This is a genomic window from Kribbella sp. NPDC005582 (assembly GCF_040605415.1).
Taxonomy (GTDB): domain Bacteria; phylum Actinomycetota; class Actinomycetes; order Propionibacteriales; family Kribbellaceae; genus Kribbella.
Map to the genome: position 1 here is coordinate 397,215 of NZ_JBEXCU010000005.1, position 111,513 is coordinate 508,727.

At 67.7% G+C, this 111,513-nt stretch carries 112 protein-coding genes, 3 tRNA genes and 1 riboswitch (1 of these 116 cut by a window edge); of the genes, 53 read left to right on the plus strand and 62 right to left on the minus strand.

Going from position 1 to position 111,513, the window contains the following annotated elements:
* Positions 1–27: 27 nt before the first annotated feature.
* Positions 28–999: an iron chelate uptake ABC transporter family permease subunit gene (locus tag ABZS29_RS28290; RefSeq protein WP_355466239.1), complete on the plus strand. Its 972-nt coding sequence runs from the start codon at positions 28–30 to the stop codon at positions 997–999.
* A gap of 1 nt (position 1,000) precedes the next feature.
* Entirely contained in the window at positions 1,001–1,825 is an 825-nt protein-coding gene (locus ABZS29_RS28295) for an ABC transporter ATP-binding protein (protein ID WP_355466241.1), read from the plus strand.
* On the opposite strand, the gene ABZS29_RS28300 is transcribed toward ABZS29_RS28295, so the two are convergent.
* Positions 1,785–5,063 carry a S8 family serine peptidase gene (locus ABZS29_RS28300; protein WP_355466243.1) on the minus strand — a complete coding sequence of 1,093 codons (3,279 nt, stop codon included), beginning with the start codon at positions 5,061–5,063 and terminating at the stop codon, positions 1,785–1,787. The two genes, ABZS29_RS28295 and ABZS29_RS28300, sit on opposite strands and share 41 nt — an antisense overlap.
* A 41-nt stretch (positions 5,064–5,104) precedes the next feature.
* Positions 5,105–6,577, minus strand: coding sequence for a PLP-dependent aminotransferase family protein (locus ABZS29_RS28305; RefSeq protein ID WP_355466244.1), 1,473 nt, complete (start codon positions 6,575–6,577; stop codon positions 5,105–5,107).
* A 28-nt stretch (positions 6,578–6,605) separates the two neighbouring features.
* On the opposite strand from ABZS29_RS28305, the gene ABZS29_RS28310 reads away from it, so the two are divergent.
* From ABZS29_RS28310 to ABZS29_RS28320, 3 genes are read left to right on the plus strand one after another with little or no spacing between them, the layout of a single operon-like run.
* Positions 6,606–7,406 carry a methyltransferase gene (locus ABZS29_RS28310; RefSeq protein ID WP_355466246.1) on the plus strand — a complete coding sequence of 267 codons (801 nt, stop codon included), beginning with the start codon at positions 6,606–6,608 and terminating at the stop codon, positions 7,404–7,406.
* Entirely contained in the window at positions 7,403–7,546 is a 144-nt protein-coding gene (locus ABZS29_RS28315; RefSeq protein WP_355466248.1) for a hypothetical protein, read from the plus strand. The genes ABZS29_RS28310 and ABZS29_RS28315 overlap by 4 nt, the downstream gene beginning before the upstream one ends.
* 31 nt (positions 7,547–7,577) lie before the next feature.
* Positions 7,578–9,062 carry a CYTH and CHAD domain-containing protein gene (locus ABZS29_RS28320; RefSeq protein WP_355466250.1) on the plus strand — a complete coding sequence of 495 codons (1,485 nt, stop codon included), beginning with the start codon at positions 7,578–7,580 and terminating at the stop codon, positions 9,060–9,062.
* Between the two features lie 63 nt (positions 9,063–9,125).
* On the opposite strand, the gene ABZS29_RS28325 is transcribed toward ABZS29_RS28320, so the two are convergent.
* From ABZS29_RS28325 to ABZS29_RS28365, 9 genes are all read right to left on the minus strand, one after another.
* On the minus strand, positions 9,126–10,769 hold the full coding sequence (locus ABZS29_RS28325) for a cation acetate symporter (protein ID WP_355466251.1): 1,644 nt from the start codon (positions 10,767–10,769) through the stop codon (positions 9,126–9,128).
* Positions 10,766–11,104 carry a DUF485 domain-containing protein gene (locus ABZS29_RS28330; RefSeq protein ID WP_355466253.1) on the minus strand — a complete coding sequence of 113 codons (339 nt, stop codon included), beginning with the start codon at positions 11,102–11,104 and terminating at the stop codon, positions 10,766–10,768. The genes ABZS29_RS28325 and ABZS29_RS28330 overlap by 4 nt, the downstream gene beginning before the upstream one ends.
* 184 nt (positions 11,105–11,288) lie before the next feature.
* Positions 11,289–12,827, minus strand: a complete 1,539-nt coding sequence (locus ABZS29_RS28335) for a cation acetate symporter (protein ID WP_355466255.1) — start codon at positions 12,825–12,827, stop codon at positions 11,289–11,291.
* Positions 12,828–13,003: 176 nt separating this feature from the next.
* Complete coding sequence (locus tag ABZS29_RS28340; protein WP_355466257.1) at positions 13,004–13,390, minus strand: hypothetical protein; 387 nt, start codon at positions 13,388–13,390, stop codon at positions 13,004–13,006.
* Between the two features lies 1 nt (position 13,391).
* Positions 13,392–14,135, minus strand: a complete 744-nt coding sequence (locus ABZS29_RS28345) for a LytTR family DNA-binding domain-containing protein (RefSeq protein WP_355466258.1) — start codon at positions 14,133–14,135, stop codon at positions 13,392–13,394.
* Positions 14,136–14,144: 9 nt separating this feature from the next.
* Positions 14,145–15,296 (minus strand): histidine kinase, encoded by a 1,152-nt coding sequence (locus tag ABZS29_RS28350; protein ID WP_355466260.1) that lies wholly within the window; start codon positions 15,294–15,296, stop codon positions 14,145–14,147.
* On the minus strand, positions 15,293–16,030 hold the full coding sequence (locus ABZS29_RS28355) for a YfcE family phosphodiesterase (protein WP_355466262.1): 738 nt from the start codon (positions 16,028–16,030) through the stop codon (positions 15,293–15,295). The genes ABZS29_RS28350 and ABZS29_RS28355 overlap by 4 nt, the downstream gene beginning before the upstream one ends.
* A gap of 24 nt (positions 16,031–16,054) precedes the next feature.
* On the minus strand, positions 16,055–17,221 hold the full coding sequence (locus ABZS29_RS28360) for a hypothetical protein (protein ID WP_355466264.1): 1,167 nt from the start codon (positions 17,219–17,221) through the stop codon (positions 16,055–16,057).
* A gap of 33 nt (positions 17,222–17,254) precedes the next feature.
* Positions 17,255–18,346: a hypothetical protein gene (locus ABZS29_RS28365; protein ID WP_355466266.1), complete on the minus strand. Its 1,092-nt coding sequence runs from the start codon at positions 18,344–18,346 to the stop codon at positions 17,255–17,257.
* A gap of 87 nt (positions 18,347–18,433) precedes the next feature.
* Between ABZS29_RS28365 and ABZS29_RS28370 the strand changes: the two genes are divergently transcribed.
* Positions 18,434–19,858, plus strand: coding sequence for a serine/threonine-protein kinase (locus tag ABZS29_RS28370; protein WP_355466268.1), 1,425 nt, complete (start codon positions 18,434–18,436; stop codon positions 19,856–19,858).
* Here the strand turns inward: ABZS29_RS28370 and ABZS29_RS28375 are convergent.
* Complete coding sequence (locus ABZS29_RS28375; protein WP_355466269.1) at positions 19,855–20,796, minus strand: hypothetical protein; 942 nt, start codon at positions 20,794–20,796, stop codon at positions 19,855–19,857. The two genes, ABZS29_RS28370 and ABZS29_RS28375, sit on opposite strands and share 4 nt — an antisense overlap.
* Positions 20,797–20,942: 146 nt before the next feature.
* Between ABZS29_RS28375 and ABZS29_RS28380 the strand changes: the two genes are divergently transcribed.
* The 4 genes from ABZS29_RS28380 (at position 20,943) to ABZS29_RS28395 (ending at position 25,151) form a co-directional block, all read left to right on the plus strand.
* The gene (locus tag ABZS29_RS28380) at positions 20,943–22,277 is read left to right on the plus strand and encodes a dipeptidase (protein ID WP_355466271.1); all 1,335 of its coding nucleotides are present in this window, start codon (positions 20,943–20,945) and stop codon (positions 22,275–22,277) included.
* 80 nt (positions 22,278–22,357) lie between these two features.
* A complete protein-coding gene (locus tag ABZS29_RS28385; protein ID WP_355466273.1) occupies positions 22,358–23,482 on the plus strand; it encodes an NAD(P) transhydrogenase subunit alpha in 1,125 nt (374 codons plus the stop codon).
* Complete coding sequence (locus tag ABZS29_RS28390) at positions 23,479–23,784, plus strand: NAD(P) transhydrogenase subunit alpha (protein WP_344153052.1); 306 nt, start codon at positions 23,479–23,481, stop codon at positions 23,782–23,784. The genes ABZS29_RS28385 and ABZS29_RS28390 overlap by 4 nt, the downstream gene beginning before the upstream one ends.
* Complete coding sequence (locus ABZS29_RS28395; protein WP_355466275.1) at positions 23,781–25,151, plus strand: NAD(P)(+) transhydrogenase (Re/Si-specific) subunit beta; 1,371 nt, start codon at positions 23,781–23,783, stop codon at positions 25,149–25,151. The genes ABZS29_RS28390 and ABZS29_RS28395 overlap by 4 nt, the downstream gene beginning before the upstream one ends.
* An 855-nt stretch (positions 25,152–26,006) precedes the next feature.
* Here the strand turns inward: ABZS29_RS28395 and ABZS29_RS28400 are convergent.
* Both ABZS29_RS28400 and ABZS29_RS28405 read right to left on the minus strand, forming a co-directional pair.
* Positions 26,007–26,993 carry a helix-turn-helix transcriptional regulator gene (locus ABZS29_RS28400; RefSeq protein ID WP_355466276.1) on the minus strand — a complete coding sequence of 329 codons (987 nt, stop codon included), beginning with the start codon at positions 26,991–26,993 and terminating at the stop codon, positions 26,007–26,009.
* Positions 26,994–28,031, minus strand: coding sequence for a helix-turn-helix transcriptional regulator (locus ABZS29_RS28405; RefSeq protein ID WP_355466278.1), 1,038 nt, complete (start codon positions 28,029–28,031; stop codon positions 26,994–26,996).
* Positions 28,032–28,300: 269 nt separating this feature from the next.
* On the opposite strand from ABZS29_RS28405, the gene purF reads away from it, so the two are divergent.
* The gene (gene purF / locus ABZS29_RS28410; protein WP_355466280.1) at positions 28,301–29,860 is read left to right on the plus strand and encodes an amidophosphoribosyltransferase; all 1,560 of its coding nucleotides are present in this window, start codon (positions 28,301–28,303) and stop codon (positions 29,858–29,860) included.
* Between the two features lie 53 nt (positions 29,861–29,913).
* Positions 29,914–30,987 (plus strand): phosphoribosylformylglycinamidine cyclo-ligase, encoded by a 1,074-nt coding sequence (gene purM, locus ABZS29_RS28415; protein WP_355466282.1) that lies wholly within the window; start codon positions 29,914–29,916, stop codon positions 30,985–30,987.
* Positions 30,988–31,241: 254 nt separating this feature from the next.
* Here the strand turns inward: purM and ABZS29_RS28420 are convergent, their stop codons facing one another.
* From ABZS29_RS28420 to ABZS29_RS28430, 3 genes are all read right to left on the minus strand, one after another.
* The gene (locus ABZS29_RS28420; RefSeq protein WP_355466284.1) at positions 31,242–31,430 is read right to left on the minus strand and encodes a DUF3073 domain-containing protein; all 189 of its coding nucleotides are present in this window, start codon (positions 31,428–31,430) and stop codon (positions 31,242–31,244) included.
* A gap of 206 nt (positions 31,431–31,636) precedes the next feature.
* Positions 31,637–32,443 carry an ABC transporter permease gene (locus tag ABZS29_RS28425; protein WP_355466286.1) on the minus strand — a complete coding sequence of 269 codons (807 nt, stop codon included), beginning with the start codon at positions 32,441–32,443 and terminating at the stop codon, positions 31,637–31,639.
* 31 nt (positions 32,444–32,474) lie between these two features.
* Positions 32,475–33,359: an ABC transporter ATP-binding protein gene (locus tag ABZS29_RS28430; protein ID WP_355466288.1), complete on the minus strand. Its 885-nt coding sequence runs from the start codon at positions 33,357–33,359 to the stop codon at positions 32,475–32,477.
* A 143-nt stretch (positions 33,360–33,502) separates the two neighbouring features.
* Between ABZS29_RS28430 and ABZS29_RS28435 the strand changes: the two genes are divergently transcribed.
* A complete protein-coding gene (locus ABZS29_RS28435; protein WP_355466290.1) occupies positions 33,503–34,699 on the plus strand; it encodes a histidine kinase in 1,197 nt (398 codons plus the stop codon).
* On the plus strand, positions 34,696–35,355 hold the full coding sequence (locus ABZS29_RS28440; RefSeq protein ID WP_355466292.1) for a response regulator transcription factor: 660 nt from the start codon (positions 34,696–34,698) through the stop codon (positions 35,353–35,355). The genes ABZS29_RS28435 and ABZS29_RS28440 overlap by 4 nt, the downstream gene beginning before the upstream one ends.
* Before the next feature lie 122 nt (positions 35,356–35,477).
* On the opposite strand, the gene ABZS29_RS28445 is transcribed toward ABZS29_RS28440, so the two are convergent.
* Together ABZS29_RS28445 and ABZS29_RS28450 are read right to left on the minus strand one after the other, a co-directional pair.
* Positions 35,478–36,311, minus strand: a complete 834-nt coding sequence (locus ABZS29_RS28445; protein WP_355466294.1) for an NlpC/P60 family protein — start codon at positions 36,309–36,311, stop codon at positions 35,478–35,480.
* Positions 36,311–36,503, minus strand: a riboswitch (cyclic di-AMP (ydaO/yuaA leader). (Overlaps the previous gene by 1 nt.)
* Positions 36,504–36,773: 270 nt before the next feature.
* Entirely contained in the window at positions 36,774–37,736 is a 963-nt protein-coding gene (locus tag ABZS29_RS28450; protein ID WP_355466295.1) for a pyridoxal-phosphate dependent enzyme, read from the minus strand.
* Between the two features lie 94 nt (positions 37,737–37,830).
* Here ABZS29_RS28450 and ABZS29_RS28455 point away from each other — a divergent pair, with 94 nt between their 5' ends.
* On the plus strand, positions 37,831–38,193 hold the full coding sequence (locus tag ABZS29_RS28455; RefSeq protein WP_355466297.1) for a YciI family protein: 363 nt from the start codon (positions 37,831–37,833) through the stop codon (positions 38,191–38,193).
* Positions 38,194–38,244: 51 nt separating this feature from the next.
* On the opposite strand, the gene ABZS29_RS28460 is transcribed toward ABZS29_RS28455, so the two are convergent.
* From ABZS29_RS28460 to ABZS29_RS28470, 3 genes are read right to left on the minus strand one after another with little or no spacing between them, the layout of a single operon-like run.
* A complete protein-coding gene (locus ABZS29_RS28460; RefSeq protein WP_355466298.1) occupies positions 38,245–38,430 on the minus strand; it encodes a YegP family protein in 186 nt (61 codons plus the stop codon).
* A gap of 51 nt (positions 38,431–38,481) precedes the next feature.
* Complete coding sequence (locus ABZS29_RS28465; protein ID WP_355466299.1) at positions 38,482–39,075, minus strand: GNAT family N-acetyltransferase; 594 nt, start codon at positions 39,073–39,075, stop codon at positions 38,482–38,484.
* Between the two features lie 4 nt (positions 39,076–39,079).
* Positions 39,080–39,748, minus strand: a complete 669-nt coding sequence (locus ABZS29_RS28470) for a TetR/AcrR family transcriptional regulator (RefSeq protein ID WP_355466300.1) — start codon at positions 39,746–39,748, stop codon at positions 39,080–39,082.
* 83 nt (positions 39,749–39,831) lie between these two features.
* On the opposite strand from ABZS29_RS28470, the gene ABZS29_RS28475 reads away from it, so the two are divergent.
* Both ABZS29_RS28475 and ABZS29_RS28480 read left to right on the plus strand, forming a co-directional pair.
* Positions 39,832–41,256: a DHA2 family efflux MFS transporter permease subunit gene (locus ABZS29_RS28475; protein WP_355466302.1), complete on the plus strand. Its 1,425-nt coding sequence runs from the start codon at positions 39,832–39,834 to the stop codon at positions 41,254–41,256.
* Between the two features lie 58 nt (positions 41,257–41,314).
* Entirely contained in the window at positions 41,315–41,929 is a 615-nt protein-coding gene (locus tag ABZS29_RS28480) for a tyrosine-protein phosphatase (protein WP_355466304.1), read from the plus strand.
* Here ABZS29_RS28480 and ABZS29_RS28485 read toward each other — a convergent pair.
* Together ABZS29_RS28485 and ABZS29_RS28490 are read right to left on the minus strand one after the other, a co-directional pair.
* Positions 41,880–42,350, minus strand: a complete 471-nt coding sequence (locus ABZS29_RS28485; RefSeq protein ID WP_355466306.1) for an NUDIX domain-containing protein — start codon at positions 42,348–42,350, stop codon at positions 41,880–41,882. The genes ABZS29_RS28480 and ABZS29_RS28485 overlap by 50 nt on opposite strands.
* Positions 42,351–42,369: 19 nt before the next feature.
* Complete coding sequence (locus ABZS29_RS28490; RefSeq protein ID WP_355466308.1) at positions 42,370–42,930, minus strand: TetR family transcriptional regulator; 561 nt, start codon at positions 42,928–42,930, stop codon at positions 42,370–42,372.
* A gap of 54 nt (positions 42,931–42,984) precedes the next feature.
* On the opposite strand from ABZS29_RS28490, the gene ABZS29_RS28495 reads away from it, so the two are divergent.
* From ABZS29_RS28495 to ABZS29_RS28515, 5 genes are all read left to right on the plus strand, one after another.
* On the plus strand, positions 42,985–44,091 hold the full coding sequence (locus ABZS29_RS28495; RefSeq protein ID WP_355466310.1) for an alpha/beta hydrolase-fold protein: 1,107 nt from the start codon (positions 42,985–42,987) through the stop codon (positions 44,089–44,091).
* A 16-nt stretch (positions 44,092–44,107) separates the two neighbouring features.
* On the plus strand, positions 44,108–44,587 hold the full coding sequence (locus ABZS29_RS28500) for an HAD domain-containing protein (RefSeq protein ID WP_355466312.1): 480 nt from the start codon (positions 44,108–44,110) through the stop codon (positions 44,585–44,587).
* Entirely contained in the window at positions 44,580–45,128 is a 549-nt protein-coding gene (locus ABZS29_RS28505) for a suppressor of fused domain protein (protein ID WP_355466314.1), read from the plus strand. The genes ABZS29_RS28500 and ABZS29_RS28505 overlap by 8 nt, the downstream gene beginning before the upstream one ends.
* Positions 45,129–45,162: 34 nt before the next feature.
* Complete coding sequence (locus tag ABZS29_RS28510; RefSeq protein WP_355466316.1) at positions 45,163–46,197, plus strand: amidohydrolase family protein; 1,035 nt, start codon at positions 45,163–45,165, stop codon at positions 46,195–46,197.
* 171 nt (positions 46,198–46,368) lie between these two features.
* On the plus strand, positions 46,369–47,307 hold the full coding sequence (locus ABZS29_RS28515) for a LysR family transcriptional regulator (RefSeq protein ID WP_355466318.1): 939 nt from the start codon (positions 46,369–46,371) through the stop codon (positions 47,305–47,307).
* Here ABZS29_RS28515 and ABZS29_RS28520 read toward each other — a convergent pair.
* The 6 genes from ABZS29_RS28520 to ABZS29_RS28545 all read right to left on the minus strand — a co-directional run bounded on the left by ABZS29_RS28520 (position 47,236) and on the right by ABZS29_RS28545 (position 52,722).
* Positions 47,236–47,940 (minus strand): SDR family oxidoreductase, encoded by a 705-nt coding sequence (locus tag ABZS29_RS28520; protein WP_355466320.1) that lies wholly within the window; start codon positions 47,938–47,940, stop codon positions 47,236–47,238. The two genes, ABZS29_RS28515 and ABZS29_RS28520, sit on opposite strands and share 72 nt — an antisense overlap.
* Before the next feature lie 38 nt (positions 47,941–47,978).
* A complete protein-coding gene (locus tag ABZS29_RS28525) occupies positions 47,979–48,713 on the minus strand; it encodes an oxidoreductase (RefSeq protein ID WP_355466322.1) in 735 nt (244 codons plus the stop codon).
* A gap of 103 nt (positions 48,714–48,816) precedes the next feature.
* Positions 48,817–49,524 carry a hypothetical protein gene (locus ABZS29_RS28530; protein ID WP_355466324.1) on the minus strand — a complete coding sequence of 236 codons (708 nt, stop codon included), beginning with the start codon at positions 49,522–49,524 and terminating at the stop codon, positions 48,817–48,819.
* A 137-nt stretch (positions 49,525–49,661) separates the two neighbouring features.
* Positions 49,662–50,096, minus strand: a complete 435-nt coding sequence (locus ABZS29_RS28535) for a GNAT family N-acetyltransferase (protein WP_355466326.1) — start codon at positions 50,094–50,096, stop codon at positions 49,662–49,664.
* Between the two features lie 158 nt (positions 50,097–50,254).
* Positions 50,255–51,499 carry a hypothetical protein gene (locus ABZS29_RS28540; RefSeq protein WP_355466328.1) on the minus strand — a complete coding sequence of 415 codons (1,245 nt, stop codon included), beginning with the start codon at positions 51,497–51,499 and terminating at the stop codon, positions 50,255–50,257.
* Positions 51,496–52,722 carry a helix-turn-helix transcriptional regulator gene (locus ABZS29_RS28545; RefSeq protein WP_355466330.1) on the minus strand — a complete coding sequence of 409 codons (1,227 nt, stop codon included), beginning with the start codon at positions 52,720–52,722 and terminating at the stop codon, positions 51,496–51,498. Before ABZS29_RS28545 ends, ABZS29_RS28540 begins: the two co-directional genes overlap by 4 nt.
* 372 nt (positions 52,723–53,094) lie before the next feature.
* Between ABZS29_RS28545 and ABZS29_RS28550 the strand changes: the two genes are divergently transcribed.
* The 3 genes from ABZS29_RS28550 (at position 53,095) to ABZS29_RS28560 (ending at position 55,938) form a co-directional block, all read left to right on the plus strand.
* The gene (locus ABZS29_RS28550) at positions 53,095–53,886 is read left to right on the plus strand and encodes a hypothetical protein (protein WP_355466332.1); all 792 of its coding nucleotides are present in this window, start codon (positions 53,095–53,097) and stop codon (positions 53,884–53,886) included.
* Between the two features lie 130 nt (positions 53,887–54,016).
* Entirely contained in the window at positions 54,017–55,390 is a 1,374-nt protein-coding gene (locus ABZS29_RS28555) for a hypothetical protein (RefSeq protein WP_355466334.1), read from the plus strand.
* Between the two features lie 134 nt (positions 55,391–55,524).
* A complete protein-coding gene (locus ABZS29_RS28560) occupies positions 55,525–55,938 on the plus strand; it encodes a hypothetical protein (RefSeq protein WP_355466336.1) in 414 nt (137 codons plus the stop codon).
* A gap of 3 nt (positions 55,939–55,941) precedes the next feature.
* On the opposite strand, the gene ABZS29_RS28565 is transcribed toward ABZS29_RS28560, so the two are convergent.
* Both ABZS29_RS28565 and ABZS29_RS28570 read right to left on the minus strand, forming a co-directional pair.
* Complete coding sequence (locus tag ABZS29_RS28565; RefSeq protein WP_355466337.1) at positions 55,942–56,619, minus strand: suppressor of fused domain protein; 678 nt, start codon at positions 56,617–56,619, stop codon at positions 55,942–55,944.
* Positions 56,616–57,440: an LLM class flavin-dependent oxidoreductase gene (locus ABZS29_RS28570; RefSeq protein WP_355466338.1), complete on the minus strand. Its 825-nt coding sequence runs from the start codon at positions 57,438–57,440 to the stop codon at positions 56,616–56,618. Before ABZS29_RS28570 ends, ABZS29_RS28565 begins: the two co-directional genes overlap by 4 nt.
* 411 nt (positions 57,441–57,851) lie before the next feature.
* On the opposite strand from ABZS29_RS28570, the gene ABZS29_RS28575 reads away from it, so the two are divergent.
* A complete protein-coding gene (locus ABZS29_RS28575) occupies positions 57,852–58,265 on the plus strand; it encodes a hypothetical protein (RefSeq protein WP_355466340.1) in 414 nt (137 codons plus the stop codon).
* A gap of 1 nt (position 58,266) precedes the next feature.
* On the plus strand, positions 58,267–59,712 hold the full coding sequence (locus ABZS29_RS28580) for a hypothetical protein (protein WP_355466341.1): 1,446 nt from the start codon (positions 58,267–58,269) through the stop codon (positions 59,710–59,712).
* Between the two features lie 202 nt (positions 59,713–59,914).
* Here ABZS29_RS28580 and ABZS29_RS28585 read toward each other — a convergent pair whose 3' ends face one another.
* The 11 genes from ABZS29_RS28585 to ABZS29_RS28635 form a co-directional block, all read right to left on the minus strand.
* The gene (locus ABZS29_RS28585; RefSeq protein ID WP_355466343.1) at positions 59,915–60,403 is read right to left on the minus strand and encodes an SgcJ/EcaC family oxidoreductase; all 489 of its coding nucleotides are present in this window, start codon (positions 60,401–60,403) and stop codon (positions 59,915–59,917) included.
* A 100-nt stretch (positions 60,404–60,503) separates the two neighbouring features.
* A complete protein-coding gene (locus ABZS29_RS28590; RefSeq protein ID WP_355466345.1) occupies positions 60,504–61,826 on the minus strand; it encodes a HAMP domain-containing sensor histidine kinase in 1,323 nt (440 codons plus the stop codon).
* Entirely contained in the window at positions 61,823–62,521 is a 699-nt protein-coding gene (locus ABZS29_RS28595; RefSeq protein WP_355466347.1) for a response regulator transcription factor, read from the minus strand. Before ABZS29_RS28595 ends, ABZS29_RS28590 begins: the two co-directional genes overlap by 4 nt.
* A gap of 98 nt (positions 62,522–62,619) precedes the next feature.
* The gene (locus ABZS29_RS28600) at positions 62,620–63,066 is read right to left on the minus strand and encodes a hypothetical protein (RefSeq protein ID WP_355466349.1); all 447 of its coding nucleotides are present in this window, start codon (positions 63,064–63,066) and stop codon (positions 62,620–62,622) included.
* Positions 63,067–63,208: 142 nt separating this feature from the next.
* The gene (locus ABZS29_RS28605; RefSeq protein ID WP_355466351.1) at positions 63,209–63,727 is read right to left on the minus strand and encodes a hypothetical protein; all 519 of its coding nucleotides are present in this window, start codon (positions 63,725–63,727) and stop codon (positions 63,209–63,211) included.
* Between the two features lie 305 nt (positions 63,728–64,032).
* Positions 64,033–64,266, minus strand: coding sequence for a hypothetical protein (locus ABZS29_RS28610; protein WP_355466353.1), 234 nt, complete (start codon positions 64,264–64,266; stop codon positions 64,033–64,035).
* Between the two features lie 8 nt (positions 64,267–64,274).
* On the minus strand, positions 64,275–64,565 hold the full coding sequence (locus tag ABZS29_RS28615; protein WP_355466355.1) for a DUF6247 family protein: 291 nt from the start codon (positions 64,563–64,565) through the stop codon (positions 64,275–64,277).
* Positions 64,566–65,006: 441 nt separating this feature from the next.
* Positions 65,007–65,079: transfer RNA gene (locus ABZS29_RS28620), tRNA-Phe, on the minus strand.
* A gap of 45 nt (positions 65,080–65,124) precedes the next feature.
* Positions 65,125–65,201, minus strand: a tRNA-Asp gene (locus ABZS29_RS28625).
* Positions 65,202–65,260: 59 nt separating this feature from the next.
* Positions 65,261–65,333, minus strand: a tRNA-Glu gene (locus tag ABZS29_RS28630).
* A gap of 100 nt (positions 65,334–65,433) precedes the next feature.
* Entirely contained in the window at positions 65,434–66,585 is a 1,152-nt protein-coding gene (locus tag ABZS29_RS28635; RefSeq protein ID WP_355466357.1) for a hypothetical protein, read from the minus strand.
* Positions 66,586–66,887: 302 nt separating this feature from the next.
* On the opposite strand from ABZS29_RS28635, the gene ABZS29_RS28640 reads away from it, so the two are divergent.
* Positions 66,888–67,646: a LuxR C-terminal-related transcriptional regulator gene (locus tag ABZS29_RS28640; protein WP_355466358.1), complete on the plus strand. Its 759-nt coding sequence runs from the start codon at positions 66,888–66,890 to the stop codon at positions 67,644–67,646.
* A gap of 16 nt (positions 67,647–67,662) precedes the next feature.
* Positions 67,663–68,013 (plus strand): metallopeptidase family protein, encoded by a 351-nt coding sequence (locus ABZS29_RS28645; RefSeq protein ID WP_355466360.1) that lies wholly within the window; start codon positions 67,663–67,665, stop codon positions 68,011–68,013.
* A 48-nt stretch (positions 68,014–68,061) separates the two neighbouring features.
* Here the strand turns inward: ABZS29_RS28645 and ABZS29_RS28650 are convergent, their stop codons facing one another.
* Both ABZS29_RS28650 and ABZS29_RS28655 read right to left on the minus strand, forming a co-directional pair.
* Complete coding sequence (locus tag ABZS29_RS28650) at positions 68,062–68,790, minus strand: polyprenol monophosphomannose synthase (protein WP_355466362.1); 729 nt, start codon at positions 68,788–68,790, stop codon at positions 68,062–68,064.
* A 79-nt stretch (positions 68,791–68,869) separates the two neighbouring features.
* The gene (locus ABZS29_RS28655) at positions 68,870–69,253 is read right to left on the minus strand and encodes an STAS domain-containing protein (protein WP_355466364.1); all 384 of its coding nucleotides are present in this window, start codon (positions 69,251–69,253) and stop codon (positions 68,870–68,872) included.
* Between the two features lie 228 nt (positions 69,254–69,481).
* Here ABZS29_RS28655 and ABZS29_RS28660 point away from each other — a divergent pair, with 228 nt between their 5' ends.
* Together ABZS29_RS28660 and ABZS29_RS28665 are read left to right on the plus strand one after the other, a co-directional pair.
* Entirely contained in the window at positions 69,482–70,090 is a 609-nt protein-coding gene (locus tag ABZS29_RS28660) for an SDR family oxidoreductase (RefSeq protein ID WP_355466366.1), read from the plus strand.
* Positions 70,087–71,664: a DNA alkylation repair protein gene (locus ABZS29_RS28665; protein WP_355466368.1), complete on the plus strand. Its 1,578-nt coding sequence runs from the start codon at positions 70,087–70,089 to the stop codon at positions 71,662–71,664. The genes ABZS29_RS28660 and ABZS29_RS28665 overlap by 4 nt, the downstream gene beginning before the upstream one ends.
* On the opposite strand, the gene ABZS29_RS28670 is transcribed toward ABZS29_RS28665, so the two are convergent.
* The 3 genes from ABZS29_RS28670 to ABZS29_RS28680 all read right to left on the minus strand — a co-directional run bounded on the left by ABZS29_RS28670 (position 71,595) and on the right by ABZS29_RS28680 (position 74,696).
* Entirely contained in the window at positions 71,595–72,428 is an 834-nt protein-coding gene (locus ABZS29_RS28670) for a CPBP family glutamic-type intramembrane protease (protein WP_355466370.1), read from the minus strand. The genes ABZS29_RS28665 and ABZS29_RS28670 overlap by 70 nt on opposite strands.
* Before the next feature lie 92 nt (positions 72,429–72,520).
* Positions 72,521–73,990, minus strand: a complete 1,470-nt coding sequence (locus ABZS29_RS28675; RefSeq protein WP_355466372.1) for an MFS transporter — start codon at positions 73,988–73,990, stop codon at positions 72,521–72,523.
* Between the two features lie 37 nt (positions 73,991–74,027).
* On the minus strand, positions 74,028–74,696 hold the full coding sequence (locus tag ABZS29_RS28680) for a hypothetical protein (protein ID WP_355466374.1): 669 nt from the start codon (positions 74,694–74,696) through the stop codon (positions 74,028–74,030).
* Between the two features lie 177 nt (positions 74,697–74,873).
* Here ABZS29_RS28680 and ABZS29_RS28685 point away from each other — a divergent pair, with 177 nt between their 5' ends.
* The 5 genes from ABZS29_RS28685 (at position 74,874) to ABZS29_RS28705 (ending at position 78,699) form a co-directional block, all read left to right on the plus strand.
* Positions 74,874–75,713: a DUF4397 domain-containing protein gene (locus ABZS29_RS28685; protein WP_355466375.1), complete on the plus strand. Its 840-nt coding sequence runs from the start codon at positions 74,874–74,876 to the stop codon at positions 75,711–75,713.
* 35 nt (positions 75,714–75,748) lie between these two features.
* Entirely contained in the window at positions 75,749–76,372 is a 624-nt protein-coding gene (locus tag ABZS29_RS28690; RefSeq protein ID WP_355466377.1) for a class F sortase, read from the plus strand.
* Positions 76,373–76,390: 18 nt separating this feature from the next.
* Positions 76,391–77,008, plus strand: a complete 618-nt coding sequence (locus ABZS29_RS28695; RefSeq protein WP_355466378.1) for an L-threonylcarbamoyladenylate synthase — start codon at positions 76,391–76,393, stop codon at positions 77,006–77,008.
* 79 nt (positions 77,009–77,087) lie between these two features.
* Positions 77,088–78,044 carry a penicillin-insensitive murein endopeptidase gene (locus tag ABZS29_RS28700; RefSeq protein ID WP_355466380.1) on the plus strand — a complete coding sequence of 319 codons (957 nt, stop codon included), beginning with the start codon at positions 77,088–77,090 and terminating at the stop codon, positions 78,042–78,044.
* 13 nt (positions 78,045–78,057) lie between these two features.
* Positions 78,058–78,699 (plus strand): nitroreductase family protein, encoded by a 642-nt coding sequence (locus ABZS29_RS28705; protein ID WP_355466382.1) that lies wholly within the window; start codon positions 78,058–78,060, stop codon positions 78,697–78,699.
* Here the strand turns inward: ABZS29_RS28705 and ABZS29_RS28710 are convergent.
* The 3 genes from ABZS29_RS28710 to ABZS29_RS28720 all read right to left on the minus strand — a co-directional run bounded on the left by ABZS29_RS28710 (position 78,696) and on the right by ABZS29_RS28720 (position 83,131).
* Positions 78,696–81,836 (minus strand): glycoside hydrolase domain-containing protein, encoded by a 3,141-nt coding sequence (locus ABZS29_RS28710; protein ID WP_355466383.1) that lies wholly within the window; start codon positions 81,834–81,836, stop codon positions 78,696–78,698. The genes ABZS29_RS28705 and ABZS29_RS28710 overlap by 4 nt on opposite strands.
* A gap of 111 nt (positions 81,837–81,947) precedes the next feature.
* Positions 81,948–82,403: a DNA polymerase ligase N-terminal domain-containing protein gene (locus tag ABZS29_RS28715; protein WP_355466385.1), complete on the minus strand. Its 456-nt coding sequence runs from the start codon at positions 82,401–82,403 to the stop codon at positions 81,948–81,950.
* On the minus strand, positions 82,400–83,131 hold the full coding sequence (locus ABZS29_RS28720; RefSeq protein ID WP_355466386.1) for a SigB/SigF/SigG family RNA polymerase sigma factor: 732 nt from the start codon (positions 83,129–83,131) through the stop codon (positions 82,400–82,402). The genes ABZS29_RS28715 and ABZS29_RS28720 overlap by 4 nt, the downstream gene beginning before the upstream one ends.
* Before the next feature lie 322 nt (positions 83,132–83,453).
* On the opposite strand from ABZS29_RS28720, the gene ABZS29_RS28725 reads away from it, so the two are divergent.
* The 5 genes from ABZS29_RS28725 (at position 83,454) to ABZS29_RS28745 (ending at position 86,942) form a co-directional block, all read left to right on the plus strand.
* A complete protein-coding gene (locus tag ABZS29_RS28725) occupies positions 83,454–83,648 on the plus strand; it encodes a hypothetical protein (protein WP_355466387.1) in 195 nt (64 codons plus the stop codon).
* 12 nt (positions 83,649–83,660) lie between these two features.
* On the plus strand, positions 83,661–84,593 hold the full coding sequence (locus ABZS29_RS28730; RefSeq protein WP_355466389.1) for a LysR family transcriptional regulator: 933 nt from the start codon (positions 83,661–83,663) through the stop codon (positions 84,591–84,593).
* A gap of 92 nt (positions 84,594–84,685) precedes the next feature.
* Positions 84,686–85,432: an SDR family oxidoreductase gene (locus ABZS29_RS28735; RefSeq protein WP_355466391.1), complete on the plus strand. Its 747-nt coding sequence runs from the start codon at positions 84,686–84,688 to the stop codon at positions 85,430–85,432.
* On the plus strand, positions 85,429–86,301 hold the full coding sequence (locus ABZS29_RS28740; RefSeq protein ID WP_355466393.1) for an SDR family oxidoreductase: 873 nt from the start codon (positions 85,429–85,431) through the stop codon (positions 86,299–86,301). The genes ABZS29_RS28735 and ABZS29_RS28740 overlap by 4 nt, the downstream gene beginning before the upstream one ends.
* The gene (locus ABZS29_RS28745; protein ID WP_355466395.1) at positions 86,298–86,942 is read left to right on the plus strand and encodes an amidohydrolase family protein; all 645 of its coding nucleotides are present in this window, start codon (positions 86,298–86,300) and stop codon (positions 86,940–86,942) included. Before ABZS29_RS28740 ends, ABZS29_RS28745 begins: the two co-directional genes overlap by 4 nt.
* Here the strand turns inward: ABZS29_RS28745 and ABZS29_RS28750 are convergent.
* Positions 86,921–87,826 carry a TIGR03564 family F420-dependent LLM class oxidoreductase gene (locus tag ABZS29_RS28750; protein ID WP_355466397.1) on the minus strand — a complete coding sequence of 302 codons (906 nt, stop codon included), beginning with the start codon at positions 87,824–87,826 and terminating at the stop codon, positions 86,921–86,923. The genes ABZS29_RS28745 and ABZS29_RS28750 overlap by 22 nt on opposite strands.
* Before the next feature lie 88 nt (positions 87,827–87,914).
* Here ABZS29_RS28750 and ABZS29_RS28755 point away from each other — a divergent pair, with 88 nt between their 5' ends.
* The 8 genes from ABZS29_RS28755 to ABZS29_RS28790 all read left to right on the plus strand — a co-directional run bounded on the left by ABZS29_RS28755 (position 87,915) and on the right by ABZS29_RS28790 (position 99,041).
* Complete coding sequence (locus ABZS29_RS28755) at positions 87,915–88,766, plus strand: LysR family transcriptional regulator (protein WP_355466399.1); 852 nt, start codon at positions 87,915–87,917, stop codon at positions 88,764–88,766.
* A gap of 247 nt (positions 88,767–89,013) precedes the next feature.
* On the plus strand, positions 89,014–91,305 hold the full coding sequence (locus tag ABZS29_RS28760; RefSeq protein ID WP_355466401.1) for an MFS transporter: 2,292 nt from the start codon (positions 89,014–89,016) through the stop codon (positions 91,303–91,305).
* A 303-nt stretch (positions 91,306–91,608) separates the two neighbouring features.
* Positions 91,609–92,907 (plus strand): SWIM zinc finger family protein, encoded by a 1,299-nt coding sequence (locus tag ABZS29_RS28765; RefSeq protein ID WP_355466403.1) that lies wholly within the window; start codon positions 91,609–91,611, stop codon positions 92,905–92,907.
* A complete protein-coding gene (locus ABZS29_RS28770; RefSeq protein ID WP_355466405.1) occupies positions 92,904–94,349 on the plus strand; it encodes a DUF5691 domain-containing protein in 1,446 nt (481 codons plus the stop codon). Before ABZS29_RS28765 ends, ABZS29_RS28770 begins: the two co-directional genes overlap by 4 nt.
* The gene (locus tag ABZS29_RS28775; protein WP_355466407.1) at positions 94,346–95,425 is read left to right on the plus strand and encodes an AAA family ATPase; all 1,080 of its coding nucleotides are present in this window, start codon (positions 94,346–94,348) and stop codon (positions 95,423–95,425) included. Before ABZS29_RS28770 ends, ABZS29_RS28775 begins: the two co-directional genes overlap by 4 nt.
* The gene (locus ABZS29_RS28780) at positions 95,422–97,599 is read left to right on the plus strand and encodes a DUF5682 family protein (RefSeq protein ID WP_355466409.1); all 2,178 of its coding nucleotides are present in this window, start codon (positions 95,422–95,424) and stop codon (positions 97,597–97,599) included. The genes ABZS29_RS28775 and ABZS29_RS28780 overlap by 4 nt, the downstream gene beginning before the upstream one ends.
* Entirely contained in the window at positions 97,599–98,744 is a 1,146-nt protein-coding gene (locus tag ABZS29_RS28785) for a VWA domain-containing protein (protein WP_355466411.1), read from the plus strand. The genes ABZS29_RS28780 and ABZS29_RS28785 overlap by 1 nt, the downstream gene beginning before the upstream one ends.
* Before the next feature lie 12 nt (positions 98,745–98,756).
* A complete protein-coding gene (locus ABZS29_RS28790) occupies positions 98,757–99,041 on the plus strand; it encodes an antibiotic biosynthesis monooxygenase (RefSeq protein ID WP_355466413.1) in 285 nt (94 codons plus the stop codon).
* Positions 99,042–99,077: 36 nt separating this feature from the next.
* Here ABZS29_RS28790 and ABZS29_RS28795 read toward each other — a convergent pair whose 3' ends face one another.
* From ABZS29_RS28795 to ABZS29_RS28805, 3 genes are read right to left on the minus strand one after another with little or no spacing between them, the layout of a single operon-like run.
* Positions 99,078–99,827: a polysaccharide lyase family 7 protein gene (locus ABZS29_RS28795; protein WP_355466415.1), complete on the minus strand. Its 750-nt coding sequence runs from the start codon at positions 99,825–99,827 to the stop codon at positions 99,078–99,080.
* A gap of 30 nt (positions 99,828–99,857) precedes the next feature.
* Complete coding sequence (locus ABZS29_RS28800) at positions 99,858–100,844, minus strand: D-2-hydroxyacid dehydrogenase (protein WP_355466417.1); 987 nt, start codon at positions 100,842–100,844, stop codon at positions 99,858–99,860.
* Entirely contained in the window at positions 100,841–101,932 is a 1,092-nt protein-coding gene (locus ABZS29_RS28805; protein WP_355466419.1) for a hypothetical protein, read from the minus strand. The genes ABZS29_RS28800 and ABZS29_RS28805 overlap by 4 nt, the downstream gene beginning before the upstream one ends.
* 160 nt (positions 101,933–102,092) lie before the next feature.
* Between ABZS29_RS28805 and ABZS29_RS28810 the strand changes: the two genes are divergently transcribed.
* On the plus strand, positions 102,093–103,109 hold the full coding sequence (locus tag ABZS29_RS28810; RefSeq protein WP_355466421.1) for a LacI family DNA-binding transcriptional regulator: 1,017 nt from the start codon (positions 102,093–102,095) through the stop codon (positions 103,107–103,109).
* A 544-nt stretch (positions 103,110–103,653) separates the two neighbouring features.
* On the opposite strand, the gene ABZS29_RS28815 is transcribed toward ABZS29_RS28810, so the two are convergent.
* The 4 genes from ABZS29_RS28815 to ABZS29_RS28830 form a co-directional block, all read right to left on the minus strand.
* Entirely contained in the window at positions 103,654–103,998 is a 345-nt protein-coding gene (locus tag ABZS29_RS28815; protein WP_355466423.1) for a YciI family protein, read from the minus strand.
* A 9-nt stretch (positions 103,999–104,007) separates the two neighbouring features.
* Positions 104,008–104,958 carry an aldo/keto reductase gene (locus ABZS29_RS28820; RefSeq protein ID WP_355466425.1) on the minus strand — a complete coding sequence of 317 codons (951 nt, stop codon included), beginning with the start codon at positions 104,956–104,958 and terminating at the stop codon, positions 104,008–104,010.
* A gap of 84 nt (positions 104,959–105,042) precedes the next feature.
* Positions 105,043–106,203 carry a hypothetical protein gene (locus ABZS29_RS28825; RefSeq protein WP_355466628.1) on the minus strand — a complete coding sequence of 387 codons (1,161 nt, stop codon included), beginning with the start codon at positions 106,201–106,203 and terminating at the stop codon, positions 105,043–105,045.
* Complete coding sequence (locus tag ABZS29_RS28830; protein ID WP_355466427.1) at positions 106,187–107,239, minus strand: glycosyltransferase; 1,053 nt, start codon at positions 107,237–107,239, stop codon at positions 106,187–106,189. The genes ABZS29_RS28825 and ABZS29_RS28830 overlap by 17 nt, the downstream gene beginning before the upstream one ends.
* Positions 107,240–107,326: 87 nt before the next feature.
* Between ABZS29_RS28830 and ABZS29_RS28835 the strand changes: the two genes are divergently transcribed.
* From ABZS29_RS28835 to aceB, 3 genes are read left to right on the plus strand one after another with little or no spacing between them, the layout of a single operon-like run.
* Positions 107,327–107,881 (plus strand): TetR/AcrR family transcriptional regulator, encoded by a 555-nt coding sequence (locus ABZS29_RS28835; RefSeq protein WP_355466428.1) that lies wholly within the window; start codon positions 107,327–107,329, stop codon positions 107,879–107,881.
* Positions 107,878–108,735 (plus strand): LLM class F420-dependent oxidoreductase, encoded by an 858-nt coding sequence (locus tag ABZS29_RS28840; RefSeq protein WP_355466430.1) that lies wholly within the window; start codon positions 107,878–107,880, stop codon positions 108,733–108,735. Before ABZS29_RS28835 ends, ABZS29_RS28840 begins: the two co-directional genes overlap by 4 nt.
* Positions 108,736–108,740: 5 nt before the next feature.
* The gene (aceB, locus tag ABZS29_RS28845; protein ID WP_355466432.1) at positions 108,741–110,306 is read left to right on the plus strand and encodes a malate synthase A; all 1,566 of its coding nucleotides are present in this window, start codon (positions 108,741–108,743) and stop codon (positions 110,304–110,306) included.
* Here aceB and ABZS29_RS28850 read toward each other — a convergent pair.
* The 3 genes in view from ABZS29_RS28850 to ABZS29_RS28860 are tightly spaced (at most 10 nt apart) and all read right to left on the minus strand, a layout consistent with a single transcriptional unit that may run on beyond the window.
* Positions 110,288–110,662, minus strand: coding sequence for a cupin domain-containing protein (locus tag ABZS29_RS28850; RefSeq protein ID WP_355466434.1), 375 nt, complete (start codon positions 110,660–110,662; stop codon positions 110,288–110,290). The genes aceB and ABZS29_RS28850 overlap by 19 nt on opposite strands.
* A 10-nt stretch (positions 110,663–110,672) precedes the next feature.
* Positions 110,673–111,326, minus strand: a complete 654-nt coding sequence (locus ABZS29_RS28855; protein ID WP_355466436.1) for a Rid family hydrolase — start codon at positions 111,324–111,326, stop codon at positions 110,673–110,675.
* A protein-coding gene (locus tag ABZS29_RS28860; protein ID WP_355466438.1) for a flavin monoamine oxidase family protein crosses the window boundary here: on the minus strand, positions 111,323–111,513 show its 3' portion. Its footprint extends 1,393 nt past the window's final position; only the last 191 of its 1,584 coding nucleotides appear in the window; its start codon lies beyond the right edge, outside the window — the gene reads right to left on this strand; it ends in the stop codon at positions 111,323–111,325. The genes ABZS29_RS28855 and ABZS29_RS28860 overlap by 4 nt, the downstream gene beginning before the upstream one ends.

Consider the following 111,513-nt stretch of genomic DNA (forward strand, 5'->3'; position numbering starts at 1 on the left):
TTCTCTACTCGCGTCGATGTTGCTGGTGTGATCGGCTCGACTCTTGCGTGGGGGCTGACGCTGGCTGTCGGAGCGCTCTCGTTGACGCTTGGCGACTACCGGATCCCGTTGTCGTCGGTCATCGAGGCTTTGAGCGGGCACGGCACGTTGATCCTCAACGACATCGTGGTGAACGGCCGGCTGCCACGAGTGCTGGTCGGGATCGGCGTCGGTACGGCGTTCGGGGTGTCGGGGGCGATCTTTCAGCGGCTGGCCCGAAATCCGCTGGTGAGCCCGGACCTGATCGGGGTCAACGCCGGTGCGGCGCTGGCCGCCGTACTGATGATCACTGTGCTGGGGAGTGGGTGGATTCCGGGCGGTGCGTTGCTGGGGTCGCTGCTGGCAGCAACTGCTGTATATGTGTTGGCGTATCGGGATGGAGTTTCGGGGTATCGGCTTGTCCTGGTGGGCATTGGCGTGACGGCGATCATTGGGTCGATCACGGCGTACCTGTTGACGTTGGCTGATATCTACACCGCGAAGAGTGCGGCGCAGTGGCTGGCCGGGAGTCTCGCCGGGCGGAGTTGGTCGCACGTCGTACTGATCGGGGCGGCGTTGGTGGTCTTGCTGCCGGCGGCGCTCGCGGGCGGGCGACAGTTGCGCTTGCTGGAGCTTGGAGACGATCTGGCGCGGACGCTGGCTGGTCGGGTTGAGCTCTCCCGCGCGTTGCTGATCGCGGTTGGGGTTGCCCTTGCTGCGTTGGCGACGGCGGCTGCTGGGCCGATCGCCTTTGTTGCACTGGTCGCGCCGCAGCTCGCGCGTCGGCTGGTGGCCGAGCGGGTGGCCGGGTTGTTCGCTGCTGGTGCTCTTGGGGCGTTGCTGGTGGTGGCTTCTGATCTGATCGCGCGGCTGATCTTCGCACCGACCCAGCTGCCGGTCGGCATCGTGACCGCGTTCCTGGGTGCGCCGTACCTGCTGTTCTTGATGGCTCGCGCCAACCGCATCGGCCGGGGAGGCTGACATGACCGAACTCCGTACCAACCAACTGACTCTCGCGTACGACGGCCGCGCCGTGGTGCACGAGCTCTCGGTGGTGATCCCGCGGGAGCAGATCACCGTCATTGTCGGCGCCAACGCCAGCGGAAAGTCCACCCTGCTCCGCGGACTCGCGCGACTGCTCACGCCACGCGGTGGTGCCGTCTACCTCGACGACGTCAACCTGGCCAAGGTCAGCGCCGGTCAGTTGGCGACACAGCTGGGCATGCTGCCGCAGCAGCCGGTCGCGCCGGAGGGCATCACGGTGTCGGACCTGGTCGGTCGAGGCCGGCATCCGCACCAGCGCTGGTTCCGGCAGTGGTCTGTCGAGGACGAGCAGGTGGTGGACTCGGCCCTCGCCGCGACCGGCGTCGCCGACCTCGCCGACCGTTCGCTCGACGAACTCTCCGGCGGCCAGCGCCAACGCGTCTGGATCGCGCTGGCGCTGGCCCAGGACGCCGACACCATGCTGTTGGACGAACCGACCACGTTCCTGGACTTGGCCCACCAGCTAGAGATCCTGGACCTGGTCCAGGACCTCAATCGCCAGCACCACAAGACGATCGTCCTCGTCCTCCACGACCTCAACCTCGCCGCCCGCTACGCCGACCACCTCATCGCCCTCAAGAACGGCAAGGTGGCCGCCACCGGCACTCCAGCCGAAGTCATCACCCCCGAGGTCGTCGCCACCGTCTTCAACCTCACCGCCCACGTCATCCCCGACCCTCTTACCCACACCCCTCTCGTCGTACCAGTCCCCCGCTCGTCGATCACTTCAGCAGGTATGCCGCGATCACGGTCTCCTCGGTGAGGTTGCCTTGGGCATCGGTGACATGGGCTCGCAGCGAGATCGCCTGAGCCTGGTCGGGCGTACCGAAGACAGCCTGGTAGCCGTCGCGGCCGTGTGGCGCGACCGTGGCCTTGCGCCAGCTCTTGCCGCCGTCGCCCGAGACCTCCAGCTCGAGCTTGCGGATCGCCGGTACCGACGCTCCCGGCTGAGCGATCAGGCTGAACGGCAGGACCGATACCGGCGTCCGCTGGGCGACGTTGGTGGCGTCGACCTTCGGCTGGTACCGCAGCCCGATCATCGGCAGCAGCGTCTCCCGTTCGGTCGCCCCGGACCGGAAGGTCCAGTTCAGCTCCGTCCGGGTGCTGAGCGCCGAGTACGACTCCCGCGTCATCGCCATCGCCACCGTGTACGTCGCACTCTCCGGCGGCAATCCCCTCGTCTCGATCTCACCGAAGGTGTCCGCCTCGGCGATCACCTTTCCGTCCCGCAGCAGCTTGGCGGAGCCGGTGTCCGTTGCCGTGTAACCCTTGTTGCCATCGGCATCCATCAGTGACGAGACGTAGACCGCCAGCCCGTCACCCGTGCGTCCGGCGTACGCCGGTGCGGGAGTGAAGGCGGCAGCCTGGAACCGCTGCCGGTAAGTCTGCCCGGCCCGATAGGTCTGCGCCGGGCGGCGAAGCTGGGTGACCAGGTCGGTGAAATCGATCCGTTCGTCCAGCTGGGTGGCCCAGGTCGCCGGACCGGCCTCGACGTGCGCCGTCACCGACCGCGGCTGGTCGAAGCCGAGACCGAATGCGATCCCGCTCGCCGTGTGCTGACCGGACCCCTTCAGCAGCAAGATGTAGGGCCGATCGCTGTTGCCATTCAGCTGTATCGGCAGGGTGGCCAGCTCAGCGGCCTTGACCTGCCTGGTGAATCCGGTCGGGAACCTCCCGAGCTGCTCGTCGAGCGTCGTGTACAGGTACGGCGTGTTGATGAAACCGAACCCGCTCGCCGCCGGCTTGGCCCAGTACGTCAGCACCTGACCGGACAGCTGCTGCCACGGGAGGTCCGGACCGATCTGCCCGGAGTACGCCGTCTCGTTGTCGAACACGATCGCCGCCGAACCGAACCCGGCCTCGCCACTCGGTGAGTTGCGCGCATATCCGACCATTCCGAACGCCTGGACAGCAGTTGGTTCCGGAACGGTGAGCTTGACCGGCTTGGCAACCCGGAGGTCCAGATCGACCGTCACATCCTTCGTGAGCTCAACGGTCGGCTGGATCACGGTGTAGGTCTTGTAGTGCTCCGGGTTGTTGGCCTCCTCCAGGACTGTGCCTCCCTGCAGGTGGTACGTGCCCACCGGCAGCCGCATCGTCACCTGATCGCTCTCGCCGGCGTCCAAGAAACGCATCGAGCCGTCGCTCAGATCGCCGACGAAGCCTACCGGCGGTCCCGGCCTGCCATCGGGGCCCGTCGACCGGACAGTCAGGTTGTAACTCGGGATCTCCTTCGTCACCGCGACCGCAGCCGTCACCGACAGCTTGCCGGCCGTCGCCGTCACCCGACCGGTGTACATCCCGTTCGCACCGTCGCCCCGGGTCTGCACAGTCACCTGTACGGCGCTGCTCCCGCCGGCCGGCACGGTCACCGACTGCGCGCTCAGGCTGATCGAGCCGGTTGCGCCGCCCGGGCCGTCGAGTGTCGCCGCCAGAGCCAGTGTCACCGGCTGGTCGCCGGTGTTGCGATAGGTCAGCGTCTTCGCGATCGGCAGGTCGTCGTCGTGCGGGAAGCTCGCCACGCCGAACGACAGGCTGCTCGGCTCGGCGAAGACAGCCTGCTCGATGCCTTTGGCAACATCCACTCGGCCGGCACCCTGCTCGAGCACGGTCTGCCCGGCGATGACCTTGGCCGAGCCCATCAGCACGCCCTTCAGTGCGGCTGCCTTCCAGTCGGGGTGCTGCTGGGCCAGCAGCGCGGCCGCGCCCGCCACGTGCGGGGTCGCCATCGACGTACCGTTCAGCTGCAGGTACTGGTCGCCCACCGGCGTACCGATCACCGAGTCCTTGGCCTTCGCGGCGACGATGCCCACGCCGGGCGCGGTGACATCCGGCTTCAGGCCGTCGTCGCCGACCCGAGGTCCGCGGCTGGAGAAGTCGGCCAGCTGATCCTGCTTGTCGACGGCGCCGACAGTCAGTGCCGCCTCCGCACTGCCGGGCGAACCGACCGTACCGGGCCCCGGACCTTCGTTGCCGGCCGCAATGACGAACAGCGTGCCGGTCGAGGCGGTCAACCGGTTGACCGCCTCCTCCATCGGGTCGGTCTCCGGTGCGTCAAGGCCGCCGAGGCTGAGGTTGACGACGTTCGCCTTCACCTCGGTAGCCGCCCACTCCATCCCGGCGACGATCGCGGAGAACGCGCACTCTTGGTACTGGTCGCAGACTTTGCCGTCGTACAGCTTCGCGTCCGGGGCGACCCCGCGGTACTTCGTGCCGGTTCCGGCGATCGTCGAGGCCACATGAGTGCCGTGACCGACCTGGTCGCCGTCCGGATCAGCGGTGAAGTTCTTCCCACCCACGACCCGGGTCGCCAGATCCGGGTGGGTCTTGTCAATCCCGGAGTCGAGGACCGCAACCGTGACACCCTTACCGGTGTACCCGGCCTTCCAGGCAGCCGGCGCGCCGATCTGCGGTACCGACTGGTCCAGCGTCAACCGCCGCTTACCGTCCAGCCAGATCTTCTGTACGCCGGTACTGGCCAGCAGCCCCAGAGGTCCAGCCTTGTCGACCTTGAGCGCGGCGCCGTTGACCGCCGGCAGGGCCCGGGTCACCGAGGCCCCCGGGACGGCCGCGCGCTGCTGCGCCTTGCCTGCATAGCTGACGATCACCGGGATCGACGAGGTCGAACGGTCGTCGTACTTGGCTTTGATCAGCCCGGTGACATCGAACAACGCCCGGTCCAGCCGCCCACTCGCAAGCTGCGGCTGTACGTCGGACGGAACGACGTACAGATGGTTCTTGTTCTTGTAGGTACGGAAACCGACGTGCTTGCGGTCCTTGCCCGGCTCGATGCGGGTGACGCTGCCGTCGTTCACGGTCACTCGATCCCCGGTGAGGAGCGTGACCCGCAGATCGGCTGGACTGTTCTTGGGTGGCGGCGGGGCGGCCGTCGCGGGCACCTGCAGTCCCACGGCGGCGAGCGAGACGAGGGCGGCAGTGGCGGCGCGCCTCGTTCGTCGGATGAATACCACGACAGAGTCCTCCTCGGTGATCGTCGTCACCTGCAGTACGAGAGGACTCCGTCGTGGCGTTGCATCCGCAGTCAGCCGCGCCCAGTTGCCGCCACGATGTCGGCGATCACCCGGATGGCGTCGGTCAGTTCGGTGGGGGTGCGGGCGGCGTAGCCGAGGACCAGGCCGGGAGCGTGGGGGAGTTGGCAGTGCCAGGACAGCGGGTGGGTCTTGACGCCTTCGGCGAGGGCGGCGGTGGCCAGGGCGGTGTCGTCGAGGCCGGGCGGAAACGTGATGGTCAGGTGCAGGCCGGCGGCCGCGCCGTGGACGGTTGCTGTGGGCAAGTACTTGGCGATGGCGGTGGCCATGGTGTCGCGGCGGGTGCGATGCCGGCGGTGGACGTAGCGGAGCTGGCGTTCCAGTTCGCCGGAGTCCATCAGGTGCGCGAGGGTGAGTTGGGGCAGAGAGGCGTTGCCGAGGTCGGCGCGGCGCTTCAACGCGATGAAGTCCTCGCGGTACTTCGCCGGCGGGACGATCCAGCCGATCCGCAGCGCCGGCGCGAGCAGCTTGGAGACACTGCCGGCGTAGATCACCTGGTCGGCCTGCATCGACCGCAGCGCTGGGACGGGCGGCCGGTCGTAGCGATGTTCGGCGTCGTAGTCGTCCTCGAAGATCAATCCACCATCGGCTGCCCACTGCAGGAGATCGCGCCGCCGCTCACCACCCAGTACGACGCCGGTCGGGAAGTGGTGGGCCGGAGTCACCATCACCACCTCGGCATCCGACTTCCGCAGTACGTCGACCTGCAAGCCGTTCTCGTCAACGGGAATCGGCCGGGCGCGCAGCTGCCATTCCTCCATGTGCTGGCGGGATCCGAGCGAACCGGGGTCCTCGACCGCGACCTCGGTGATGCCGCGCGTGCTCAGCAGTTGCGCGAGCAGCCCGATCGCCTGCGAGACCCCGGCGACGATGATCACCTCGTCCGGATGGGCGGTGATCCCGCGGTAGCGCGCCAGCCAGTTCGAGACGGCGCCACGGAGTTCCGGCGTACCGGATGGGTCGCCGTACCCGAAGGCGGAGGCTTCCAGGTTGGTGAGGACGGCACGCTCCGAGCGCAGCCAGGCAGCGCGCGGGAAGGACGCCAGGTCCGGTACGCCGGGAGTCAGATCGATGCGCGCGGGCGCGGCGCGGAGGGCGTCGAAGATGTCGAGGCCGGGCGCGTAGATCTTCGGCGGCAGTTCGAAAGCCCGTTCCCGCGGTGCGGGCGCAAGCGCCGGGGCAGCGACCACGACGGTGCCGGCTCGGCCGCGGCCGCTGACGTGGCCGTCCTCGGTGAGGCGCTGATAGGCCTCGGTCACGACACCGCGCGAGACCTGGAGTTCGGCGGCGAGCAACCGGCTGGCCGGGAGGCGGCTGCCGATCGGGAGACGACCGTCGGCGATCGCGGTCCGGAGCTGATCGGTCAGCCAGCCGGCCAAGCCACCGGCCGGTGCCTCGGCCGCGTTCAGCTGGAGGAAGTCCGCGCCATTGGTCCTGCGGAAGTCGCCCTGATTGGACCTGTCCATCGGACCATTGTGACGGCACCTTGGAGATATGAGAACCGATTACGTGCATGGTTACACCCCGGCCGAGACGCGCCGGTTGACCGACCAGGCGCAGACACTGGCCGAGCTCCTGCACGGTGGCATCGAGTACGCGCCGGGGATGCGGGTACTCGAAGCCGGCTGTGGGGTCGGCGGTCAGACCGTCCAGCTGGTCACCCGGCACCCGGGAATCGACCTGGTCGCGGTCGACATCTCCGAGGAGTCGCTGGCTCAGGCCAAGGCGCGGGTCGCCGCCGTGGCACCCGAAGCTCGGGTCGAGTGGCGCTGCGCCGATCTTCGCGAGCTCGAGGGTGAGCTGTTCGACCACGTCTTCGTCTGCTTCGTCCTCGAGCATCTGAAGGACCCGGCCGCGGCCCTGACCGGCCTGCGCCGGCTACTGCGCCCCGGCGGAACCATCACCGTCATCGAAGGCGACCACCAGTCCGCGATCTACCACCCACGCAGTACGGCGGCGCAAGCGGTCATCGAGTGTCTGGTCGACCTGCAGGCCGAGGCGGGCGGCGACTCGCTCATCGGCCGTCGCGTGCAACCGCTCCTCGAAGCGGCCGGCTTCCTCGACATCCACACGGAGCCGAGGACCGTGTACGCCGACGAGACGCTGCCGCACCTGGTCGACGGCTTCACCCGCAGGACGTTCATCGCCATGGTCGAGTCGGTGCGCGAACGCGCTCTCGCCGTCGGCCTGCTGACACCCGAAGCCTGGGCCGACGGAATTCGCGACCTCGAACGAACGGCCGCGGCCGGCGGCACCTTCCACTACACGTTCTTCCGCGCTCGGGGGCGGACGTGATCGGGTTCGCGGCGATCGTCGTACTGGTGGCGTGGGGGCTGCAACGTAATCGCCGCCGGCAACTCCGCACCATCTCGCCCAACGGTGTGGCCGACCGCGATCTGGAGCGATTGGTGGCCGACTTGCGGGCGATCGCATGAGCAGTTCACGAACCCCTGGTAAACAGTAGGCATGCCGACCGAGCAGCTCGAGATCGAGACCAAGTACGACGTCGACGAGTCGACCCATCTGCCGGCCTTGCACGAGTTGCCCGGGGTGGCGAGTGTGGCGCAGCCGGTCGAGCTCAACCTGGAAGCGGTGTACTACGACACCGAGGCGCTGGACCTGGCGGCGAACAAGGTGACCTTGCGGCGGCGGACCGGTGGTGAGGACGACGGCTGGCATGTGAAGTTCCCGAAGTCGTCCGGTGCGCGGCTCGAGGTGCGGTACCCGCTCGGCCGCTCGACGCAGAAGGTGCCGATCGGAGTCGTACGGTCGGTGCGGGTGCACGTCCGGGACCGCGAGCTGATTCCGGTGGTCACGCTGCAGACGCATCGGGTGGTGCATCGGCTGCTCGACGCGGAGGGCGTCGTACTGGCTGAGCTGGCCGATGATCACGTCACCGCGACGACGACCGACGGTGAGCCGGATCGCTGGCGTGAGTGGGAGGTCGAGCTGGTCGGCGGCGACCGTGAGTTGCTGGAGGCGGCCGAGGCCGTGCTGCGCGCTGCCGGTGCCGAGCCGGCGGCCGGGCCGAGCAAGCTGGCGCGCGCCCTCGGCGACCGAGTGCCGGCCGGCGACGGCTGGGAGCTGCCCGCGAAGCCGCGGACGGCTCATGTCTTCCGGGCCTACGTCACCGAGCAGGTGCAGGCGATCCGCCAGCGCGATCCCGAGGTGCGCCGGGATGCGCCGGAGGGGATCCACAAGTTCCGGGTGGCGACGCGGCGACTGCGGTCGGCCCTGGCGACGTTCCGGCCGGTGATCGATCGTGAGGCCGGCGACGAGATCCGGGCCGAGCTGAAGTGGCTCGCCGGTGAGCTCGGGGTCGCGCGGGACGCCGAGGTGCAGCGAGCGCATTTCGCCGCCGAGGTTGCCAAGCAGCCGGTCGAGCTGGTGATGGGCCGAGTCGCCGGGCGGATCGACGACCACCTGCGCAGCGTGTACAAGGAAGGCCGGACGGGTGCGCTGGTCGCGCTGGAGAGCGAGCGGTACTTCCGGCTGCTCGACACTCTCGACCGGCTGATCGTCGATCCGCCGCTGACCGGCGACAACCGCAAGGCCGCGAAGCAGCTCGCCGAACTGCTGGCTCACGACAAGAAGCGGATGCGTAAGGCGGTCCGCCGGGCGCAGTCCGCCGAGACGGCCGAAGAGCAGGACCACGAGCTGCATGAGGTGCGCAAGTCCGCGAAACGACTCCGGTACGCCGGGGAGGCCGTCGTACCGGTATTGGGTGCCGAGGGCACCGAGTTGGCGACGCGGGCCGAGGAGGTGCAGGAGATTCTCGGCGGGTTCCAGGACTCGGTGGTGTCGCGCGAGCTGCTGCGAGAGCTCGCCGTACAAGCTCAGTTGGACGGCGGCAACGCCTTCACCTTCGGCCGCCTGCACGCGCTGGAGGAGGCTCGCGGCCGAGCCTCCCGCGACGCGTTCTTCGAGCTCTGGCCGTCATTGAAGTTCTGACAATTGGGGCTGCCAGGCAGGTCCGTCTGAGTTCGGCAGGACCTACCTGGCAGGTTCGAGGGGTTAGTGCTGCGTCGCCTTCTCGGCGCCCGCACCGGTGAGGGAGCGGACCTCCATCTCGGCGAACTTGTCGACGTCGACCGCTTCCTTGCTGGTCAGGGTGCCGATGATGCCGAGCACGAAGGCCAGTGGGATCGAGACGATGCCGGGGTTGTCGAGCGGGAACCAGTGGAAGTCGATGCCGGTGTCGGTGATCATCGACAGGCTCGCGCCGGTCTTCTTGTCCACCTTGCCGGAGACGACCGGGCTGAAGACGATCAGGAAGATCGCCGAGCCGAGACCGCCGTAGATGCTCCAGAGCGCGCCGCGGGTGTTGAAGCGCCGCCAGAACAGCGAGTACAGGATGGTCGGCAGGTTCGCGCTGGCGGCCACCGCGAAGGCGAGCGCCACCAGGAACGCGATGTTCTGGCCGTTGGCGAAGATGCCGCCGAGGATCGCGACCGCGCCGATCACCACGACGGTGATCCGGGCGACCCGGACCTCGCCGTCACCGCTGACCTGGCCCTTCTTGATCACCTGGCCGTAGATGTCGTGGGCGAAGGACGCACTGGCGGTGATCGTCAGCCCGGCCACGACGGCCAGGATGGTCGCGAAGGCGACCGCCGAGATGACGCCGAGCAGGATCTCGCCGCCGAGCTCGTAGGCGAGCAGCGGAGCCGCCGAGTTCGCCTTGCCCGGAGCCGCGCGGATCTTGTCCGGACCGACCAGGGCCGCGGCGCCGTACCCGAGCACCAGGGTGAACAGGTAGAAGATGCCGATGATCCAGATCGCCCAGCTGACACTGCGGCGGGCCTCCCGCGAGTTCGGCACCGTGTAGAAGCGCATCAGCACGTGCGGCAGACCCGCCGTACCGAGCACCAGGGCCAGGCCGAGCGAGATGAAGTCGAGCTTGCTGATCCCCGTTGCGCCGTACTGCAGGCCCGGGCTGAGGAGCTTCTCCCCGACCGCCGGGCTCTTGTCGACCGCGGCGCCCAGCAGGCCGGACAGGTTGAAGGCGTACTTCGCCAGCACCCACAGCGTCATGATGCCGGCGCCGACCACCAGCAGGATCGCCTTGACGATCTGCACCCAGGTGGTGCCCTTCATGCCGCCGACCAGCACGTAGGTGATCATGATGACGCCGACGACGGCGATCACGACGCTCTGCCCGGCGCGGTCGGAGATGCCCAGCAGCAAGGCCACCAGACCACCGGCGCCGGCCATCTGGGCCAGCAGGTAGAAGAAGCAGACACCCAGCGTCGAGATGGCCGCGGCCATCCGGACCGGACGCTGCTTGAGCCGGAACGACAGTACGTCGGCCATCGTGAACCGGCCGGTGTTCCGGAGCAGCTCGGCGACCAGCAGCAGCGCCACCAGCCAGGCCACCAGGAAGCCGATCGAGTACAGGAAGCCGTCGTAGCCGTTCAGCGCGATGGCGCCGGCGATGCCGAGGAAGGACGCGGCGGACAGGTAGTCACCGGCGATCGCGATGCCGTTCTGCGGGCCGGTGAAGGAGCGGCCGCCGGCGTAGAAGTCGGCCGCGCTCTTGTTGTTGCGGGAGGCCCGGATCACGATTGCCAGCGTGGCCACCACGAACAGCGCGAAGATCGCGATGTTGACCATCGGATCCCCGACGGTTGCCAGCGGCAACAGCAGTGGCGCGCTCATGAGGGCTCTCCTTCGATCTGGTCACGCAGGTGCTTGGCGTCCGGGTCGAACTTCTGGTCGGCCCAGCGGACGTAGAGCAGCGTGATCGCGAACGTGGAGACGAACTGGCCGAGCCCGAACAGCAGCCCGACGGTGATGTTGCCGCCGATCTTGTGCGCCATGAACTTCGGCGCGTAGTCCGCGAGCAGGACGTAGACGAAGTACCAGACCAGGAACAGTCCGGTCATCGGGAACACGAAGCGGCGGAACCGGCGGCGCAGTTCGGAGAAGTCCGGTGACAGCTGGGCATCTCGGTACGTCGTCAGATCCGGTTCACCCGGCCGGGTATCGCTCATGCGCGGGGACCTCCAGACAGGGGACAGGCCGGGCGGAACCGGCGGGGTGTGCTGCCCGTACTGTGGTCCAGCTCACGCCCCGGCCGACAGCACCCGCGCGCATCGAGCGCTCAATGGCCCACCTCGGGCGACCGGCGGGCCACCGCCGTGCGGCGAACGGTCGATCCGCCACGACCAGCGGTGGTCAGGGGTGCGGTCTCGGGTCGCGGTCGACGTTGACGGCTTCTGGGGTGTGCAGGCGGACCATGCTGCGGGCGGCGCCGGCGGGGATGCTGTCCGGGGTCAGCTTGGAGACCACGATGACGGTGAGGAACGCCAGGGGCATGGTCCAGGCGGCCGGTTGGACGACCAGGGCGCGCGGCCAGCCGTCCGGGGGCGCGCCGATCACGTTGACCAGAGCCGCTGCGCTGGCTGCGACACCGCCGACGAGCAGACCGGCTGCGGCGCCGGTGGTCGACATGCGTCGCCACCAGATGCCCAGTACCAGCATCGGGCAGAAGGTCGAGGCTGCGACGGCGAACGCGAGTCCCACGGTGTCCGCGAGGCTCAGAGCGCCGGTGAGCCGGAAGGCGACGTACGGGACGGTCATGGCTAGTAGGGCGGCGATGCGGAAGCTGTTGACGGCCAGGTAGTCGCCACCGGTCAGGCGGGTCAGTCTGGTCCGCAGCAGGTCCTGGTCGATCACTCCGGCGATCGCGACGGTCAGTCCGGACGAGGTGGACAGGAACGCGGCGAACGCTCCGGCCGCGACCAACGCGCCGAGCAGGTCTCCCGCCGTACCGGGGAAGATGCGGCTGGGAAGTTCCAGTACGACGGTGTCTGCGGCACCGGCGACCAAGTCCGGGGCGAACGAGCGGCCGAGGATCGCGTACATGGGTGGGAACACGTAGAACAGGCCGAGCAGGGCCAGGACGACAACCGTCGTACGGCGGGCCGCGCGGCCGTCCGGGTTCGTGTAGAAGCGGACCAGCACGTGGGGAAGGCCCATGGTGCCGAAACACAAGGCCAGCAAGAGCGAATAGGTCGAGTAGAGCGGGTGGTCGCGGCCACCGGCTCTGGAGAGCGGTTCGGCCCACTCAGCGGCTGCACCGTGCAGTGACTCCAGTACGCCGATCTGGTGGTCGCCGGAGCGCCACGCGATGAGGATGACGAAGATCGGTGTGGCCAGCGCGGTGAGCTTCAGCCAGTACTGGAAGGCCTGCACGAAGGTGATCGACCGCATGCCACCGGCGGCGACGTTGATCACGACGATGACGGCGACGACGGCAGCACCGACGTCCGGGGGCGCACCGGTGACAGTCTGGAACGTGAGACCGGCTCCGCGCAGCTGTGGCAGCAGATAGAGCGTTCCGATGCCGACGACGAGGCCGGAGCAGACGCGGCGCACCATGGCGGACTCGAACCGAGTCTCGGCGAAGTCCGGCAGTGTGTAGGCGCCAGAGCGCCGGAGTGGGGCAGCAACCAGCACCAGCAGCATCAGATAGCCAACGGTGTAGCCCACGGAGAACCACAGCATGTCGGCGCCGTTCACCAGCACCAGTCCGGCAACACCCAGGAACGATGCGGCGCTCAGATACTCACCACTGATGGCAGAGGCGTTCCAGCGCGGAGTGATCGCCCGACTGGCCACATAGAAGTCACTGGTGGTCCGAGAGATCCGCAGCCCGAACAAACCGATCCCGATCGTCGCCACGATCACGAGACCGATCCCGGTCAAACTCATTGCCGATGACATTCAGTGCCTCCCAGCGGGGATGGCTCGGCGCTTGCGGCGCCCAGGCACGCACCTCGCGGCACTTGACGAGCACCCGAGATGCTCCGCATCGAGGGCACTCCTCAAGCACCCCGATGCACGCACCTGGACACCGCAATCACTCGAGCCCTCCCCGCTGGCAGGCACTATTGCCGCCCGACGAACTCGGTGAACTCGGCCTCGATGCGCTCGGCGTTGCGGACGTAGATGCGGGCGGCGACGTACACGACCGGGTAGACGACGATGCCGAGGATCACCCAGGGCAGCGGCAGGCCGAAGATCGCGAAGGTGCGGGTCGGGGGGACCAGCCAGAACAACAGCGGGATGCTGCCGAGGATCAGGGCGGTGCCACCGATCACCGCGAGCGTGAGGCGGAGCTGGGACTGGATCAGCGAGTTCATGTAGACCTGGCCGAGGCGAGTCTGCTCGTCGATCTCCCGGGTTCCGGCCGGAGTGGTGGGCCGCCGGGCCGCACTGGTGCGAGGGCTCGTGACACGGACGCGACGCGGGCCTGGAGGCGTGTTGGTGCTCATGTCATGGGCGCAGGGAGGTGGAGCGGACCAGGAGGTCGCGCAGCTCGCGAGTGTGCCGCCGGCTGACTGGAAGCCAGTCGTCCCCGACCCGTACGGCGCAGCGACCGCTCTCGACCCGCATCTCGTTCACATGCGCGAGGGCGACGAGAGTACTGCGGTGGATCCGGGTGAAGCCCGCCTCACGCCAGCGCTCTTCCAGCGTGCTGAGCGGGATGCGGACCAGGTGCGAGTTCTGCCCGGTGTGCAGGCGGGCGTAGTCGCCTTGGGCCTCGACGTACCGGACTGTCGAGCGCTGCACCCACCGAGTCACGCCGGCCAGTTCGACGGCGATCACCTCGTCACCGGCATCGGCTGCTTGTGGTGACGCGGGCGCACCGGCGGTGACCACGCGCCGGACCGCCTCAGCCAGCCGCTCCTGGCGGACCGGCTTCATCACATAGTCCGTCGCCTCCAGCTCGAACGCCTGGACCGCATGCTCGTCGTACGCCGTGACGAAGACGATCTGCGGGCGGCTGGCGAACTTCGACAGCACCCGGGCCAGATCGATCCCGTCCAGACCGGGCATCTTGATATCGCAGAACACCACGTCCAGATCCTCCGCCTGCAGGATCTTCAGCGCCTCGGGGCCGTTGGAGGCGGTCCGGATCTCCCCGATCCGGTCGTCGCGCCGGAGCAGGTAGACCAGCTCGTTGAGCGCCGGCTCCTCGTCGTCCGCAACGAGCGCCCGCAGTGGTGTCTCCGCCATAACCTCACCCTAGGGGGACGCATGCACTCCTGAGGAGTATTTGGGAATCCGGAACGTCACCTTCGTGCCCGCGTCGACCTGCGTCTCGACCACCAGGCCGTAGGCGTCGCCGTAGACCTGGCGCAGCCGTGCGTCCACATTGCCGAGGCCGATCGAGTCGCTGGCGGACTCACCGGCCAGAACCGCGCGGATCACCTCGGGGTCGCTGCCGGCGCCGTCGTCCTCGACGCTGATCTCCGCCTCGTTGATCTGGTCCCGGGCGCGGATGGTGATCCGGCCGACGCCGGTGGTGCCCTCCAGCCCGTGCCGTACGGCATTCTCCACCAGGGGCTGGACGACCAGGAATGGTACGACGACAGGCAGCACCTCAGGAGCGATCTGGAGCGACACCGTCAGCCGCTCACCGAAGCGCGCCTGCTCGAGGACCAGGTAGCGCTCCACGTTGCGCAGCTCGTCTGCGAGCGTGGTGAACTCGCCACCCCGCCGCAGCGCGTAGCGAGAGAAGTCGGCGAACTCCAGCAGCAGCTCACGCGCTCGCTCCGGGTCAGTGCGGACGAACGACGCTATGGCAGCCAAGGCGTTGTAGATGAAGTGCGGGCTGATCTGAGCGCGCAGTGCGCGCAGCTCGGCCTCCATGGCGCGCGTGCGCTCCTTGTTGAGCTCTGCGAGCTCCACCTGACCAGAGACCCAGCGGGCGACCTCTTCGGTCGCTCTGACCAGTGCAGCCGACGAGCGCTCGCTATACGCGACCAGTACGGCGACCACGCGCTCCTCGATCACGATCGGCGCGACGGCCGCCGTACGGATCGGGCATTGCGGGTCTCCACAGGCAACGTCGTGGACGCCGAGAATCGCGGTGCGGCCGGTGCGGAGCGTCGGTGCGGCGATCGAGCGGGCGTCTCGACGGTGGTTGCTCTCGTACGCGCCGCCGACCCCGTCCCACGCCAGTACGCCGGAGGAGTCGCAGATCGCGATGGCCGCCGTACCGAGGAGGTCTCTGAGGTGACGGCTCGCTTTGCCGGCCGCGGCGGGCGTCAGGCCTTCGCGCAAATGCGGACTGGCCAACGAGGCGGTATGCAGAGTCGCATACGTCGCCTTGTCAGCCGGAGTACCGAAATGCTTCCGCCGCCGTGCGAACACCCCACGACGGTAGCCGCTCATCCCTCGGAGCGTGCCCTGAACGCGTCCAGCGCCTCCGTGTCGGAGTAGTTCGTCAGCATGTACGCGTCGAGCCACTCCTGCCGTCCGGGGTACGTCGACGTATTCATGATCTGCTCTGCCGCGGCCACTCGGTCCAACGCGGACCGCCTGAGCTGAACGCCCTCCGGCGTCACCAGCGCCCAGCTGGGCCCGGGAGCGCCGTACGGCATGCCAACGCTGCCGGCGTTGACCACAGTCCGTCGATCCACCTGCCGCACGAACGGCATGTGCGTGTGCCCGCAGACCACGGTCCTGATGTCGTCCGGCACAGTGCTCAGTACGTCGCTCCACCGTCGTACTGGACTGTCCACCAGCACGACCTCCTCGTCGTCCCTAGGCGTCGCATGGCACACCAGCACATCCCCGAACGTCACCGACGTCGGCAACTCGGCCAGCCACTCCACCTGCTCCGGCGTCAGCTCCCCAGCAGCCCAAGGACTCACCGCATCCGGCGCCTCGCCTGTGAACGTCCCCCGAGCCATCGCCACCGCCTCGCGATCCGCGTTCCCCCGAACCCACACCGCCCGATCGCCCATTGACTTCAGCCGATCGAACACCTCCCGAGGCTGCGGCCCGCTCACCACATCCCCCGCGACCACCACCGTGTGCGCCGCCCGCACGTCCTTCTCCGCCAGCACCGCCTCCAACGCCGGCAACACTCCATGGATGTCCGCAAGCACCGCAAGGCGAGTCATGCAGCCCAGTGTGCTCCCTAGGTGTTAGCTGCCGATCACGAGAGGCGTGTCGGTACCGATCGGAGTGGCGAGTTCGCAGGCGCCGGTGGTGATCGTGCAGCGGATGATGGCGGTCCTGACCTTCTCGGTCTGCCCGGCCGGAGTCGCGAAGGCGACGACGAGAACATGCTGGTCGTCCTCGACGGCCATCGCCTGGAAGCAGCCCTTCCATTCGTGCAGGACCTTGCCGGAGTTCGCTTCGAAGGCGGCCGACGTGCCGGAACAGAATCCTTCGGCGTTGTCCTCGTCGCCGTAGGCGATGGCGCCGTTCGGAGTGAAGCCGCGGACCTGGAACGCGCAGGTGCGGAAGAGCTGGGTGCCGCTCGGAATCTGTACGACGTTCGAGCAGGTCCCGTCGTCGTTGCGGACCGGCATGGCGGCTGCGGTGCGGCCGTCGGCGGAGACAGCAGTCGGCGAGATGACCGCCTTGATCAGTTGCGCCTTCGCCTCACCGGGCACCCAGGCGTACAGCTTCCACGGGCCGGTCTCCTCGTCGCTCGCGCGGTAGTAGACCTTGCCGCCGGTGTAGGCGATGACCCGAGCCTCCCAGCTGTTCGGCAGCTTCAGCGACTGCAGCGAATCTCCGGTCTCCGCGTAGACAGTGCCGCCCTTGTTCGGCACGCCGAGACTGCTGAGCCGCGCGGCGGCGTACGCGGCGGCACGCTGGTCCGCTGTGGTGACCAGGGACGAGACATCCGGCGTACGGCGGACTGTGCCGCCGGGCTCGAGCTTCAGCAGCTCGGTGCCGTCGCCGTCCGGCTCGTACATGACGACCGCCAGAGTGCTGCCCCCCAGCTGGCCCATGCTGAGAACGGAGCCCTTGCCGGGAATCTGCACCTTGTAGTTGGAGCCGCTGTGCACCTCACGGCCGATCAGGTACGGCACCTGGGGCTCACGGCCCTGCGGGAGCTTGCTGATGTTCAGCTTGGTCACGGCGGACGCCGTCGGCTTGAGCGTCGACGGCGTGGCGGTCGGTGTCGGCGTACTGGCTGACCAGGAAGGCGTGGGGAGGCTGGGGGAGCTGGTCAGGGGAGCTGCGTCGGCTTGGGCGGTTTGGGGGGCTTGGCGGTAGGCGAGGGCGGCGCCGATGGCGACCGCGGCCACGGCGACGGAGGCCACCACGGCGATCAGGCGACCGTTGTTGTTCCGCATCGGCGGGGACTCCTTACAGGTTCGTTCTCGCCCTTATGAGCCGAGGAGCAGGTGTTCTGTGGACAGCGGCGTGGCCAGCTCGCACTGGCCGGTGCTGACGGTGCAGCGGACGACGGCTGAGCGGGAGCGGGCGTCGACGTCCGCGTACCACTCGAGCAGGACGTGGTCGTCGTCCTCGGCGAGCTGACGCACGATGGTGGGCGCGGTCCAGGTGCGAATGACTGTGCCGGTCTTGGCGTTCAGGGCGGAGACGGTGTCGACCCCGAACGGGCCACCGGTGTTCGGCGGCAGGGCAAGCACGAAAGCGTTGCCTGGACTGAAGGTGTCGAGACGGTTCTCGCAGGTCTTCCAGCGCTGCAGTCCGGTCGCCAGTTCGGTTACGGCCGAGCACACGCCGCTGTCCGTGAAGATCGGCAGGCTGGAGGTCAGCGTTGCGTCCACAGTCACCGCCTGCGGCGACGTCACTCGCGAGATCGGTACGGCGGCCTTCTGATCGACATCCCAGCGGGAGAGAGTCTCAGTGCCACCTGCTGTGGTGGCGCTCCGGAAGAACACCGTCCGGCCGCTCACCGACAGCACCTGCAAGCCGTAGGCCTTCGGCTGTGTCAGCGTGACCGCTGGTCGGCCTGGGAGCTCGTAATACACAGTCGCGCCCTGCGTGCCGTCGCTGTCGCCACCTGCGGCATAGCCGACGGCCTGTCCGTCAGCACTGCCTGCGAGCGAGTCGATGTCCTTGACCTGCCGCAGGACCGCGCCCTGACTGTCCTGGACCACCAGGGTGCTTCTCACCGCCGCATCGACCTGCAGGGTCCAGGTCGTGTCCCAGAGCCTGGTGACGGCGGTGATGTCCCGAGTGCCCGGGACCTTGACCGGATTGCCCACTCCACCCATGACAGTGCGGCCGCGCACATAGGCGACCTGAGGGTCGCGTCCGGTCGCCAGCTTGGTCGCATCGATCTTCACCGTGAGCGGCGCCGTACTGGTGGGGGTCTGACTGAGCGGCGCGGCGGCCGCGCCCGCCTGACTCTCCGGACCCCGGGCAGCGGCCAGCATGCCGCCACCTGCCACGGCGGCGACCGCCACCGCGGCCACCGCGATCACCAGCGGCCGGTTCCTCTTCGACACCTGCTCCATCCTCGCTGAGACGCACGAAGTCGCTCGTTTGTTCGCACCGGCGAGCGAGTCGCAGGAGCGATCGAGCATAATGCGTGCATGGACCAGCCCCAGCGGATCGGCCGGTACGCCCTGGTCCGCCGGGTCGGTGCCGGGGGTTTCGCGACCGTCTGGCTGGCCAAGGACGAGCAGCTGGACGCCGATGTGGCGGTCAAGATCCTCTCCGACCTGTGGACCGACGACGAGGACGTCCGGCGCCGGTTCCTGGCCGAGGGCCGGTTCCTGCGCAAGGTCGACTCGCTGTACGTCGTGGGTGCGCATGACGTCGGCGAGACCGAGGACGGCCGGCCGTACCTGGTGATCACGTACGCCGACCTCGGCACACTCGCCGACAAGATCAAGGCCGGCCCGCTGGAGATCGCCGACGCGGTCCGGATCATCACCGAGGTCGGCAGGGGCCTCAAGCACCTGCACAGCCGCGGGGTCCTGCACCGCGACGTGAAGCCGGCCAACGTGCTGTTCCGCAGCATCGCCGGCGGCGACCGCGCCATGCTCGGCGACCTCGGTCTGGGCAAGGCAGTGCAGGACGTCTCCCAGCTGACCATGCCCGGCGGCACCCCGGCGTACGTCGCTCCGGAGCAGGTGATGGGCGATCGCCTGGACCACCGCGCTGACCTCTACTCGCTCGGCGCGGTTGCGTACGCCGCTTTCACCGGCCAGGCGCCGCACGGTGTGAACAGCCTCGGTGCGGTGATGCAGATCGACAAGCCGCCGCCGTCCATGACCACGCTGCGCAAGGACATCCCGGACGCCATCGACGTCGTCGTACGGCGTGCGCTGGAGCCGAACCGCGATCTGCGCTGGCAGGACCTCGACAGCTTCCTCAACGCTCTCCGCGAAGCGCATGCGACCGGCAAGATCCCCGCTGGGCTGATTCCGGCGTCAGACGTGCCTCCGGCGAGCCCTGTCATTGGTCGCGTCGACCAGGAGACCGCGCTGTCCAGCGCGAACCAGTTGACGCAGGCGCCGCCCAAGCGGTCCGCCCGCGGCCGCGTGATTGCCGGAGTGCTCGCCGTACTGCTGGCGGCCGGTGGTGGGTACGGCGGCTATGAGTACGTGCTGTCTCGTCCGGTCAAGGTGGAGTCCGCCGGGCTGTCGGTCGAGGCGCTGCGGGACTGGTCGCAGAAGGCAGAGGACACCGCCGCGCACCGGCTGCTGGTCGCCAACAACACAGCGGGCTGGCGGACCGACGCCTCCGTGGAGGGCGTCTTCGTGCAGGTCACCAACGCCACCAAACTGCCGACAACCAGCACACCGCCGCCCGGCTGCCAGCCGGTTGCACCGGATGGCGGCCAGACGGACAGTGGCCAGCAGCTGGCGACCTTCCGCTACACCTGCAGCGGTCCGTCGGTCACCGAGCAGTTCCGGCAGCTGAACAGCACAACGCAGCTACAGATCCAGGTGCGCGACGACAATGCCAAGGTCCGCGAAACCGTCGTGAACTCGGTGAAGTACCAGCCTTAAGGCACCAGCGAGGTCAGCGACGAGATCGACGCCTTGTGCATCCGCGGGATCACGTTGAGCGTGTCCGGGTCCGAGGCGTACAGGTGCGAGCCGGATTCGTAGACCAGGTAGGCAGTCCCGTTGTACTCGGTGATTCCCTCGGTCATGCTCGGCGCCCGGAAGCAGCTGAGCGCTGCCGCGTCCAGATCCTTCTGGCCGCGCTTCACGACGTACAGGTTGCTGCGGTTGGTCCGCCCGTACGACGTGCTGTAGATGAAATGACCTGCTGTGACAGTGAGGCCCTGCGTCTTGGTGGGGATCTCCCACGCACCGGAGAGCGTGGTCAGCGTGCCGTCGTCGGCGATCTTGTACTCGTACATGGCGCCGCGGCCGGTCTCGTTGAAGGAGCCGGCGAACAACGAGTCGCCGTAGGTGCCGATGAACGACGCCGCGGCCACGTCCCGCGCCGTACCGACCTGCGTCAGGTACGGCGTACCGGCCGCCTTCATGGCATCCCGCAGAGCCGTGAGGCTGTACTTGCGGATGCTGGAGCCCGCACCGGACACGAACGCCCAGCCCTTGCTGACGGCGATGCCGCCCATGTGCGACTCGGCCACCGCCACCACGCCGACCGTGGAGCCGGTGGCCGGGTCGATGCCGTAGATCTGCGAGTCGGCGCCTTCACGGTACGAACCGACCAGCAGCAGGTTCTTGCCGCTGCCGTCCCAGTTGTACCAAGTGCCGGCGCCCTGCGGCGTGTGGGTACTCAGGTTCGGAATGCTCGCGCTGTTGCTGAAGCGGGCGTCGTACTTCTTGGAGGCCGACGGGCCGTCGTAGAAGGTCGCGCCACCGGTGGTGGCCGTGTCGCATGAGATCGCGGCCTGCGCAGGCAGAGCGGCGGCCGTCAGGGTGGTGGCGGTCAGAAGAAAGGCGGACATGAGCGGGCGGAGCCGGGACATGGCATTGTCCTGTTCTCGAATGGGGCGGAAAGTTACAACTGCCTCACCCTAAGGCGACAACCACCCACCGGGAACGGTTCGGCGTGTGACGGAGTCGAAGGCGCTCGGCGTGAGCGGCCGCCGGACAACGCCGTACCGTAGGCCCCATGACCGATCTGTCCGCGGCGATCGACCGCGTTCTGCCCAGTGTCCGTGCCGACCTCGAGGACCTCATCCGGATTCCCTCGGTCAGCTACGAAGCAGCCCGCGCGGGCGACGTTCAGCGGTCCGCCGAGGCGACCGCCGCGCTGTTCGAGGCGGAAGGGTTCACGGTCAAGATCGTCCGGGCCGGCGAGGGTGCGCCCGCGGTGATCGCGAAGAAACCGGCGCCGGCCGGGAAGCCGACCGTGCTGCTGTACGCGCACCACGACGTGCAGCCGACCGGTCCGGTCGAGCAGTGGACGTCCGACCCCTTCGAGCCGACCGAGCGCGGTGATCGGCTCTACGGTCGCGGTGCGGCCGACGACAAGGCCGGTATTGCCGCGCACCTGGCCGCCGTACGGGCCTTTGGCAACGATCTGCCGGTGGGCGTGACGGTGTTCGTCGAAGGTGAGGAGGAGATCGGTTCGCCGACCCTGCTGCAGCTTCTGGACGAGTACTCCGCCGACCTGGCCGCGGATGCGATCGTCATCGCCGACTCCGGCAACTGGGATGTCGGCCACCCAGCACTGACCGTGTCACTGCGCGGACTGGTCGAGTCGTACGTCGAGGTGCGGACACTCGACCACGCTGTGCACTCCGGGCTGTTCGGTGGACCGATTCCGGATGCGCTGTCGGCGCTGTGCCGGTTGCTCGCGACACTGCATGACGACAAGGGTGATGTCGCTGTTGACGGTCTGCACGCGTCGCGCGCTGCTGACGTCGTGTACCCGGAAGACCGTCTGCGCGCCGAGTCGAGTGTGTTGGAGTCGGTGCGGCTGACCGGCTCCGGTTCGCTGGTCGACCGGTTGTGGACGCGCCCGGCGATCGCCGTACTGGGTATTGATGCGCCTGCCGTCGCCGAGGCCAGCAACACGCTGGTGCCGGTCGCGCGGGCCAAGGTCAGCCTGCGGGTCGCTCCGGGTGATGACGCGGTGAAGGCGAGTGCAGCGCTCAAGGAACACCTGGAGCGCAACGCGCCGTGGGGTGCTCAGGTCACCGTCACCGAGGGTGAGGTCGGCCAGCCGTGCAGCATCAACGCGCGCGGCGCCGGGTACGAAGCGGCCCGGTCGGCGTTCCAGACCGCCTGGGGTGTCGAGCCGATCGACATGGGCATGGGTGGATCGATCCCGTTCATCGCCGAGTTCCAGCGGGTTTTCCCGTCGGCGGCCATCCTGGTGACCGGCGTCGAGGACCCGGATACCCGCGCGCACGGCGTCGACGAGGGCCTGCACCTGGCGGAGTTCCGCAAGGTCTGCCTGGCCGAAGCGCTGCTCCTGCAGAACCTCGCAGACAACGCCTAAAGCCGTTGCAGGACACAACCTGACCACGACGTAGCGACCAGGGTTTCCGACAACGCTCGGTTTGGCATAGGTTTCGGCGAGTGAAGATCGCAGTGGTACGGGAGACCAGGCCGGCCGAGCGCCGGGTCGCATTGGTGCCGGAACAAGTCGCGAAACTGATCGAGCTCGGGTACGAGGTTGCCGTCGAGCCGGCCGCCGGTGAGCGGGCGCTCTACTCCGACGACCAGTACCGCGACGCCGGCGCCGAGGTGGCCTGGGGTGCCGACCACGCGGCCACCATCGTGGCGTCGGTGCAGCCGTTGGAGCGCGAACGCCTGCAGCGACTGCACGCCGGTACGGCGTTGCTGTCGTTCCTGCCGACGAATCCGCCGGACATCATCCGATCGGCGACCCGCGCCAAGCTGACCGCGTTCGCGATGGAACTGGTCCCGCGGATCTCCCGGGCCCAGTCGATGGACGCGCTGTCGTCGCAGGCCCTGGTGGCCGGCTACCGGGCCGCGATCGTCGCCGCCGAACGGCTCCCGCGGTTCTTCCCGCTGAACATGACGGCGGCCGGCACGGTCCCGCCGGCCCAGGTCCTCGTCCTGGGCGCCGGCGTCGCGGGCCTACAGGCGATCGCGACCGCGAAGCGCCTCGGCGGTGTCGTCAAGGCGTACGACGTCCGCACGGCCGCCGCCGAAGAGATCGCCTCGATGGGCGCCGTACCGATCACGCTCGAGCTCGGCACCCTCGACGGTCCCGGCGGCTATGCCCGCGAGATGACCGCCGAGCGGGCACAACTCCAGCGCGAGCTGCTGGCGCCGTACGTCGCGGCCGCGGACGCCCTGATCACGACTGCCGCCGTACCGGGCCGGACCGCGCCGATGCTGGTGTCGCGCGCGATGGTCGAGCAGATGAAGCCCGGTTCGGTCGTCGTCGACCTCGCCTCCGAACAGGGCGGCAACGTCGAAGGCTCGGTCGCCGGGACCGAACTGACCATCGGCAACGCACTCGTCTGGGGCGGGGCGAACGTGCCCAGCCAGATGGCCGGCCCGGCCAGCCGCCTGTACGGGCAGAACATCGCCAACCTGATCCGGCTGATGACCCGCAACGCCGCCTTCGACCCCGACTTCGACGACGAGATCGTCCGCGGCTGCTGCGTCACCCACGACGGCACCGTCCTGCACGAGCCGACCCGCGAACTCCTTGAAGGGCCTTCGGCATGACCGAATCCATTGCGCTGCTGACGATCTTCGTCCTGGCCGCGTTCGTCGGCGTCGAGGTGATCAGCAAGGTCTCCTCGACCCTGCACACGCCGCTGATGTCCGGTGCGAACGCGATCCACGGCGTCATTCTGGTCGGCGCCATCATCGTCACCGGCCAGGCCGAGTCCACGATCGTCGTGATCGTCGGGCTGCTGGCCGTCGTCCTCGCGACCGTCAACATGGTCGGCGGGTTCGTCGTCACCGACCGGATGCTCGAGATGTTCAAGCCCCCGGCCGCCCGCAAGAAGGAGCTCGGCAAGTGATCCCGACCTGGGCCCAGATCGGGTACCTGATCGCCGCGGTCTGCTTCATCGTCGCCCTCAAGGCGCTCTCGTCGCCGAAGTCGGCCCGTACCGGCAACCTGCTCGGCGCCGCCGGTGCCGTCCTCGCCGTGATCATCACCTTCGTCGCCTACAAGCCCGACCACCTGGCCCCGATCCTGGTCGCACTCGCGATCGGAACCGTCGGCGGCGTGGTCGGTTCGCGCCGGGTCCAGATGACCCACATGCCGCAACTCGTTGCCTTGTTCAACGGTGTCGGCGGTGGCGCGGCCGCCCTGGTCGCACTGATGGAGCTCGGCGAGGTCCCCGACGGCGCCACCGTCGCCGCGATCGCGACCGCCTTCACGATCCTGGTCGGCGCGATCAGCTTCTCCGGCTCGATCGTCACGTTCGCCAAGCTCCAGGAACTGATGACCACCCGCCCGATCACCTTCCCCGGGCTCCCGGTCCTCTTCATCGCCTCGATCCTCGGCAGCCTCGTGCTGGCCGGCTTCCTGGTCTCCGACCCGCGGGTGTGGGTCGGCGTACTGCTCTGCCTGGTCGGCCTCGCGGTCGGCGTGATGCTCGTGCTGCCGGTCGGAGGAGCCGACGTACCGATCGTCATCTCGCTCCTGAACGCCTTCACCGGCCTCACCGTTGCTGCCGGCGGTTACGTCCTCGGCAACACGCTGCTGCTGGTGGCCGGCACCCTGGTCGGTGCGGCCGGTACGTTGCTGACCAAGCTGATGGCCGACGCCATGGGCCGCTCGGTCTTCAACATCCTCTTCGGCGCCATCAAGGGCGGCTCCACCCTCGGCGCCGGTACGGCGTCCGAGCGTCCCGTCATCTCCGGCGGCGCCGAAGACGTCGCGATCCTGCTCGGCTACGCCAACAAGGTGATCATCGTCCCCGGCTACGGTCTCGCCGTGGCCCAGGCCCAGCACACGCTGCGCGACCTGGTCGAAGAACTCCAGAACCGCGGCGTCAAGGTCGACTACGCCATCCACCCCGTCGCCGGCCGGATGCCCGGCCACATGAACGTCCTCCTCGCCGAAGCCCAGGTCCCCTACGACCAGCTCCGCGAAATGGAAGACATCAACGGCGACTTCAAGTCCACCGATGTCGTCCTCGTCGTCGGCGCCAACGACGTCGTCAACCCCGCGGCCCGCACCACCCCGTCGGCCCCCATCTACGGCATGCCGATCCTCAACGCCGACGAGGCGCAGCGCGTCATCTTCCTCAAACGCTCCATGCGCCCCGGCTTCGCCGGCATCGAAAACGAACTCCTCTACGACCCGAAGACCACCCTCCTCTTCGGCGACGCCCGGGACTCCCTCACGAAGCTCCTGGCAGCCCTCAAAAACATCTAGCCCGATCGTTCCTCCGAACGGCTGCCGCGCTCCGCGGCAGCCGTTTCGTCGTTCTACCCGAGGTCGCCGCAGGGTCGCCCTTGGGCCTGTCTGGTCGCCGAGTGTGGCGAGTGGGCGGTCGAATGTGACCTCCCTGTCGTTGTACATCGTTTACCGGCGACACTCTCCTCACAGTCGGAGCCGGGCTGCTCGTGAGGCCGCGGCGAGCGAAGCCACCGTGGCGAATGGGTGACTCGGGACAGGGCGGACCGCAGGCACTCACCAACCTTGCGTGGGCCGGTGGGTTTACGCTCAGCGTGGCCTGCCCGATGCGGCCAGGAGCGGGTTGGTGAGTGGCGCAGGTCCGCCCCACCTTCGTGAGCGCCTCGGTTGAGCTGCCCGGACACACTTTGCCGCAGGTCGAACACCGTGCATCGTTCGGATACGGCCAGGATGACCGAACTCAGGCCGTGCGCAGCGCACCGGCCGCGACTTCTGCCCGGCCGGAATCGAGTGGTCCGGCAGCCGTCGACAATCGGTTGCTGGTGGCAATGTTCCGCAGACGGTACGGCGTGCCGGTCGCTCGTATAGACCACGGGCGCCGCCTGGTCACGGCATTCCCTGGAGTTTGCACGAATTCGTGCGGAATTGGTCCAGACCGGCAAGCTGAACGGCGTTTGGCCGCTCCCGGCCAACGTCCCACCCCGGCCACTCGGGCCCATTGCCGCCGATTCCACGCACCTGTTTGACTTGTCCCAGCAGCAAGCCTCGCTGCCCCTCGGCGTGACATATCCCGCCGCCCGCCCCGTCCGTCAGGAGCTCTGCCTTGGCCTGCCCGCAGAACAATTGCACCCGCCCCCGAGCCTGGGACTGGGGCTAATCCACCCATCCCCGCTGAGCCGCCCGAACGCCCAGCTCGAAGCGGCCAGATGCGCCTACCTGCTCACTCAGCTTGGCTGCCATCCTGCGAACCGTTCGCATGGAGACGCCCAGCTTGCGAGCCACCTGCTCGTCGGTGGCGCCCTGCACCAGGAATCTGAGGAACTCCGACTCCTGAGCGCTGAGCTCGCCCGGCTCAGGCGTCCGCTCGAAAGACCGATCCGCGTGCCGCCAGTAGTGCTCATACATCTCGATAGCCATCCGTACGACGGCCTTGCTGTGGTGCACCACAGCCCCGGCGTCGTAGTTGTCCGGATCGAGCGGCATCACCGCAGACTCCCCGTCGAAAATGACCAGCTTGAACGGTATCGACGGCACGATTCGAACCTTCCCACCCATGTCCAACAGGTAGTCGATCCACACCCGGCCCTCGCGGGGCTTGATCTGCGCCTCCGATATGAGATACCGAGATTCGACTCCGCGCGCCATATTGTGCTTGTCGGCGAAATCGCTGGTCGCCGTGGGTGCTTTCAGAATCCCTGGCTTAGCCATGCCCCACACTGATTTGGTGGGCTGAAAATTTCGCATTCGCAGGTTTGCCTTGTCGCCGTCATCGAGAATTTCGACATCAGGCACGGAGTTCTGGACCAGGAATCTTTTGTAGTCAGAAATGAATTCGCTCGCGCGGAGCCGATCGGTGTCGAGTTCCTGCGTGAGGTCGCTGATCATCGACTGACGTGTGGCCGCAAGGCGCTCAAGAGTCAGGGCGGGGTCCACCGGGTATTCGTCGTCGCCGACATCCCAGCGGGGCGCCACGAAGCCGAGCTCCCGCAGGTGTTCGAGGCGTGCCTCCGCCTCCTCCTCCGGCAGGCCCAGCTCGGTGTAGAGCTGTGTGCGGTTCGCCTTGTTGGCCAGTTCCGGCTTCTGCAGGAGCAGGCGGTAGAGGTCGAGGCTCTCCTGTGACAGCCCCAGCGACTCGAACACTCAGACCCAGCCGCGTTTCGCGGCCGCCACCCCGAGCTCGAACCGGCTGGCCGCGTCGAGCCGCTCGGACAGGTTCGCCGTAATCCGTCGAGCGGTCCGGAGCGAGATGCCCAGCAGTCGAGCGACCTGCTCGTCCTTCGCGCCACCCGCGAGGAGACGCAGTACTTCGGCCTCGTGCGGCGTGAGCGGCGACTCGTTGTCGCGATCATCCGGAGAGAAGAGCTCGGAGCCGCGGGCCCAGTACGCGTCGAATAGGGCCTTGGCGACGTTGACGACTGCTGGACTGCGATGGATAACCGCGCCGGCGGTGTGGTTATCCGGATCCATGGGCATGACGGCGATCTGCTGATCGAAGATCAGCAGGCGCATGGGGAGGGTCGGAGTGGCTCGGACCTCGCCGCCCATGCGGTGGATCGCGGCGGCGTACTCCGCGGCGGCCTTGGACTCCATCATGTTCTGCAGGTAGACGGCGCGCATCTTGATGCCGCGCTCCAGCAGCGGCTGGTCTGGTGACCCCTCGATCGGGCGGGTCGCCTCGTCGAGATGGGCCGGGATCAAGGCCCAGAACGAGTCGCGCGTCTTCAGTGCCAGCTCGTCGATACGACGCGAGGCGTTGGCGCGGCCCTTGATCACCTCGACGTCGCCGCTGCTGCGGGCGGTGAGCAGCTCGTTGTACTGCTCCGCGACAACCTCGGCGGTCGCCTCTGCCTCGCGGAGGAGTCCCAACTCCGCATTCAGTTCGGTTCTGCGGCGTTCAGCGAGATTGGCGAGGCCGACGCGGGGATGAACTGCGTGTTCGCCGTCAGGATTTGCCCAGGTAGGAACCAGGAGGTCGAGCTTCCGGAGCTTGTCGAGCAGCTCATGTACATCGTTAACCGGACGATGCACTAGCGCGGCAATCTCCTCCGGCGTACTGTCAGGCTGGCTGAGAAGGGCGTGGTAGACCGCAAAGGTGGCTTCATCCACACCGAGCGGATCGAGCACGAAATCCTCCTGGTGAACCTGTCGGAACCGACCATATACAGAGAGCGTCGACAAAGGGCACTCAATGGGTGGTTCCGGATTATTTCGAAGGGGCGGGTTGTGATCAAGAAGATACTCTCTGTGGTGGTTGCGATGTCGTTCGCGGCGAGTTTGGTGCTGACGGTTTCTGCGGCTCCCGAATCGGTGACCGCCGGGGACAACCCCGAGGGCACCTGCGGCGCCTGCTGGCAGTGGCCCTAACGATCTAGGGCTGGCCCCGCCCGGTCGGCCCTCTGTATTTCACCGCGTCCGAGCCACCTCCATCCGTCGCGTAGACTGCTGGTGTGGCTCGTGGCGATGGTCGGCTCACTCATGATCTGGACCCTCAGGACCTGGGACCGCAGGACGCTTGTGGCGTCTTCGGGGTTTGGGCGCCGGGGGAAGAGGTTGCCAAACTCACCTATTTCGGGCTCTACGCCTTGCAGCACCGGGGGCAGGAGTCGGCGGGGATCGCGGTCAGTAACGGGAGTCAGATTCTCGTTTACAAGGACATGGGTCTCGTCAGTCAGGCGTTCGACGAGGCGACTCTGGCCTCTCTCAGAGGGCATATCGCGATCGGGCACTGCCGGTACTCCACCACTGGGTCCAGTGTGTGGGCGAACGCGCAGCCGACGTTCCGGTCCACTGCGACCGGGTCGATCGCGCTGGGGCACAACGGCAACCTGACGAACACCGGGGAGCTGGCCGCCAGTCTGAACGGCGGCGGTGACCTCGATCTGGGTCTGGACGCGGCCGCCGATCACGCGAAGGCGAACGCCAAGCACTCCGCCTCCTCCGACACCGACATTCTGACGTCGATGCTGGCGGGCTACCCGGATCTCACCATCGAGCAGGCTGCCGCGAAGGTGCTGCCGAAGGTGAAGGGCGCTTTCAGCCTGATCTTCATGGACGAGAACACCCTGTACGCCGCTCGCGACCCGCAGGGCATCCGCCCACTCGTGCTGGGCCGGCTGGAGCGCGGCTGGGTGATCGCGAGTGAGACCGCGGCGCTCGACATCGTCGGCGCGAGCTTCATCCGTGAGGTCGAGCCGGGTGAGATGGTCGCGGTCGACGCGGACGGGCTCCGCTCGCAGCGGTTCGCCGAGGCGGACCCGAAGGGCTGCCTGTTCGAGTTCGTGTACCTCGCCCGCCCGGACACCCAGATCTCCGGCCAGCGGATCCACTCGACCCGCGTCGAGATCGGTCGTCGCCTGGCCCGGGAGCACCCGGCCGAGGCTGATCTGGTCATCGCGACGCCGGAGTCCGGCGTACCGGGTGCCATCGGGTACGCCGAGGAGTCGGGCATCCCGTACGGATCGGGACTGGTCAAGAACGCGTACGTCGGCCGGACGTTCATCCAGCCGAGTCAGACGATCCGCCAGCTCGGGATCCGGCTGAAGCTGAACCCGCTGCGCGAGGTGATCGAAGGCAAGCGGCTCGTGGTCGTCGACGACACGATCGTCCGCGGGAACACCCAGCGGGCCGTCATCCGGATGCTGCGCGAGGCCGGGGCGAAGGAGATCCACGTCCGGATCACCGCCCCGCCGGTCAAGTGGCCGTGTTTCTACGGGATCGACTTCGCCAGCCGTGCGGAGCTGATCGCGAACGGGCTGAACACCGAGGAGATCTGCCGCTCGCTCGGCGCCGACTCGCTCGGGTACATCGACCTGGACACGCTGGTCGAGGCGACCAACCAGCCGAAGGACCAGCTCTGCCGGGCGTGCTTCGACGGTGTGTACCCGGTCGCGCTGCCCGACCCGGAGTACCTGGGCAAGCACCTGCTCGAGGTTCCGGTGACGGACGCGGACGGCCTGGCCGCCGTCGTCGGTGGTGGCGGCGCAGCCGACGCCCTCAGCCGGCCGTAACGACCGACCTACCCCGTCGGCACCGCGGCCGACGTCGTACCGAGGAGAAGAACGTGACCGAAGGCGCCAGCTACGCCGCCGCCGGAGTCGATATCGAGGCCGGGGACCGGGCCGTCGAGCTGATGAAGGAATGGGTGGCGAAGGCGACCCGGCCCGAGGTGGTCGGCGGTCTCGGCGGGTTCGCCGGGCTGTTCGACGCGAGTGCGCTGACGGCGTACCGGCGGCCGCTGCTGGCGACCTCGACCGACGGCATCGGGACCAAGGTCCAGATCGCGCAGCGGATGGACAAGCACGACACGATCGGGTTCGACCTGGTCGGGATGGTCGTCGACGACCTGGTCGTCTGCGGTGCCGAGCCGCTGTTCATGACCGACTACATCTGCACCGGCAAGGTGGTCCCGGAGACGATCGCGCAGATCGTGAAGGGCATCGCTGAAGCCTGCGTCGAAGCCGGTACGGCGCTCGTCGGCGGCGAGACCGCGGAGCACCCGGGTTTGCTCGGTGCCGACGAGTACGACGTCGCCGGCGCCTCGACCGGTGTGGTCGAGGCGGACGAGCTGCTTGGCGCGGAGCGGGTGCGCGCAGGTGACGTGGTCGTCGCGATGGCCTCGTCGGGTCTGCACTCGAACGGGTACTCGCTGGTCCGGCACGTGTTCTTCGACCGGGCGAAGTGGGCGCTCGACCGGGAGGTTCCGGAGCTCGGGACCACGCTCGGTGAGACCCTGCTGACGCCGACCCGGGTGTACGCCAAGCATTGCCTCGAGCTGATCCGGGCGCTGAACAAGGACGGCAACAGCCCGCTGCACGCCATGTCGCATATCACCGGCGGTGGCTTCGCGGCGAACCTGGCCCGCGTCATCCCGGCGGAGTTCTCGGTCCGGATCGACCGGTCGACCTGGACCCCGGCCCCGATCTTCGGTCTGGTCGGCGAGCTCGGGTCGGTCCAGCTGCTCGAGCTGGAGAAGACGCTGAACATGGGCGCAGGCATGGTCGCGGTCCTGGACCAGTCGGCCGCCGATGCCGCGATCGCCGAGCTGGCAGCACGCGACATCCCCGCCTGGGTCTGCGGCGAGGTCCTGGCCGCACCAGGTGGAGCCGCCACCCTCGAAGGCTCCTACGCGAAGTAAGCACCGCAAAAACCGCGCCCGGACTTCACCGGGCGCGGTAAGGCGCACGCGTCCGACCAGAGCCGGGCGCGGGGGTCCTTTTGCGCACACGTCCACCGAGCGGTAGCGCCAGGTGGTGCGGTGTGCTGCTTCAGCCCGCCGGCTTTGGCAGCACAACATCACCGCATGGTGCTGGTGTGGTGGAACTACGTCGGACACACGGAGAACTGCTCAGTCCCCACCGGGGGCGCTGAGCAGCTCAGCCGGGCTGATGTTTACCGACGGGGATGGTAGTCGTCGGCGTCGCTGTCGTCGCCGTCGTTGTCACCGTTCGCAGAAACGGTCCCGCTCTGTTCTCCGCCGGCCAGCTCACGCTTGAGCTGGTCCAAGTCGGTGTCCCAGGTGCGGTACTTCAGGTCGCGTGCGACCTTCGTCTGCTTGGCCTTTGCACGGCCGCGCCCCATAGCGTCGACCCCCTCGCACAAGTCAACCGGGTACGCTGCGTGGCGCCCACGGATCAGTCGTCAGTAATCGTGGTTCAAGGATACCCGGAGCTGGGGATCGACACACGCACCGGCCCCCTGGGCGGACGCCGGAGAGGTCCGATCACCGTGCCGGCAGGGTGGGCCGGCCCCCTCAGACCGCCCCACCCCGCCGCGTCCGGTGGGTGTTACTTGACCTCGCGGCGTGAGCTAAGCCACAGTCCGACGATGGTCGGCAGGACCACCCAAACGCCGATCGCGGTCAGCGTCTCGGGCAGCATCCCGTTCAGATCGCGCTCCGCGATCCGGCCGAAGGCGGCGAAGACGTCCAGCCAGTTCGCGTTGTCCTTGAACAGCGCCGGGCCGGCCAGCGACCAGGCGGTCGGGGCGATGAAGTAGACCAGGATCGCGACCGCGGTCTGGGCGATCACCGCGCCGAAGGCGGCGCCCATCACCACGTTCAGGGCCATCGTCAGGTAGGCGCCGCTGAGCTGGCTGCCGAAGCCGGCGTACGTCGTGGCGTGATCGGTGATCGCGCCGGTGAGCGCCGTACCGCCGAGAGCCAGTACGACGACCCCGGTCATCACGACGGCGCTCAGCACGACCGCCGAGACGAACTTCGCGAGCTGGACCCGCACCCGGCGCGGCGACAGCGTGAAGGTGGTCAGCGCGGTCCGCTGAGTCCACTCCGACGTCATCGCCATCACGCCAATGACCGGGAGGATCAGCATCGCGCCGGTCGATCCGGCGCCGAGGAACCCGTCGAAGCCGACCGTTCCCTTCGGCAGGTGGGTGATCTGCCACGTCATCGCGGCCAGCGCGATCAGCAGGATCGCGGCGATCAGGACCCGTCCGCTGCGGGTGTTCACGGACTTGCGGAGCTCGATCGTGACGAGCTTCAGGAACGACTGGCCGCGCGCGGGCGGCAGCGCCGTACCGGCTGCGGCCTTGTGCTTGGCCGGGGTGGCCGGCGCGGCTTCGGTCAGAGTGGTCATGGTGTTCGTCTCCAGGAAAAGGTCGGGGTGATCAGGCGGCCGCGGGCGTGGCGGTGAGCTGGAAGAACAGCTCTTCCAGACCGGCGCCGTCGCTCTGGCGGAGTTCGAGCAGGACCTGGCCGGCGGCCGCGGCGGCGCGCCCGACCTGCTCGGCGGTGGCGTCGACCCGCAGGGCACCGTCGTGCAGCGGCTCGAGGCTGAGGCCGGCCGCGGTCAGCGCCTGGTTCAGGCCGACCGGGTCCAGGCCGCGGACCAGCGTGCCGCTCCCGGCGAGCAGTTCGTCGAGCGAACCGTTGGCGACGATCCGGCCGCCGCCGATGACCACCAGCCGGTCGACGGTCGCCTGGACCTCACCGAGCAGGTGGCTGGACAGGATCACGGTGCCGCCGCGGGCGGCGAAGTCCTGGAGCAGTCCGCGCATCCAGCGGATGCCCTCGGGGTCCATGCCGTTGGCCGGCTCGTCGAGAATCAGTACTTCGGGATCCCCGAGCAGTGCGTTCGCGATCCCGAGCCGCTGCCGCATGCCGAGTGAGTACTGACCGACGCGGCGCTTCGCGGCGTGCGCAAGGCCGACGGCCTCGAGCATCTCGTCCGCGCGGCCCTTCGGGACCCCGAGCAGGCTCGCGTTCAGCGCCAGCGTCTCGCGGCCGGTGCGGCCGGCGTGCTGCGCGGCGGCGTCCAGCATGACCCCGACGACCCGACCCGGGTTCGGCAGCTCGACGTACCGCTTGCCGGTGATGGTCGCCGTACCGGACGACGGCGGGGTGAGCCCGGTCAGCATCCGCAGCGTGGTGGACTTGCCGGCGCCGTTCGGGCCGAGGAAGCCGGTGATGCTCCCGGGCTGGACGGTGAAGGACACATCCTGGACAGCCGTGGTGCTGCCGTAGCGCTTGGTCAGGTTCTCGACGGTGATCATGACAATGAGTCAACCGCCGGGACCCCCTCCGGCACATCGGGCTACCGGCTGCGACCACCCCCTACGAAAGTCTGCGATCAGGCCGCCCGAACCTAACCTCATGGGGGAGGGTGCGCGGCAGACCCCGCCACTACGCTGGGTGAATGCGACGTCTGCGCCGGTGGTACGCCTGGTGGCGCACGCATGCCCCGCGCATCCGCGACTTCCTGTACGTGTTCTTCGGCCTGCTGACTGTCGTCGCGCAGGCGAGCACCGGCGACTCGGGCTGGCACCTCAAGGGCTGGGCCGTCCTCACCGCCGGCATCGTCTCGTCCGTAGCGCTGCTCTGGCGCCGCCGCTTCCCGGTCACGGTCACGTTGATCGGGATCGTTGCGATGCTGGTCGGCGGCATCTTCGTGCCGCTCGGCCTCGCCTTGCTGACACTCGCGATCCGGCGCCGCGACCTGATCCTGGCGATCCTGACCTTCCTCGGGTACGTCGCTCTGGTCGCGAACAGCGGGCTCACCGGCGAAGCGTTCTGGGTGTCGGTGTTCACCGGACCGTTCCTGATCGGGACGTGGGTCGCGATCGGAGCGTTCGTGGGCGCCCGCCGCGATCTCGTCGCCTCGTGGCAGGACCGGGCCGAGCGGGCCGAGGCCGAGCGCGAACTGCGGGCCGAACAGGCCCGGCTCGGAGAGCGGGCCCGGATCGCCCAGGAGATGCACGACGTCCTCGCGCACAAGGTCTCGCTGATCGCGTTGCACGCGGGCGGGCTCGAGGTGAACCCGGCAGTCGGCCCGGAGAAGGTCGAGGGCTCGGCCCGGCTGATCCGGGAGACGGCTCGGCAGGCGATGGAGGATCTGCGCGAAGTCCTTGGCGTCCTGCGCTCCGACACCAGCGTCGACGGAGCCGACCTGGCGCCGGTGCCCCAGGCGGTCGACCTGGAGCGGCTGGTCGCCGATTCGCGCGCCGCCGGGGTGGCCGTGACCAGCGAGATCACGCTGGCGGCCGACGTACCGCAGTCGATCGGGCGGACGGTCTACCGGATCGTTCAGGAGTCGTTGACCAATGTGCACAAGCATGCGCGCGGTGCCTCGACGGAGGTGCTGGTGGCCGGCGGTCGGGGAGAGGGCGTGACGGTGCGGGTGACGAATGTCCGGCCGGTGGCGGCTGATTCGCTGCTACCAGGCGCCGGAGCCGGCTTGGTCGGGCTGCGCGAGCGTGTCGTCCTGGTCGGCGGCCGACTCTCGACCGGTCCAACGCCCTCCGGTGGCTGGCGAGTCGAGGGTTGGCTCCCGTGGTCGACCGGTCGGGAGAGCGAGACTGTGGCACCGGTAGGTGCAGATGAAGGGGAGCGATGACACGGCTGCTGATCGTGGACGACGAGGCGCTGGTCCGGGCCGGCCTGCGGATGATCCTGGAGTCCGACGGTGAGCTCGAAGTGGTGGCCGAGGCGGACGACGGCGCGGACGCCGCCGCGATGGTCACCAAGCACCGGCCCGACGTCGTACTGATGGACATCCGGATGCCGCGGCTGGACGGGCTGGCCGCGACCCGCGCCGTACAGGCGTTGCCCGATCCGCCGAAGGTCGTCGTACTGACGACGTTCGATCTGGACGACTACGTGTTCCGGGCGCTGCAGGCCGGGGCGAGCGGGTTCCTGCTGAAGGACACCCCGCCGCGAGAGCTGGTGCAGGCAATCAAGGTCGTCGCGGCCGGAGACGCGATGCTGTCGCCGGCGGTGACGCGGCGGCTGATCGGCCACTACGCCAAGGACTCACGCGCCGATCGGCGCCGGGTCGGGCAGGAACGCGTCAGCAAGCTCACCGAGCGGGAGCGCGAGGTGCTGGTCGAGCTCGGCAGCGGACTGCCGAACGCCGATATCGGCAAGAAGCTGTTCATGAGCGAAGCGACCGTGAAAGCGCACGTCTCCCGGCTGCTGGTGAAGCTGGCCGCCACCAACCGGGTCCAGGCCGCGATCATCGCGTACGAGGCGGGCCTGCTCACCGACGACTGAAAAGAGAGAAACCGGCCGGGGGATCGTCGGAGGGGTGGGGGTCGACGATCCCGCGGCCGGTCTCAGGGTCAGCGTGCCCGTGGGGGGTGGGCACGCCGACGGGGGAGGACCTGCCAGTCAGGTCAGACGCGGCCGAAGGCCACGCTCTTGGTCCAGATCTTGCCCTTGGCGATCGGCGTCCCCGGCTTCGAGGAGTGCCAGAGCAGGTTGCCGCCGGCGTAGATGCCGACGTGGTACACGCTGCCGCCGCCGTTCTTGAAGAAGATCAGGTCGCCCGGCTTCGCGGCCTTGCGGGTGATGTGCTTCGTCGCGGCGTACTGCTGGCGCGAGGTGCGCGGCATCTTCTTGCCGGCCTGCTTGTACACGTAGCCGGTGTAGCCGGAGCAGTCGAAGCCACGGGGCGTCGTGCCGCCGTAGCGGTACGGCTTGCCCTTGAGCTTCGCGGCCTCCTTGAGCACCTTGGCCCGGAACATGTCGGCCTTGACGCCGCCCTTGTTGCCGTAGAGCACCTTGTGCTTGGCAGCCCAGGTGAGGCGACCCCAGGTCGCGTGGTCGGTGGTGCCGCTGACCTTGATGCCCCAGGAGAGCTGGAACTTCTTCAGGGCGGCCACGGTGGTGTTGCCGTAGTAGCCGTCCGGGCCCAGCCGCAGTGCGCGCTGGACGAACTTCACGGTCGGGCCGGAGTCACCCTTGCGCAGCAGCGGGCGGCTCTTGATCGGCTGGTGGCCGCGGACCTGAGCCGCGGTCAGTGCCTTGGCCGACGCGGTGGTCGGGGCGGCGGCGATGGTCACCAGGGCGCCACCGCTGACGGCGAGCCCCACGGACAGTACGGCGGCCGCGGCCCGCGGAGCTGCGGAGCGGGTCGGCTTGCGGTGCTTCGGGAGAGTCCGGTTGGCGGCGGACTCGGTATGGCTGACGGCGCGCGAAAGCGGCGTCCGTCGGGCAGTGACGGGCATGGTTGTCTCCCGACGCCTACGGAGTTAGCTGTCGGGTTCGGGCTGGGAAATCTTGCCCGGTCCGCTCCCGCGGACTTCACCCCAGGGACTCGACCACTCACAGTCGAGACCCAATCTCCTGGGTCCCCCACCTCTGCCATTGGTTGTTCGAGGGGAGCGCAGGTGCCTGGCAGAGCTCGGCGTGACACCTGTGCGGTTCGTGTTGTTTACCGAACCGCCGACGACTGTATAACAGAATGATCACGACGCAAACCCTCAAATCGGCAGAGACCCTCCCGAAAGGCCCTGAGAGGCTCTCTGACGGATCAAGGAGTCAGGGTGAACATCTGGTGTCCTGAGCGCTTCTGAGCGTGCCGGAGACGCCAAATGGGGGCTTCGATGTGAGCTGGGTCACACTTCATGGTTGCTGTCTGTGACAACGGGCACAGTGCGTACTCAGGTCCGCCTCAGTTCCTTGCGGATTCAGCTAGTTCCGAGCAGCTCCAGGAAGCGCTCCAAGCCGACGTTCCCGCCGCTCAGCACCACCCCGACGCGCTCGGGCAGCTCCGGGATCCGTCCGGCCAGCAGCGCGGCCAGTGCGCTGGCGCCGCTGGGCTCGAGCACGATCTTCAGTCGCTCGAACGCGAACGTCATCGCGGCCCGGATCTCGTCGTCGCTGACCAGTTCGAAGGCCTCCGCCAGCCGCTGGTTGATCGCGAACGTCAGCTCACCCGGCGTCGAGATCGCCTGGCCGTCGGCGATCGTCCGCGGTACGTCGATCGTCACCCGCTCGCCGGCCGCCAGGGACCGGGCGTGGTCGTCGCCCGCGGCCGGTTCGACGCCGATCATCCGGATCCCCGGCGACAGTGCGGTGGCCGCGGTCGCGCAGCCGGCCATCAGTCCGCCACCGCCGACCGGGACCAGCAGTGCGTCCAGCCGGCCGACCTCTTCGATCAGTTCCAGTGCAACCGTCCCCTGCCCGGCCATCACGTCATAGTGGTCGTACGGCGGGATCAGCGTCATCCCGCGGTCCGTAGCCAGTTCCGTCGCCAGTGCGGCCCGGTCCTGCGTGTAGCGGTCGTAGCTGACGATCTCGGCGCCGTACCCGCGGGCTGCCGCGACCTTGGTCGGCGGTGCGTCGGCCGGCATCAGCATGGTCGCGGTGGTGCCCGCGAGTCGCGCGGCCAGCGCCACTGCCTGGGCGTGGTTCCCAGAGGAGAATGCCACGACGCCCCGGGCGAGCTGGTCGGCCGAGAGCCGGCTGACCGCGTTGTACGCGCCACGGAACTTGAACGCACCGATCCGCTGGAAGTTCTCCGCCTTCAGGAACACCTGCGCCCCGACCAGCTCGTCCAGCGTCCGCGACGTCAGCACCGGCGTACGGTGCGCAACGCCCGCGATCCGGCCCGCGGCGGCCTGCACGTCTGTGAGACTCAGATCGGTCATGAGGTGACGCTATCGCGATGTCAAGGTGGCGCGGTCGGCTCCGTACTGATCACCGAGAGGGCCCCTCCGGGGCCCGCAGTCGAAGGAGACTCCCGTGAAGTACCTAGTGGTCCTGAACATCAACCCCGACGTCCTGTCCGCGCTGACCGAGGCCGAGCAGCAGGCCATTTTCTCCGGGCACGAGAAGTTCATGGCGACGATCCAGGAGACCGGCGAGTTCCACAGCACGGTCGCGCTGGCCGAGCCGGCCAAGACCTCGGTCGTGAAGGTGCGCGACGGCGTTCCGGCGGTGACGGACGGGCCGTTCCTGGAGGCCAAGGAGTTCCTGGCCGGGTACTACCTGATCGACGTCGCTTCGCTGGAGCGCGCCCAGGAGCTCGCCGCGATGATCCCGGACGCGAGCATCGAGGGCCTCGGAGTCGAGGTCCGCGAGGTCGTCCACGAGGTCGGTCTGTAGAAACTGCCAAGGGGGTTCCCGGTGCGGGAACCCCCTTGTTTTCTTGACGATTCAGTCGGTCTGGTCGTCGAGGTTCGCGCCGGCCGCGTTCTTCTTGATCGACTCGATGCCGTTCAGTGCGCCGGCCTTGGTCTCGTAGCTCTCGCTGCTGGTCGCGATCACCTCGCCGTTGCCGGCCTTCAGCCGGAACCGGAACTCGCCGGACTTGTCCTTGTAGAGCTCGAACTTCGCCGCCATCGGTATACCTCCACCTGGATTGGTATCACTCCGTTGGCGAGCGTAGCGCCGTCAGCCCGCCGGTACCTCGCGCACCACGCCGGGCGGTCCGTCCCAGCCCGGCCACGGACCGGGCGGCGTACCGTCGGCATCCGGCCGCTCTTCCTCCACCGTCTTGTACGGCGTCAGTCCGCGCGCCTTGTAGTTCTCCAGCGCGGCCGGGCCGTCCAGCGTGTTCGTGTTCACCCAGACGCGAGTGATCGGGGCGACGTCCGCGTGGCGCTCGTCCAGCGTCCACGCCTGTCGCAGTCCGACCGTCAACAGGTGTCCGCCGAGTCCACGGCCGATGAAGCCTCGCAGTAGACCGAAGTTCTCGATCTCGACCTCACTGCCCACTCCGCGCAGGGCGACGTACCCGGCGGGCACTCCGCCGACCCAGGGCACGTAGGTCTCGAAACCGGGTCTGCTCAGCCACTCCACCCACTGGTCCCAGTTCCAGCCGAGTTTGCCGATCCAGTGCCAGTGGCCGCCCACCGCGGTGTAGAGGTAGCGGGCGAACTCCGGAGAGACCTCCTCGACCGCTCTGATCTCTACTGGCTGTTCTTTCGCCGGCCGGAGCTCGTCCGGGCTGTGCTGCTCCAGATAGGTCAGGACGCTGAGAGCCAAACCGCTACCCCTTGTTCTGTACGCCGCAGATCCCCGCGACGACCAACTCGATCCCCAGCTCGTAATACCGCGTGCTGGAGTTGTGACAGACCAGCGTGTCCGCCGCCGCGGTGACCAGGGGGTACTTGCGCGGCGACAGCGCCGACAGCGCCGCACGCTTCATCCGCAACGAATCCTCGCGCTGCACCGGGTCATTGGTCTCGCGAGTCAGCGGATCGGTGGTCACCAGCGTGATCAGCGAGCAGATCGACTGACGACCGATCTCCGCGGCGTCGTCCACGCTGAAACCACCTGTGGTGAGCAGCTCCATCGTCCGCTCCGCAATCGCCAGTCCGGGCTCGGACACCAGCATCCGGAAGAGCGTGAGGTCAGCCAGCCGCGGGTGCGTGCGCAGTGCAGTCACGAACGCCGTCAGCACCTTGTGCAGCTGCACGTCCCACGGCTCGTCGGTGGGCTCGGGCAGCACGACGCTGTCGAGCAGGCGGTCGCCAAGGGCGGCCAGTAGGTCGTCCTTGTCCTTGAAGTGCCGGTACAGCGCCATTGGCGTCACGCCGTGCAGCTGAGCCAGCCGCCGCAGCGTGACCGCGGCGGGGCCCTCGTCGTCGGCGATCGCCAGCGCACTGTCGACAACCTTCTGCGGATCCAGGCGGCGGGGCGTCTCCTTGGTGATCACGTTGACAAGTTTACACCGTAGACCTAACGTCTACTACGTACGCATACAGCGTATACATACGGCGTAGACTTAGTGAGGTCGGAATGCGACGCAGTCCTTGGGCCACCCTCGCGGTGCTGGCCATCGCGCAATTCATCGTGGTGCTCGACGTGACGATCGTGAACGTCGCGCTTCCGCACATCCAGGCGGACCTGAACTTCTCCACCGACTCCCTGCAGTGGGTGATCAACGCCTACACACTGCTCTTCGGCGGCTTCCTCCTGCTCGGCGGCCGGATGGCCGACCTGCTCGGCCCGCGCCGCGTCTTCGTCGGTGGTCTGGTCCTCTTCGGCGTCACCTCGCTGGTGGCCGGCCTCTCCAACTCACCCGAGTTCCTGATCGGAGCACGCGCCGTACAGGGGCTTGGGGGAGCACTACTCTCACCTGCCGCGTTGGCGATCCTCACCATGACTTTTGCGCACGGTAGAGAGCGCAACATCGCCATGGGTGTCTGGGGCGGCCTGGCGGGTCTCGGTGGCACGCTCGGCGTGGTCGCGGGCGGCGTACTGGTTGATTCACTCAGTTGGCAGTGGGTCTTCTTCGTCAACGTGCCCATCGTGATCGCGCTGATCGCACTGATCCCCGTCTTCGTCCCCGACGTCCGTCACCACGTCGGTGCGCGCACCTTCGACACCCTGGGTGCAGTACTCGGTACGGCGGGACTCATGGCGATCGTGTACGGCGTCGTACGGTCAGAACCTCGCGGTTGGGGCTCTGCCGAGGTCATCGGCGTACTGACTGCCGGAGTGGTACTGATGGTCGCCTTCGTCATCGTCGAACGCCGCTCCGCGGCCCCGCTCGTTCCCCTGCGCCTCTTCCGCTCGCGAGCGCTCAGCATCTCCGGTGCGTCCCTTTCACTCAACGGTGCGGCGTTTCTCTCGATGTTCTTCCTGACCGCCATCTACCTGCAGCAGGTCCGCGGCGACAGCGCCCTCGAGGCCGGCGTCCACTTCCTCCCCATGGGCGGCGCCGCGATCGTCGCCGCCGTACTGGCCTCCCAGCTGGTCCAGCGAGTCGGCACCCGCACCGTCCAACTCTCCGGAGCCGTCCTCAGCGTCGGCGCACTCGTCTGGCTCTCCCAAGCCGACGCCACCGGCAGCTACACCACCCAACTGCTCCCAGGCCTCATCCTCTTCGGCTTCGGCATCCTCGGCGTCGGAGTCCCCGGCCAGATCACCGCAGTCTCCGAAGTACGCCCCGCCGAAGCCGGCGCAGCCTCCGGCGTAGTCAACGCCATGTACCAGGTAGGCGGCGCACTAGGCCTGGCCATAGTCACCACCCTCTCCGTCAGCCACGCCACCGCCCAACTAGCCGCCGGCGCAACCCAGCAACACGCCCTGGAATCCGGCTTCGAACGCGGCCTCCTGGTAGCCGCCGTCTTCGCCCTGGCCAACGTCGTCACCACCCTCGCCAGCCCCCAACTCCAACCCACCGCCGACCAGCTAACCGAAGCCGCAGCCGCCGCCTGACCCACAGCAACGCCCCGGTGCCTCGCGCACCGGGGCGTCCTGGTCGATGATCTAGCCCATGTCTCTCGACTGGCCCAGCTGCCGCAACGTCCGCGACCTGGGCGGCCTCATCCGTAGCGACAACCTCGACCAACTGGGTCCTGACGGTCTGGCCGCCTTCGCCGCGGCCGGCGTCTCCCGCATCGTCGACGTCCGTGACGCCTGGGAATGCGAGCGATTCCCCTCGCCCTTCGCCACCGACCCGCGCTGGCTCAACGTTCCGCTGAACGAGCCAGGCGACCCGTCCATCGGCTCGGACGACCTGCTCGTCCAGTACCGCGCCCTGATCGACAACTACCCGCACCGCTTCGGCAGAGCGCTCATCGCGATCGCCGAAGCTCCACCAGGTCCGGTCGTGGTTGCTTGTCACGCCGGTCGCGACCGCACCGGCCTGGTCGTGGCGCTCACGCTCGCGGCCATCGGCGTACCCGCTGAAACGATTGCCGCCGACTACGCGATCGCCCCACCTCACACGCCGGCTTCGGCGGACACCATGCTCGCCATCCTGGCCCAGCTGGACATCGCCGACTACCTCGTCGCAGCTGGCTTGACCTCAAACCACCTTGCTGCGTTGAGGAATCGGCTCAGTGTCGGATCAAGCCACCAACAGGCACCGTCGGCAGATGCCCGCTAGCCGGCCGCTCGGTCGCTAGCCCCACGCCCACATCAACCACCACTGACCGGTGCAGCGCAGCGATCTCCTCGATCGGTGTCCACACGGACTCCGCGGTCTCGCCGTTCGCCTCCGGCCGAATCACTCCGCCAATAACACGGACCGCATAGAAGACACCCACGTTCTGATGCACGACTCCACGCACAGCCTCATGCGCCGGGATCACTCGCGAGTCCACGCCCAACAACGACTCGACCACACCAGTCAATCCGGTCTCTTCGCCGAGCTCTCTGATCACCGCGTCGTACGGGTCCTCCGCGTGCTCGACCTTCCCGCCGGGGAGCGTCCACCACGTCCCCTCGCCACTCGGCGGCACGTACCGCGCCAGCAAAACCCGCCCGTCCTCGACACAAACGCCGTACGCCGCCAACCGGAAACTCATCCCGGCAACCTACCCCGGCTCAGCGAGGCACGAAGCCGTACGTCATCAGGTTGATCAGATGCTCGGCCGTGCGGTCAGGGGTCCAGTCATAGGCGGCGTGGTGCGCCCGCAGATGCACGTAGCCGAGGATCAAAGCATCGGTCAGTGCAACGACGAAGCGCGTTTCGTCGTCGACCGGTGGCAGGCTCCCGTCGGCGGCGGCCTGCTCGAGGATTCGCAGCCACGGGCCGAAGTAGTCGAGTTCGACACCGACCGCGTCCAGATCTGATCCGTGGAACGCCTGGTCGGTGTGCGCGAGCAACGGCAGGTTCCGCTCTGCTACTTCGCAGAGTGCCCGAAGAGCCGCCTGGAGGCGGTCGAAGCCGGAACCCGGCATGGTCAGCGGGCGCCACATCAGCTCGCGATAGTCGGCCGCCAGTCGCAGCCGCATCTCACGTTCGACATTGGCGCGGGTGAGCCCCGCTCGCCACACCGTCGCCCGCGAGACACCGGCCCGCTCAGCGATCCGATCCAGGCTGAGCGCGGTCCAGCCTTCCTCGTCGAGCAGTTCGGAGGCCACGGCCAGAAGCCTGCTATCCATCGGCACCCTCGTCGGATCATGGATGAAACAAACAGTCTCATGGTACGACGAGGTATGTCTCAGAGCTCTCATGCCGTCACCCTGCGATGGACCGAAACCGACCATTCGCGCCCCGCGCTCGACGTTCTCGTCAGACTCGTAGCGCTGACCGATGACGCTTATGAGGCAGGCGATCTGACGCCGTACCTCATGAATCCCGGACCTGACGGCGAATGGACCTGGACCGCGGAACTGCCGGCCGACCTGCGGACGGCGTACCAGGTCTGTCCGGTTCGCGACCTGCCAGTGCGCGGACACCAGCCTGACCAGGATCGGTGGCTGCAGATCCTGGCAGCCGGTGTGCCGGATCCGGAGGCCTCGGCCGGCATCGCTTCCGGAACCCTGTGGGGCAACCCCGGTCCGGCATCGGTTCTCGAACTGCCGGCCGCATTGCCACAACCATGGCTCGCTCGTCGCCCCGAGGTACCGACGGGAGAGTTCGTCCGGATCGAGCTGGGCGACTCTGTGATCCACGTGTGGAAACCGGCCACGTCGCTGGAGCAGTTGCCGGTGGTGATTACCTTCGACGGCGGTAGCTGGGTGCAGGTCGGTGTCGAGGCCACCTTCGCCAACCTGGTCGCCGACCGCGCCGTACCCCGGTTCGTCGGCGTTCTGATCGAGTCCATCAACGGCTCCGAACAACGCGGTCCGACGCGGGTACGCAGCCTCACCCACCCGGACCAGTTCGCCGACTTCGTCCTGCGCGAGCTCTTGCCCTACCTCCGCGCCAATCATCACGTCACCGACGATCCCGAGCGCACCGTCCTGGCTGGCCAAAGCCTCGGCGGCCTGGCCGCCGCCCACGTCGCAGCTGTCGCACCGGACCAGATCGGGTGGGTGATCGGCCAGTCCGCCGCACTCTGGTGGCCGGGCGACGACGACGGCGGCCTGTCCGGGGCAGCAGTGGTCGCAGCCTACGAAAACCCCAGTCCGACAAGGCCTCACTTCTTCCTGGAAGTCGGCAGCCAGGAAGGCGACGATCTTCGGTCCGAGAACCATCGGCTCCACCAGGTCCTGCAGGCCGGTGGCCACACTGTGTCCTTCCGGGAGTACCGCGGCGGTCACGACCTCGCCTGCTGGCAGGGCGGCCTGGCGGACGGCATCATCACCGCCCTGCAATAGCCGCTATCGTCCGACGGTGCCCGCTCCACTGCTCTTTCTCGACGTCGACGGCCCACTCATCCCCTTCGGGGCCTCGCGGCCGTATCCGACCTACCCGCCGTACGACGACATGAATCCGCTGCTCGACCGCGTCAACCCAGCGCACGGCCCCCGGCTCGCGAGTCTCGGCTGCGACCTGCACTGGGCGACGACCTGGATGCATGACGCGAACGACTGCGTCTCGCCACGGCTCGGCCTTCCCACGCTCCCCGTGGTGAGCTGGCCGAGCTCATCGGAAGACGAGTACACCGACCTGCACTGGAAGACCACCACCCTCGTCGAGCGAGCCGCCGCCCGCCCTTTCATCTGGCTCGACGACGAGATCACCGACACCGACCGCACCTGGGTCCGCGCTCACCACCCGGCCCCGGCGCTCCTCCACACCGTCGACCCGACCCGCGGCCTCACCGACGCCGACTTCGCCGTACTGGACGAATGGATGTCTGTGCGTGTCTGACGTTTCCGAGGCGCTCGAGCACCATGTACGGCGCTTCTTTCGCGGCCGGACCGTGGATGCATTCACGTGGGCGGCCGGGCCGATCAGCGAGCAGAGTCCAGATTTCCGGGTACTCCGCGTAGCGCCCGCGGCGCGAGGCGACCTGTGGACGTATCTGTCCATCGGCGGCTGGGCAGCGACGTCGGGCCTCGAGTTCGTGCTCTGCACCGAATCCGCAGCGGCGCGCGCAGTAGAGCTCCTGGCGATGACCGTCTACTACCAAAGCAGCCGCACGCTCGGCCTGGGCCACACGCTCCCGATCGGCGAGCCATGGCTGCCTGGATCGACCTGCGACCACCTTCTAATCAGCCTGCCGTACCCCTTCGGCCCAGACCTCCAGACCTGCCACGTTGGCGACCGCCACGTCGACTTCCTCTGGCTGCTCCCCATCACCGAGTCAGAACGCGCCTTCAAGGTCGCATCAGGCCTGGAAGCCCTGGAGTCCCGTTTCGACCAGGCAGAGCTGCGCTACTGGCAACCGGATCGACCGTCCGTCATCTGACCCGCGTGGCCCGGTCGCGGAGGAAGATGCCGGTATGACGCGCTGGGTGTTCGACGGAATCGGCTTGCCGACCGGGGAGCAAGTGCATGTCGAGGCAGGCAGTGGTGCGCCCGAGGTGTTGCCTGGGCGGTTCGTGCTGCCGGGCTTGGTGGATTCGCATTGTCACCTGACGATCGGGGTCAGCGCCGCCGGGCCAGTACGGCTTGACGAAGCGACGGCGGACGCGATGCTCCTCGAGCTCGGTCAGGCGGGGGTGCGCGCAGTACGGGATGTTGGCGGGGACCGCTCGATCACGCTCAAGCTGGCAGTCAATCCCGCGGACGGACGTCCGCTCGTCCTGGCCGCTGGGCGATTCGTCGCGCCGGACGGCGGGTACTTCCCGGGCATCTACGAGCCGGTGGAGGCCGAGCAGCTCGTCGCCGCGGTCGAGGCCGAGCTCGACGAGGGTGCGACCTGGATCAAGCTGGTCGCCGACTTCCCGTCCGTCGACGAGAACGGCCCCATCCGCGGTAGCGCGATGACCCCGAACTACGAGATCGATGCCGTCGAGCAGCTGATCGCAGCAGCACACGCCCGCGGTGCCCGCGTCGCCGCCCACGTCCAAACCGCCCTGGTCAGCGAACTCATCCGAGTCGGCGTCGACTCGGTCGAACACGGCGAAGTCATCACCGCCGAAGACCTCGCCGTACTGGGCGCCCGCGGCGGCGGCTGGACGCCGACCCTGTCCGCCTACGGCCCGCCGACCCCCGACGAAACCCCAGAACGCCAGGAACGCCGCCGCCTCCGCACCGAACGCATGACCGAAATGCTCCCGCTGGCCCGCCAGTACGGCGTACACGTCCTCACGGGCTCCGACATGATCGGCACCGTCGCCGGCGAAGTCCACCAACTGGCCCACCACGGCCTAACCGTCACCCAAGCCCTGGAAGCCGCCACCACCTCCGCCATCGACTTCTTAGGCCTGACCGGCACCGAAGACCTGGTCACCTACGACGCCGACCCCCGCGAGCACCCCGAAGTCCTCGCCACCCCCACCGCCGTCGTACTCCGCGGGCAACGCATCCGCTAGATCCGTCCTGCCGCTTTAGCGACAGGACGTATCCCACTACGTAGACCGCTTCGCCCGCCTGCGACCGCCTGGCGCGCGTGGTCGCAGGCGTATACGTCCTGTCGTTAGGGCGCTGGTCCTCTGGTGTAACACTGGTGATTACACCGTTACGTCACGGGGAAGGTGTCACCGATGAGTCTTCGTCAGTACGAGTACGCCTTGGCCATCGCCGAGCATGGCTCGGTGACGGCGGCGGCCGAGGCGCTGCACGTCGCGCAGCCGTCGGTGTCGCAGCAGATCCGCGGTCTGGAGCGGGAGCTCGGCGTACAGCTGTTCGCCCGTACGCCGACCGGCCTGGTACCGACCGTCGTCGGGCGCGCGTTCTTGCGCGAGGCGCAGGTCGCGGTGAACGCATCGCGCCGGGCAAGGGCGACCGCGAAGGCCGGTGCCGAAGAGTTGGTCGGTGAACTCGTCGTCGCCGTACAACTGGGCTTCGGGACGCGGCAATTGCCAGGCGCCCTCAGCGCCCTGCGTCGCCGCTACCCGCGACTCGAGGTGACCGTCTTCGAGGAGCAGAGCTCGGCCGAGCTGGAGCGGCTGTGCAGTCGCGGCGTACTGGACCTCGCGCTGATGGCCGCCTGCCACCGCAGCCCGGCCAACGCACACCACCTCGGCGATGAGGAATTCGTTGTGGTGCTGGGTTCCGAGCACGAGCTGCTCGATGAGGACCGGGTCGAACTCCGCGACCTGAAGGGCGAAACCTGGCTGAGGTTCGACCGCGACAGCGCGCTGGACGGCGTACTGCTGAATGTCCTGCGCGAGCACGATCTCGCCCCAACCACAGCCGCCCGGGTCTCGCAAACTTCGACGGCCGTGCGCTGGGCCGCCCATGGGCTGGGCGTCACGCTTGTCCCCGCCTCGGCAGTGCCCGACGGATACGAGCACCTCGTCCGTCCGGTTTCGCCGATCGTGACTCAGCCCGTCATCGCCGTACTGCGCCAAGACGCCGGTCCCGCCGAGACGGCCCTGCTCGAATTCCTGCGCCAAGAGGACTGGCCGTCAGAAGGCGCGACCGCCGGCATCGACATGAAGCGTGGTCCCGTTGACATAGCTGGCGCGCGGCGAAGCTAGGAAGTAGATCGCCTCGGCAATCTCCGATGCCTGCGCGGTCCGCGCCAGCCCTAACGCCTTGGCCATCCCCTCATTGCCCTCCGGACCCCACTCGGCCAACACCCCTTCGGTCCGAGTCGGACCCGGCGCGACACTATTGACCCGTACGCCGCCCTCCGCGAACTCAGCGGCCCAAGTCCGTGTCAACGAAGCGAGCGCAGCCTTCGAAGCGCTGTACGCCGAAGTGGTCGCAAACGCCTTGTGGGCAGCCAATGTGGTCACGTTGACGATGCTGCCCGCACCCTTCGCCAACATGCCTGGCGCCAGCGCCGCCACCAGAAAGTAAGCACCCCGCACGTTGGTGTCGAAGATCCGCTCGTAGTCCGCGACGCTCTGCTCGACAGCGAGGGCCGTCGGAAAAGCGCCCGCATTGTTGACGAGAATGTCGACCGATCCGCTCTCGCGCGCCAGTTCGGCGACCGAGTCCAAGTCGGCCAGATCCGCGCGGACAAAGCGAACCGCGCCATCGGCTTGCAGTTCGCGCGCCGCATCCTCGCCACGTCGTACATCACGCCCACTGATGACGACCTCAGCACCCGCGCGCGCCAGCAATCGAGCCGTCGCCCGCCCGATCCCCGACGTACCGCCGGTCACCAACGCAGTCTGACCTTGCAGTTCCACGCTCATCTCCTTCAACGCCTCGGGTATTCGCCGCCGTCGACGACGAGATTGCTGCCCGTCGTCCACCCCGACCGCTCGGACACCAGAAACATCACCGCGTTGGCAATGTCGTCCGGCTCGCCGTCCCGCCCCAACGGCGGCGTACTGACAGCCCCCGACGCGCCATCCAACTGCGCCCACAACTCCCGAGTCGCCTCACCACCCGGCGTCGCAACCCGCCCCGGCGTCACCGTGTTCACCCGCACCCCGTGCGGCGCCAACTCCAACGCCAACCCGCGGCTGTAACTCTCCAACGCCGCCTTCGCGGCCACATAGTGCAAAAACGGCCCCACCGGCGTAAACACCGCCGCCGACGAAACATGCACAATCGCCCCGGCCCCACGCTCCCGCATCCCCGGCACCAACAACGAATCCAGCCGAACCGCCGCGAGATAATTCAAATCCAACGCGCCCTGCCACTCCTCATCCGGAATAGCCGAACTGTCCACAAACGGCCGCGCCCCACCCACGTTGTGAACCACAATGTCCACCCCACCGAACCGCTCCGCCACCACCCCCGCAACAACCCCAGTCCCATCCCGCGCATCAGCCTCCACGACAGTTACCCCCGCCGGCGCCTCACTCCCGCTCGACCTGGCAGTAGTCACCACCTCCGCCCCGGCATCCACCAACTGCCGAACCACAGCAGCCCCGATCCCCCGAGTCCCACCGGTAACCAATGCCTTCTTTCCCGCAAGCTCCTGCATTTCCAACCTCTCGTCTCCGTTGCTCTCCCTTTCAAGCTAATCCCGAAAGAGAAAGCACCCAAAGACGAAAATGCAGCACCCGCCATAGGAGGGTCCTATGGCTTCATGGGGCCCCGCGGAGTGGCCGCCCCAGGACCACCAGGTTCTTCTCGGTCAGAGAATCGCCCGACTGGCGGTAAGAGACGATGCACTCGAACCCGCGCGGGTACCTCCTGCTGAGGTCCGCCATGTAGGCGACGTAGTTGACGGCCAAATGGCCCGCCGCCATGCAGCCGAATCCGTGAGCACCGGCCAGGATGACAACATCCTTGCCCTCGTTGTACGGACTCGGCGCCTTGATCAGGATGCCGTAGTCCCGGGTGTCCCCGGCGTTCGAACTGGTCGTGTACCGCTGGTCGTGCAGCAAGTCCTCAACCACATTGCGATTGCGGTCGTCCATCCCGATGGTCACTCCGGACTCCAGGAGTTCGAGCAGTTCTTTCGTCACCGTGTTGACATCAGGTCCGCCGACCGCGATCAGGTTGTCCTTCTTGCGCTCACCCAGGTCATGGTCGGCTCGAACCGGCAGCAGATGGGGAAGACCTGCTCTGGCCAGCCCAGCCTGAACTCTGACGATCGCCTCGTGATCGCCCCGCCCCATCAGCCCGGCCGGCTCCTGCTCGTCCAAGTAGTTCACGATGTGCGGGAGCAGGTCGGTCGCGGATTGCTCGAGCTCGGCCGGCACCCATTCGGGAAGTGCCTTGGCAAGCGTCGCCGCGCTCAGGCTGCCCTCGACAATGCAGGAATCGCTGTCAAGGAACGGGCCCCACATCGCGCGGACGTCCTTGGTTCCCCTCCGGTGGCGGGCTGTCCGCCAGCCCGTCGTCGCCAGTCCTCCGATTGCCGCTGCAGCCAAATTCTCGGCAATTTCTACCAATGCGCTCAACGTGGGCCTCCCGAGGCGGCATGTCACTCAAGGTGTTTCTCGAACTCTTCTTCGACCCGGACCCGATCATTGACCTCGATCTTCTGTCTGCGGGCCGAACTGGTGTACCCAAGGTGCCGGTAGAAGGTTTGGGCGGACCGGTTGTCAGCGAACACCCACAGGCGGAGGATGCGCACGCCCAAGCTCTTCGCCGTCGACTCAAGCGCCGACACCAGGACCTCGCCGGCTCCTAGGTGGCGGACCTCCGGGGCGACCCACAACGCTTCCAGATGCGTGCCGTCGTTCTGCTCCGGAACGAGGTTGAGCTTCGCGACACCGACCGGAGTGTGGTCCAGACTGGCCAGGATCCAGGCATTGCGCTGGAGTTCGCTACGCCAATACTTTTCGTCGTACCCGCGCTCAGAGGACAGGTCGCCGAAAAACGCTCCCGGGGAATCTGCCAGCGCGCGCAGCCGCATCTCTCGAGCGATTGGCCAGTCGTCCGCGTCGAGGCGGAGGACAGAGAACTGCCGATCGAACCCTTGCAGCTCAAGCAACCGGGACCCCTCCGTCCGAGCGCGCGGGGAGAAGGGAGTCTAGCCGCCCACTTCGAGCTGCCTCAAGGGGAACTATTCATTCAAACGGCTTCTTCATAACGCCCGGCGGCGATCGCCACGGCTGGCTGCGGTTGAGTTTGAGGCCTGGCCGATAAAACCTTGGCGCCGTAGCCACAGGAGGTCCAAGTAGTCAGTTCGAGCTCTGCCAAGGCATAACGCTCGTCGATTCCATGATCGAGATCCTGTAGGTGCTTCTGCCAGCTCCGCTCGTCCTGAAGCCAGCCGTCGAGATAGTCGACACACAACTCGGCCGAGATGCTGGTCGTCTGCTTCTCGGCAATGTGCAAGGCATCCTCTGCGTTGACCACCCTGGGATCAAGAATGATCTCGTCCCTGAACTGCGCCTGCCATAATCCGTCCAGTGTCGCCTGGATCGTCTCCAGACGGACCTCCTTGAACTCGCGCCAGTAGCTCGCCTTTGCGGCGATCGCCATCTGTTCGTCGAAGTCGAGTCCGGGATCGGTATCGAAGAGTGCGTACAGGCCTTCGGCGAGCAGATCACCGAACTCCTCACGAGCCGCTCGCTGCTGGTCGGCGTACGGATCGTAGGCCAACTGACGCACCTCGCCGACCTTGGGCAGGCAGCGACCGGCAGCACGGCGGGCGAAGAAGAACCAGTCCTCGTTGTAGATGTCGGGAAAGAAGGACAACGACGAATGCTGGAGCTGCACGCCGAGGACGGCGCCGCTGACGAAAACGTCCTGCTCGAACCCTGCAAGCCGCCGAGCATGGCAGACCACTGAGTTGTCGGGGAACCGGCGAGTGCTCATGGATGCGACTGGATGGCGGTCGAGCATGCTGGTCAGGCGACCGATGTCCACGGGGCGCAGATGGCTGATGTCGTCGTCGACGAAAAGAATCTTGCGCCAGCCTCGGAGCCGACCGAGAAGTAGGCCGATGTTGCGTTTGGTGCTGAGGTCGCTGGAGCGATCGGCGAGCGCCTCCCGGAAAAAGCGCGCCGAGGTGTGCTGTTCGTCCTGCGGCAGTTCATAACCCAGGGGCACCTCGACGACCAAGGCGTGGGCTCCTAGGGTCTTCTCCACGCGCTCGGCCACCTGGTCGACACTCGCCTGCCGGCTGCACAGAATGACCAAGGGGACGGACACATCCGCAGACAGGTCGATGATGTTCTGCAGCGCCGAGGCGGGCCGGGCTGCCGGGACGACGATCGCGTCCAGTCGGCTTCTGCTGGGAGATACGTAAGAGGAAGAGACATCGCGAAGCAGGGATGCGTGCGACTGTCCATGCCTGACAGAGCGGCTCACTCAGCCGCCTCGTCGTCCGGCGACCATTCGTACAGGCGGTTGTACGGAATCTCGAGATCGGGCGACATCGCCGCACCGTTGACCAGGGGGACTCGTGTGAGGAGCGCGAACGATCCTCCTGGGAAACGACCGGCGAGATATGCCTCATTTCGGTCACGAACGGCGATATCTGTGAGTGCACGGACGGCGCCAAGGACTCCGCGGCTGTAGACACCGCTGCAGATGGTGAGGGTGCGCGTGTGGTTGAGGGGGTTCGGCACTCGCGCCAAGAACGCGACGTCCTCGACCAAACTGCGCCGTCTGCCGTCGCGCCATACATCGTCGACTTGCTCTGCGGTGATCTGATCCTTGGTCGGAGCGTTAGCCGAGACCCGTTCATAGTCGCTCCACTGTGGCCGGATCTCTGTTTCGTCCGGCAGCTTGAAGACCTCTCCGTTGAGCAGATCAGGTACCTCGACTTGCTGGATCGGCAGATCACGCAGCAACGGCTGCAGTTGGTGAGCGACGTCGTTCCAGACGATTCCACCGAGCACAATCAAGTGACCGGTCAGTTCGGCCGGCCCGGCTTCTTCGGGCAACTTGTGCGCGAACTCCTCCAGGCCGGGATTCTGCGCACGCAGGTGCCCCCACAGCTCGATCAGAGCGTCAACATCCGCGTAGCGGTACATGCGGGTGTAGTTGGGATTCGCTTCGTTCGCCAACGGCGAGCGATAAGCGGCCGGCGCCTCCGGGCAGATGATCGTCACCGGGCCTGTATCGAAGGTCCAGATGCTGGCGGCGGCCGACGTACTGCCCTTGCTTCGAGCTGCGTCGCGGAGCTCGATCAGTTCGCGATGGAGCGCTTCGAACGTCTCCCGCTCGGAGCTGGTCAGATCCTCTGGGCGGGCGAGTTGGGGAGCGGGCTCGCCGGAGTGGTCCTGCGCGCAGAAGAGCGCGTACGAACGCAGCCGGCTGGCGGGCGGCAACTTCGGATCGGACGAGTTCTCGTACGAACTGATCGCTGAAATCGAAATGCCCTTGGAGCCGCCCAGCACACGCGCTAGTTGCGCCTGAGTCAGCCGCTGCGATCGTCGAAGAGCGCGCAGCCGATCGGCGAGTACCGCCTCTGGCGAGGGGCTCAAGATCACTCCTGGAGGATCAGCGTCGACAGGTCCGGACACCTTATCCACCGGATTACACCGAAGTACAGGTGAAGTCCAGATCGAATTCCGGACGGCGTCCACACCGAGAACTGCCGGTGCAACTGATCCGCTACGGTCGCCAACCGCCATCGTGACCATCCCGTGACATCTACGAGTGTCTGGCACGCTCCAGTGGAAGAATCTACTGAATTCACTGTGTATGTACCTGAATACGCGGGTAGAACACTTGTAGACACTCAAGCCAGAGACAGGAGCAACCCACGACCCCAGCCGGCTCGATCGAAGCAGGTGCCCCATGAGCAGACTTTCGTCCGCAGCGCTGATGCTCACCGTGACGCCATCGCCCTTCGCAGGGGGTGTTCGGCCCGTCCTCGCCGACTTGAGGCGAGGAAGCTTCGTGATCCGGCATCGCGCCGCCACAGGACCTGTGGGGCGTGACGATCTTTCACTGCCATGATCGGCGTGATCGAGGCACTCGAGCTGGGGAACTGGCGGAGGGCCTCGCGCATTCTGAAGGAAACCGAATTGGCCGATGCCTATCTGGCGACGGTGCTGATCAAGGTGGCCAGGGCGATGTCCTATCGGGCGATCGGCGAGTACAGCTCGGCTTGGCGGACGATGGGCGGTGCGGCGATTCAGTTGCGGCGGAAGTACCCGGGGCTTCCAACTTTGGCGGTGAACGACGCCGGCCTGATCGACGACGTACCGTCGTGGTCCGGTGAAGTCGAGCGACTCGTACTTCCGCCGAAGCCGCCCAGCGGCGGCGACGCTGAAGTGGTCTTCAGATCTGTTCGGCTGATCTGGCGGGAGCAGCAGGAGTTGAGCGATCTGTTTCGGCGGATCGATGACCGATCGGACAAGCTGACGCCGGCGACTCACATCCTCGTGCTCACGTTCGTGGAGTATCTCTGCTGGGTGCGCCACGACCCGGCGACCTGGACGCGGGCGTCGCCGGTCGACGCCGAGGCCGCGGCCATCGAGGAACGGATCGATGCGTTGCGCGACGGGCTTCGCGCCGAGTTTCTGCGCAGTGCGACCGATCTGCGCCGGTTGCGTCACCCGGCCGCGGGGGAGATGTCGCTGATGGTCTGGAGCAAGGGCGGGCAGTACAACGGATTGCAGAGACTTGCGATCCTCGAGCTGGCTCGCCGTACGGAACCGCCGTGGATCGGTGCTGGCAAACCTGCCGACTGCCCTTGCCGACAGAGTTCTCTCAATGCATGGCAATTCGCCCAAGCCGCTTGATCTTTACGCGGCCTTTACTCGTCATCGCTGCGGATCTACTCTTGAAGATCCGTATTCCATCGCATCGTCGGCCCATCGCGGTCGTTGTCCCCCACAACGATTCCCGGCAGTGCGCGGAGGAGGAACTTCGATGATCGCCGTCCTGACCGTGCCAGGGAACCGGGACCGTGTGCCCGAGGTTCGCCTTGCCGACAATCAGCCGGCAGACCTGACCGGTACGACGCAGCTCGGCGCCGGCGTCAGTGTCGAGATCGATCTGGCCGACCCCCATCGATGGCGTGCTGTCACGGTTCTCGATCGGGACGATGCCGAGAAGAACCTCCTGGAAGCCGTTGTAGGACATGAATCTGTCCTGCAGTTGGAGCAGCTCCGAGCCGAGCTGGTCTCGTCAGGCCGCGACAACCTGTACGCCGATGTGCCTGTCGAGACTGCCCGATCGGGGCCCTGGCGGAGGCTGGCGGTGATCGACGCGTTGGATCGTTGGCTGCAGGTTCCGCTGGATCAGGCGTTGCTGGACGCCGAGCGTGCGGTCGTCCGAGCACGGGCTGCGCGGACCCTGAGATCGACGTCGGCGCGAGAGCACCGCAACGGGCAAGCGTTGATGCTGGCCCGGCGGTCGGCGGGCGATCTGAGCAGCTATCTGACCGGACTGGCGAACTCGGCGTCGTCGCTGCCTCGTGCTTTGTACTCCGGTCTGTCACGCGTGACGAGTGGATACGCGAGCCTGGCGAGCCAGGTGGTTGACGGTCCCGACGAGTGTTTCGACGCCGTCGCTGAAGCGTGGAGTCGGCTGAAGCTCGTCGTACCTGTCGGTGGGATGCCCTTGCGCACTGAGCACTTCGCGGCGGATCGGCCGGATAGTGCGACGCGGGGGAGTTCGGTCGATCCTCGGCAGCTGCGCGCTCGTATCGTAGATATGAGTTTGCAGGCCCGCGAGGTCCGGATGGTCGAGTCTCCGGGTAGCTCGACGGTGCGCGTGTTCGTGTCTGCCTTCAATCCGCGGGTGCCCGCGGCCATCGCCGATCAGCTGATGGTGCGACTCATCGACAAGCGCTCGGGCAAGGCACACGAGGCGGTCCGGCTCAGGTTGAGGTCGGGCGAGACTCCGGTCTTCACTCAAGACCTTCCGTTGCGCGGTGCGTCGATCGACGATGTCCGCGCTGATGTCTTCGACCCCGACCATGAGATGCCGCCGGCCTCCACCGACAGCGACGACGAGCTGGTACGGCGGCGCCGGGCGCAGTTCGTACTGAGCGAGTGGCGGCGCGCGATGGTCGAGATTCGCCTGTCCAGGCAGCCCAAGGCGCGGAACCGCCGCCTGGCGCGACTGGCCGACGTACTGAGTGAATCACCTGCTGATGAGCCCGTCTTCCTTGGTGGGCCGACGCGCAGCGAGATCGCACAGTACGTCGAGGGCCGGCCCGATCACCCCTGGTTCACCAGCACACGTGGTGCCGGGGAGCCGTTGGTCGCGGAGCTTGCGGCGGTGCATCAGGCCGGTTGATGTCGTCACGACATCGGGATTGGCCACCGAGCTGGGGGTTGAGGCTCACTGTCGTCAGAAGGATGTCCGCGATCAGAGGCGGACATCGCTCCGGGCGAAGGAGTAGCACGATGGCCGTCCGCAGACTGAGCACCTTGAGCACAACCCGGAAACCCGTACTGGTGCGCCCCACCGATCCGCCGAAATCCGTTGCCCTGAAGCAGGTTGCGTCCCGCCCGACCACCATCTACTGGTTCCTGATGGTCAGTGATCTGGCTACAGCGATCTGGATGTACACGGTCGGCGCATGGCTGGACAACACGTCGAAGTTCACCGCAACCGGCACCCTCGGCGGGCATCACGTCCTGCTGCTGATCGTTGCCCTGATCGGCTTCCTGATGCTCGCCACCCTCGCCGTACTGACCGACAACTTCACCCACAGCACACCCAAGCTAGCGCTGGCCCGCAACGTCGCCTGCATCATCTCGATCGTCGCACTGACCGGCCTGATCGCACTGATCCTGATGGCTCTCCTCAGTCGCCTCCTCTTCGGCCCGCTCCGCCCCTGACGCTCAGACGTAGCTGCGAGCGCGAGAGAGATCGGTGACGAGAAGGGGGTTTCCATCATCGGCGATGCGTTGCAGCAGGTCCTTGGCTCGCTCGGAGGCACCATCGCCGTCGCCGGCGATCCAGTCCAGCTCGGCTTGAGTAATGCCAACCAATTGGACGAACTCGACTCGACCGTGGACCGTATCGATACCACCGACTTCGGTGTCGAGCGCCACCACGTAGCTCGTCAAGAGTGTGTCGCTGTCGATCCGTAGCGGCTGCCCACGGCCGCTGATGAACTGGAACGGCTCGAACCACCGTTTGGACGTGTAGGTGTACCGCGCGAGGTTGCGCAGAGAGTTGAGAGCCCAGTTGCATTCGTCGGGGTCGCTGGCTCTGACCTTCATGGTCATCTCGTAGCCCCAACCGCTGAAGTCCCCGCCGAACGCCTCGGCATCGACGTACAGGTTGGACATTCCGTACGTCAGGAGGTGCTGATAACCGTTCGGGCTGGGATAGAGACTGCAGCCGTCGAGGTACTCCTCGCCGCCGAAAATCGCGCGTGCGGGCATGGCTGAGGCGAGATGCCGTGGCGTGACCCCCGGATAAAGGCCCTCGAATGCCGCGTCGATCGCGAGCCAGCCGGGGGCCCAGTCGTCTTGAGCCTCGGCGCGGGCGAGGTACTGGTCCTTGGTCATCATGACGGCCTCCGTACGGTTTCGTTGAGCTGTGGCGGGCCCTGGCGGAGAACCGCTTCGGCATCGCCACGGGGGCCCGGCGCTATCCAGCGACCGCACCACGTCGCGCCGGCTTCGGCGTACGCCGTGGGGTCGCCGTCGCCGATGCGGACTTTGACATCGAGCGGTTCATTGCGCTCGGCAACCAAAGACCTGACGTCGTCCGGAGTGATCTTCTGGGGCGCGGTCGTAGGTCCCTTGTACGCCGTGCAGCCGTCCCAGCGAAGGATGCGTCGGCGGACTGCGGGCACGAGGAGGTTGCCGCCGACCCAGATCGGGATGCGCGGTTGCTGGACGGGCCGTGCGGTGAGTTGGGCGCCGGCTAGTTGGTAGTGCTTGCCGGCATGGTGAACGGGCTGGCCGGTCCACAGTGCGGTGATGACTTCGAGGGATTCGTCGAGCATCTCGGCGAGCACCCGCGGATCGGTGGTTTCGCCGACGCCGGCCAGGAACGGGTCGCCGGGGTCGCCGATTCCGACGCCGAGGATGAGTCGGCCGTTGGACAGGTGATCCAGTGCGACCGCCTCGGCCGCGAGTTTCCACGGACGACGCCGGGGGACTGGCGTCACCGTCGTACCGAGTTTGATCCGTGAGGTCGCGGAAGCCATTGCAGCCAGGCAGATCCACGGATCGTACGTCGGCTCTGACGTGTCGCCCTGGTAGGCCAAATAGTCCTCGAGGAAGACGCCGTCCCAGCCGCAGTCCTCGGCCATCCGCGCAAGCTCAGCCAGCCCGCGTGGATCCCGCCCCGGTCCCACGGCTCCGAACGTCACTGAGAATCGCATGAGATGACGCTAGCGATCCCCGCCGACAATTACTGACTTACGCCACCTTGACGATCTTGCAGTTGATGCCTACCGATCCGATCGGAGCCTGCGCCGGCGTGCTCCCGCCGAAGGTGGTCGTGCCGCGAACCTCGAACGTCTGACCGCCGATCCGTTGCTGCGATACACATTGGCGGAATAGTTCTTCGGCACCCCGACCGGTACGCCGGAAAACTTGAGGCCGGCCAAGACCGCCGCCACGGCCACCAGAATCAGCCGACAATCAGGCCGGTCTTGCGCCTGCGACTCGTCAGCATTCATCCCCCTGTAGCCCTGGTTGGCGAACGCGGGCTTGTCCGCGCCCGGCCAGCCGACGTACAGGGCTGTGGAAGAGGTCCGCGGCTGCTCCTTCCGCCTGACTAGACTTGGCGGATGGATTACGAGGCTCTGAACGCCGAGGTCTTGCTCTTGTCGGACCGTCTGCACGACGCCGACGAGACGACAGTCGCTGCCGAGGTTGAGCGGTTGACGGCGTTGGCCGCGCAGATCCCGGACGACTTCTCCCGCATGCGAGCGATGGCTCGAGTCGCGAGGCTGCCTGAACTGATCTGGGGGCCCGCGGTCGGGCAGAGCGAGCAGTACGAAGAAGCGGTGCATTTGGTCGGATCCGCTATGAGTGCGGAAGGGACGACCGACGAGCGCATCGCGTTCGCCGAGGAGGTCGCCACCAAGATCGCGAACCTCGCCGAAGCCGCACCGCCGCGCGAATCAGGCACCATCCTGCGGATGAACTCCTCCGTAGCGCGCTTGATCCTGGAGCTTCGCGAGCAGGCTCAGGAGGGCTGACGTGTCGGGACCGTTCGGTGCCGAGCTCCCTCAGTCATCACAGGAGTACCAGTGGGTCGCATCGGTGATCGGTGCGGTCGAACGGCGTACCGGCTCGTCGACGCGGTGGAACGGTCGCGTCTACGAGGAGCCCAATCCGCGATACCTCGGTACGGCGCACCCGGACGGATCGATGACCGTGAGCCCGAAGAAGGTGCTCGAGCCGATCCGGGCGGCGTACAAGTCGGGGAAGGCGTTCACGGACGCCAAGGCCTACAACATCCGTGACGCCGCGGCCACCGTGACGCATGAGGCCGTGCACCTCGCGTCGCACGCGGGTGATCCGACGGCGCCAGGCAGTCATCCAGCCCGCGACAACGCGGGCCGGGCGATGGAGGAGGGGCTCGCCGAGTTCTGGACGCACCGGAATCTCGACGACGTCACGGTCGACGTGGGCCTGGCGCAGAACGTCCCTGCGATCCTGAGTCAGCGCACCGGAAACTCCTATCCCGCCTACATGGCCGCCGTCGGCGAACTCACCCGCGGCATCGGCGCGCACACCGGCAAATCCAGCAACGAAGTTGCCAAGGACCTGATCGCCACGACCCGCGCCCAACGCTGGAACGCCGCCGCCGACATGCTCATCGACGCCCGTCTAGGCAACCGCGTCCCACCCGCCGACCGCCCCGCCGTCCGCGACCAGCTGATCGACGGCGTCCGCGACGAGTTCGCCCCCTTGGTCGCCCTCACAGCCGACCGCACCATCTCACCCTCCGCCCAAACAACAGCCGGCACCGAAGCCGCCACCCGAGCCCTGACCCACCTGGAAGACCAACTAACCGCCCTCGAAACCACGTACGCCCCCGCGCCTACTCCCGAGTTGCAGACCAACCCCACCCCAGAAACCCAGCCCGAGCCTCGCGCCCCGCAGGCACCCGAGCCCGCGCCCGACACAGAGCCCCGGACCGAGCCTGCAACGGAGCCCGAGCCTGAGCCGGAGCTCGAGCCCGAGCCCGAGCCCGAGCCTGAACCCGAGTCCGAGTCCGAGCCGGAAGCGGCTGCGGAGTCGGAGAGCGAGCCTGAGCTGGAGACCGGGCCGGAAACGGAGCCGGACTCGGAGACCGAGCCTGAGCCGGATACCGAGCAGGAAACCGAATCCGAGCCCGAGCCTGAGCCGGAGCCCGAGACGGAGCCTGATCCGGACACCGAGACCGAGCCGGAAACCGAGCTGGATGCGGAAGCTGGGACTGAGCCCGAGGCCGAATCCGAGCCCGAGCCCGATCCGGAGACCGAGCCAGAACCTGAACCCGAGCCGGAGGGCGCGGATGGCTATGAAGCGGCCGCCGCAGCCGATGACGCGCGGGTGGCGGAATCGATGGAGTCGCAGGGCAGCGACGGGTACGACGAGGGCGGCTACGACGACGGTGGATGCGAAGCGTCATCCGGCAGCGACATGGAACGGGATTGAGCACACCAGGATGGTTGTTGAAGGCAACGTTCGAGTGGTGATGCCCGCGTGCTGTTGAGCTACAAGTGAATTCTGAGCCAGCTCTAGCGCCGGCTCAGAATACGGGCGAGGCCTACGGCGGGCAGAGCCGAGTGCGCTGACACCTGGTGCTGGCCTCGGCAAGGCAGACCACAAACGCACGAGGAGGCGTGCGGTTCCGGTTCTACCCAGCCGGGGCAATCGACGAGTGATGTTCGGTGATCAGCCACTCGCCGCCGATCTTCTCGTACACGTACGTGAAGCGGGCGGGCACCTTGGTCCGCGCACCGTTCTTGTCGGTCACCGTGAACGTGTAGTTCCCGCTATGGCTAGCGGAGTCCTCGTCGATGATCCGAACGTGGGACTCGGTAATCGTCCCGGTCGGCTTCTTAGGCAGGAAGTCCTCGGTGAAATACTCCTTGATCTCGTCGCGATTCGTACGGACAACAGGACTCAGCGTCGGCAGCAGTACCCCGTCCTCGGCGTACAGATCAGCGACTCCCTGAGGATCGCCCTTCAGCGCCGTGTTCCATTGATCGAACAGCGACGCGATCTCCTGCGACGAAGGCCTGGCCGCGCCCTGGGCGACCGTGCTGGCGCAGGCCGTCAGGCCGAGTAGGGCAACCCCTGTGATCGTTGCAAGCTGAATGCGGCGGGCGGTGGAATTCCTCACTGAAATTCTCCTTGGCTGGTGGCGTTCTCGATGCCTCCAGCCTTCCGTTGCGCGATGCAACGACCGGCCAGGAAAAGGTACGGCGTACGCCAGGATCCCGTCAGTGTTTGGCAGGCGGTTGCCAGGCACCCAACCTGATCCGTACGTCGAGTCCGCCGCCCTCGGCCGGCCGCAGTTCGACCGACCCCGCGTCGTGTTCGACCAACTGCCGGACGATCGCAAGCCCCAGACCGGTCCCGGTGCCGGGCGGACCGGCCCGCCAGAATCGGTCGAAGGCGCGACCACGTTGCTCGTCGGTCATCCCGGCTCCCTGATCGCGAATGACGAGATCGACGGTCGGGCCGTTGCGGCGGGCCCGCAGTACGACGGTGCTGCCGGCCGGTGCCGCGGTGAGCGCGTTGCTGAGGATGTTGTCGAGAACCTGCTCCATCGCGCCCGGGGTCGCAGTGATCCTGCAGGGCCGTTCGATGTCGACGTGCAGAGTGACACCGGCGTCATCCATCGCCGCGGACCAGGTCGAACTCCGCGCATCGACCACCTCCGCGAGGTCGACACATTGCGCCGCGGTCGCGGTGGACTCCGCGCGGGCCAGGGTAAGCAGCCCCTCGACCATTCGGCTCATCCGGTGGATCTCGGCGTCCACGGTTGCGATCCGTTCACTCAGCTGCGGATCGTCGCTGGTGTCCCGGATGTTGTCGAGGGTCAGTCGCATGGCCGCGAGCGGCGTACGGAGTTGATGGGAGGCGTCCGCGACGAACGCCCGTTGTGAGCCCAGCAGCGCCTCCGTCTGCCGAGCGCTGTTGTTGAGCGTCCGCGCCAGCGTCGCGATCTCGGGCGCGCCCTTGGTCTCGGCGCGGGCCGAATAGTCGCCGTCGCCGATCCGGCGCGCTACCGCATCGAGCCGTTTGAGCGGCCGGGCGATTGTGCTCGCAATCAGTACGGCGATCGCGGACGCCGCGAGGAGTACCGCAGCACCGACGAGCAGCCGGAACCGCCAGATCTGCGCGATCTGCGCGTTGACGCCGGCGGCCGGCGACACGATCTGTACGGCGGCGACGGTGCGGCCGCCCGACTTGACCGACAGTACGACGCTCACCGACTCGTCACTCCAGCGTGCAGCCGGATCACCACCGGACAACGCCTCAGCGACCTGGGCGTCGTTCACCCCGGCCGTCCCGGCAGAGATCAGCCGGACCTGGGAACCGGTCGCGCTCTCGAAGTCACGGGTCCGGTCCACGATCGCCTGCCGGGCGGCCGGATCCGTCCGGACGACCAGCGGCGCGAACAACCTGGCCTCCCGCTCAGCCGTCTGCTCAAGCGTGGACCGCAGGATCGACGCCGAACTCGCCGCGACTGGAGCAGTGAACAGCGCCAGCGCGATAGCCACCAAAATCACGTAGCTCGCAACCAGCCGGAGCTTCATCCGCCATCCTGCTCGAGCCGAAAACCGACCCCGCGAACCGTCTGTACGTCGATCGCCCCGGCAAGCTTCTTCCGCAGCGACCCGACATGGACGTCCAGCGTCCGCGTCGACCCGAACCAGTTGCTGTCCCAGACCTCTTCGATCAACTGCTCCCGGGTATGAACGGCCCCCGGCCGAGACGCCAGCAACGCAAGCAGATCGAACTCCCGCGGCGTCAACGAAACCTCCGTCCCCGACACGAACACCCGCCGAGCCGCCCGATCCAGCGTCATAACCCCGAACTGCTGAGCATCCACAGGCGCTGCCGCAACCACCTGGTCCCGCACCGCCGTACGCCGCGTAACCGCCCGGATCCGCGCCACCAGCTCCCGCAACCCGAACGGCTTCGACACATAGTCATCCGCCCCGATCTCAAGCCCCACAACCCGCTCGATCTCGTCGGACCGCGCCGTGATGATGATCAACGGAACATCACTGACCGCCCGGATCCGCCGGCAGATGTCGATCCCGTCCGCATCAGGCAGCCCCAAATCAAGCAGAACCACCCCCGCAGCCGGATGCGACGCCAGCGCCTCCGCCCCCGTCGTTACATGCCGAACCTCAAACCCATACCGAGGCAGCCCCTCAGCCAAGGCCCCCGCAATAGCAGGATCATCTTCAACCAGCAGAACCAGCACACCGTCACGCTTCCACACCGCACGTCAACGCCACGTCAACGAACCGCCAAGATTCAGCACAGATCCGCTCACGGCACCACCGGTACGGCGATGTGCTTGCCGACAGCAATCTCGGGCTAGTCAGTGCTGAGAATGGCGTCCGAGCCGTAGACGTGATCCCGGACGAGCGGATCGTGGGTCAGGACATGATCGACAACGGCCCAGAACTCGCTCAGCTGAGGATGGCTGAGGGCTTGCTCTCTGGTCAGCTTCCGACCGAAGGCCGCTGAATCACTGAAGACCGAGGCGCCCGTCACCAACGAAGCCGCAGGGTCGGGCTCACCTTCGATCGGGCCGACACGACATCCGAAGGTCTCTCTGTCGTCGACGCCATCAGCCCAGGTCGGACTGAAGATCACATCAATCCATGCCTCGTGCCCACCGTGGTGATAGCAGGATGCGAAGTACGCGGCATGAGCGCCACCATCTCGACGAACGAAACCCGTTACGCGATGGATCGGCTCACCACAATCCGGGCACGCGAAATCCTTCACCTGCCGCTCAGGGGCGATCTCCAGAGTCATGTGCGGAAAGCTACTCGCAGTGCCGTCGGTTGCGCAGCAGCCCATATCTGTGGAGTCATTGCGGTAGAACTCGTCGAGACTTTTGGTGGAGTCTGCGTCGAGGCATGGAGCTATTGCGGCGAACGCTCGGCTGAGTGCCACCCTAGTAGTCCTCCGGCGCCTGGAGTCCGAAGCGCTCGCAGAGCACAGCGACATCGTGGCGGTCCTTCTCGCGCAGCTCGTAGCCGGTGTGATTCCGCAAGGCGAACGCAGGATGTTCGCATCGAACCGAGACACCGGCGATCGCTCCCACACCCGAGAGATCCTCGCGCGAAAACAAGACCGGCGTACCCACGCTCCCGTCGTGGAGTCGCCCGTCGCCCAACGACTCGTACAAATGAAGGTCCACCCGACGGCTGCCGCCGTCATGCACCACGAAGTTCCACGGCCGATCCCCAGGCCAAGGGTAAAGCCGATCCACTCCTTCGTCGGCAAAGGCCGCGACAAGCCCTTCGAACTCGACCGCGTCAACCCAGATGTCGAGATCCGAATGTTCCCGGGTCTGCTTCCCCACCAGCGCATCGACAGCCCAACCCCCGCCGACACACACCGCCACCCCGCGCCCCTGCAACGCCGCAATCAAACCCCGCGCCGCTTCGGCCGGCATCGCGTACTTCGTCACCCCCGCAGCCTCTCAGACCTGCCAACTCCATCGCCACCAACTGTCGTTGCGGTACTGGTTGCGGTACCTCTCCTGCCTGAGAACGAACTCGGCACGTCCGAGGAGCGCGTACGAACTGTCGCAACACCAGGCAGGGTCTTGGTTGCCGTTGGCATCTTCGAGTGGCGTCTGCCAGAACGGCCGCCTTGTGAAGTATTCAGAATGCGTCGTTGGTTAGCCAGGCTTGCGGGACGCCGCACCCTACGGCCTCCGGAAGATCGGCCGCGGGGCGCATCCGCCAGGACCAGCGGCAGATGAGTCACAGGTCAGCCGACCCAGGTCACGTCGAAGATCCGGATCTGCTCGCGATCGTCGTCGACGTGGAAGGACAGCAGCCCGAGGTCACCGAAGGTGCATTGCCGAAAGCTCGGCTCATCCTGATCGAGAGTTTGGGTTTCCCACGGAGCGCTGACGAGCTTCGTGACGCGTTCGACCAAGGCGTCGAACGCCTCGGATGGCAGTCCTTGAAGCTGGGCCAGTGCGGATGCGTGAAACTCCACGCGGTAGCTCACAGCCGATCGGGCCAGCCTGGTATCGCTTGCTCGGCCGGCACGAACTCGTCGGCTCGATTCTCGCGCGTCGCTTGCAGCGCATGATCGAAGCCCGGGGCGGAGTAGGCGACCGCTCGGAGGTGCCAGAGGTGCAGCACGTCTCGCAGCTGCTGAAAGCGCCACACCTCGTGGGCCGCATCCAGAGCGCCGTGGTACTCGCTGAGGAACTGCTCATGCCACTTCGCCGGGAGGAGGCGAAGGATCTCGCTGGGGTCCTCTGGCGAGCTCTGCATCGGCTGAGCAGTCATGTCGTCAGAATACTCCGAGCAGCCCCCCGCGCCCCAAGCCCATCCACAGGTCTTCTGGTCGGGAGCCGTGTCATCGCCGCTGGCCCGGCGCTGGCGGCGGTTCCGCTGATGGAGTGGCCGGCCACTCGCTGTTGGGACATGCAATAAGCGTGCGAGGGCGCGGCAGCACCACCGTTGCAGGATCGGCAGCTGGGTGGCAGGCGGGGAGAATCAGCGCCCAAAGAACCCTCGCCGGAAGAAGCGGAGGTCCACACGATGTGACTGCACGCTGCAGGTAATCGCCGGCGTGCGGCAGGGGAAGGAGCGCGCGACAGCACGCACCGCCACGGGCGGGCGGGTGCGCGCGTAGCTGACGCGGGTGAGGAGCGTAGCGACGAAGGAGCGGCTGCGTAGCACGCAGGGAAAGAAAAAACCCTCACCGGCAACCGGAGAGGGTGAAGGTGGTCAGGGGCGGTCTCGAACCGCCGACCTTCCGCTTTTCAGGCGGACGCTCTACCAGCTGAGCTACCTGACCGGGGAGAAAATTCGGCGGCGGTGATCTCTCACCGCCGCCTTCTCCTGGCGACCCAGACGGGACTCGAACCCGCGACCTCCGCCGTGACAGGGCGGCACGCTAACCAACTGCGCTACTGGGCCAGGTTTCTCGATGATCTTACAGCATCTCCGAGGTGGTTCTGACACTGGTCTTTCGACCGTATCCCCAACGGGATTCGAACCCGCGTTACCGCCTTGAAAGGGCAGCGTCCTAGGCCACTAGACGATGGGGACTGGGACCGCGGGAGCCGAAGCTCCAGGGACAGCCGTAAGCATAGAGGACGTTGGCCGAGGCGCCAAAATCGGTTTCGGTACGGCGCCTCGGCCGCACGAATCAGGCCCCTGCGTCAGGCGCGATCAGGTGGGGATAGTTCGCGGCGAAGAGGTCGTAGAAGCTCAGGGCCGGAAGGATGTGGCCGCGGGCTCGAGCGTCAAGAGCGACCTGGTTGGCCCAGAGGGCGGCGTGCATGCGTTGGTTGGGGGTGCCGTGGTGGGAGGCGCCGGTGAAGCCGCAGTCGCCTAGTTGGTAGAACATCTCGCCGAAGTGCTGGACCCGGCGCCAGTGCATGTTGGCGCCGCGGACGTGTGTGAGGAAGTACGCACTGAAGGAGTCGGCCATCAGTTCGGCCCAGCGGGAGGCTTCGGGGGCGGGGAGGTCGGTGCGCATGAGGGAGTCGGCGTACTGGACCTGGTGGCCGTACTCGTGGGCGAGGATGGCTTGCGGGGCGACGTCGGCGAGGCCGACCTTGGCGAAGCCTTCCATGACGCCGTCGCCGAAGGCGATCCGGCGGGGCGAGGTGCCGAGGCCGGGGATCTGTTCGCCGCCGGGGGTGGCGAAGGCGTTGAAGGTGAAGAGGGGGAGGTCGCCGTAGCCGAGGGCGGGGCTGTTGAGCTCACGGGCGACCAGGTCGGCCGAGACGCGGGACGGGGCGGCGCCGAGGCCGTAGAGGACGGTGAAGACGCGGTAGTTGACCTCGGGGTCGAGCATGGCGCGGCCGTGGGCGGGGACGAGCTGGATGTCGCCGGACGGAATGTCCCAGAACTTGCGCAGGCCGGCGAAGGTGCCGTTCACCACATGGGTGTACTGGCCGTGCGAGCCGAACGTGTACGGACCGTCCTGAGGGAAGTACGCCGCGTCCAGCAGCGCCATGTCGAACAGCAGCACGTGGACGACGGCCAGCCGCTGCTCGAAGGTCCAGCTGGTCACGTCGGGCATGATCGCGGCCACGACCGGCGGGGTCGCGGCCGAGCACTGGTACTGCGTGGGGTCGATCGCGTTCAGGACCGCTTCCTCGATCGGGTTGTCCTCGAGGCCGAGGCTCGTCTTGACCGCTTCGGCGCGTTCCCGCAGCGCGGGCAGCGCGTCGGCGATCTGCTGGACGTCCGGTGACAGCGTTGGGCCGGCGGCTGTCGCGGACGTCGGTACGACGAGGCCGAACGTGACGCCGAGTACGGCGATCACCGGCCAGATCAGGCGGTTTCTCATCGGGGCTCCTGGAGTGCGGGCAATGTCGGGGCGGCTTCAGTAAACGACTCGCGACGTACCGTCCACGAGGTGTTCGGCTGTCGGAAACCGGCGTGGCGGGAACCTGTCGCCGGTGGTACACAGAGGCATGGACGCGCTCCGCGCACTAGACCTCTCGCCGGAGGCTGCAGCAGCTCTACCTCGACCTGCTGCAGCAGCCTGCAGAGCGCCCGGAGGACCAGTACGTCGACGAACTGGTCGGCCTGGGCCTCGTCGAGCGTTCGGACGACGGCCGTCTGGTCGTCCGCCCACCTCGGCTCGCCGTGGAAGCACTCGCCGAGCAGCACACGAAGCAGGCCGCTCTCATCAGGGAGAGCGCTGACACCCTCACAGACCTGTGGCGAGCGGCGGCCGGCAAGCAGGACCACCTGGAGCTGCTTCCGACGTACGACGCCGTGCAGATCGTGATCGACTCGGTACAGAGCGACGCGCAGCAGCACGTGCGGGCGATGACGATGGGTACCGTCGTGGTCCCGCGCGGGATCCAGATCGTGGGCGGCCTGTTCGAAGCGCTTGAGCGCGGCGTCCGGTACGACGTCATCTACGACGCCCATGTTCTGCAGAATGAGGCCGCGCTCCACATGGCCCAGGAATGCATCGACGCGGGTGAGCAGGCCCGGGTGTTTCCGCGCGTACCGCTGAACCTGACGCTGGTCGACCAACGCTGGGGACTGGTCGCCGCCCGCTCCCAGCAGGCGTCACCGGGCCCGGAGTTCGTTGCGATAGTGGTCCACGAGTCGCCGCTGCTGCGAGGTCTCGAGGGAATCTTCGACGCGCTCTGGCGGATCGCCGTACCGATCACCAACAGCACCGAGCTGAACGACGTCGAGGCCGGACCGAGCCTGGAGACCAAGCGGCTGCTGACCTATCTCAGCGCCGGCCTGACCGACGAGTCGATCGCGCGGGAGTTCGGAGTCAGCGAGCGGACGATCGCGCGCCGGATCGGGCGGCTGCAGGAGGCGCTCGGCGCGCAGACCAGGTTCCAGCTCGGCGTGCAGGCGTCCAGGCAGGGCTGGTTGTAGTCCGTACGCTGGCAGTGTGATCGAGATGACCCGGGCGGACTTCGAGGTGCTGGTGGCCGAGGCACTGGACGAGGTGCCGGGCGAGCTGGCGGCGCTGATCGACAACGTGGCGATCTTCGTCGAGGACGACCCGCCGGCCGGCGATCCGGAGTTGCTGGGGATCTACGAGGGCATTCCGTTGACCGAGCGCGGTCACTACTACGGCGGCGTACTGCCGGACCGGATCACGATCTACCGCAATCCGACGCTGCGGATCTGCGACACCGTCGAGGACGTCGTGGACGAGGTGAACATCACCGTCGTGCACGAGATCGCGCACCACTTCGGAATCGACGACGCGCGGCTGCACGAACTCGGTTACGGGTAGGCCAGAGCCGCCGTACGACGGAGACGTCGTACGGCGGTCAAAACCAGCTCAGGAGCGGCTGAAGAGCAGCTTCCAGGGCATCAGCGCGGACTCGAGCTGCACCTTCAGGCTCATCTTGGAGACACCCTCGGTGCGCTCCTCGAAGTGGATCGGCACCTCGGCGATCCGCAGACCGCGCTTGACCGTGCGGTAGTTCATCTCGACCTGGAACGAGTAGCCGTTGCTCTCGATCGTGCTGACGTCGATCCAGCGCAGCGTGTCGGCCTTCCAGGCCTTGAAGCCGGCGGTGGCGTCCTTCACGTGCAGGCGCAGGAGCGCGTTCACGTAGAAGTTCGCGAAGGCCGACAGCGCCCGGCGGTGCCAGCCCCACTCGGCCGCCGCGGAGCCGCCCTCGACGTACCGGGAGCCGATCACGAGGCCGGCGTCGGTGGTCCGCAGGGTCTCCACCATCTGCGGGATCACCGAGGCGGGGTGCGAAAGGTCCGCATCCATCTGGATGACGATGTCGGCGCCCTCGTCCAGCGCGCGGGTGATCCCGGCGATGTACGCGCGGCCGAGGCCGTCCTTGGCGGTGCGGTGCAGGACGCCGACCTTGTCCGGCGATTCCTTCGCCAGCTCGTCGGCGACGTCACCGGTGCCGTCGGGGGAGTTGTCGTCGACGACGAGCATCTCGAGCCCGGGCAGGTTCAGGTCGGCCAGCAGTCCGGCCAGGACGGGCAGGTTCTCCCGCTCGTTGTAGGTCGGTACGACGACCACGATCTTGGCTAAGTCACCCATGCCATTCCTTCTTCGGGGATACCGGACGCTACCGCACTCAACGGTCGAGACCGTGAATGCGGTACGCCGGACGCCGAAGTCAGAGCGCCGCGAGTGCCTCCGCGGCCGAAGCGAAGATGCGGAACTGACCGCCCAGACCGGTGACAGTGAGCGGCCGGTCGACCGGGCGGCCGACGCCGATCAGGGCCAACGTGATGTTGTGCCGGCCGGCCAGGGTGCGGGCCTCGACCAGGTTCCCGAGGCCGGCGGAGCTGCAGAAGGTGACGGCCGAGACGTCGATCAGCACCAGCCGGGCCGGTGGCGCGACGGCGGCCCGGATGGCTTCGGAGGCGAAGTCGGTGGTGGCGATGTCGATCTCACCGGACAGGCGCACGAGCAGGACTCCCGGCTCCAGCTCCTCGGTGACCGCGTCGAACGTCGTCCTGATCATGTCGCCGTCCCGCGGCTCAGACTGGCTTGTCACGCCGGTTTCTCCCCCGGGTAGTCCTGTACCGCCGGTCCGTCCTGGCGGGGTGAACTCCCTGGGGCAACCGTATGCCCCGACGCCGGACAGTCACAACGCCTGCCCGAGGGATAACCCTTGAGCGTGACCTCCCTGTTGTAAGCGCTACCAGCAGTCAAGCCGGATAACGAAGACGCCGACTGTCCGCGGTGGATGGTAGACAAGAAAAACTTCGGCGGAAGGACGAACATGGGCGTGCTCGACGGCAAGGCGGCCGGCGGCCGAGCGGTGGCGGTGCAGTCCGACCAGGCTGACGTGTCGGCGGTGCCGAAGCTGTTCGAGCAGGCCGCGGAGCCGACCGGCAGTTTGGACATCTTCGTCTGCAACGCGGCGCTGGCCACCGTCATCCCGATCGCCGACGTCACCGAGGCGGCGTACGACGAGTTGTTCGCGACGAACCTGCGTGGTCCGTTCTTCGCGATCCAGCGCGCGGCCCAGGTGCTGCCCGACGGCGGCCGGATCATCGCGATCTCCACTCTCAACACCGCGTTGCCGGGGCCGACCGTCGCCCTGTACGCCGCCAGCAAGGCCGGGCTGGAGCAGTTCGTGAAGGTTGCCGCCCGCGAGTACGGCGCCCGCGGAATCACCGTCAACTCGGTCTCGCCGGGTGCGACCGCCACCGAGATGTTCCACGACAACAATCCGCCCGAGGCTCAGCAGGCGGTGATCGGTATGACCGCCTTGGCCCGGATCGGCGAGCCGGCCGATATCGCCGACGTCGTCGGTTTCCTGGCCGGTCCGGACAGCCGCTGGATCACCGGTCAGAACCTGCGCGCCACCGGCGGCTTGGTGCTATGACAGTCGCAGCCCTGACTACCGCGACGCTGCTCGCCGAGATCGACGCGGCCGCCGATCCCGAGGTGGCCGAGGTCCTCGAGCGCTATTTCAAGCTCGAGCCCGGCGGCTACGGGTACGGCGACCAGATGGCCGGCGTGAAGCTCTCCACTATTCGCGGACTGCTCAAGCCATACCTCAAAGCGGCCCTCCCGCTCGAAGATCTCGAGCGGGCTCTGACCAGTCCGATCCACGAGCACCGGCTGGCCGTTCTCTGTCTGCTCGCCGACCGAGCCGGCAAAGGCAACGAACGACAAGAGATCTACGACCTCTACCTGCGCAGTACGGCGTACATCAACAACTGGGACCTGGTCGACTGCAGCGCGTCGGAGATCGTCGGCGGTCAGCTGCTCGACAAGCCGCGGGACGTCCTGACGACACTGGTCCGCTCGGAGTCGCTGTGGGAGCGCCGGATCGCGTTGGTCGCGACGCATTGGTTCATCAGGCGCGGTGAGAGCGAGGACATCTATCACCTCGCGCCCGAGGTCTTCGGCGACCGCGAGGACCTGATCCACAAAGCGGCCGGCTGGATGCTGCGCGAGGCCGGCAAGCGAGTGTCGGAGGAGGAGCTCCGGGTCTTCCTCGACGAGCACGCGCCGGCGATGCCGCGGACCATGCTGCGCTACGCGATCGAGCATCTGCCGGTCGAGGTCCGCGCGGCTACCGCGCGCAGCGCTGACCTTCGGCCACCGTCGAAAGGACTGCGCTACCGCGACCGCGTACCTACGCTGATTTTCATGAAGCTCATTCGCTTGGCGTTGCTGGCACTTCTGGTCGCCGCCGGCCTGGCCGCTGTCCCGACAACGGCGATGGCCGCGCCGGCCTTTCAGATGCCGATCCCGTGCGGCCTGCGCTGGACCACCGCGAGTCACAGCGGGCACGCCAGCCAGTGGATGATCGACATGGTCGATCTCGGCGGCAACACCCGCGGTACGCCGGTGCTGGCGTCGGCCGCCGGCACGGTCAGTGCCTCGCTGAACTCGACGACCGGCGGCCAGATGGTGGTGGTCGACCACCCCGGCGGCTGGCAGACCCGGTACCTGCACATGGATCGCCGGGATGTTGCCGTCGGCAACGCAGTCTCGCAGGGAACGCAGCTCGGCGTTGTCGGCAGTACCGGCGACAGCAGCGGCCCGCACCTGCATTTCGAGCAGAAGCTGAACGGTGTCGTCCAGCAGGCGTGGTTCAACGGCCACGCCGTCCCGCTGACCTGGTCGTACGGCGAGCACTTCGAGACCAGCGCGAACTGCGGAGCCGGCGACGACAAGTTCTGGGTCGACACCTTCGCCGACGCCCCCGGTTACGCGAGCCCCGGCGCAGGCGCCAGCACCGGGACTCTGAAGAAGGGCACGAACTACGTCTACTGCCGGCAGTGGGGCCCTGAGGTCCGGGTCGGCTCATCCTTCAACCACTGGTGGCTGAAGACCGACCTCGACATCGGCCCGGCGAACCAGTGGGTCTCGGCCTACTACTTGTCGCGCTGGGGCAACGACGAGGCCAAGGACAACGCGGGCCGGGAGATCAAGGACTGCACGTAGTAGACCAGGGCGGCGAGCAGCAGGTACGCCGGAACGAGGAGCAGGACGTCCTGGCTGACCAGGCTCGCCGACCACCCGGCGTTCCGTTCGGCGCCGTCGAAGGTCAACCGGTTCACGGTGAGGAAGGTCAGGTGCGTTGCGATACTGGCCCACAGCGAACCGGTGGCTGCGCGGGCGGCGACCAGCGTGAAGCCGAAGATCGTCAACAGGAACAGGTACGACACGACGTCCTGTCCGGGCGGCGCGAAGCTCAGCTCCTGAGTGTTCTGCTCGAAGATCGTGCCGAGCACGAGCTGCACGGCCGAGGCGATTCCCGGCACGAGCAGGAACAACGCCGTGGTCCCGATCGCAGCCACCAGACCGCGGTACCGGGAACGCAGCGCGCTATAGCTGTGACCGCGCAGGCTGAGCTCCTCCGGCAGTGCTTCGAGCAGCAGCGCAATGAGCGCGTTGGTCAGCAGGAACCACAACACGCGATGCGGTTCGAACCGGCCCCAGTTGATCCACCCTGCGAGGGTGCCGGCGCCGAGCACGACGACAGCGCTGCCGCCCGTCACCAGCAGGCCGTTGAGCAGTCCGCGCCCCGCGTCGCGAAGCCCTAGCTCCTGTCGCCGCCGGAACGGGCGGATCAACAGGATGGCGATCACCGCGCACACCGCCGCCGGCACGAACCGGTTGTGCACCGACTCCGACACCGTGATCGAGCAGCCCAGCGCAATCCCCATCGCCACGGCGCCGAACGCGGCGCGCCACCACACCTTCACCCGTACCTCCCCAGGTCGCTGTCCGCCGACCATATCGCACGACCGTGTCAAAAAAGGTGGCGTTTTGTCGACATGTCGCCCCGGTGGTGAGGTCAGCGCCTGGCGTCCGTGTACGGCGGCGCCTCCAGCGCGCAGTGCCGGTGGTGATGGATCTGCACCGTACGGCGCCCTGCCCCGTCGCCCAGCGTGGTCCACGCGATCACCGCTCCCGCCACCGCGAGCACGGCCGAGATGAGCAATGCCCGGTGGAAACTATTGCTAAAGGCAACAGGATCCCGATAGGACTCGCCAGTGATTCCCGCCGCCATCGGGATCGCGGCCACTGCCATCAGTTGCGCCGACCGCGCGATCGCGTTGTTCACCCCGGAGGCGATCCCCGCATGATGATCCTCGACCGACGACAACACGGTCGCCGTCAACGGCGCCACCGTCGCGACCAGCCCAAGGCCCAGTACGACGACCGCCGGCAGCACGGCCGTGACGTATTGCGAACCCGGTGCGATCCGCAGCATCAGCAGGAACCCGCCGGCCATCAGCAACGGGCCGACCGTCATGGGTATTCGCGCACCGATCTTCTCGGCCAACCCGCCGGCATAGCCGGAGAGAGTGAACATCAACGCGGTCATCGGCAGCAAAGACGCCCCGGCCCACACCGCGGCGTACCCGAGAGCTGTTTGGAAGTAGACGACCACCAGGAACGTCGCCGTCCCGAGTGCGCCATAGACGACGACGGTCACCAGGTTCGCGCCGGTGAAGCGGCGGTTGGCGAAGATGCCGGGTGGCAGCATCGGATGCGAGCTGCGCCGCTCGACCTCGACGAAGATGCCGAAGGCAACCAATCCGATCACCAGACTCGCAATGACCGGGGCGTTGCCGAAGCCGCTCTCACCAGCCTGGATCAAGCCGAAGGTCAGACCGGCGAGGCCGATCGTGGCCAGGCCCGCGCCGCCGAGGTCGAGTTTGCCGGCCATTGTCTCGTCGCGCGTCTCCGGCACATGCCGCAGCGTCACCAGGATCGTGACGACGGCGATCGGAAGGTTGATCAGGAAGATCAGTCGCCAGGAACCGCTGTCCACCAAGGTGCCACCGACGAACGGCCCGACCGCGGCCGCGACCGACGTGAGCCCGGACCACGTCCCGACCGCCTTGCCCCGGTCGCCCGGTGCGAAGGTCGTCTGCAGAATCGCGAGACTGCCAGGTGTCAGCAACGCGCCGCCGATGCCTTGCAACACCCGGCCGGCGATCATCACCTCGAGGGTCGGCGCGACCGTGCAGATCACCGAGGCCACGGCGAACCAGGCCACGCCGATCACATACATCCGGCGCCGGCCGAGCCGGTCGCCGAGCGAGCCGCTGAGCAGGATCAGCGACGCCAGCATCAGCATGTAGCCGTTGACGATCCACTGCAGGCCCGCCATGTCGGCGTCGAACTCCGCGCCCATCGAAGGCAGCGCGACGTTGACCACCGTGCCGTCGAGGAATGCCATCCCCGACCCGAGCGCTGTCGCCGCCAGCACCCACCGCGCTCGCGCGGTCCCCAACGCGATCCGTTCGTCCGCCATGAACTCACAGTAAGCGCCCCGCACGGACAAAACGGCATCAGGGCAGATCGAGCTGAATCACCACCAGTGCCTGGCTGGCCGGAATGTCCGGCTTGATCGTTAAGGCCGGCGGGTCGCCGACCGCACAGCGCGTCTCGGGAAGCAGCGGACAGACCGCGTTCAGCAGGGGCGAGGAGACCGAGATGGTGGTGGGCAAGGTGCCCAGGGCGGTGACGATCAACGGCCGCAGGGCCGCGACCGCGCGCTGAGGTCGCTGCGGAGTCCGGCGGACGGTCGTCCCGGTCAGGCGATAGGTCATCCGGAGCCTGGTGGCCGCGAACGGCAGGGGCAGATCCCGCGTGTTCTCGACCGTCGTGGCGTCGAGTGGCATGACCTGATCATCCGCGAGTAATTGCAAGTCGGAAGCCCGTGGCGCCGTCCTGGTCATCATTCCCGGCAACAACTCGCCGGAGGTTGGAACCTGCAACTGCACCACGTCGGCCGGCGCCCGCAGCAGCACGTCCTCGACCACGTCGAACGACCCGTCGGTCCGCGGTACGGCGGTCAGCCGGATCCCCGGCGTGGTCGCGCCCGGCCCCGGTGTCTCGGGCGATTCGGTCTGATCGGGAGGCGGAATGACCTCGGTGTCGCCCACCCCTGGACTGGGTTGCACCGGGCTCGGCGCCTCGGAACATCCACCGAGCGCCAGGATCAGCGCAGCCGTCATCAGCACTCGCTTGCGATGTGGCATGACGCATCGCCCCCAAGAAACGGATCCGGTTGGGCGCACTGCCTCTGGCGGGCCGGATCGTTTCCGCTTACGATACGCCGCAATTCGCCGTTTTCGGCAATTGCGGGGGTTTTCCGAGCTGTACACCAGGGGGCAAAAATGCATAAGCGCAGCGTGATCGAAACATTTCGATCGGTATATTCGAGAATTCGCGGTCCGGTAATTCCGCTGCTGCTCGCAGTAGCGGTTGTCGCCGCTCCGGCAGTGCTCGCGATGCCGGCCGAGGCAGCCGCCGGAGGCAACATCTACATCGTCCAGGGCCTGCCCGGGCGAACGCTCGACATCAGTGTCGACGGCCGGCAGGTCGCCGCCAAGGTGCCGGCCGCCAAGCTGCTCGGCCCGATCGCCGTCGCTGCCGGTCAACGCACGATCACTGCAAAACAAGGCGGAAAGGTGGTCATCGAGCGCGCGGTGACGGTCGCGTCCGGCGGCAGTCTGGACGTGGTGATCCACCAGCCCGCGTCACCGGGCGGTGCGCCGGTGATCACGTCGTACAACAACAAGCTGACCGCCGTACCGGCGGACAAGGCCGCAGTCCGGGTCGCGCACACGGCCGCGGTCGGGCCGGCCGACATTCGGGTGAACGGTCAGGTCCTGTTCGCAAATGTCGCGAACGGAGAATCACTCGACGTAGTCGTTCCGGCCGCCACTTACAGTGTCGAGATCGTTCCTGCCGGTGCAAAGTCGCCTGTTGTTCTCGGACCGTTGGATCTGCCGGTGAAGGCCGGATATCTGACCCGGGTATTCGCGGTCGGCGCACCGAGCCAGAAAACGATGACCGTCGCCTTCGGCACGATCAAACTCCGGGCGGCCGGATCGCCCAAGCCGAAGGTCGTCAACACCGGCGCCGGTCCCGATCAGTCCGCACCGCTGGCAGGCGTCGCCCTGCTGCTTCTCCTGGCCACAGCGGTCACCGCTCGCAAGGTCGCGACCCGACGGGTGTCACGCCGCTGAGGAGGCTGCTGCCCGGACTGCTCCTGTGCTGCTGCGTGGGTCTGGCGGGGTGCGCCGCGCAGCTGGAGGGAGCTGCGCCGGGCGCCGGGGTGGACGGCGCGACTTCGACGCCGGTGTCGTCGTCCACCCCGTTCGATGCGGCGATTACGCCACCGGGCAAGGTTTCGCCGGGTCGCGTCGGTACGCCGGCGCCCAGTCAGCGCATCCGGTTCGTGCCAACGCAGGTGGTGCTTCCCGGCGGTGCCCAGGCGCCCGTCGTACCGGCTGGCACGGTGGGGGATCAGCTGCAGGTGCCGTCCGGTGCGCAACGCGTGGGCTGGTGGGACGGTGGTGCTGAGGCCGGTGATCCCTTCGGTTCGATCGTCCTGGCCGGTCACGTCGACACCAGGACCGAGGGCCTCGGCTTCTTCGCGCGTCTCCGCAGGGCCGAGCCCGGCGAGTACGTCGTACTGCGTGGTTCCGGTCGAAGCGCGACGTACCGGATCACGTCGAAGGTGTCGGTGCCGAAGGACGCGCTCGCGACGAAGAGCGGCGCGTTCGACCAGAGCGGCGGTCATCGGCTGGTTCTGATCACCTGCACAGGCGCGTACGACGCCGGCAACGGTGGCTACGAGGACAATCTTGTCGTCACCGCGACTGCGGTCGGCTTGGCGAAGTAACGGCGGTAGGCTCGGCGGGTGGCCAGGTATTTCGATGTGCATCCGGAGAATCCCCAGAAGCGAGCGGTCGGTCAGGTCGTCGACCTGGTGCGCGGCGGCGGGCTGATCGCCTACCCCACCGACTCAGGTTTCGCCCTCGGCTGTGCGCTCGGCAACCGGGACGGGATCGACCGGATCAGGTCCATCCGGCAGCTGGACGACAAGCACCACTTCACCTTGATGTGCCAGAACTTCGCCCAGCTCGGGCAGTTCGTGCACATCAGCAACGCCGTCTTCCGCTCGGTCAAGGCGGCGACGCCGGGCAGCTATACCTTCATCCTGCCCGCCACCAAGGAAGTGCCGAAGCGGCTGCTTCACCCGAAGAAGAAGACGGTCGGCGTCCGGATCCCCGATCACGTGGTCACGCAGGCGCTGCTCGAGGAGCTCGGTGAGCCGATGCTGTCGAGCACGCTGCTGCTGCCCGGCCACGAGGAGCCGATGACGCAGGGCTGGGAGATCAAGGAGGAGCTCGACAACCAGGTCGACGGCGTCGTCGACGGCGAGACCGGGACCGAGCCGACCACGGTGATCGACCTCTCCGAGGACTTCCCTGAGGTGGTCCGCGTGGGCGCGGGCGATCCCAGTCCTTTCGAGTAAGGCCTTGCGCGTTAGGCAATAGATGCCGGATCGTGGCGGAGGACCGTAAGTATTTTCCCTCTCGCCCCGGAGGACTCTCATGCGACGTCTCCTCGTCGTACTGCTTGCGCTGGCACTCGCCCTTGTTCCGACCAGCGCCAGTGCGTACGCGAATGCCTTCTTCCCGACGCAAAGCAGCGGCAACCGAGGCGCCGACGTACTGGCGATTCAGTACCTGCTGCAGCACAACGGCCAGGCTGCCCCGGCCGATGGCGTCTTCGGCGCCTCGACAGTCGATGCGGTCAAGGCATTCCAGACCGCGAAGGCCCTCGGCGCCGACGGAATCGTCGGTCCGCAGACGTGGGCCGCGCTGGCGCCGACCATCCGGTCCGGCGACAACAACGCCGCCGTCAAAGCCCTCCAGGTCGAGCTGAACGCCAAGCGCCGCCTCAGCCTCCCCGTCGACGGCGTCTTCAGTACGGCGGTCCGCGACGCGGTCGCCGCCTTCCAGACCCACGCCGGCATCGGCTCGGACGGCATCGTCGGCCCGATCACCTGGCGCAATCTCGCCTGGCACTACGACTACCCCGACTTCACCGCGAACCTCTGCGACCAGGACCCCGACGGCAACGGCACAGCCGCCAACTGGGCCACCTCAGCCGCCGTCGCCCAACTCGAGCACGCCGCCCGCTCCTTCGCCACCACCAACCAAGGCAAGGTCCCGTACGGCGACGCCGGCTACGAACACGGCGGCGACATCCCCGGCCACGGCAGCCACGAAGTCGGTCTCGACATCGACATCTGGCCCATCCGCACCGACAACGGCCAGTGCACCGCCGGCCGCATCACCTGGCAGTCCACCACCTACGACCGCGCCGCCACCCGCCAACTCATCCAAGCCATCCACGCCGCCGCCCCCGGCCACGTCCGCCTCATCTTCTTCAACGACCCCACCCTGATCAACGAAGGCCTCACCACCGAGTGGCCCGCCCACGACAACCACCTCCACGTCCGCTTCTGCGAAAAGGTCCACCCCAACTCCCTCTACACCTGCTGACATAGTTGACGGCATGACCCTTGACCTGACTCCCGATCAACTGCTGACCACTACCCGGACTGTGCGGAAGCGGCTGGATCTGAGCCGGCCGGTTCCGCTTGAGGTGGTGAAGGAGTGCATTGAGGTTGCGGTGCAGGCTCCTTCGGGGAGTAATCGGCAGACGTGGCACTGGATGGTGGTGACGGATGCCGAGAAGCGGGCTGCGATTGGGGAGTACTACCGGCTGGCGGTGGAGCAGTATCTGGCCAGCGAAGGGGCGGCGGGGAAGTTGCACGCGGATGATCCGGAGCGGGGGCCGGTTCAGCGGCGGGTGGGGGACAGCGTGGCTTACCTGGGCGAGCGGATGGGGCAGGTGCCGGTGCTGGTGATTCCTTGCCTCAAGGTGAGCAAGTTGCCGGCGGGGAACCAGTCGGGGACTTGGGGATCGATTCTGCCGGCGGCTTGGAGCTATTGCTTGGCGGCGCGGGCTCGAGGCCTCGGTACGGCGTGGACGACGTTGCACATGGTTTACGAGCAGGAGATCCAGGAGCTGCTCGGACTGCCGGAGGACATCCGGCAGTCCGTGCTGCTTCCGACTGCGTACTACACCGGTGACACCTTCAAGCCGGCGCCGCGGCAGTCACTTGACGAGGTCATCCACATCGACGCGTTCTAGCGGACCTCCAGTTCGGCGAGCTGCATGCGGGTGTCAGCGGAAGGCCGGAGTTCGGTCGCGCGGATCTGGACGTACCGGGTCGTGGTCGTCGGGAAGGTGTGTGAGACCGCCTCCGACCCCGGCTGCGGTACGTCGGTCCCGCGCGCGACCTCAGCAAAATTGCTCCCGTCCAGCGAGGTCTCGACGATGTAGTCGACGGGGAAGCCGTTGCCGGTGTTCGGCCCGTCGGACCGGGCGTACAGATCGACCTTGCTGATCCGCGACGGTCCGCCGAGGTCGACGCGGACCCACTGTGGGGTGGTCGCAGAGGTGGACTCGCTGGTCCAGCCCATGGAGTTCCACAGGCGGGACTGGCGCGCGCCGTCGGTCAGGTTGGTGCGCAGCCAGCCCTCGGCAAAGAACTCCGAGGAGGACGACGACGTCACCGGGCGTCCGGCGGCGAAGTTGCCGCCGGCAACCTCGACCTCAGCAAGCTGCATCCGGTAGGTGCCAAAGGGGTCCTGTGCCAGTCGCTTACCGACCACCTGCACGTAGCGCACGTTCTGCGCAGCGAAGTCCACCGACTGTACGCCGGTCGGCCGCGGCTGGCCCGTTCGCGAGGCCACCGTGGTCCACGACGACCCGTCCGTCGATACCTGCACGTCATAGTCGATCGGGAATCCGACACCCAGGTTGGCCCCATCAGAACGCGGATACAGATCCACCCGGCTCAGCGACCGAACAGCACCGAGATCCACCTTGAACGACTGGGCGTCGGTGGCGCTTGCCGCAGCAGCGGAGGTCCACCCCATCGAGCTCGCATCCGACGTACGCCGTCCGTCGACGGCTGCGATCCCGCGCCAGCCGTCACTGTCGTACGACGAGGAGACGGTGACTGCGCCGCCTTCGGCCGGGTTCACGTCCGGGTTCAGCCGAACGTTGTCGAAGGCCACATTCACACCGCCACTCGCCAGTCCGATCCCGCCGGCACTGAAGGACGAGTCGGTGACCGTCAGCACCGGCGCCGCGCCAGTCCCGGCGTACACGGTGATCTTGTTGCCGCGCGCAACCACTCGCAATCGGTTGGACTGGCCGGGCGCGTAGCCGACGGCTTTGGCCGATCCCAGCGTCGTACCGGACTTGAAGACGAAGACCTCGCCGTTGTTGCGTTGGGCGACGAGATAGCCGCTTTCCATGTCGGTCGGGTTCAGGTTGCGCACCACGAGTCCGGCCCAGTTGGTGTGACCGCCGTTCGGGTTCACGCCGCGGATCTGCAGATCGACGCTCGCCGACACGTCGCCGTACGCGCGTGCCTCGAGACCAGCGACGTAGTTCCACTTGTCAGTGGCCGTCTGCACCAAAGCGCCACCCGACACCGACCACGAACCAGCGTTGGCCTGCCAGGACTGCGATCCACCGCTGAAGTCGTCCGAATACGGGTAGACCTGGTCCGGCCCGCCAGACGCCAGTGCATCCAGCACCTGCCGATGGACGGCGTCCGCCGCGTCCCCCGACTTGTCCATCGTGTACGAGTTGGTCAGCAGTGAGTTCGCCAACGCCCGAGCAAGCAGGGGCTTCTTCGCTGCCAGCTGAGTGAACAGCTCGTAGTCCTCGACCCCATCCAGCTGGGCCTCACTCCGGATGCTGTCATAGACGTCGTACGCCGGTGCGTTCGGCCGCACGATGAAGTTGTCGCCGTTCTGCGCACCGTCGAAGGTGTCGAACTTCTGGCCGAGCGTGCCGAACCAGTAGTTCCAGCCCCAGTGCAGGTAGCCGACCGCGTTCGCCTTCCACGCGAGCAACGGCGTCAGCCGGGTCTTGGCCAAGTGCGACATCAGGAACCGGTTCAGGTACGGGCCCTGCGGGCCGATGCAGTTGTAGATCCACAGCTCGTTGCCGGCCAGCCGCTTGCTCTGGAAGACGCCGACGTTCTGCTCGTACAGGTTGAGGATCGGCGTGTTCGCGGTGACGCTCGCGGTGGGGTTCAGGACCGCCAGTTCGGCCTCGTTCAGCTTCGGGTTCGGGAAGTACTTGCGGTAGATCGCGTACATCCAGTTCGCCGCGTTGGTGTCCTCGGTCCGCGTCGTCTCGTCGTTCGCGCTCATGTAGAAGATGTCGGTCAGACCCTTGGCGTCCAGGTGCTGCTTGAGCGCCGGGAACAGCTTGTTCAGGTACGCCGTCGCCTCCGCGGAACCGGAGGTCACCGGGACCATCTGCGTGGAGCCGTCGGCCGCCCGCTTGAGCATCTCGAGCTGGTTGGGGATGCCCGCGCCCGGGTTGCTGCCGATCAGCAGATGCGGGGTGTGGATCCACTGCAGCGCACCGGCATCGCGGTAGATCTGGATGAACCGGTCGAAGCTCTCCCAGCCGAACGTGTAGTTGCCGGCCGCGTCGATCGTGGTGTTCGGGATCAGCAGCGCCTGGAAGTCCGCGAAGACCACGTTGTTGCGGTGCTTGGCGTGGTTGCGGGCCATCGCCTCGATGACGCGCCACCAGTTCTCGTCGTACATCTGTACGCCGTACTGCAGCGGGATCGCCTGGATCGTGCCGGTGTAGTCCCAGCCGGCCGAGGTGGTCCAGTTGTTCAGCTTGAACGTCGACTGGTTCGTCGGCGGCAGCGTGGCCGAGGTGACGGTCAGCCGGACCGGTACGACGACATCGCCGGTGCTGCTCCGGACGGTCGCCGTACCGGTGTAGAGGCCGGGTGTCGCGCCAGCGGGCACCCGCACGCTGTAGTGATACGGCTGGGTGACGTTGGCGGCCAGGGTCCGTGAGGTGTTCTCGACCAGCGCGTCGTAGTACGCCGAGCCGGTGCCCTCGCGCTCGGCGTCGCCGGCCTGGAAGACGTTCGGATGCAGGTACTCGCGACGTACCGTGATGTCGGAGATCGTCGCGCCACCCGGACCAGTCAGGTTGCTGTAGGCAACGGAGACGCCCGAGGTGGAGGCAGTCGGCCGGACCGCGATCTGGGCGGCCTCGGTCTCGTTGCGGGCGGCGTACAGGTCGATCGTGGTCGGCGCGTTCGCCGGTCGGGTCGCATAAGGAAAGAGCCGGTCGGACGCGTTGTGGGTCCAGATCGGCGGCGGCGCGGCTTGGGCGGGGAGCGGCAGCAAGGCGGCGAGTAGGACACCGGACAGCAGAGCAGCAGACTTGCGCATTCTTGTCCTCCGGGCGGCAGGAAGGTTCAGAACTACGCAAGCAGTCTCGGTGGCGGTCTGTGACCGGTCAAGGTAAGCCGAGTGACCGGAACCGGTCAGGTCTCTAGACGGTCACCGGGATGAGGCGGCCGCTTCCTCGATGGTTAGACCACTCAGCACGGATCGCGGCTCGCTCACCGTCAGATCGAGCGATGGATCGGCGTCCTCATCGCGCACCTTCACCAATAACCAATCGGAGTTGGTCCGGGTGAAAGCCCAGGCGCCGTTCAGTTTGATGCCGTGGAACCGGACCTTGAGGTGGCCGCGCTCGACCGCCTCGGCCGCACTTCCCGGCGTCAGGTTGGTGTAGACGCCGGCGTCCCACACGATGACGTTACTGCTCTCGTACGACGCGTACTCGAGATCGTGATCGGTGGTGAAGACAGCGAGCCGCTTCACCACCGGATCCAAGGACGGCCCCTTCGGGACCGCCCACGACTTGAGGACGCCGTCGATCTCCAGCCGAACGTCGTAGTGCAGTCGTCGTGCGTCGTGCAACTGCACCACAAAGATCGGCTGGTTGATCAAGCGGCTACTGCAGGGGACTCGAGCCGATCGCGGAGCCGGTCCAGGATGCCGCGGAGCAGGCGGGAGACCTGCATCTGGCTGACGCCGATCTCGGCGCCGATGTCGGCCTGGGTCTGCCCTTCGATGAACCGCAGCTCGAGGATCCGCCGCTCGCGCGGCTTCAGCATGGTCAAGGCGGGCTCCAGTACGGCGACCGCCTCGGTCTGCTCGAACGCCAGGTCGTCGTCGGCGATCGTCTCGCCGAGCCGGGTCTGGGAATCGCCGTCGAGCGGCCGGTCCAGTGAGAGCACCGAGAAGCAGCCGTCGGCGGCCAGTGCGGCCTCGACCTCGGCCACCTCGGCCCCGATCTCGGCGGCGATCTCGGCCTGGGTCGGCTCGCGGTGCAGATCCTGGATCAGCTGCGGCCGGACCGACGCGATGCTGCCCTGCAGTTCCTGCAGGCGGCGCGGGATCCGGACCGTCCAGGAGCAGTCCCGGAAGTACCGTTTCACCTCGCCCCGGATGGTCGGGACGGCGTACGCGAGGAACGGCGTACCCGTCGAGGGATCAAAACTTCTGGCGGCCTTGACCAGGCCCAGGTACGCGACCTGATCCAGGTCGTCGGCCTCGACCCCGCGGCCCCGGAACCGGGACGCGATGCTGTGGGCCACGCCGAGATGCAGCTCGATCGCCTGATCGAGCAGCTCTTGCCGTTCGGCTTCGTCGGTACTGGCAGCGCGGCGGGTCAAGAGATCCCGGGCTTCGCTGTCTCGCTGATCGGCACGGTGACGTGCGGCGGAGTTGGGTACCGGAGGGTTGGCAACTGCTGTGGAGTTCGTCATGTGTGTTCTGACCTCGCGACATTAGTCACGGCGCGGCACATGTCTGGACCGCGGTCAGGACCTTGCAAGTCCATTCCTACCCCACTTCGACCCGGTTATGCATCTTCTCGGCAAGAAGAGCCTCGGGTTCGTGACCAATCCGGGTTATCGCTAACGCGGCGTCACACTGCGGTTGTAGTCTTGTCGCTGCCACCCCTCATCTCCGCCCCTGTCACGAAGTCAGGTCGCTATGCCTCTCGCCTCTTCCCCGGCCAAAGGTTCCTCCGCACCTACCGACGTCCCCAGCTCGGGTGACGTCCAGATCCGCGTCGGCGGCCGCTGGGTCGCCGGTCACGAGCTCGGCCGGCGGGCCGACGAGGTCCTGGTCAGCCACCACGGCCACCTGGTCTGGGTCGACCGCGGGGCGGTCCGTCCGGCGGAGTGACACACTGCCGGAGTGGAACTGCGGCAGCTGGAGTACTTCGTTGCGGTGGCGCACGAGCGCAGCTTCACGCTGGCCGCTCGGCGGCTGCACGTCGTCCAAAGTGCAGTCAGCGCTGCGATCGCAGCACTTGAACGGGACTTGAAGGTCACGCTCTTCGAGCGGAACGCGCAACGCGTCGTACTGACCGAAGCCGGTACGGCGTTGCTCCCGGAAGCGCTCGCGGTGATGGACGCGGTCCAGGGCGCCCGCGATGTCGTCGACGAGCTCGGCGCCGGCCTGCGTGGATCGGTGCGCGTCGGACTGCTGCCAGGACTGGGGTTGATCGATCTACCAGCGGCCGCCGCGGACTTCCGCCGCCGCTATCCGCACGTCGAATTGCAACTGCGTGTGAACGCCGAAGGTTCGGCCGGAATCATCGTCGCGTTGCGTAACGGCGATATCGATGTCGGCTTTCTCGGCGTACCGCAGGGCAGTGTGCCGCGGGAGCTGACCACCTGGGAGCTGCTGCGGGTCCCGCAGGTGCTGGCCGTCCCGGTCGGGCATCGGCTGGCCCGGCGCCGTTCGGTCAAGGTCGCGGACCTCGCCGACGAGGAGTTCGTCGACTTCCCGCCTGGATTCGGGACACGAACGCTGATCGACCAGAGCTTCGAGGCGGCCGGTATCGCGCGGCAAGTGGTGGTCGAGGCACTCGGCATCGAGAACGCGGTCCAGTTCCTGGCGCAGGGCGTCGGCCTCGCGATCCTCCCCGGGTACGCCGTCTCCGGGCTGGACGCGGTCCGCGTCGTACCGATCGAGGACGAGACCTTCCAGTGGTCGCTCTACATGGCGACGCTGCGCAAGCGGAAGCCGACCGCGGCACTGCGGGCGCTGCTGGGGCTGGTGAGCACGCACCTCAGGCAGCCGCCGGGGACGACGCTGGGTGCGGAGATGCATCAACAGAACTGATCCATCCATCGATACGAGTCGTTGGATTTGATCCGTTCGGCGGAGCACGATCGAGGTGTCAGCAGAAAACGACAGCTCGAAAGGCACCGACGATGACTGAGAACAGCACCACCCAACGGGTCGCGATCGTGACCGGCGGATCGAGCGGGATCGGCCGCGAGACAGCGAACCGGCTCGGCCGCGACGGCTTCGCGGTGGTGATCGGCTACTCCGGGAACAAGGACCGCGCCGAGCAGGCGGTTCAGGAGGTCGAGGCCGAGGGCGGCCGGGCGATCGCCGTCCAGGCTGATGTCGCCGACGAGCAGGCGGTCGCCGCGCTCTTCGACACCGCTGAGCGGGAGTTCGGCGGCGTCGACGTGGTGGTCAACGCGGCCGGCATCATGCCGCTCGCGCCCTTGGCCGAGCTCGACCTGAACGTCTTCGACGACATCATCCGCACCAACCTGCGCGGCACCTTCGTGGTCGACCAGCAGGCCGGCCGCCGGGTCCGCAACGGTGGCGCGATCATCAACATCTCCAGTTCTTTGACGCTGCTCGCTCGCCCGGGTTATTCGGCGTACGCCGCGAGCAAGGGCGCTGTCGAGGCGGTCACGCTGATCCTGGCCCGCGAACTGCGCGGCCGCGACATCACCGTCAACGCCGTCGCCCCCGGTCCGACCGCGACCCCGCTGTTCTTCGAGGGCAAGCCGCAGGAACTGATCGACCGGATCGCCGCCGAGCCGCCGCTCGAGCGCCTCGGTCAGCCGTCCGACATCGCCGAGATCATCGCCTTCCTGGCCGGCCCCGCGCGCTGGATCAACGGCCAGGTCATCTACGCCAACGGAGGTTCGGCAGCATGATCGTCCTGATCAGTGGTGCATCTTCTGGGTTCGGAGCCCTGACCGCCCGCGCTCTCGTCGACGCCGGCCACACCGTGTACGCCGGGATGCGCGACATCGCCGGCCGGAACGCCAACGCGGCGGCCGATGCGAAGGCCTATTCGCCCGACCTGCGAGCGGTCGAACTCGACGTCAGCTCGGAGAGCTCGGCGCAGCAAGCCGTCGACACGATCGTCGCCGAGCAGGGGCGTATCGACGTACTGATTCACAACGCTGGGCACATGGTCACCGGTCCGGCCGAGGCCTTCACACCGGAACAGCTGCTGGATCTCTACGACACCAACGTGGTTGGAGCCCAGCGACTCAATCGGGCGGCGCTGCCGGTGCTGCGGGCTCAGCAGGACGGGCTGGTCGTGTGGGTCGGCAGCTCGAGTACCCGTGGCGGCACTCCGCCGTACTTGGCGCCGTACTTCGCGGCGAAGGCGGGGATGGACGCGCTTGCGCAGAGCTACGCGTTAGAGCTGGCGCGATTCGGGATCGAGACGACGATCGTCGTACCGGGTGCGTTCACTCACGGTACGAATCACTTCCTGCACAGTGGATCGCCGGCCGACACCGACGTCGTGGCGGCGTACGAGACGAAGTACGCCGGGTTGATGGAGCAGGTGGGTCAGCGGCTGGCCGAGTTGGAGCCGGAGTGGTCCGATGTTGGCGAGGTGGCGCGGTTGATCGTGTCGGTGGTCGACACCGAGAAGGGCAAGCGGCCGTTCCGCGCGAGCTACGACCCGTCCGACGACGGCGCGATCGTGGTCAACGCGGTGGCCGACCGAGTGCGTTCGGAGTTCCTGCATCGCGTCGGCCTGGAAGACCTGCTGCACCCGACCGCATGACTGTATACACACACTTCCTGCCGCCCGAGTACGTCGCGGCGGCGGAGCGAGCCGGGCATCTCCGACCTGACGGGTTGCCCGGCTGGCCGACGTACGAGGTGGACTCGCCGGATGCTGTCCTGTCGATCCCGTCGCCCGGCGTGCACTTCGGCGACGACTTCCGCGCGCAGGTGCTATCGCGTCGCGTGAACGAGCTCGCCGCTCAGCAACCCGGCCGCCGCTTCCTGGCCAGCCTGCCGCTGCCGGACGTCGATGCCGCCCTCGCCGAACTCGACTACGCGTACGACGTCCTGCACGCGGACGGCATCATCTTGCTGAGCAACGTGTCCGGTGTGTACCCCGGCGAGCCCTCGTGGGAGCCGGTCTGGCGCGCCCTCAACAAGCGGTCCGCCCAGGTGTTGCTCCATCCGACCTCGCCACCGCAGTGGCGCCAAGTGGCTCTCGATCGCCCGCGCTCGCTGATCGAGTTTCCCTTCGATATCGCCCGGGCCGTCACCGATCTGACGCTGACCGGCATCCTCGCGCGGTATGCGGATCTCCGGTTCGCGGTCTCACACGGCGACCTGCTGGACGGTCTCGCCGAGCGCATCGACGGTTCCGCGCTCTGGAAGAACTTCACTCACGTCAACTGCTGCGCATAGTCGTGGGCGAAGCGGATCGTCCGCTGCTGCTCCTCGGGCGTGCCGACCGGGCACAGGATGAACTCGGTCGCGCCGGCCGCAGCGAACCGCTCGATCTCGCGTGCAACTGTCGCCTCGTCGCCCAGCACTGCAGTCTCTTCAGGGCCCGTCACGCCGCCACGATCGAGCACCGCCCGGTAGGCCGGCATGTCTCCGGCAGCGCCGAAACGGTCCCGGATCCAGGAGCGGGTCGCGTCGGGATCACTGGTGACCGCGACGGTCGCCGTCGCCATCACCTCCGGCCGCGGTCGCCCGACTGCCGCCTTGTCGATCGTGGGCCGGATGTACGACTCGATCAGCTCCGGCCCGACCCAGCTGGTGATCGTGCCGGCCGTCAGTTCGCCGGCCAGTTGGAGCATGCGCGGTCCGAGCGCTGCCACGATGGTTTGCGGCGCTTCGGCTCCCGTGATCGCCAGTTGACCACGGGCCGTGATCCGTCCGCCCTGGTAGTCCGTCGGTTTGCCGGTCAGCAGTCCCGCCAGCGCTTCGACGTACTCGCGCATGTAGTCGGCCGGGCGGTCCATCGGCAGACCGTGCATGCCCTCGATGATGGCCGGATGGCTCGACCCGACGCCGAGCAGCAGGCGGTTGCCGGTCAGCGCCTGCACGCTGAGCGCTTGCGCCGCGAGGGCGAGCGGATGCCGCGGATACACCGGTACGACGCCGACCGCGAAGCCGATCGTCGACGTGTACGGCGCCGCTCCCGCGACCAGCGTGAGTGCGTCCCACCCGGTCCGCTGGCTGAACCAGATCCGGTCGATGCCGCTGTCCTCAGCGGCCTTCGCGGCCGCTCCCACCTCGTCGATGCGCAGGCCTTCTTCGTCGATCCACAGTCCGATTCTCATGTGGCCAGTCAACGTTCCGAGGGCGCGGCGACCCAGACCCAACTACGCTGTGCAGCGATAAGCAATCGTGATCGCCTGGGGGTGGCCGATGGAGCTGCGGCAACTGCGGTACTTCGTCACGGTCGCCGAGGAACTGCACTTCGGCAAGGCGGCCGAGCGGCTCGGCATCGCGCAGCCGGCGGTCAGTCAGCAGGTGGCCCGGCTGGAACGCGAATTCGGTCTGCTGCTGCTCGACCGGTCGTCGCGGCATGTCCGGCTCACCGCCGACGGCGAACGCCTGCTGCGGGAAGCGCGCGCAGTGCTCGCGGCGGCCGACCGTACCGCGGAGGTCGCCGCCGAGCTCGTGTCCGGTCGCGGCAACCTGGTGCGGATCGGGACCGCGCCGGGGATGCGGGACCGCCTTGAACGCGGCATCGCCGTACTGCGTGGTGATGCGACCGACGGTGAGGCGACGCTGGTTGCCGGGACTCGGGACGAGCACTTCGCGGCGTTGCGGTCCGGCGAGCTCGACCTGGCCTTCGTTCGCGGTGAGGTGGCCGCTCGAGATCTGACCGCCGTCGAGCTCTGGCGCGAACCGCTCTCGGTGCTCGCACCGGCGGCGTACGGGTCGGAGGGCGGGGTGAAGTTGGCCGACCTGGCTGACCTGCCCTTGCGGTTGCCGCCGGATCCGGTGCTCCGGGACCAGATGGTCGCAGCCTGCCGTGAGGCCGGGTTCGAACCTGTCCTCGGCCGGCCTGTGCACAACTTCGAGGACGTGGTGGTCGAGCTGTCGGTCGGACCGGCGGCTTGGACGGTCGTGTACGGCGAGGCCTGTGAGCCGTCCGAGGGACCGCTCTGGATGGGGCTGATCGCGCCGCCGATGAGTGTGCCCGGGCAGCTGGTGACGCGGGCGGGACACCCGGCGGACTGCCTCGACATCGTGGCGGCAGCGTTCCGCTGAGAGGTACCCCGGCGGGCCCTGACAGCTCCGCCGGGGTGGCGCTGTTGATCACTCAACAAGCACCGGATCGTACGTCGCCGACGGCTTCGGAGTCAGGTGCCGTCTCAGCAGAAGAACAGCGGGTCTATCGTTGGCTCTTGCAACCAAATTGTGTGGCTGGGTGAGGACCTGCCGGCCGTTTCCGCCCCGAGGACAGCGTTGATCCGCTGCCCTCGGCCGAAGCGACCCCGCAGACGAACGGAACCCGATGTCAGCCACCCGAACCGAGGCCCCCGCTTCGGCAACGGCCCCCGCTCGTTATCGATCGAAGTACAGCCCGGAGGAGCCACCGGTCGCCGTACCGGCGGCTGCCGATCCTGAGCTCACGCACCGGGAGATCCTGGAGATCCTCGCCGGGCTGCTGGCCGCGCTCTTCACCGCGGTGCTCAGCTCGACGATCGTCAGCAACGCCCTGCCGACGATCATCGCCGACCTCGAAGGGTCGCAGACGCAGTACACGTGGGTCGTCACGGCCAGCCTGCTCGCGATGACGGTGTCGACGCCGGTGTGGGGCAAGCTCTCCGACCTGATGAGCAAGAAACTGCTGGTGCAGCTCGCGATCATCATGTTCGTCGTCGGTTCGGCGCTGGCCGGGATGGCGCACAGCGTGCCGTTCCTGATCGGTGCGCGAGTTCTGCAGGGACTCGCGATGGGCGGCCTGATGGCGTTGGCCCAGGCGATCATCGGCGCCGCGATTCCGCCCCGCGACCGCGGCCGGTACTCCGGCTATATGGGTGCGGTGATGGCGGTTGCGACCGTGTCCGGTCCGCTCGCGGGTGGCGTCATCGTCGATACCTCGTGGCTCGGCTGGCGCTGGTGCTTCTACGTTTGCGTGCCGTTGGCGGTCATCAGCATGATCGTGCTGCAGCGGTACCTGAAGCTTCCGGTGATCAAGCGCCCGATCAAGCTGGACTACCTCGGCGCCGTACTGATTGCGGGGGCAGCCAGCCTGCCGCTGATCTGGGTTTCGTTTGCCGGACAGCACTTCGCGTGGTGGTCCTGGCAGACCGGCGCGTATCTCGGCGGTACGGCGTTGCTCGCACTTCTAGCCGTGGTTGTCGAGACGCGGACCCGCGACCCGCTGGTCCCGGTCTCGGTGGTGCGGGAGCGGACGACGGCGCTCGCGATCCTGGCCAGCCTCGCGGTGGGCATCGCGATGTTCGGCAGCGCGGTTTTCCTCGGGCAGTACTTCCAGGTCGCGCGCGGTTACAGCGCGACCGAGGCCGGTCTGCTCACGATCCCGATGATGCTCGGATCGTTCTTCGGATCGGTCGGGTCCGGTCAGTTGATCACCCGCTATGGCAAGTGGAAGCGGTATTTGGTCCTCGGTGGTCTCTTCCTCACCGCCGGGCTCGGTCTGCTCGGCACGATCGACCACCAGAGCCCCTACTGGTACGTCGGGGTCGGGATGCTCGCGATGGGCATCGGCATGGGCATGATGATGCAGAACCTGGTGCTCGCCGTACAGAACACTGTCGACGTCAGCCAGGTCGGCGCCTCGAGCGCGACGGTCACGTTCTTCCGCAGCCTCGGTGGTGCGGTCGGAGTCTCGGTGCTGGGTGCCGTGCTCGCGAACCGGGTGACCGAGTTGATCACGCGCAACGTGCGTGCGCTCGGGCCGGAGGCCGCCGGTGCGGCGTCGGGTGGCTCGGGGTCGGTGCTTGATGTGAACCGGCTGCCGGCGCCGGTCGCGGAGATCGTCCGGCACGCGTACGGCGACGCGACCGGCCATATTTTCGTGATCGCCGCCGCTTCGGCGGTCGTGAGTTTGCTGGCGGTCGTGTTCATTCGCGAGGTGCCGCTGCGTCGTACGGTTGCGATGACGGATGAAGACTTGTCGGCCGCCGCTGCGCCCGGCGTACCGGCTGTTGACGGGCATGCCTCGGATGACCCGGCGGAGCGGGCGGCCGCGGTCGCGCTTGACGTGATCACTGCGGCTGAGCAGACCGCGCGGGAGCGGGAGCGCGAGGCCAATGAGCGCGTGCAGGCGGCCGCGAACACGATTCGCCAGATGCGTACCGACGTTGCTGACCTGTTCACTCGCGTTGATCAGCAGATCGCCGCCCTCGAGGAGACGCTGCCCGGCGCGATCCCGCAACCAGCCGCCGCTCTCGTCGAGGCGCAGCGTCAGTCAGGCGACCTGTCGGAGGAGCTGCGCCGCTACGAACTCAGCGTGCTCAGCGCCAGCCAGCGCACGGCCGATCACCTCCGCTCCACCGCCAAAGCCGAAGCGGAACAAATCCTGACCGAAGCCCGCGCGGAGGAAGCGGAGGTCCGCACCCGCATCGCCGAACTGGAAGCCGTCGAGCAGCGCCTGCTGGCGCACATCCACAACGGCCTCTCCACCACCCCCGCGCCGGCCACCCCTCCCACACCCGCGTCGTCGGTGCCCCAGGCCCCCGCGCCCACGCCAGCCGGCCCGGCGCAGCATTCCGTCCTCCCGCCGTCTCACCACCACAACGGCTACCCGGAGGCCGAACACCGCCAGCCCTTCGGCTGACCACGTTGAGCACCCCTCAACCACCATCCCGCCCCACGAACGACTGATGGGTGCTCAACGTGGGGTTGTGGCGACCTTGTGCACGGTTCGATCGGGGTGGGGGGCGATTTGTGGTTGGTGGGTGCTCAAGGTGCGGTGTGGGGCTTTGGGCACGGTTCGACCGGGGTGGGAGGCGTTTCGTGGTTGGTGGGTGCTCAAGGTGGGGGTTGTGGCGACCTTGAGCACAGTTCGATCGGGGTGGGGGGCGTTTCGTGGTTGGTGGGTGCTCAAGGTGATGTCGGTGTGAGGTGATGGAATGGCGGGGTGGAGACGTGGGATGCGGAGCGAGTGCTTGCGCTGGCATCGGACGCTGCGTCTGCGAAGGCCGGGCAGGGGCAGGCCAAGGCGGGGAAGTGGACGGAGAGCGGGGCTTCCGAGCGGGCGGTGTGGGGGCTCTGCCAGGGGAGCGGGAAGCAGCCGTATCAGACTGCGGTGGATCTGAGCGGTCCGGCGTACAAGTGCTCTTGTCCGAGCCGGAAGTTTCCGTGCAAGCATGCGCTCGGATTGCTGCTTTTGTGGGCCGGCGGGGAGATTCGGCCGGGCGACGAGCCGGGTTGGGTCGGGACGTGGCTCGGGCAGCGGGAGGCTCGGGCCGAGCGGCCGGAGCGGAAGCCGGGCGAGGTTGCGGATCCGCTGGCCGCGCAGGAGCGGGCGTCGCGGCGGGCCGACCGGGTGTCGGCCGGGATGGCCGAGCTGGCGAGCTGGCTGGATGACCAGGTGCGGCAGGGGCTGGGTGGGTTCGACCAGCGCGCCTACACCGAGCTGAGTCGACTGGCTGCCCGCATGGTCGACGCGCAGGCGCCTGGCGTCGCCGGAGCAGTACGGCGTGCTGCCGCGGTCGTCGGGCGTGGACACGGCTGGCCGGGCGAGCTGCTCGAGGAACTGTCACTCATCCACCTGATCGTCGCCGCGCACGGACGATTGGCCGAGCTGCCGCCAGCACTCGCGGACACCGTGCAGTCACGCATCGGCTGGACCGTCGAGACCGCACGCGTCCTGGCTGAGGGCGAGAAGGTGGAGGACGACTGGCTGGTCCTCGGTCGCGTCATCGAACCCGACGACCGACTCACCGTCCGCCGCGTGTGGTTGCGTGGGGCAACAACTGGTCGGCTCGGTCTGATCCTCAACTTCGCCGCAGCCGGTCGTTCCCTTGATCCGTTGCCCGCTCGACCGGGCGAATACGTTCCAGGCGTCCTGTCCTTCTATCCAGGAGCACTGCCGATGCGCGCACTGCTCACCCAGTCCGCACCCCGCCTCCCCGCACCGCGCCCCTCCGGCTCGACCGCCCACCAGGCACTGGCGTCGTACGTCGAATCCGTCGCCGCCGACCCGTGGAACGAGCGCTGGCCGCTGGTCCTCCAAGACGTCCGCCCAGCCCGGTACGGCGAAGGCTGGGCTCTCGTCGATGCGAACGGCGACGCCCTGGAACTCCTGCCGGGTCTGGACGCGTGGAAGCTCCTGGCCATCTCGGCCGGCGACCCGATCACCGTTACCGGCGAGTGGAACCGCGCCGGCTTCCGCCCGATGACGTGCTGGCACGCGGATCGCCCGGTGATCCTATGAAGGGCTGGGACGGGTTGGTGAGCTCGGCGTTGCTCGGGACCGAGCGACGGCCGGCGCACTTCGAGGAGTTGCCCGAGGCGATCCAGGAACGCCTCGGCGATGGCGGCTTGTTGGATGCGGCGGCGTTGGCGACGCTTTACCGGCGGGCCGGGCGGAAGCCGCTGCGTGCCGTGGTCGGGCCGACTCCGGAGGAGAAGGCGAGCCGTTCCTCGGTGCAACTGCTGCCGTCCGCGCCTGGCGACGACCGGCCGCTACCGAGGCCGGTCGCGATCCGGCGCCTCGCGGCGATGCTCGGTGGATTCCAGACCACAGCTCTCGGTGAGTGGTTGCGGGCCGCGGACGAGCGAGGCTGGGGTGTTCCTCCGGAGTACCTGCCGGCCCTGGCCGACCACGCGCGCAATCGTGCGGAGTACCGACCGCTGGTGATTGCGGCCGCCGGACGTCGGGCACACTGGCTGGCGGATCTCAACCCCGACTGGCGGTACCTGCACGCGGCAGTTGCTGATAGCAACGATCCTGAGCTGTGGACCCACGGCGATCCACTGCAACGCCGCAGCTGGTTGCGCGACTTCCGGCGTACCGACCCAGCGGCGGCTTTGGAAGCGCTAAGGGAAGTGTGGCCGACCGAATCCGCCACGACTCGTGCGGACTTCCTTGGCTTGCTCGCCGATGGGTTGTCGATGGCCGACGAGGAGTTCCTGGAGACGGCTCTCGACGACCGGTCCCGAGAGGTACGGCGAGTCGCCGCCGGACTGCTGACCCGGTTGCCAGGCAGCCGCCTGAGCGAGCGTATGACCGAACGCCTGCACGCCCATCTCCTGGTCAGCCAAGGCGTTCTCACGGTCGACCTTCCCCGCCAGCTCAACGCGTCGATGGAGCGCGACGGCCTCGATTCGCAACTCACCGAAGGCATCGGCAAGCGTGCCAACTGGTTCCGCCAGATCGTTGCCGCCACACCCCTGTCGGCGATGGACCTTGCCTGGCTGCGGTTGCCGGTCGAAGGCTGCGCGACCGAGGTGCTGCAATCCGGCTGGACCGAGGCCGCCATCCGTGAAGCCTCGGCCGAGTGGGCGCGCGAGCTGCTCAAAGCCAACGCCAGCACCGGCACCCGCAGCCCCGCCGAGCTCCTCAAACTGCTTCCCCCCGACGAATGGGCGCCGGCCGTCGAGGCACTCCGCAAGACCGTCGACATCACCGAACTGGTCGGCGGCCTCCCCGTCCCTTGGCCGGCCTCGCTCGCGACCATGCTGCTCGACCAGCTGGCCAAGGTCGGCACCGCCCGCGACTGGGCCCGGCTGGCCAGCGTCACCGCCCGCGCCGCGCCTCCCGACGTACTGGACCATCCGATCACCCGCGAACCGACCGGCGAAGAAGACACCTGGCGCCGACGACTCGTCGAAACCCTGACCTTCCGCCGCGAGCTATACGAGGAGCTTTCATGACCGAAGTACTGCGGCCGCACGCCGAGACCGAGTACGCGGGAGAGCTGGCCGCGCTGGCGGCGGCGGATGACCGGGCGCGGCCGCCGGCGTGGTTGATGTCGCCGGCGGCGGTGGTCACGTATCTGCTGGGCGGACGTGTCGGCGACGTCGAGATCACCCCCAAGTACGTCGGGCCGCGGCGGCTGATCGAGGTCGCCGTGGCGACCCTGGCGACGGATCGAGCGCTGCTGCTGCTCGGCGTGCCTGGTACGGCGAAGACGTGGGTGAGTGAGCATCTCGCCGCAGCGATCAGCGGGGACTCGACGCTGCTCGTGCAGGGGACCGCCGGGACGGCCGAAGAGGCGATCCGGTACGGGTGGAACTACGCGCAGTTGATTGCCCAGGGCCCCAGTGAGGCGGCGTTGGTGCCGAGTCCGGTGCAGCGGGCGATGGCCGAGGCGAAGATCGCCCGGATCGAAGAGCTGACCCGGATGCCGTCCGACGTGCAGGACGCCTTGATCACGATCCTGTCCGAGAAGACGCTGCCGATCCCCGAGCTGGCGACGGAAGCTCAAGCCCGTAAGGGTTTCAACGTCATCGCGACGGCGAACGACCGGGACAAGGGCATCAACGAGCTCTCGTCCGCGCTGCGCCGCCGGTTCAACACCGTCGTACTGCCGTTGCCGGACAACGTCGAGGACGAGGTCGAGATCGTGTCCCGCCGGGTCGCGCAGCTTGGCTCGGCGCTCGAGCTGCCGCAGGCCGATGATGCCCTCGACGAGATCCGCCGCGTGGTGACCATCTTCCGCGAGCTGCGTTCGGGGCGCACCGAAGACGGCCGTACGGCGGTCAAGTCGCCGTCCGGCACGCTGTCGACGGCGGAGGCGATCAGCGTGGTCACGGGCGGTCTCGCACTGGCCGCGCACTTCGGGGACGGCGTACTGCGGCCGACCGATGTGGCCGGTGGCATCCTCGGTGCTGTGGTGAAGGACCCGTCGGCGGATCGTGTCGTCTGGTCGGAGTACCTGGAGACCGTGGTTCGCGAGCGGGACGACTGGGCGCCGTTCTATCGGGCGGCGCGAGAGATCTCCGGATGACCGTTCACCTGCTCGGGATCCGGCATCACGGCCCGGGGTCGGCGCGGGCGGTGGCGACCGCACTCGCCGAGCTGCGGCCGGACATCGTGCTGATCGAGGGGCCGCCCGAGGCGGACAAGGTCGTCGAGCTGGCTGCATCGGAGGAGATGGAGCCGCCGGTCGCGTTGCTGGCTTATGCGCTGGACGATTCGACGCGGGCGGCGTTCTGGCCGTTCGCGGTCTTCAGTCCGGAGTGGCAGGCGATCAGGTACGCGCTCGCGGCCGGCGTACCGGTGCGGTTCTGTGATCTGCCGGCTGCGCATCAGTTCGCGTCGTCCGGTCGCGAGGGGCGGCGGGGCGTGTCGATGGATCCGTTGGCGACGCTGGCGAACGCGGGCGGGTACGACGATCCCGAGCGCTGGTGGGACGACGTGATCGAGTCGCGACGGGACGGCGCGGAGCCGTTCACGGTGATCGCCGACGCGATGCGCGAACTGCGGCACGACGAGGAGGCTGTTGGGCGGGAGGCGCAACGCGAGGCATATATGCGGACGGTACTGCGGAAGGCTCTCCGTGAGGGCTTCGAGCGGATCGCGGTCGTGTGTGGTGCTTGGCATGTGCCTGCTTTGGAAGCTCCGTTGCCACCGGCAACACATGATGCCCGGATTCTTAAGGGCTTGCCGAAGCGGAAGGTCGCGTGCACTTGGGTCCCGTGGACGCACGGCCGGCTCGCGGCTGCTAGCGGTTACGGCGCCGGCATCACCTCGCCGGGCTGGTATCACCACTTGTTTACCGCGCCGGACCAGATCACCACGCGTTGGCTGACCAAGGTGGCGCAGGTGTTGCGGGCCGAGGACCTGCCGGTCTCCAGTGCGCACGTGATCGAGGCCGTTCGGCTCGCTGACACCTTGGCTGCCTTGCGCGAACGGCCGCTGGCCGGGCTGAGCGAGGTGACCGAAGCAACGAGAGCAGTGCTCTGCAATGGGAACGACGTTCTCCTCGACCTCGTCACCCGGGAGGCGGTCGTCGGCGAGCTGCTCGGCTCGGTGCCGGGCGAGACACCGCAGGCGCCGGTTGCGGCCGACCTCGCGGCACAGGCCCGACGATTGCGCCTGCGCCGGGATGCGACCGAGCGGGTGATCGAGCTCGACCTGCGCAAGGCGAACGACCTGCAGAAGTCCCGGCTCCTGCACCAGTTGCGGATTCTCGGTGTTCATTGGGGTGTGCCAGTGGCTGACGAGCGCCGCGCGCAAGGCACGTTCCGCGAGATGTGGAAGCTGACCTGGGATCCCGGTCTCGAGGTCGAGCTCGTCGCCGCCGGCGCGCACGGTACGACGGTCGTCGGCGCCGCGACCACCGTCATGCTCAAGGTCGCGGCCGACTCGTCGACGCTCGCAGAAATCACTGCTGCGCTGGAGAAATCGCTCCTCGCCGACCTGGCTGACGCCCTGCCCGACCTGCTGCAGGGCGTCGACACCCGAGCAGCTGTCGATGCGGATGTCGGTCACCTGATGGAGGCCTTGCCCGCGTTGGCCCGGTCTTCGCGGTACGGCGATGTTCGCGGGACCGACACGGCCGGGCTCGGGACGGTCGCGAGCCGGATGGTGTCGCGGATCTGCGCGGGCCTCGGCCGCACTGTTCACGGACTCGACCCGGAGGCGGCGACCGCCGTACAGGAGTTGATCGACGGCGTACAGGATGCGACGGCGTTGCTGGCCGAAGACGTTCGGGCCGAGTGGTTGCGCACTTTGGAGAGTCTGAGCGACCGGCCGTCGGTGCCGCCGTTGATCCGCGGGCGGTTGACGCGGTTGATGCTCGACACCTCGCGGCTGCCCGATCACGAGATCGCGCTCCGGCTGGGTCGCGCGCTGTCGCCCGGTACGCCGACTGCCGACGCGGCCGGGTTCGTCGAGGGCTTCCTCGCCGGGGGTGGTCTGCTGCTCGTGCACGACGAACGCTTGCTGGGGTTGGTCGATGCCTGGCTGGGTGCGATCCCGGATGATGCTTTCGTCGAAGTTTTGCCGTTGCTGCGCAGGACTTTCGGGACTTTTGCCGCTCCGGAGCGACGGACGATCGGTGCTCGAGCGAAGGTGCTCGCCGATCCGGGGAGTGTGGTCGTTGCCGATGACGACGACCTTGACGCCGAGCTGGCCGCCTCCGTGCTGCCGGTGGTCGCACAATTGCTGGGGGTCTGATGGACGAGCGACTCCGCCGCTGGCGACTCGTGCTCGGCAACGAGGCCGACCCCGAGACCGGTACGACGCTGTCCTCCACCGACCAGTCGATCGACAAGGCGCTGGCCGCCCTGTACGACGCTGTGCCCGGCGAGCATGGTGGTCAGCGAGCGGCTGGCCTGGGCTCGTCGGCGCCGCGGGTGGCGCGCTGGCTGGGCGACATCCGGCAGTACTTCCCGAGCACGGTGGTCCAGGTCATGCAGCGCGATGCGGTCGACCGCCTCGGCATCACCCGGATGCTGATGGAGCCCGAGCTGCTGAGTGCCGTCGAGCCGGACGTGCACCTGGTCAGCACGCTGATGGCGCTCAACGAAGTGATGCCGGAGGAGACCAAGCAGACCGCGCGTGAGGTGGTCGGTCGCGTGGTCGCCGAGCTGGAGGCGCGGCTCGCCGAGCGCACCCGGGCAGCGGTGACCGGTGCCCTTGATCGGGCCGGGCGTACCGGTCGGCCACGGCACTCGGATATCGACTGGGATCGGACGATCCGGGCCAACCTCAAACACTTCTCACCCGCGTTGGGGACCATCGTTCCGGAGCGGCTGGTCGGGTACGCACGCCGGAATCACAGTGTGCAGCGGGACGTCGTACTGGCTATTGATCAATCGGGGTCGATGGCGGAGTCGGTCGTGTACGCCGCGTTGTTCGGGGCGGTGCTGGGGTCGATCCGGACGCTGAAGACGAGCCTGGTGGTCTTCGACACCGCGGTCGTGGATCTGACCGATCAGCTGGACGATCCGGTCGACGTACTGTTCGGGACGCAGCTCGGCGGGGGCACGGACATCAACCGCGCGCTGGCGTACTGCGAGCAGTTGGTCACCAAACCCGCGGAGACCGTCCTCGTGCTGATCTCGGATCTCTACGAAGGTGGAGTGCGGGAGGAATTGTTGCGGCGTGCCCGTGGTTTGGTCGAAGCGGGAGTGCAGGTGATCGCGCTGTTGGCACTGTCCGATTCCGGTACGCCGTCGTACGACGCCGAGAACGCCGCCGCGTTGGTGGAGCTCGGCGTACCGACTTTTGCCTGTACGCCCGACCGCTTTCCCGACCTGATGGCTGCCGCGATCCGTCGCGACGACATCGCCGGCTGGGCCTCGACCAACCTGTCCTGAAAGGATCTGCTGATGACGACCGTCGAACTGACCCGCTTCCGGGTGCTGCCCGAGAAGACCGAGGAGCTGCTGGCGGCCCGGGCCGAGATGCTCGCCGACTTCGCCGCCGACCGGGCGGGTTTCCGCAACGCCCGGCTCGTGCAGCTGCCCGACAACGAGTGGCTCGACATCGTCGAGTGGGAGACCGCGGAGGACTTCGCGGCCTCGCGTGAGAAGGGCGGCAACCTGCCTGGGGTCGCGCGGTTCTTCGCTGCTATCGACTCACTGGTGGTCGCCGAAGAGGGCACGCTGGCCTGACGGTTTGGGGCCCCTCGCTCGGGGCCCCAGCGCGCGTCAGCTGTGCGTGACGGTGACGTTGTAGATAACGGTCTCGCCGTAGTTGCTGGTGTCGCAGGGTGACGAGTTCGTGCAGTTGGCCTGGGTGTAGACGCCGGCCTTGAAGTTCCCGCCGGTGAACGACTTCGGGATCGTTGCCTGCAGCACGTTGTTGTAGTAGGCCTTGATCGAGCCGTTGCTGACCACGAACTTGGCCTGGAACCGCTTGCCCAGTGTGTAGTTTCCGTCGACAAGCTTGTAGTGCGTGTCGTTCTCGTTGGTCACGTACAGGCTGGATCCGTCCAGCCGGAATGTCGCCATGTCGTTGCCGTTGTGGATCTGACCGGCGACGACCTGCGGCTTGGTGTTCGGGCGGTGCGTGATCGCCTGGTCGATCACCATCGTGTGCGTGCCGGAGGTCGACGACCACGAGGCGCCCGACGAGCCGCGCATCTCGCGTAGCTCGGAGCGGGCGTAGCTGGTGTTCGGCGTCGTGACGCCGTTGACCGCGTTGCGGAACCGGACGCCGCCGCAGTTCGGCAGGTCGACGAACCACGGACGCCGCTCGTAGTTGTCGAGCGTCGGCTGGGTGATCTCCAGCACCTGGGTACCGGACTGGTTCGGGTCGTCGACGGGGAGTTGCAGCTTCCAGTTGGTCAGGTTCAGCACGTCACCAGGCGTGGAACAGCCAGTGGTAGCAGCGGTCGCGATCGGTGCGGTGGTTGACGCAGCGAGCAGGGCGGTGGCGAGAAGTGCTCGGACGAACATGCTGTTCTCCTTCGGGGCGGTGGACAATCATCAGAACCGCTGGGCTTTGTCGACCTGATTGATCAACGGGTCCCCAGCGAGGAACCGACGGGTGTTCTCCAGCAGTACGGCGAATCGTCGTTCGTTCGCATGCGGGCCGGCGCCGGCCACATGCGGCGTGATCAGTACGTCGGGCCTGGTCCACAGCGGGTGTGTCGGTGGCAGCGGCTCGGTCTCGAACACATCGAGCGCGATCCCGCCAAGCCGGCTCTGGGCGAGGTCATCGAGGCGCACGGTCGGGCCACGTCCGACGTTCACGAACAGTGCGGTCGGCTTGAAGTGCTTCAGTCGCTGGGCGTCGATCATCCCCTCGGTGGCCGGCGTGTGCGGCACCGTGAGCACGACGATGTCCGCGGTCGGCAGTAGCTCGTCCAGCTCGCCGACGGGATGCACCGCCACGAATCCCTTGGGTGCTTGGGTGATCCGCGCATCAACCCCCGTGACTGTCACCCCGAGCTCGCTCAACAGCCGCCCAACCTCCGCGCCCACCGCGCCCGCGCCGACGACAAGCGCCGACGCCTCCCCAAGCGCCAGTACCGCGCTCGGATCCCAGTCCGGCGCCCACCGAGCTTTTTCCTGGTCGCGCACATACCGCGGCAACCCCCGAGCCATCGCCAACACCAACGCGAGAGTGTGCGCCGCCACGTGATCGGTGTACGTGTCCCGCATGTTCGTCACCACCACGGGATGCTCAACCAGCTCCGGGTAGTAGAACTCAGGCGCCGGCCCAGCCTGCGGCGCCTGCAACCACCGCAACCGCGTCGCCCCCCGCAACAACTCCACCGGCAACACCCCGTACGCCGCGTCCGCCCGCCCCATCACCTCAGCCGCCTCAACCTCACTAGCCGGCCGCAACACCTCCACCCCCGGTACGGCGGCCTCCAGCCGAGCCGGCCAGTCAGCTGTCGCCGCACCCTGCGGCGGCACCATCACCAGCACCACCCCAGCCCCATCCGCCCTGCCTTTGTCCTCTGTCATCGGGTGGCCTCGGCGATGGCTGTGCGGATGCGGTCTAGGCGGGCTTTGGAGGCTAGGCCTGCGTGGTAGTAGCGGACTCCGCCGGCGCCCGCTTCCAGTAGTTCGGTGATGCCGTCCCACTGGGTGTCGAGGGCGGTTACGTTGGCGATCAACGGGACTGTGGTTCGGGCGGCTGCTGCCTTCAGTTGGCGGGCGGCTGCGGCTGGATCGCCCCAGCACTTGAGGACGAAGGCGTCTGGTGCGACGGTGCTGAAGTCGATGCCGACGTCGGGGCCGGTCACCCAGGGGTCGTCGGTTGCCATCAGCAACACCTGGCGATCTCCGGCCAGCGACTTGCTCTCGCGGACCAGTTCGCCGATGACGGTTGCTCGGTGGTCGAGCAATGCAGGGGCCTCGACCCGCGGTGCGGGGAGGCCCTGGAGTTCCGCATCCACGGCGGTGCGGACCTCGCGGGCCAATCGGTCGGCGTCCGGGCCGAGCGCCGTACGGCAGGCTTCGCAGAAGCAGAGGGAGAGCAGGCGGCGGGCGGTGACCGAGAGCTCGGCGCCTTCGGTCTTCTCGTGGTGACTGCCGTGGTCGAAGCCGAGCCAGCCGCAGGCTTCGAGCATCAGCGCGCCGACGTCGTACTGGGCGCAGATCTCGCTCACGAGTGTGAGCGCGTAGTCGCGGACCGCCTGGTGTGACGGGCAGAGCGCGTAGGGGTAGCGCTCGCCGTACGCGTTTCGCACGGTGAGCTCCGGGTGCGCGGCGCCGAGCGCGGACGAGTGCGTCAGCACCAGCCACGCTTCCACCGACAGACCGGCGGCTGTGAGCGCGGCGGCCGCCGTACCGAAGCGGTCGGGGTTATCCACACCCCAGCTCGGCGCCAGCGGACGGAGGCCGGTCCAGCGATCGTCGCGGAGCCGGAAGTACGCCGCGGCGTACTCGGCGTGGACGACGCGGTGGGCCGGGTGCCAGGGGGTGACTCCGCGCACCGAGTGGTACGCCGCCTGCAGCGTGACGGTGTCAGCGCCGAGCCCGGCGATCCGTGCGGCCGCCTCCGGGTCGCCGACCAAGTCCCACGTGTACGCGAACACACCGTGGCTCACGGGCCTCACTCCTGTTGGTAAGCGTTTGCCGAATTCACCCAGAGTAGATCCGGCGGGTCGACAGAGGCAAGGGCCTGAGAAAGCGGTTTCATATCCACAGGTTGTGCATGACCTTGTGGATGACTGATTCTGAGGAAGGGCTTTCAGGAAGGTGAGGCGGTTGCGGGCCAACACCCGGCGGGTGACGATCACCGATGTCGGCGCGGCCGCCGGCGTCTCCCCGGCCACGGTCTCGCGGGTCCTGAACGGGACGGCGAAGGTCGACGCGGTCCTGGCCGGCCGCGTCCAGGCGGCCGTCCGCACGCTCGGCTACCGGCCCAACGCGGCGGCGCAAGGCTTGGCCAAGGGGCGCTGGGGCACGATCGGAGTCCTCGTCCCGGACCTGGCCAACCCGTACTTCCCGGAGATTCTCAAAGCGGTCAGCGCGGTCGCTCGCGCCAACGGTCACCGCGTGATGATCATGGAGTCGGAGGAGAACCCGGCCGTCGAACCCGAGCTCGTCGCCGATCTCCTCCGCAGCTGCGACGGCCTGCTGCTCTGCTCACCCCGGATGCCCCGCGACCAACTCGTCGAACTGGCCGACCGCGGGCACCCGATGGTGCTGGTCAACCGCATCGTCCCCGGCCTCGCCGTACCGTCGATCTCAGTCGACTTCTCCGGCGGTACGACGCTCATCTGCGGGCATCTCGCCCAACTCGGCCACCGCGACGTCGCCTACCTCAGCGGCCCCGAAGCCTCCTGGGCGAACGCCGAACGCATCCGCGCCCTAGAAGCAGCCGCAGCCTTCGGTCTGCGCCTGACCGTGATCCCGTGCGGAGGTACTGCCGCCGATGGGTACGCCGCGGCCGACCAGATCCGCCGTACCCCTGCGACCGCCGTGGTCACCTACAACGACCTGGTCGCCCAAGGCGCCCTCTCCCGTCTCCGCGAGCTAGGCGTCGACGTCCCCGCCGACCTCTCGGTCGTCGGCTTCGACAACCTCTCCCTCGACTGGACCGGCCAAGCCACCCTCACCACAGTCTCCATGCCCCGAGACCAGCTGGGCCGCCAAGCCGCCACCCTCCTCGAACACCTCATGACCGGCACCCCCGACACCAACCCCCACCTACTCCCCGCCGACCTCCTGGTCCACCAATCCACCGCCCCACCCCGCACCCACCCGACCCACAGCCCGTAGGCGCCGCATTCGTCCCACCGGTCACCCGACCGGCAGGACGTAGACGTGTGCGCATACCCAGCCCGCGCCTGAGTCACCCGCCCGACGCCGCTTCCCACCCGACACCTCCTGTCGTTCGGCGGAAGTGCGGGCGGACCGCCACCACTCACCAACTGCTCCCACAGAGGACGCGACAAGCGTGCTCAGGCGTGAGCGAGCGCGCGCGGTGGTGCTTGGACAGTGCCGGCGGTCCGCGGTAGATCGACGTGAGCGGAGGTCGGTGGGAGCTGGCGTGTACGTGGCGGTGGGTGGGGACCGGCGGGTGTACGCAGAGCGGTGGGAGCTGGCGTGTGTACGTGGCGGTGAGGGGACCGGCGGGTGTACGCGGAGCTCGGTGGGTGGGGGCTGGCGGGTGCGGACGCGGAGGCCGGTGGGAGCCCGCGGCCGTGAGTTGCCGACGTGTGCGGACGTGGAGGCCATCACAAGTGGCGAACCGGGAGACCGGCCAGGCGTGGAGGTGGTGGGGTGCGGCGATTGTGATGGCGTGCAGGTCCGCCGTGGACTGCTAGCCGGCGATTTCGAGGATGTCGATCTCGGTGTACGGGTCGGCTTCGGCGAAGCGGAGGGCCCAGTGGATGGCGTCTTCTTTCGAGTCGACGCGGATGATCGAGAGGCCGGCGACGAGTTCCTTCGTTTCGGCGAAGGGGCCGTCGAGGACTCGGGGCGGGCCGGGCTGGGCTACCGAGATGCGGGCGCCGTGGGCGCTGGGCATCAGGCCTTCGGCGACGAGGAGGATGCCGGCTTGGCGCATCTCCTCGAGGACCGCGTCGGCGCGGGCGAGGACCTCGGGGTCGGGCGGGTTGCCGGCTTCGAGTCCATCGTTGGTTTTGTGGAGCAGCATGAACCGCATGCGCCGACCTTAGTAGGTGGAGAGCTCTGCCCAGAAGGCTTCCGGGATGGCGTGTTCGAGCCAGCCGACGACCTCGGTGATCTCCTGCGGACTGCGTGCGCCGACCACTACAGCCGGTACGGCGGGATGCGCCAACGGGAACTGAACCGCCGCAGCAAGCAGCGGTACGTCGTACCGCCGACACAGCGACCGGAGTCGATCGATCCGGGCGAGCAGCGAAGGCGGGACCCGGGCATAACCGTTGGGCGCACCCTCAGCGGTGTCGGCGAGGACGCCGCCTTGGAAGACTCCGGCCGCAAGCACCGCGACACCCAGCTTCGAGCAGAGCGGCAACAGCTCGTCCGTGGCGGAGCGATCGAGCAGTGTGTAGCGACCGGCGAGCAGGATGCAATCAGGGCCGGCCGACCCCGTCTCGCGCAGGAACCGGGCGGCGACATCAGCGTGGTTCACCCCGAGCGAGATCGCGCGGATCGCGCCACGGCCGCGCAGTTCGTTCAGCGCGCGGAGGGCATCCGTCGAGGCGGTCAAGAAGTCGAGGTCAGGGTCGTGGATGTGCAGGATGTCGATCCGGTCGATGCCCATCCGCTCCAGACTCGCCTCGAACGAGCGGATCACCGCGCCGTACGAGTAGTCGAGTCGGGGACCGACGCCGGCTGGTGGTTCGGCCCAGATCGGCTGCAGGTCGGGGCCGCCGGGCTCGATCAGCCGGCCGACCTTGGTGGCGAGCACGAAGCGATTCCGCGGCCGGCCACGCAGCGCCAGCCCGGTCCGCTGCTCGGACAGGCCGTACCCATAGACCGGCGCGGTGTCGAATAGCCGCACCCCGAGCTCCCACGCCCGGTCGATGGTCGCGATCGCCTGCGACTCCGGTACGGCGGCGAACATGCCACCGATGGAGGCGAGCCCCAGACCCAGCTTGCTGACACGTAATCCGGTCCGGCCCAGCTCCACACTCCGCATGCGCCGACCCTAGAAGCCGCCACCGACAATCCACCTTGAGCACGGTTCAACCACTTCTACGGCCCAAACGTGGTCGAGGGGTGCTCAAAGTGGTGGGACGAGGCGGCGTACGGCACTCGGGGCGTAGTAGATGTCGGGGGTGGGGCACAGGGGGGCGGTCGTGAGCTTGCTGGGGTCGGTCAGCAGCATTGCGTGGCCGGCGGCGATCGGGCCGGCTAGGTATTCGTGGCCGGGGAGGTCGGCGACCGCGGTGCGGCAGCCTAGGGCCATGCCTTCGAAGAGGGCGGTGGTGGAGACGCCTACCTGGTACGTCGCTCGAGCGAGCAAATCGAGCGTGTTCCCTGAGGTGGAAAGCTCGACGCCGGGTGCGGGGCTGTAGTCGGCGGCGTGTTCGCTGGGGTGGAGGCGGAAGAGGACCTTCAGGTCAGGGTTGGCCTTGGCGACCGAGGAGGCGATGTGGAGGAGGTCGCCGCCGGTTGTGCCCTGGGAGAGGAAGACCGCCAGCGACGGATCCTTCGGGCCGGGCTTCGGCAGGTAGGGCGCGCCCATGACGGAGGCTTGCATGCCGGCGGGGAGGTCGGCGACCGAGGACCAATAGGAGCCGAAGGTCCACAGCTCGTCGGGCTGGTCGGCGACCGCCGGCCGGCCGGGGTAGCTGTAGCCGAGGTGGAACGGGCTGATCGCGCCGTGCTGGAGCTCGACGACGCGGATGCCGAGGTCGCGGGCCGCACCGACGATGTGTTGGTGGAAGTAGGCCACGACGACGTACACGGTCTTGATGCCATGCCGACGCAGCAACCGACGGTAGAGAGCACGCAGGCGCAAATGCTTGGGCACCTCACGCGCGAGCAGAGCACCGACCGGCACCGAAACACCGGTCAACGACTCCAAGGCGGCGCTCACACCGCGATCGTCGGCCGACCGCGCGTGAACGGCCCCGGAGGCCGACGTGAAGAAGTCGAGATTGCGGCTCCCCGGCAGCGGGACGCCGTTGATCCCCGAATCCAGGATCAGCGCGGACGGACCCAGCAACGAGCGGAGCTCGGAGGTGTAGATCTCGACACCGTCCGGTTTCCGCGGATGCGGTACGACGAGAGACGAGTACCGGCCGACGAACGGATTGCGGGTCGCGAGACCGGCCACGTGCCGCCCGACCAGACCGAGCTTGTCGCCGGTGGAACGGCGTACCGGGTGGGGAACGCCGTGGATGCCGCTGCGACGGGTCAGCTCATGGAAGACGCGCATCCGGATGATCGGCCACGGGTGCGCGCCCCGGATCTGCCAGTCGAGCAGATTCAGTTCCCGCTCCACCTGCCAGATCGCCCGGCACAGGCTCGCCACCGTCGTGTTCGGCGCCGTGCCGTTCCCGGTACTCGTCATGGTTGATCCCTACTATGCCTGCCAGGCTGCCGACACCGGAGAAGAACCGGCGGACTGCCTTCAGCAGGTGCGTCTTCCGGCCGAGCAGTAGTCCGGCCAGCGCGAAACCGATCGCCGAGACCACCCGGGCCGAAGCATAGGCCAGCACCAGGACGTAGCTGACCAGGCCGGGGCGGATCAGCAGCCTGCTGATCGTGTCCCCGCTGCCGGAGCGGAAGGCACGCCGTACCAGCCAGCTGAGCGTGGTCCGCGCGGCCGGAACCTCCTCGGCGATCACCGCCTCCTCGCACCAGACGATCCGGAAACCGGCCCGGTGCACCCGGAGGAAGAAGTGCAGGTCGCTGGAGCCGGTGTAGCGGAACGCGGGATGGAAGCCCGGCGTGACCGTGTGGTAGACCCGGCGGCTGACCAGCGTGTTGTTCGTGTACGCCTTGCGCATCTCCAGGCCGGTGCTGTGCCGGCCGGTCGAGTCGTGGACGTCGCTGTAGTGGTTCCACGGTGGAGCGCCTTCGGGAAGGTTGCCCTTCACCGGGCCGGTGACGACGTCGGCGCCGGTCCGCTCCCAGGCGTCCAGGAGGGTCGCCAGCCAGTTCGGCGGCGCCACCTCGTCGTCGTCCACGAAGATCAGCGCGTCGTCGTTCCAGCACAGTTCGACCGAGCGCTCACGGGCGAACGGGATCCCGGGCTCCGGCTCCACCACCGACTCGATCGGGTACCGATCGCCGTCGAAGGCCGCCACCACCTGGGCCGCGGTGCCGTCGGCATCGTTGTCCACCACCACGATCCGGACCGCGTAATCGGAGCCTTCCGGCAGTTCCTGGGCCTGCAAACTCGTCAACAGACCCCGCAACAGACCAGGCCGCCTAAACGTGATTACCGCAATGGCGACGCTGGTGCTCATAGTCCCCCGAGACTATCGGTCCGATCCACGCCCCGGCGATCCGACATGAACCACGCCACACGCTGTACCTGTGGGTACAGTGGTGGAGTGGAGACGGTGGAGCGGTTGATCCGCAGCACGCAGGAGTTGTTGTGGGAGCGCGGCTATGTGGGCACCAGCCCCAAGGCCATCCAGGCCGCGGCGGGTGCCGGCCAGGGCAGCATGTACCACCACTTCAGTGGGAAGTCCGAGTTGGCGAAGGCTGCGATCGAGCGTTCGGCGGCCGAGCTGCGCGCCGCGGCCGAGGAGCAGTTCAGCACCCCCGGTACGGCGAAGGAGCGGATCACCCGCTATCTCGAACGCGACCGGGAGGTGCTGCGCGGATGTCAGGTCGGCCGGCTGGCCGCGGACCCGGAGGTGATCGCGGATCCGGAACTCCGGGCGCCGGTCGACGAGACCTTGGGCTGGTTGCGCGGCCGACTGGCCGAAATCATTGCTGAGGGCAAGCGAAACGGCGAGTTCGCGGCCACCGTGGAACCGCACCGGCTGGCGGCGACGATCGTCGCGGTTCTGCAAGGCGGCTATGTGCTCGCCCGCGCGGCCGGGTCGCCCGAGCCGTTCGAGCAAGCTGTGCAAGGGCTTCTGGAGCTGATGAAGGCATGAGAATCGGAGCGGTCTTCCCGCAACTCGAAATCGGCCCGGACCCAACGGTCGTGCGCGACTGGGCACGGACGGTCGAGGATGCCGGCTACCAGCACGTCCTGGCCTACGACCACGTCCTCGGCGCCGACCCGGCGAACCGCCCCGGCTGGACCGGATACACCGACAAGTCCTTGTTCCACGAGGTTTTCGTGTTGTTCGGCTACCTGGCCGCCATCACGACCGAGCTCGAGCTCGTCACCGGTGTCCTCGTGCTCCCGCAACGCCAGACCGCGCTCGTCGCCAAGCAGGCCGCCGAGGTCGACGTACTCTCCGGCGGCCGCCTGCGGCTCGGCGTCGGCATCGGCTGGAACCAGGTCGAGTACGACGCTCTCGGCGTACCGTTCAGTCAGCGCGGCGCACGCCTGACCGAGCAGGTCGAGCTGCTCCGCAAGCTCTGGGCCGACCCCGTCATCACTCACGAGGGCAAGTTCGACCGGGTCGAGGAGGCCGGCCTCAACCCGCTCCCGGGTCGCCAGATCCCGATCTGGTTCGGCGGCGGCGCGGACGCCGTACTGCGCAGGACCGGGGAGATCGGCGACGGCTGGATGCCGCAGGGTCCGCCGGACGAGCAGATGCGGGCGCACTTGAGCACGATCCGCCAATCCGCCGAAAGGGCAGGTCGTGATCCGCGGGAGATCGGCATCGAGGCCCGGCTGTCCCTCAACGCGGTCCCCGAGCAGGACTGGCGCGCCTACGCCGACGGCTGGCGCGATCTCGGCGCCACCCACCTCTGCGTCAACACGATGAACTACGGCCTGTCCCGCCCCGAAGACCACGCCCAGCTCCTCCGCGAGGTCCTCCCGAAGCTAGTGTGAGACCCATGGCCATCGAGGTGATCGGGACCCTGCACGACCGGTACGACGAGATCCTGACCGAGCGTGCGCTCGGGCTGATCGAGCAGCTGCACCGCGAGTACGACGGTCGCCGGCAGTCGCTGCTGGACCGCCGTACCGGGCGGATCGCGGCGATCGCGGCGGGGGCGGACCTGGGATTCCTGCCGGAGACGAAGGACATCCGCGACGACCCGGAGTGGCGGGTCGCGCCGCCGGCGCCGGGGCTGGTCGACCGGCGGGTGGAGATCACCGGGCCGACCGACCGGAAGATGACGATCAACGCGCTGAACTCCGGCGCGAAGGTGTGGCTCGCCGACCAGGAGGACGCGAACACGCCGACCTGGGAGAACGTCGTCGGCGGCCAGCTCAACCTCAAGGACGCGATCACCCGGCAGATCGACTTCAGCACCGAGACCAAGTCGTACGCGCTGAAGCCCGATGAGGAGCTGGCGACCATCGTCGTCCGGCCGCGCGGCTGGCACCTCCCCGAGAAGCACATCCTGGTCGACGGTGAGCCGGTCTCCGGGTCGCTCGTCGACTTCGCGCTGTACTTCGCGGCCTGTGGACAACTGCAGCTCGACCGCGGTCAGGGCCCCTACTTCTACCTGCCGAAGATGGAGTCGCATCTCGAGGCGCGGCTGTGGAACGACGTGTTCGTCACCGCTCAGGAGGCCCTTGGGATTCCGCGCGGCACGATCCGCGCGACCTGCCTGATCGAGACCTACCCGGCGGCGTTCGAGATGGAGGAATTCCTCTACGAGCTGCGCGAGCACTCGGCCGGCCTGAACGCGGGCCGCTGGGACTACATGTTCAGCGTGATCAAGACGCATCGCGACCGGGGCGTCGAGTTCCAGCTGCCGGATCGCAACAGTGTGACGATGACCGTGCCGTTCATGCGCGCGTACACCGAGTTGCTGGTGCGCACGTGCCACAAGCGCGGCGCGCACGCGATCGGCGGGATGGCGGCGTTCATCCCGAGCAAGGACCCGGCCGTGAACGAGCAGGCCTTCGCGAAGGTCCAGGCCGACAAGACCCGCGAGGCGGGCGACGGTTTCGACGGTTCGTGGGTCGCGCACCCGGGCATGGTCGAGACCTGCCGCGCGGTCTTCGACGCCGTACTGGGGGACAAGCCCAACCAGCTCGACAAGCTCCGCGAGGATGTCAACGTCACCGCGGAGCAACTTCTCGACGTCGCCGCCACACCCGGCGAGGTGACCGAGGCCGGCCTTCGCAACAACATCAGTGTCGCCCTGCAGTATCTCGCTGCGTGGCTCGAAGGCACCGGTGCCGTCGGCATCTTCAACCTGATGGAGGACGCGGCCACCGCCGAGATCTCGCGCTCGCAGATCTGGCAGTGGCGCAAGAACGGCGTGGTCCTCGACACCGGCGAGACCGTCACCACCGAGCTCGTCGAGCGCCTCGCCGACGAGGAGATCAACGCGCTGCCCGACTCGCTGCGCTACCAGTCGGCCCGAGCTCTCTTCCTGCAGGTGGCGCTGGCCGACACCTACGTCGACTTCCTCACGATTCCGGCCTACGACCGCTTCGGCTGATCGACGTTGACGGTCGGGATCCCGCCGCCGGCGCGGGCGATGACGGCCAGCGAGGGGACCTTTGCCGGGTTGCTCTCCCGGTGGACGGTGAAGGCGGGGACGTGGACGAAGTCGCCCGCCACCGCGTCCAGGTATTCGTCGGTGCCTTCGAACTCCAGGCGGAGGACGCCGGAGACGATGTAGAGGCTGCTCTCGTTCTTGTCGTGGTGGTGCCAGCCGGAGATCGCGCCCGGCTCGGTGATGACCTGGCCCGCCCACAGGATGGGGAGCTCGAAGGCTCGCATCCGCAGCATGCCGGAGGTTGGGTCGGCCGCGACCAGGTCACCTGCCTTGAACACCCGAACTGGCTCGGTCATGACTCCAGTGTCAACGCTTCGGGTACGCCGCGTCGACCTCCACCTCCACGAGCCAGCCGCCGACCGGGAGGTTCTCGATCTCCAGGGCGAAGCGGGAGGGCCGTGATTTGTTGACCACGAACGGTTTGGCGGGTGGCGCCGTGCCCAACGGAACGGGCACGTACTGACCCGTGGTGAGGTCGGTGTTGGCGAAGTACTGCCGGTACGCGCGGTTCCAGCCGGCGAAGTCGGCGGTGGGTGCGCCCGCGGGGTTCTGCAGGAACACTCGCATCGTGTAGACGTCGGCGAAGGTGAGACCGGCTGCCTGCAGGTTCTCGCCGATCCGGCGCAGGACGTTGATGCCCTGGGCCTCGGTGATCGTGACGCCGGCCGACAGGTTCCCGCCAGGGAAGACGACAGTGTCGATGTACGACGCCTCCGATCCGGCCGGCGCTGCGGTGTTGAGGGCGGTCGGCCCGATCCCGCTGGTCTTGTAGACCGGCGTGTTCGCGCCGATCCCGACCCCGGTCGCGATCATCGGGTTGGCCTGCCCGGCGGGCAGAGCCGGTACGACGGTGCCCGGTCGCGGACGAGGATCGTGCCACCAGCCGGCCGCCGTACCGGCGCCCGCGGTGAACGAAACGAGAACCGCCGCGACTCCTACCGCCACACGTGAGCGCTTCATGAGTGCGTCACCACCCGGTGGTGTAGTGCGGTCACGGTGGCTCGGGCCGACGTCATGGCGCCGTGCTGCCAGGCGATCGCATGGGACAGATGGTCACCGGCGAAGTACACGTTGCCGGTGGGTTCGAGCAGACGGGCGTAGGTTGCATCGGTCTGCGACGGCCAGCCGACCCACGATCCTTCGGAGT

What these genes read in the sequence shown, in the direction of transcription:
- ABZS29_RS28295 (WP_355466241.1), top strand. Translation starts at nt 1,001, where the DNA reads ATGACCGAACTCCGTACCAACCAACTGACTCTCGCGTACGACGGCCGC.
- ABZS29_RS28305 (WP_355466244.1), bottom strand. Translation starts at nt 6,577, where the DNA reads ATGGACAGGTCCAATCAGGGCGACTTCCGCAGGACCAATGGCGCGGAC.
- ABZS29_RS28310 (WP_355466246.1), top strand. Translation starts at nt 6,606, where the DNA reads ATGAGAACCGATTACGTGCATGGTTACACCCCGGCCGAGACGCGCCGG.
- ABZS29_RS28320 (WP_355466250.1), top strand. Translation starts at nt 7,578, where the DNA reads ATGCCGACCGAGCAGCTCGAGATCGAGACCAAGTACGACGTCGACGAG.
- ABZS29_RS28325 (WP_355466251.1), bottom strand. Translation starts at nt 10,769, where the DNA reads ATGAGCGCGCCACTGCTGTTGCCGCTGGCAACCGTCGGGGATCCGATG.
- ABZS29_RS28330 (WP_355466253.1), bottom strand. Translation starts at nt 11,104, where the DNA reads ATGAGCGATACCCGGCCGGGTGAACCGGATCTGACGACGTACCGAGAT.
- ABZS29_RS28335 (WP_355466255.1), bottom strand. Translation starts at nt 12,827, where the DNA reads ATGAGTTTGACCGGGATCGGTCTCGTGATCGTGGCGACGATCGGGATC.
- ABZS29_RS28340 (WP_355466257.1), bottom strand. Translation starts at nt 13,390, where the DNA reads ATGAGCACCAACACGCCTCCAGGCCCGCGTCGCGTCCGTGTCACGAGC.
- ABZS29_RS28345 (WP_355466258.1), bottom strand. Translation starts at nt 14,135, where the DNA reads ATGGCGGAGACACCACTGCGGGCGCTCGTTGCGGACGACGAGGAGCCG.
- ABZS29_RS28350 (WP_355466260.1), bottom strand. Translation starts at nt 15,296, where the DNA reads ATGAGCGGCTACCGTCGTGGGGTGTTCGCACGGCGGCGGAAGCATTTC.
- ABZS29_RS28355 (WP_355466262.1), bottom strand. Translation starts at nt 16,030, where the DNA reads ATGACTCGCCTTGCGGTGCTTGCGGACATCCATGGAGTGTTGCCGGCG.
- ABZS29_RS28360 (WP_355466264.1), bottom strand. Translation starts at nt 17,221, where the DNA reads ATGCGGAACAACAACGGTCGCCTGATCGCCGTGGTGGCCTCCGTCGCC.
- ABZS29_RS28370 (WP_355466268.1), top strand. Translation starts at nt 18,434, where the DNA reads ATGGACCAGCCCCAGCGGATCGGCCGGTACGCCCTGGTCCGCCGGGTC.
- ABZS29_RS28375 (WP_355466269.1), bottom strand. Translation starts at nt 20,796, where the DNA reads ATGTCCCGGCTCCGCCCGCTCATGTCCGCCTTTCTTCTGACCGCCACC.
- ABZS29_RS28380 (WP_355466271.1), top strand. Translation starts at nt 20,943, where the DNA reads ATGACCGATCTGTCCGCGGCGATCGACCGCGTTCTGCCCAGTGTCCGT.
- ABZS29_RS28390 (WP_344153052.1), top strand. Translation starts at nt 23,479, where the DNA reads ATGACCGAATCCATTGCGCTGCTGACGATCTTCGTCCTGGCCGCGTTC.
- ABZS29_RS28420 (WP_355466284.1), bottom strand. Translation starts at nt 31,430, where the DNA reads ATGGGGCGCGGCCGTGCAAAGGCCAAGCAGACGAAGGTCGCACGCGAC.
- ABZS29_RS28425 (WP_355466286.1), bottom strand. Translation starts at nt 32,443, where the DNA reads ATGACCACTCTGACCGAAGCCGCGCCGGCCACCCCGGCCAAGCACAAG.
- ABZS29_RS28430 (WP_355466288.1), bottom strand. Translation starts at nt 33,359, where the DNA reads ATGATCACCGTCGAGAACCTGACCAAGCGCTACGGCAGCACCACGGCT.
- ABZS29_RS28435 (WP_355466290.1), top strand. Translation starts at nt 33,503, where the DNA reads ATGCGACGTCTGCGCCGGTGGTACGCCTGGTGGCGCACGCATGCCCCG.
- ABZS29_RS28440 (WP_355466292.1), top strand. Translation starts at nt 34,696, where the DNA reads ATGACACGGCTGCTGATCGTGGACGACGAGGCGCTGGTCCGGGCCGGC.
- ABZS29_RS28445 (WP_355466294.1), bottom strand. Translation starts at nt 36,311, where the DNA reads ATGCCCGTCACTGCCCGACGGACGCCGCTTTCGCGCGCCGTCAGCCAT.
- ABZS29_RS28450 (WP_355466295.1), bottom strand. Translation starts at nt 37,736, where the DNA reads ATGACCGATCTGAGTCTCACAGACGTGCAGGCCGCCGCGGGCCGGATC.
- ABZS29_RS28460 (WP_355466298.1), bottom strand. Translation starts at nt 38,430, where the DNA reads ATGGCGGCGAAGTTCGAGCTCTACAAGGACAAGTCCGGCGAGTTCCGG.
- ABZS29_RS28475 (WP_355466302.1), top strand. Translation starts at nt 39,832, where the DNA reads ATGCGACGCAGTCCTTGGGCCACCCTCGCGGTGCTGGCCATCGCGCAA.
- ABZS29_RS28480 (WP_355466304.1), top strand. Translation starts at nt 41,315, where the DNA reads ATGTCTCTCGACTGGCCCAGCTGCCGCAACGTCCGCGACCTGGGCGGC.
- ABZS29_RS28485 (WP_355466306.1), bottom strand. Translation starts at nt 42,350, where the DNA reads ATGAGTTTCCGGTTGGCGGCGTACGGCGTTTGTGTCGAGGACGGGCGG.
- ABZS29_RS28490 (WP_355466308.1), bottom strand. Translation starts at nt 42,930, where the DNA reads ATGGATAGCAGGCTTCTGGCCGTGGCCTCCGAACTGCTCGACGAGGAA.
- ABZS29_RS28495 (WP_355466310.1), top strand. Translation starts at nt 42,985, where the DNA reads ATGTCTCAGAGCTCTCATGCCGTCACCCTGCGATGGACCGAAACCGAC.
- ABZS29_RS28510 (WP_355466316.1), top strand. Translation starts at nt 45,163, where the DNA reads ATGACGCGCTGGGTGTTCGACGGAATCGGCTTGCCGACCGGGGAGCAA.
- ABZS29_RS28515 (WP_355466318.1), top strand. Translation starts at nt 46,369, where the DNA reads ATGAGTCTTCGTCAGTACGAGTACGCCTTGGCCATCGCCGAGCATGGC.
- ABZS29_RS28525 (WP_355466322.1), bottom strand. Translation starts at nt 48,713, where the DNA reads ATGCAGGAGCTTGCGGGAAAGAAGGCATTGGTTACCGGTGGGACTCGG.
- ABZS29_RS28530 (WP_355466324.1), bottom strand. Translation starts at nt 49,524, where the DNA reads ATGTGGGGCCCGTTCCTTGACAGCGATTCCTGCATTGTCGAGGGCAGC.
- ABZS29_RS28535 (WP_355466326.1), bottom strand. Translation starts at nt 50,096, where the DNA reads ATGCGGCTGCGCGCGCTGGCAGATTCCCCGGGAGCGTTTTTCGGCGAC.
- ABZS29_RS28550 (WP_355466332.1), top strand. Translation starts at nt 53,095, where the DNA reads ATGATCGGCGTGATCGAGGCACTCGAGCTGGGGAACTGGCGGAGGGCC.
- ABZS29_RS28555 (WP_355466334.1), top strand. Translation starts at nt 54,017, where the DNA reads ATGATCGCCGTCCTGACCGTGCCAGGGAACCGGGACCGTGTGCCCGAG.
- ABZS29_RS28565 (WP_355466337.1), bottom strand. Translation starts at nt 56,619, where the DNA reads ATGATGACCAAGGACCAGTACCTCGCCCGCGCCGAGGCTCAAGACGAC.
- ABZS29_RS28570 (WP_355466338.1), bottom strand. Translation starts at nt 57,440, where the DNA reads ATGCGATTCTCAGTGACGTTCGGAGCCGTGGGACCGGGGCGGGATCCA.
- ABZS29_RS28575 (WP_355466340.1), top strand. Translation starts at nt 57,852, where the DNA reads ATGGATTACGAGGCTCTGAACGCCGAGGTCTTGCTCTTGTCGGACCGT.
- ABZS29_RS28590 (WP_355466345.1), bottom strand. Translation starts at nt 61,826, where the DNA reads ATGAAGCTCCGGCTGGTTGCGAGCTACGTGATTTTGGTGGCTATCGCG.
- ABZS29_RS28600 (WP_355466349.1), bottom strand. Translation starts at nt 63,066, where the DNA reads ATGACTCTGGAGATCGCCCCTGAGCGGCAGGTGAAGGATTTCGCGTGC.
- ABZS29_RS28615 (WP_355466355.1), bottom strand. Translation starts at nt 64,565, where the DNA reads ATGACTGCTCAGCCGATGCAGAGCTCGCCAGAGGACCCCAGCGAGATC.
- ABZS29_RS28635 (WP_355466357.1), bottom strand. Translation starts at nt 66,585, where the DNA reads ATGAGAAACCGCCTGATCTGGCCGGTGATCGCCGTACTCGGCGTCACG.
- ABZS29_RS28650 (WP_355466362.1), bottom strand. Translation starts at nt 68,790, where the DNA reads ATGGGTGACTTAGCCAAGATCGTGGTCGTCGTACCGACCTACAACGAG.
- ABZS29_RS28660 (WP_355466366.1), top strand. Translation starts at nt 69,482, where the DNA reads ATGGGCGTGCTCGACGGCAAGGCGGCCGGCGGCCGAGCGGTGGCGGTG.
- ABZS29_RS28665 (WP_355466368.1), top strand. Translation starts at nt 70,087, where the DNA reads ATGACAGTCGCAGCCCTGACTACCGCGACGCTGCTCGCCGAGATCGAC.
- ABZS29_RS28675 (WP_355466372.1), bottom strand. Translation starts at nt 73,990, where the DNA reads ATGGCGGACGAACGGATCGCGTTGGGGACCGCGCGAGCGCGGTGGGTG.
- ABZS29_RS28680 (WP_355466374.1), bottom strand. Translation starts at nt 74,696, where the DNA reads ATGACGGCTGCGCTGATCCTGGCGCTCGGTGGATGTTCCGAGGCGCCG.
- ABZS29_RS28700 (WP_355466380.1), top strand. Translation starts at nt 77,088, where the DNA reads ATGCGACGTCTCCTCGTCGTACTGCTTGCGCTGGCACTCGCCCTTGTT.
- ABZS29_RS28705 (WP_355466382.1), top strand. Translation starts at nt 78,058, where the DNA reads ATGACCCTTGACCTGACTCCCGATCAACTGCTGACCACTACCCGGACT.
- ABZS29_RS28710 (WP_355466383.1), bottom strand. Translation starts at nt 81,836, where the DNA reads ATGCGCAAGTCTGCTGCTCTGCTGTCCGGTGTCCTACTCGCCGCCTTG.
- ABZS29_RS28725 (WP_355466387.1), top strand. Translation starts at nt 83,454, where the DNA reads ATGCCTCTCGCCTCTTCCCCGGCCAAAGGTTCCTCCGCACCTACCGAC.
- ABZS29_RS28735 (WP_355466391.1), top strand. Translation starts at nt 84,686, where the DNA reads ATGACTGAGAACAGCACCACCCAACGGGTCGCGATCGTGACCGGCGGA.
- ABZS29_RS28740 (WP_355466393.1), top strand. Translation starts at nt 85,429, where the DNA reads ATGATCGTCCTGATCAGTGGTGCATCTTCTGGGTTCGGAGCCCTGACC.
- ABZS29_RS28745 (WP_355466395.1), top strand. Translation starts at nt 86,298, where the DNA reads ATGACTGTATACACACACTTCCTGCCGCCCGAGTACGTCGCGGCGGCG.
- ABZS29_RS28750 (WP_355466397.1), bottom strand. Translation starts at nt 87,826, where the DNA reads ATGAGAATCGGACTGTGGATCGACGAAGAAGGCCTGCGCATCGACGAG.
- ABZS29_RS28755 (WP_355466399.1), top strand. Translation starts at nt 87,915, where the DNA reads ATGGAGCTGCGGCAACTGCGGTACTTCGTCACGGTCGCCGAGGAACTG.
- ABZS29_RS28760 (WP_355466401.1), top strand. Translation starts at nt 89,014, where the DNA reads ATGTCAGCCACCCGAACCGAGGCCCCCGCTTCGGCAACGGCCCCCGCT.
- ABZS29_RS28770 (WP_355466405.1), top strand. Translation starts at nt 92,904, where the DNA reads ATGAAGGGCTGGGACGGGTTGGTGAGCTCGGCGTTGCTCGGGACCGAG.
- ABZS29_RS28775 (WP_355466407.1), top strand. Translation starts at nt 94,346, where the DNA reads ATGACCGAAGTACTGCGGCCGCACGCCGAGACCGAGTACGCGGGAGAG.
- ABZS29_RS28780 (WP_355466409.1), top strand. Translation starts at nt 95,422, where the DNA reads ATGACCGTTCACCTGCTCGGGATCCGGCATCACGGCCCGGGGTCGGCG.
- ABZS29_RS28785 (WP_355466411.1), top strand. Translation starts at nt 97,599, where the DNA reads ATGGACGAGCGACTCCGCCGCTGGCGACTCGTGCTCGGCAACGAGGCC.
- ABZS29_RS28790 (WP_355466413.1), top strand. Translation starts at nt 98,757, where the DNA reads ATGACGACCGTCGAACTGACCCGCTTCCGGGTGCTGCCCGAGAAGACC.
- ABZS29_RS28795 (WP_355466415.1), bottom strand. Translation starts at nt 99,827, where the DNA reads ATGTTCGTCCGAGCACTTCTCGCCACCGCCCTGCTCGCTGCGTCAACC.
- ABZS29_RS28800 (WP_355466417.1), bottom strand. Translation starts at nt 100,844, where the DNA reads ATGACAGAGGACAAAGGCAGGGCGGATGGGGCTGGGGTGGTGCTGGTG.
- ABZS29_RS28815 (WP_355466423.1), bottom strand. Translation starts at nt 103,998, where the DNA reads ATGCGGTTCATGCTGCTCCACAAAACCAACGATGGACTCGAAGCCGGC.
- ABZS29_RS28820 (WP_355466425.1), bottom strand. Translation starts at nt 104,958, where the DNA reads ATGCGGAGTGTGGAGCTGGGCCGGACCGGATTACGTGTCAGCAAGCTG.
- ABZS29_RS28825 (WP_355466628.1), bottom strand. Translation starts at nt 106,203, where the DNA reads ATGCGCGTCTTCCATGAGCTGACCCGTCGCAGCGGCATCCACGGCGTT.
- ABZS29_RS28830 (WP_355466427.1), bottom strand. Translation starts at nt 107,239, where the DNA reads ATGAGCACCAGCGTCGCCATTGCGGTAATCACGTTTAGGCGGCCTGGT.
- ABZS29_RS28840 (WP_355466430.1), top strand. Translation starts at nt 107,878, where the DNA reads ATGAGAATCGGAGCGGTCTTCCCGCAACTCGAAATCGGCCCGGACCCA.
- aceB (WP_355466432.1), top strand. Translation starts at nt 108,741, where the DNA reads ATGGCCATCGAGGTGATCGGGACCCTGCACGACCGGTACGACGAGATC.
- ABZS29_RS28850 (WP_355466434.1), bottom strand. Translation starts at nt 110,662, where the DNA reads ATGACCGAGCCAGTTCGGGTGTTCAAGGCAGGTGACCTGGTCGCGGCC.
- ABZS29_RS28855 (WP_355466436.1), bottom strand. Translation starts at nt 111,326, where the DNA reads ATGAAGCGCTCACGTGTGGCGGTAGGAGTCGCGGCGGTTCTCGTTTCG.